At 71.1% G+C, this 115,343-nt stretch carries 95 protein-coding genes (2 of these 95 running past the window's edge); 36 read left to right on the forward strand and 59 right to left on the reverse strand.

Annotated elements, in window-relative coordinates; all coding sequences use genetic code 11:
* A protein-coding gene (locus ACTWQA_RS06820; RefSeq protein WP_443158407.1) for a class I SAM-dependent methyltransferase crosses the window boundary here: on the forward strand, positions 1-363 show its 3' portion. Its footprint begins 264 nt before the window's first position; 363 of the gene's 627 nt are visible here — the last part of the coding sequence; its start codon lies off the left edge, out of view; the stop codon is at positions 361-363.
* Between the two features lie 6 nt (positions 364-369).
* Here ACTWQA_RS06820 and ACTWQA_RS06825 read toward each other — a convergent pair whose 3' ends face one another.
* The 3 genes from ACTWQA_RS06825 to ACTWQA_RS06835 are packed head-to-tail and all read right to left on the reverse strand — an operon-like array spanning position 370 to position 2,746.
* On the reverse strand, positions 370-1,005 hold the full coding sequence (locus tag ACTWQA_RS06825) for a LysE family translocator (protein ID WP_443158408.1): 636 nt from the start codon (positions 1,003-1,005) through the stop codon (positions 370-372).
* Positions 1,006-1,050: 45 nt separating this feature from the next.
* Positions 1,051-2,301 carry a ferritin-like domain-containing protein gene (locus ACTWQA_RS06830; RefSeq protein ID WP_443158409.1) on the reverse strand — a complete coding sequence of 417 codons (1,251 nt, stop codon included), beginning with the start codon at positions 2,299-2,301 and terminating at the stop codon, positions 1,051-1,053.
* Complete coding sequence (locus tag ACTWQA_RS06835; protein WP_443158410.1) at positions 2,294-2,746, reverse strand: cupin domain-containing protein; 453 nt, start codon at positions 2,744-2,746, stop codon at positions 2,294-2,296. The genes ACTWQA_RS06830 and ACTWQA_RS06835 overlap by 8 nt, the downstream gene beginning before the upstream one ends.
* Positions 2,747-2,837: 91 nt before the next feature.
* On the opposite strand from ACTWQA_RS06835, the gene ACTWQA_RS06840 reads away from it, so the two are divergent.
* A complete protein-coding gene (locus ACTWQA_RS06840; protein ID WP_443158411.1) occupies positions 2,838-3,317 on the forward strand; it encodes a hypothetical protein in 480 nt (159 codons plus the stop codon).
* Between the two features lie 108 nt (positions 3,318-3,425).
* On the opposite strand, the gene kduD is transcribed toward ACTWQA_RS06840, so the two are convergent.
* The 8 genes from kduD to ACTWQA_RS06880 are packed head-to-tail and all read right to left on the reverse strand — an operon-like array spanning position 3,426 to position 12,459.
* The gene (gene kduD / locus ACTWQA_RS06845; protein WP_443158412.1) at positions 3,426-4,181 is read right to left on the reverse strand and encodes a 2-dehydro-3-deoxy-D-gluconate 5-dehydrogenase KduD; all 756 of its coding nucleotides are present in this window, start codon (positions 4,179-4,181) and stop codon (positions 3,426-3,428) included.
* Entirely contained in the window at positions 4,178-5,008 is an 831-nt protein-coding gene (gene kduI / locus ACTWQA_RS06850; protein ID WP_443158413.1) for a 5-dehydro-4-deoxy-D-glucuronate isomerase, read from the reverse strand. Before kduI ends, kduD begins: the two co-directional genes overlap by 4 nt.
* On the reverse strand, positions 5,005-6,066 hold the full coding sequence (locus tag ACTWQA_RS06855) for a glycoside hydrolase family 88 protein (protein WP_443158414.1): 1,062 nt from the start codon (positions 6,064-6,066) through the stop codon (positions 5,005-5,007). Before ACTWQA_RS06855 ends, kduI begins: the two co-directional genes overlap by 4 nt.
* A complete protein-coding gene (locus tag ACTWQA_RS06860; RefSeq protein ID WP_443158415.1) occupies positions 6,063-8,639 on the reverse strand; it encodes a hypothetical protein in 2,577 nt (858 codons plus the stop codon). The genes ACTWQA_RS06855 and ACTWQA_RS06860 overlap by 4 nt, the downstream gene beginning before the upstream one ends.
* A gap of 8 nt (positions 8,640-8,647) precedes the next feature.
* Positions 8,648-9,502: a carbohydrate ABC transporter permease gene (locus tag ACTWQA_RS06865; RefSeq protein ID WP_443158416.1), complete on the reverse strand. Its 855-nt coding sequence runs from the start codon at positions 9,500-9,502 to the stop codon at positions 8,648-8,650.
* The gene (locus tag ACTWQA_RS06870) at positions 9,499-10,395 is read right to left on the reverse strand and encodes a carbohydrate ABC transporter permease (RefSeq protein WP_305916002.1); all 897 of its coding nucleotides are present in this window, start codon (positions 10,393-10,395) and stop codon (positions 9,499-9,501) included. Before ACTWQA_RS06870 ends, ACTWQA_RS06865 begins: the two co-directional genes overlap by 4 nt.
* The gene (locus tag ACTWQA_RS06875; RefSeq protein ID WP_327583841.1) at positions 10,392-11,660 is read right to left on the reverse strand and encodes an ABC transporter substrate-binding protein; all 1,269 of its coding nucleotides are present in this window, start codon (positions 11,658-11,660) and stop codon (positions 10,392-10,394) included. Before ACTWQA_RS06875 ends, ACTWQA_RS06870 begins: the two co-directional genes overlap by 4 nt.
* 7 nt (positions 11,661-11,667) lie before the next feature.
* Complete coding sequence (locus tag ACTWQA_RS06880; RefSeq protein ID WP_327583842.1) at positions 11,668-12,459, reverse strand: IclR family transcriptional regulator; 792 nt, start codon at positions 12,457-12,459, stop codon at positions 11,668-11,670.
* 199 nt (positions 12,460-12,658) lie between these two features.
* Between ACTWQA_RS06880 and ACTWQA_RS06885 the strand changes: the two genes are divergently transcribed.
* Entirely contained in the window at positions 12,659-14,500 is a 1,842-nt protein-coding gene (locus tag ACTWQA_RS06885; RefSeq protein WP_443158417.1) for a glycoside hydrolase family 15 protein, read from the forward strand.
* Between the two features lie 132 nt (positions 14,501-14,632).
* Here ACTWQA_RS06885 and infA read toward each other — a convergent pair whose 3' ends face one another.
* The 3 genes from infA to ACTWQA_RS06900 all read right to left on the reverse strand — a co-directional run bounded on the left by infA (position 14,633) and on the right by ACTWQA_RS06900 (position 16,166).
* Positions 14,633-14,857, reverse strand: coding sequence for a translation initiation factor IF-1 (gene infA, locus ACTWQA_RS06890; RefSeq protein ID WP_443158418.1), 225 nt, complete (start codon positions 14,855-14,857; stop codon positions 14,633-14,635).
* Between the two features lie 61 nt (positions 14,858-14,918).
* Positions 14,919-15,689, reverse strand: coding sequence for a GNAT family N-acetyltransferase (locus ACTWQA_RS06895; RefSeq protein WP_443158419.1), 771 nt, complete (start codon positions 15,687-15,689; stop codon positions 14,919-14,921).
* An 81-nt stretch (positions 15,690-15,770) separates the two neighbouring features.
* Positions 15,771-16,166: a hypothetical protein gene (locus ACTWQA_RS06900; protein WP_443158420.1), complete on the reverse strand. Its 396-nt coding sequence runs from the start codon at positions 16,164-16,166 to the stop codon at positions 15,771-15,773.
* Between the two features lie 168 nt (positions 16,167-16,334).
* Here ACTWQA_RS06900 and ACTWQA_RS06905 point away from each other — a divergent pair, with 168 nt between their 5' ends.
* Complete coding sequence (locus ACTWQA_RS06905; protein ID WP_443158421.1) at positions 16,335-18,086, forward strand: ABC transporter ATP-binding protein; 1,752 nt, start codon at positions 16,335-16,337, stop codon at positions 18,084-18,086.
* Entirely contained in the window at positions 18,083-19,840 is a 1,758-nt protein-coding gene (locus ACTWQA_RS06910; RefSeq protein ID WP_443158422.1) for an ABC transporter ATP-binding protein, read from the forward strand. The genes ACTWQA_RS06905 and ACTWQA_RS06910 overlap by 4 nt, the downstream gene beginning before the upstream one ends.
* 19 nt (positions 19,841-19,859) lie before the next feature.
* On the opposite strand, the gene ACTWQA_RS06915 is transcribed toward ACTWQA_RS06910, so the two are convergent.
* From ACTWQA_RS06915 to glnT, 8 genes are all read right to left on the reverse strand, one after another.
* Positions 19,860-21,197, reverse strand: a complete 1,338-nt coding sequence (locus ACTWQA_RS06915) for a lanthionine synthetase LanC family protein (RefSeq protein WP_443158423.1) — start codon at positions 21,195-21,197, stop codon at positions 19,860-19,862.
* Positions 21,198-21,269: 72 nt separating this feature from the next.
* The gene (locus ACTWQA_RS06920; protein ID WP_305915990.1) at positions 21,270-21,914 is read right to left on the reverse strand and encodes a helix-turn-helix domain-containing protein; all 645 of its coding nucleotides are present in this window, start codon (positions 21,912-21,914) and stop codon (positions 21,270-21,272) included.
* A 35-nt stretch (positions 21,915-21,949) separates the two neighbouring features.
* Positions 21,950-23,260, reverse strand: a complete 1,311-nt coding sequence (locus tag ACTWQA_RS06925) for an ammonium transporter (protein ID WP_443158424.1) — start codon at positions 23,258-23,260, stop codon at positions 21,950-21,952.
* Between the two features lie 88 nt (positions 23,261-23,348).
* Entirely contained in the window at positions 23,349-24,452 is a 1,104-nt protein-coding gene (locus ACTWQA_RS06930) for an FAD-dependent oxidoreductase (protein ID WP_443158425.1), read from the reverse strand.
* The gene (locus tag ACTWQA_RS06935; protein WP_443158426.1) at positions 24,449-25,759 is read right to left on the reverse strand and encodes an FMN-binding glutamate synthase family protein; all 1,311 of its coding nucleotides are present in this window, start codon (positions 25,757-25,759) and stop codon (positions 24,449-24,451) included. Before ACTWQA_RS06935 ends, ACTWQA_RS06930 begins: the two co-directional genes overlap by 4 nt.
* A gap of 10 nt (positions 25,760-25,769) precedes the next feature.
* Entirely contained in the window at positions 25,770-26,444 is a 675-nt protein-coding gene (locus tag ACTWQA_RS06940) for a hypothetical protein (protein ID WP_443158427.1), read from the reverse strand.
* Entirely contained in the window at positions 26,432-27,307 is an 876-nt protein-coding gene (locus ACTWQA_RS06945) for a hypothetical protein (RefSeq protein WP_443158428.1), read from the reverse strand. The genes ACTWQA_RS06940 and ACTWQA_RS06945 overlap by 13 nt, the downstream gene beginning before the upstream one ends.
* A gap of 13 nt (positions 27,308-27,320) precedes the next feature.
* On the reverse strand, positions 27,321-28,658 hold the full coding sequence (gene glnT / locus ACTWQA_RS06950; protein WP_443158429.1) for a type III glutamate--ammonia ligase: 1,338 nt from the start codon (positions 28,656-28,658) through the stop codon (positions 27,321-27,323).
* Between the two features lie 38 nt (positions 28,659-28,696).
* Between glnT and ACTWQA_RS06955 the strand changes: the two genes are divergently transcribed.
* Entirely contained in the window at positions 28,697-28,948 is a 252-nt protein-coding gene (locus ACTWQA_RS06955; RefSeq protein WP_443158430.1) for a hypothetical protein, read from the forward strand.
* A 45-nt stretch (positions 28,949-28,993) separates the two neighbouring features.
* Complete coding sequence (locus tag ACTWQA_RS06960) at positions 28,994-29,899, forward strand: alpha/beta fold hydrolase (RefSeq protein WP_443158431.1); 906 nt, start codon at positions 28,994-28,996, stop codon at positions 29,897-29,899.
* 2 nt (positions 29,900-29,901) lie between these two features.
* Here the strand turns inward: ACTWQA_RS06960 and ACTWQA_RS06965 are convergent, their stop codons facing one another.
* The 10 genes from ACTWQA_RS06965 to ACTWQA_RS07010 all read right to left on the reverse strand — a co-directional run bounded on the left by ACTWQA_RS06965 (position 29,902) and on the right by ACTWQA_RS07010 (position 41,344).
* Entirely contained in the window at positions 29,902-30,522 is a 621-nt protein-coding gene (locus ACTWQA_RS06965; RefSeq protein WP_443158432.1) for a GntR family transcriptional regulator, read from the reverse strand.
* A gap of 74 nt (positions 30,523-30,596) precedes the next feature.
* Positions 30,597-31,307: an ABC transporter ATP-binding protein gene (locus tag ACTWQA_RS06970; RefSeq protein WP_443158433.1), complete on the reverse strand. Its 711-nt coding sequence runs from the start codon at positions 31,305-31,307 to the stop codon at positions 30,597-30,599.
* Positions 31,300-32,046, reverse strand: a complete 747-nt coding sequence (locus ACTWQA_RS06975; protein WP_443158434.1) for an ABC transporter ATP-binding protein — start codon at positions 32,044-32,046, stop codon at positions 31,300-31,302. The genes ACTWQA_RS06970 and ACTWQA_RS06975 overlap by 8 nt, the downstream gene beginning before the upstream one ends.
* Positions 32,043-33,020 carry a branched-chain amino acid ABC transporter permease gene (locus tag ACTWQA_RS06980; protein ID WP_443158435.1) on the reverse strand — a complete coding sequence of 326 codons (978 nt, stop codon included), beginning with the start codon at positions 33,018-33,020 and terminating at the stop codon, positions 32,043-32,045. Before ACTWQA_RS06980 ends, ACTWQA_RS06975 begins: the two co-directional genes overlap by 4 nt.
* Positions 33,017-33,877 (reverse strand): branched-chain amino acid ABC transporter permease, encoded by an 861-nt coding sequence (locus ACTWQA_RS06985; protein WP_443158436.1) that lies wholly within the window; start codon positions 33,875-33,877, stop codon positions 33,017-33,019. The genes ACTWQA_RS06980 and ACTWQA_RS06985 overlap by 4 nt, the downstream gene beginning before the upstream one ends.
* Entirely contained in the window at positions 33,877-35,151 is a 1,275-nt protein-coding gene (locus ACTWQA_RS06990) for an ABC transporter substrate-binding protein (protein ID WP_443158437.1), read from the reverse strand. The genes ACTWQA_RS06985 and ACTWQA_RS06990 overlap by 1 nt, the downstream gene beginning before the upstream one ends.
* A 101-nt stretch (positions 35,152-35,252) precedes the next feature.
* Entirely contained in the window at positions 35,253-37,589 is a 2,337-nt protein-coding gene (locus ACTWQA_RS06995; protein ID WP_443158438.1) for a xanthine dehydrogenase family protein molybdopterin-binding subunit, read from the reverse strand.
* Positions 37,586-38,068: a (2Fe-2S)-binding protein gene (locus ACTWQA_RS07000; RefSeq protein WP_305915974.1), complete on the reverse strand. Its 483-nt coding sequence runs from the start codon at positions 38,066-38,068 to the stop codon at positions 37,586-37,588. The genes ACTWQA_RS06995 and ACTWQA_RS07000 overlap by 4 nt, the downstream gene beginning before the upstream one ends.
* The gene (locus ACTWQA_RS07005; protein WP_443158439.1) at positions 38,065-40,326 is read right to left on the reverse strand and encodes a xanthine dehydrogenase family protein molybdopterin-binding subunit; all 2,262 of its coding nucleotides are present in this window, start codon (positions 40,324-40,326) and stop codon (positions 38,065-38,067) included. The genes ACTWQA_RS07000 and ACTWQA_RS07005 overlap by 4 nt, the downstream gene beginning before the upstream one ends.
* 145 nt (positions 40,327-40,471) lie before the next feature.
* Positions 40,472-41,344, reverse strand: coding sequence for an FAD binding domain-containing protein (locus ACTWQA_RS07010; RefSeq protein WP_443158440.1), 873 nt, complete (start codon positions 41,342-41,344; stop codon positions 40,472-40,474).
* A 79-nt stretch (positions 41,345-41,423) separates the two neighbouring features.
* Here ACTWQA_RS07010 and ACTWQA_RS07015 point away from each other — a divergent pair, with 79 nt between their 5' ends.
* Genes ACTWQA_RS07015 through ACTWQA_RS07035 form a run of 5 tightly spaced genes read left to right on the forward strand, consistent with a single transcriptional unit; the run spans position 41,424 to position 46,946 of the window.
* Positions 41,424-42,143, forward strand: a complete 720-nt coding sequence (locus tag ACTWQA_RS07015) for an enoyl-CoA hydratase/isomerase family protein (protein WP_443158441.1) — start codon at positions 41,424-41,426, stop codon at positions 42,141-42,143.
* Between the two features lie 29 nt (positions 42,144-42,172).
* Complete coding sequence (locus tag ACTWQA_RS07020) at positions 42,173-43,735, forward strand: class I adenylate-forming enzyme family protein (protein WP_443158442.1); 1,563 nt, start codon at positions 42,173-42,175, stop codon at positions 43,733-43,735.
* On the forward strand, positions 43,725-45,320 hold the full coding sequence (locus tag ACTWQA_RS07025; protein ID WP_443158443.1) for an amidase: 1,596 nt from the start codon (positions 43,725-43,727) through the stop codon (positions 45,318-45,320). Before ACTWQA_RS07020 ends, ACTWQA_RS07025 begins: the two co-directional genes overlap by 11 nt.
* A gap of 58 nt (positions 45,321-45,378) precedes the next feature.
* On the forward strand, positions 45,379-46,176 hold the full coding sequence (locus ACTWQA_RS07030; RefSeq protein WP_305915968.1) for an SDR family oxidoreductase: 798 nt from the start codon (positions 45,379-45,381) through the stop codon (positions 46,174-46,176).
* Positions 46,176-46,946: an SRPBCC domain-containing protein gene (locus ACTWQA_RS07035; RefSeq protein ID WP_443158444.1), complete on the forward strand. Its 771-nt coding sequence runs from the start codon at positions 46,176-46,178 to the stop codon at positions 46,944-46,946. The genes ACTWQA_RS07030 and ACTWQA_RS07035 overlap by 1 nt, the downstream gene beginning before the upstream one ends.
* On the opposite strand, the gene ACTWQA_RS07040 is transcribed toward ACTWQA_RS07035, so the two are convergent.
* Genes ACTWQA_RS07040 through ACTWQA_RS07065 form a run of 6 tightly spaced genes read right to left on the reverse strand, consistent with a single transcriptional unit; the run spans position 46,900 to position 54,380 of the window.
* Complete coding sequence (locus ACTWQA_RS07040; RefSeq protein ID WP_443158445.1) at positions 46,900-48,738, reverse strand: alpha/beta fold hydrolase; 1,839 nt, start codon at positions 48,736-48,738, stop codon at positions 46,900-46,902. The genes ACTWQA_RS07035 and ACTWQA_RS07040 overlap by 47 nt on opposite strands.
* Entirely contained in the window at positions 48,735-49,334 is a 600-nt protein-coding gene (locus ACTWQA_RS07045; RefSeq protein ID WP_443158446.1) for a TetR/AcrR family transcriptional regulator, read from the reverse strand. The genes ACTWQA_RS07040 and ACTWQA_RS07045 overlap by 4 nt, the downstream gene beginning before the upstream one ends.
* Before the next feature lie 43 nt (positions 49,335-49,377).
* Positions 49,378-50,163, reverse strand: coding sequence for an ATP-binding cassette domain-containing protein (locus ACTWQA_RS07050; protein WP_443158447.1), 786 nt, complete (start codon positions 50,161-50,163; stop codon positions 49,378-49,380).
* 31 nt (positions 50,164-50,194) lie between these two features.
* Positions 50,195-51,193 (reverse strand): ABC transporter ATP-binding protein, encoded by a 999-nt coding sequence (locus ACTWQA_RS07055; RefSeq protein ID WP_443158448.1) that lies wholly within the window; start codon positions 51,191-51,193, stop codon positions 50,195-50,197.
* The gene (locus ACTWQA_RS07060) at positions 51,190-52,905 is read right to left on the reverse strand and encodes an ABC transporter permease subunit (RefSeq protein WP_443158449.1); all 1,716 of its coding nucleotides are present in this window, start codon (positions 52,903-52,905) and stop codon (positions 51,190-51,192) included. Before ACTWQA_RS07060 ends, ACTWQA_RS07055 begins: the two co-directional genes overlap by 4 nt.
* A 29-nt stretch (positions 52,906-52,934) precedes the next feature.
* Entirely contained in the window at positions 52,935-54,380 is a 1,446-nt protein-coding gene (locus tag ACTWQA_RS07065) for an ABC transporter substrate-binding protein (protein WP_443158450.1), read from the reverse strand.
* A gap of 171 nt (positions 54,381-54,551) precedes the next feature.
* Between ACTWQA_RS07065 and ACTWQA_RS07070 the strand changes: the two genes are divergently transcribed.
* Both ACTWQA_RS07070 and ACTWQA_RS07075 read left to right on the forward strand, forming a co-directional pair.
* On the forward strand, positions 54,552-54,821 hold the full coding sequence (locus ACTWQA_RS07070; RefSeq protein ID WP_443158451.1) for a metal-sensitive transcriptional regulator: 270 nt from the start codon (positions 54,552-54,554) through the stop codon (positions 54,819-54,821).
* Positions 54,822-54,884: 63 nt separating this feature from the next.
* Complete coding sequence (locus ACTWQA_RS07075) at positions 54,885-56,189, forward strand: rhodanese-like domain-containing protein (protein WP_443158452.1); 1,305 nt, start codon at positions 54,885-54,887, stop codon at positions 56,187-56,189.
* Between the two features lie 230 nt (positions 56,190-56,419).
* Here the strand turns inward: ACTWQA_RS07075 and ACTWQA_RS07080 are convergent, their stop codons facing one another.
* Positions 56,420-58,591: a glycoside hydrolase family 6 protein gene (locus ACTWQA_RS07080; RefSeq protein WP_443158453.1), complete on the reverse strand. Its 2,172-nt coding sequence runs from the start codon at positions 58,589-58,591 to the stop codon at positions 56,420-56,422.
* A 201-nt stretch (positions 58,592-58,792) separates the two neighbouring features.
* On the opposite strand from ACTWQA_RS07080, the gene ACTWQA_RS07085 reads away from it, so the two are divergent.
* The 3 genes from ACTWQA_RS07085 (at position 58,793) to ACTWQA_RS07095 (ending at position 62,155) form a co-directional block, all read left to right on the forward strand.
* On the forward strand, positions 58,793-60,310 hold the full coding sequence (locus ACTWQA_RS07085; protein ID WP_443158454.1) for an alpha-N-arabinofuranosidase: 1,518 nt from the start codon (positions 58,793-58,795) through the stop codon (positions 60,308-60,310).
* 43 nt (positions 60,311-60,353) lie between these two features.
* Entirely contained in the window at positions 60,354-61,352 is a 999-nt protein-coding gene (locus ACTWQA_RS07090) for a LacI family DNA-binding transcriptional regulator (RefSeq protein WP_443158455.1), read from the forward strand.
* Between the two features lie 107 nt (positions 61,353-61,459).
* Entirely contained in the window at positions 61,460-62,155 is a 696-nt protein-coding gene (locus ACTWQA_RS07095; RefSeq protein WP_443158456.1) for an enoyl-CoA hydratase/isomerase family protein, read from the forward strand.
* Positions 62,156-62,158: 3 nt separating this feature from the next.
* Here the strand turns inward: ACTWQA_RS07095 and ACTWQA_RS07100 are convergent, their stop codons facing one another.
* From ACTWQA_RS07100 to boxC, 6 genes are read right to left on the reverse strand one after another with little or no spacing between them, the layout of a single operon-like run.
* The gene (locus tag ACTWQA_RS07100; RefSeq protein WP_443158457.1) at positions 62,159-62,686 is read right to left on the reverse strand and encodes a gamma carbonic anhydrase family protein; all 528 of its coding nucleotides are present in this window, start codon (positions 62,684-62,686) and stop codon (positions 62,159-62,161) included.
* A 3-nt stretch (positions 62,687-62,689) separates the two neighbouring features.
* The gene (locus tag ACTWQA_RS07105; protein ID WP_443158458.1) at positions 62,690-63,526 is read right to left on the reverse strand and encodes an amidohydrolase family protein; all 837 of its coding nucleotides are present in this window, start codon (positions 63,524-63,526) and stop codon (positions 62,690-62,692) included.
* An 8-nt stretch (positions 63,527-63,534) separates the two neighbouring features.
* On the reverse strand, positions 63,535-63,867 hold the full coding sequence (fdxA, locus tag ACTWQA_RS07110) for a ferredoxin (RefSeq protein ID WP_327583883.1): 333 nt from the start codon (positions 63,865-63,867) through the stop codon (positions 63,535-63,537).
* 15 nt (positions 63,868-63,882) lie between these two features.
* On the reverse strand, positions 63,883-64,860 hold the full coding sequence (locus ACTWQA_RS07115) for an NAD(P)/FAD-dependent oxidoreductase (protein ID WP_443158459.1): 978 nt from the start codon (positions 64,858-64,860) through the stop codon (positions 63,883-63,885).
* Positions 64,857-66,398 (reverse strand): benzoate-CoA ligase family protein, encoded by a 1,542-nt coding sequence (locus ACTWQA_RS07120; RefSeq protein ID WP_443158460.1) that lies wholly within the window; start codon positions 66,396-66,398, stop codon positions 64,857-64,859. The genes ACTWQA_RS07115 and ACTWQA_RS07120 overlap by 4 nt, the downstream gene beginning before the upstream one ends.
* Before the next feature lie 2 nt (positions 66,399-66,400).
* A complete protein-coding gene (boxC, locus tag ACTWQA_RS07125) occupies positions 66,401-68,047 on the reverse strand; it encodes a 2,3-epoxybenzoyl-CoA dihydrolase (RefSeq protein WP_443158461.1) in 1,647 nt (548 codons plus the stop codon).
* 160 nt (positions 68,048-68,207) lie between these two features.
* Here boxC and ACTWQA_RS07130 point away from each other — a divergent pair, with 160 nt between their 5' ends.
* Positions 68,208-69,113 carry a PaaX family transcriptional regulator gene (locus ACTWQA_RS07130; protein ID WP_443158462.1) on the forward strand — a complete coding sequence of 302 codons (906 nt, stop codon included), beginning with the start codon at positions 68,208-68,210 and terminating at the stop codon, positions 69,111-69,113.
* 6 nt (positions 69,114-69,119) lie between these two features.
* Here the strand turns inward: ACTWQA_RS07130 and boxB are convergent, their stop codons facing one another.
* The 3 genes from boxB to ACTWQA_RS07145 are packed head-to-tail and all read right to left on the reverse strand — an operon-like array spanning position 69,120 to position 73,014.
* Positions 69,120-70,598, reverse strand: coding sequence for a benzoyl-CoA 2,3-epoxidase subunit BoxB (gene boxB / locus ACTWQA_RS07135; protein ID WP_443158463.1), 1,479 nt, complete (start codon positions 70,596-70,598; stop codon positions 69,120-69,122).
* Positions 70,599-70,621: 23 nt separating this feature from the next.
* A complete protein-coding gene (gene paaZ / locus ACTWQA_RS07140; protein ID WP_443158464.1) occupies positions 70,622-72,160 on the reverse strand; it encodes a phenylacetic acid degradation bifunctional protein PaaZ in 1,539 nt (512 codons plus the stop codon).
* Complete coding sequence (locus ACTWQA_RS07145; protein WP_443158465.1) at positions 72,157-73,014, reverse strand: 3-hydroxyacyl-CoA dehydrogenase family protein; 858 nt, start codon at positions 73,012-73,014, stop codon at positions 72,157-72,159. Before ACTWQA_RS07145 ends, paaZ begins: the two co-directional genes overlap by 4 nt.
* 293 nt (positions 73,015-73,307) lie before the next feature.
* On the opposite strand from ACTWQA_RS07145, the gene ACTWQA_RS07150 reads away from it, so the two are divergent.
* From ACTWQA_RS07150 to ACTWQA_RS07205, 12 genes are all read left to right on the forward strand, one after another.
* Positions 73,308-74,501: an ABC transporter substrate-binding protein gene (locus ACTWQA_RS07150; RefSeq protein WP_443158466.1), complete on the forward strand. Its 1,194-nt coding sequence runs from the start codon at positions 73,308-73,310 to the stop codon at positions 74,499-74,501.
* Positions 74,498-75,370 (forward strand): branched-chain amino acid ABC transporter permease, encoded by an 873-nt coding sequence (locus ACTWQA_RS07155; protein WP_443158467.1) that lies wholly within the window; start codon positions 74,498-74,500, stop codon positions 75,368-75,370. The genes ACTWQA_RS07150 and ACTWQA_RS07155 overlap by 4 nt, the downstream gene beginning before the upstream one ends.
* Positions 75,367-76,365, forward strand: a complete 999-nt coding sequence (locus ACTWQA_RS07160; protein WP_443158468.1) for a branched-chain amino acid ABC transporter permease — start codon at positions 75,367-75,369, stop codon at positions 76,363-76,365. Before ACTWQA_RS07155 ends, ACTWQA_RS07160 begins: the two co-directional genes overlap by 4 nt.
* Positions 76,362-77,138: an ABC transporter ATP-binding protein gene (locus ACTWQA_RS07165; RefSeq protein WP_443158469.1), complete on the forward strand. Its 777-nt coding sequence runs from the start codon at positions 76,362-76,364 to the stop codon at positions 77,136-77,138. Before ACTWQA_RS07160 ends, ACTWQA_RS07165 begins: the two co-directional genes overlap by 4 nt.
* Positions 77,135-77,839 carry an ABC transporter ATP-binding protein gene (locus ACTWQA_RS07170; protein WP_443158470.1) on the forward strand — a complete coding sequence of 235 codons (705 nt, stop codon included), beginning with the start codon at positions 77,135-77,137 and terminating at the stop codon, positions 77,837-77,839. Before ACTWQA_RS07165 ends, ACTWQA_RS07170 begins: the two co-directional genes overlap by 4 nt.
* A 31-nt stretch (positions 77,840-77,870) precedes the next feature.
* On the forward strand, positions 77,871-79,565 hold the full coding sequence (locus tag ACTWQA_RS07175; protein ID WP_443158471.1) for a sigma-54-dependent Fis family transcriptional regulator: 1,695 nt from the start codon (positions 77,871-77,873) through the stop codon (positions 79,563-79,565).
* Between the two features lie 66 nt (positions 79,566-79,631).
* Positions 79,632-80,738: an NAD(P)-dependent alcohol dehydrogenase gene (locus ACTWQA_RS07180; protein WP_443158472.1), complete on the forward strand. Its 1,107-nt coding sequence runs from the start codon at positions 79,632-79,634 to the stop codon at positions 80,736-80,738.
* On the forward strand, positions 80,738-82,183 hold the full coding sequence (locus tag ACTWQA_RS07185; protein ID WP_443158473.1) for an aldehyde dehydrogenase: 1,446 nt from the start codon (positions 80,738-80,740) through the stop codon (positions 82,181-82,183). Before ACTWQA_RS07180 ends, ACTWQA_RS07185 begins: the two co-directional genes overlap by 1 nt.
* Before the next feature lie 205 nt (positions 82,184-82,388).
* A complete protein-coding gene (locus ACTWQA_RS07190) occupies positions 82,389-82,799 on the forward strand; it encodes a hypothetical protein (protein WP_443158474.1) in 411 nt (136 codons plus the stop codon).
* Positions 82,800-82,894: 95 nt separating this feature from the next.
* Positions 82,895-83,494 (forward strand): helix-turn-helix domain-containing protein, encoded by a 600-nt coding sequence (locus ACTWQA_RS07195; protein ID WP_443158475.1) that lies wholly within the window; start codon positions 82,895-82,897, stop codon positions 83,492-83,494.
* On the forward strand, positions 83,487-84,779 hold the full coding sequence (locus ACTWQA_RS07200; RefSeq protein ID WP_443158476.1) for an MFS transporter: 1,293 nt from the start codon (positions 83,487-83,489) through the stop codon (positions 84,777-84,779). Before ACTWQA_RS07195 ends, ACTWQA_RS07200 begins: the two co-directional genes overlap by 8 nt.
* 743 nt (positions 84,780-85,522) lie before the next feature.
* Positions 85,523-87,094, forward strand: a complete 1,572-nt coding sequence (locus ACTWQA_RS07205) for a hypothetical protein (RefSeq protein ID WP_443158477.1) — start codon at positions 85,523-85,525, stop codon at positions 87,092-87,094.
* On the opposite strand, the gene ACTWQA_RS07210 is transcribed toward ACTWQA_RS07205, so the two are convergent.
* Genes ACTWQA_RS07210 through ACTWQA_RS07235 form a run of 6 tightly spaced genes read right to left on the reverse strand, consistent with a single transcriptional unit; the run spans position 87,036 to position 91,617 of the window.
* Positions 87,036-87,344: a hypothetical protein gene (locus ACTWQA_RS07210; RefSeq protein ID WP_443158478.1), complete on the reverse strand. Its 309-nt coding sequence runs from the start codon at positions 87,342-87,344 to the stop codon at positions 87,036-87,038. The two genes, ACTWQA_RS07205 and ACTWQA_RS07210, sit on opposite strands and share 59 nt — an antisense overlap.
* A 28-nt stretch (positions 87,345-87,372) precedes the next feature.
* Positions 87,373-88,653 carry a Gfo/Idh/MocA family protein gene (locus tag ACTWQA_RS07215; RefSeq protein ID WP_443158479.1) on the reverse strand — a complete coding sequence of 427 codons (1,281 nt, stop codon included), beginning with the start codon at positions 88,651-88,653 and terminating at the stop codon, positions 87,373-87,375.
* Positions 88,650-89,465, reverse strand: coding sequence for a carbohydrate ABC transporter permease (locus tag ACTWQA_RS07220; protein WP_443158480.1), 816 nt, complete (start codon positions 89,463-89,465; stop codon positions 88,650-88,652). Before ACTWQA_RS07220 ends, ACTWQA_RS07215 begins: the two co-directional genes overlap by 4 nt.
* Positions 89,462-90,091, reverse strand: a complete 630-nt coding sequence (locus tag ACTWQA_RS07225) for a carbohydrate ABC transporter permease (protein ID WP_443158481.1) — start codon at positions 90,089-90,091, stop codon at positions 89,462-89,464. The genes ACTWQA_RS07220 and ACTWQA_RS07225 overlap by 4 nt, the downstream gene beginning before the upstream one ends.
* 11 nt (positions 90,092-90,102) lie before the next feature.
* Positions 90,103-90,348 carry a hypothetical protein gene (locus ACTWQA_RS07230; protein WP_443158482.1) on the reverse strand — a complete coding sequence of 82 codons (246 nt, stop codon included), beginning with the start codon at positions 90,346-90,348 and terminating at the stop codon, positions 90,103-90,105.
* Entirely contained in the window at positions 90,349-91,617 is a 1,269-nt protein-coding gene (locus ACTWQA_RS07235) for an ABC transporter substrate-binding protein (protein ID WP_443158483.1), read from the reverse strand.
* 78 nt (positions 91,618-91,695) lie between these two features.
* On the opposite strand from ACTWQA_RS07235, the gene ACTWQA_RS07240 reads away from it, so the two are divergent.
* From ACTWQA_RS07240 to ACTWQA_RS07250, 3 genes are all read left to right on the forward strand, one after another.
* Complete coding sequence (locus ACTWQA_RS07240) at positions 91,696-92,817, forward strand: ROK family protein (protein WP_443158484.1); 1,122 nt, start codon at positions 91,696-91,698, stop codon at positions 92,815-92,817.
* A gap of 266 nt (positions 92,818-93,083) precedes the next feature.
* Positions 93,084-95,438 (forward strand): S1 family peptidase, encoded by a 2,355-nt coding sequence (locus ACTWQA_RS07245; protein WP_443158485.1) that lies wholly within the window; start codon positions 93,084-93,086, stop codon positions 95,436-95,438.
* A 252-nt stretch (positions 95,439-95,690) separates the two neighbouring features.
* On the forward strand, positions 95,691-99,593 hold the full coding sequence (locus ACTWQA_RS07250; RefSeq protein WP_443158486.1) for a DddA-like double-stranded DNA deaminase toxin: 3,903 nt from the start codon (positions 95,691-95,693) through the stop codon (positions 99,591-99,593).
* A 169-nt stretch (positions 99,594-99,762) separates the two neighbouring features.
* On the opposite strand, the gene ACTWQA_RS07255 is transcribed toward ACTWQA_RS07250, so the two are convergent.
* The 3 genes from ACTWQA_RS07255 to ACTWQA_RS07265 are packed head-to-tail and all read right to left on the reverse strand — an operon-like array spanning position 99,763 to position 106,681.
* Entirely contained in the window at positions 99,763-102,342 is a 2,580-nt protein-coding gene (locus tag ACTWQA_RS07255; protein WP_443158487.1) for an NACHT domain-containing protein, read from the reverse strand.
* Positions 102,339-103,031 (reverse strand): hypothetical protein, encoded by a 693-nt coding sequence (locus tag ACTWQA_RS07260; RefSeq protein ID WP_443158488.1) that lies wholly within the window; start codon positions 103,029-103,031, stop codon positions 102,339-102,341. The genes ACTWQA_RS07255 and ACTWQA_RS07260 overlap by 4 nt, the downstream gene beginning before the upstream one ends.
* On the reverse strand, positions 103,022-106,681 hold the full coding sequence (locus ACTWQA_RS07265; RefSeq protein WP_443158489.1) for an nSTAND1 domain-containing NTPase: 3,660 nt from the start codon (positions 106,679-106,681) through the stop codon (positions 103,022-103,024). Before ACTWQA_RS07265 ends, ACTWQA_RS07260 begins: the two co-directional genes overlap by 10 nt.
* A 293-nt stretch (positions 106,682-106,974) precedes the next feature.
* Here ACTWQA_RS07265 and ACTWQA_RS07270 point away from each other — a divergent pair, with 293 nt between their 5' ends.
* Together ACTWQA_RS07270 and ACTWQA_RS07275 are read left to right on the forward strand one after the other, a co-directional pair.
* Positions 106,975-108,336 carry an ATP-binding protein gene (locus ACTWQA_RS07270; RefSeq protein WP_443158490.1) on the forward strand — a complete coding sequence of 454 codons (1,362 nt, stop codon included), beginning with the start codon at positions 106,975-106,977 and terminating at the stop codon, positions 108,334-108,336.
* An 18-nt stretch (positions 108,337-108,354) separates the two neighbouring features.
* Positions 108,355-108,678 carry a substrate-binding domain-containing protein gene (locus tag ACTWQA_RS07275; RefSeq protein WP_443158706.1) on the forward strand — a complete coding sequence of 108 codons (324 nt, stop codon included), beginning with the start codon at positions 108,355-108,357 and terminating at the stop codon, positions 108,676-108,678.
* Here the strand turns inward: ACTWQA_RS07275 and ACTWQA_RS07280 are convergent.
* Both ACTWQA_RS07280 and ACTWQA_RS07285 read right to left on the reverse strand, forming a co-directional pair.
* Entirely contained in the window at positions 108,662-110,311 is a 1,650-nt protein-coding gene (locus ACTWQA_RS07280; RefSeq protein WP_443158491.1) for an AbfB domain-containing protein, read from the reverse strand. The two genes, ACTWQA_RS07275 and ACTWQA_RS07280, sit on opposite strands and share 17 nt — an antisense overlap.
* 76 nt (positions 110,312-110,387) lie before the next feature.
* Positions 110,388-114,866 (reverse strand): hypothetical protein, encoded by a 4,479-nt coding sequence (locus tag ACTWQA_RS07285; protein WP_443158492.1) that lies wholly within the window; start codon positions 114,864-114,866, stop codon positions 110,388-110,390.
* Positions 114,867-115,223: 357 nt separating this feature from the next.
* On the opposite strand from ACTWQA_RS07285, the gene ACTWQA_RS07290 reads away from it, so the two are divergent.
* Positions 115,224-115,343, forward strand: partial view of a TetR/AcrR family transcriptional regulator gene (locus ACTWQA_RS07290; protein ID WP_443158493.1) — the 5' portion only. 654 nt of this gene lie beyond the right edge of the window; only the first 120 of its 774 coding nucleotides appear in the window; its start codon is at positions 115,224-115,226; the stop codon falls past the right edge of the window.

The following is a 115,343-nucleotide window of genomic DNA, read 5'->3' on the forward strand; positions in this document are numbered from 1 at the left end:
GGCCTGCATCCCGACCTGCGCGAAGGGGACGCCCAGGCGCTCGATTTGCCTGATGACACCTTCGACACCGTGGTGTGCACGTTCTCCCTCTGCGGGATCCCCGACGACCGGCAGGCGATCAGTGAGATGGCACGCGTGCTCCGGCCCGGCGGGCTGCTCCTGCTCGCCGATCACGTCGCCGCGTCACCCTGGCCCGTCCGTCTGGTGCAACGCCTGCTCGAAGTGGTGACCGTCCCCATGGGCGGCGAACACTTCCTGCGCCGCCCCATCGACCTGCTTCCCGGCCACGGACTCACCATCGAGCGTCACGACCGTTTCAAGCTGGGCATCGTCGAACGCCTGGCCGCCCGCAAACCGGCGTGACCGGGGTCAGCGCTCGACGGCCAGCCGTACCCCCAGCCCGATGAAGATGCCTCCGGTGGCGATGTCGACCTTGCGGCGGGCGGCCTGCCGGCGGCGGAGCCAGCCGCCGATCCGCCCCGCCAGCACGCCCACCGTGCCGTCGACCACGAACTCCAGCGCGATGAGGATGGTGCCGAGGATCGCGAACTGCAGCCAGACCTGGCCCAGCTCCGGGTTGATGAACTGCGGGAGGAAGGCGATCGTGAAGGTGACCATCTTCGGGTTGAGCAGGTTGGTCAGCACGCCGCTGGTGAACGCTCGGCGGCCCGACAGCGCCCCCTTGCCCTCCACGGTGATTTCGCTGTCGACCCCCTTGCGGTTCCGCAACATCTGCACGCCGAGGTAGATCAAGTACGCGGCTCCGACAATGCGTACCACGGTGAAGGCCACCGGGACCGCCTCGAAGAGCGCCGCGAGCCCGACCGCCGCCACGGCGACGTGAACCGCCTCGCTCGTGGCCACCCCGGCGGTGGCGAGCAGGCCGGCCCGCGCGCCGCCGCGCATCCCGCAGCCCAGCACGAACAGCATGTCCGGCCCCGGAGTGATCATGGCGACGATTGTGGTCATGGTGAACAGCACAAGCAGCTGCGCGTCGATAGGCATGAGGGCATCGTCGCAGATTCCCCCAGGCTGACGGGTAGGAGCCGATCAGGTTGCGCGGCGAGCGGCCTCGATCGAGTCGGCCACCGCCGCGGCCCGTTGCGCGCACGCGGCGATCACCGGTTCGCCGGCCGCGTGCGCGGCGCATCTGCCGGCGATCTCCTGCAGCCGCTCGGCCAGCACCGTCCAGGCGGCCTCGCGCCAGGGGACCACGTTGTCCATCAGGTAGTACATCTCGAAGGCCGGCCCCGCGGTGCGTCCCGGATGGGCGGGGCCGACGGGCCGCCGGGTGAGCTCGGTGCCGAGCGGCCGCAGCACACCCGCCATCATCGTGATCGCCGCGTTCACCAGCGCGTCGAGCTCTTCCTCGCTCTCGTCGGTGTGGGTGAAGAAGCGCGTGAGCAACCACAGGATGGCCTCGTACGCGAGGTTGCACAGCTCGGCCAGCGCCAGCGTGCCGGGATCGCCGATCAACGGCTGCGGCGCCTGCACGTCGAAGGGCTGGCGGGTGAACGCGCCGAGCGCGGGATGGGCAGGCTCGAAGTCCGGATCGGCGGCCCGCAGCGTGGTGTATTCCTCCCAGATCTTCAGGAAGCGGCCGTAGTGCGCCTCCTGCCAGTCCCCCTGGGCGCCCTCACCCTGCTCGATGATCTCGTCGAGGGCGGCGCACGCCGACTTCAGGTCGGTCACCGCCACCATCTCGGGCCAGTGGAACAGCTCCGGCGTGGCTTGCGCCTTGGGCGAGCCGCAGAACACCTGTGCCTCGCCGACCCGGGCGACCAGTGCGGTCAAGCCGTCTCTGATGCCGCGGTAGAGATGGCCGACCGTGGCGAACTCCTGCGCCCGAGGGAAGATCTCGCCGGACACGACGGGCTCGGCCGGCGGGTCGCAGGAGATGAAACCGGCGGCGTCCTCCCGCTGCATGCCCTCGGGCCTTTCGAGGAAGAGGAAGTGCGTCAGGGCCGCCTCGCCGAAGGACAGCAGCCGCATCTGGATCGACGGCGGAAAGGGGCCGCAGGACTGCGGGAAATTGGGCCGGCCGAACGTGGGCGCGGCGCCGATGGCCGACATCAGATTGGCGACCAGGGCGAGGTGGAGCATCTCCTGTACGGCGATGCCGTGCAGTTCCTGGCGCCAGCGGTCGACCGCGGCCTGCTGCTCGCCGGTGAGCCCCTCGGTCTTGAGGCTGAACTCGGCGAACAGGTACTGGCACATGATCATGTGTTCGAGCTGGGAGGCCTGGGCGAGCAGGTACCACACGTGCTCGCGGTGCTCGATGACGATCGGAGGCTCAGACATGAATGACAGGGTTACATACGAACCCGCACCCGTCACCGTTACGCCACAGCTGACGGAGTGAGGCGGCGATAGGCGCCGGGCTCGCGGACAACAGGCCCGCGCTGGTCACGCGCCACCAGGTCAGGTACGCCATCGGCGGCTCCCCGATCGGCGTGGTGAAGCGCTGCGCGAACACCGATCGGGACAGGCCGCTGCGTGCCGCCAGCTCCGCCACGGTCCAAGGATGCCCCAGGGACGACACGATCCCGTCGCCGCCGGGGCGGGGTTTGGCGAGCTCGGCGGCGAGCAGGTCGACGAGGCGGCCGAGCTCGTCGTGCGCAGGCAGGCGCACGAGCCGGGGCAGCTCGCGCATCAGGGGGTGCGGCCGTTCGGGGGCGAAGTCCGTCAGCGGGGTGTCCGGGGCATCGGCCAGGGCGTGCGCGCTGCCCTCGCAGAGGAAGACCACGTCGCCGGGGCCGAGCGGGTGCGGCCGGTCCGCATCGCGCCGAGCGCGTCGGAAAGACGAAGGGAGAAGGCACCCCACGTGGCAGGAGGCGTTGCGGGACGTCGACGCGTTGTACGTGGTCAGCCCGTACATGTATCCGGACCGGCCTGCTCTGGTCGGCGACCTGCTGGCGGCGGCACCGCACGCGCGGCGGGTGGTGCTGCTGTCGGTGCTGGGGGTGCTGACGCTGCCGGCGGCCGACGCGGCGGTGGGCTTCGTCGACACCCGCGACGTCGCGGAGGCGGCGGCCGCCGCGCTCACCGAAGACGGCCACGCGGACCGGATCCACGTCCTCACCGGCCCGGAGGCGCTCACGTACGCGCAGGTCACGCGGGGCCTGGGCGAGGCCGCCGGCCGGGACCTGCAGTACACCGCCCTCGACGCGGACGAGCACGTGGCCGGGATGCGGGCGGCGGGCCTCGACGAACGTTCGGTCATGTGGCGGCAGGGCTTGTTCCAGCTCATCCGGGACGGCCGTAACGCCGTGGTAACCGACACGGTCGAACGCGTCACCGGTCACCCGGCACGCTAGCCGGGGTCGTACGCACGCGAGCACGCGGCCACCTGGCGTCCGGCCGTTCGGGCGGAGCGCTGACCCGGCGGCGGCAGGTGTCAGCGGGCGAGCCGGCCGCCGCAGGTGTCAGCGGGAGAGCCAGCCGCCGTCGACAGCGAGCACGTGGCCGCACACGTAGTCGGACGCGGGTGCGGCCAGGAAGACGGCCGCGCCGGCCAGATCGGCGGGCGTGCCCCACCGGCCGGCCGGGATCCGGCCGCGGATCTGCGGCTCCCGCACCGGGTCGGCGCGCAGCGCGGTCGTGTTGCCGGTGGCGATGTAGCCGGGGGCGATGGCGTTGACCTGGACACCGTCGCCCGCCCATTCGTTGGCCAGGGCGCGGGTCATGCCCACGACCGCGTGCTTGCTGGCCGTGTACGCGGCGACGTTGACGCCGCCTTGGAACGACAGCAGCGACGCGATTGAGATGATCTTGCCGCTGCGGCGGGCCAGCATCTGCCTGCCCGCGGCCCGCGTGATCGTGAACACGGCGTCGAGGTTGACGGTCATCACCGCGTCCCAGTCCTCGTCGCCCATGCTCACGGCGGGAGAGCGGCGGATGATCCCCGCATTGTTGACCAGGATGTCCACGCGGGTCTCGGCGAGCAGGCCCTCGACGTCGTCGGCGAGCCCAGGACCGTGGGAGAGGTCGCGAATCCACCGCCGGGCCGAGCGGCCATGAGCCTCGACCGCCTGCTGGGTCTCGTCGAGGTCGTCGCGGTGACCGTGGAGCACCAGGTCGGCTCCCGCCTCGGCGAGGCCGATCGCGATCGCCTGTCCGATGCCGGTGCGCGCGCCGGTGACGAGCGCCGTCCGGCCGGTCAGGTCGAACAGCGGGTTCATCGCAGCTCCGCGATCGGGTACGGCTCGACGTCGGCGTAGTCGATGTTCTCCCCGCCCATGGCCCAGACGAACGCGTAGTTGCCGGTGCCGAAGCCGCAGTGGATGGACCACGGCGGCGAGATGACGGCCTGCCGGTCGGCGACGATGAGGTTGCGGGTCTGGTCGGGGCGGCCCATCAGGTGCACGACCCGATCGCTCGGCTCGAGACCGAAGTAGAGGTAGACCTCGGTGCGCCGGTCATGGACGTGCGCGGGCATGGTGTTCCACATGCTGCCGGCGGCGAGTTCGGTGATGCCGAGGACGAGCTGGCAGCTCTGGATGCCGTCGGCGTGGATGAACTTGTAGATGGTGCGCTCGTTGGAGCTGCGCTGCTCGCCCAGGCGGATCGGGGTAGCGTCGGCCAGAGTGCCCTTACGCGTGGGGTGCGTGGCGTGCGCCGGGGTGGAGACGAGATAGAAGGCGGCTCCGCCCTCGCCGGCGTAGGAGACGTCGCGGCTGCCTCTGCCGACGTAGAGGACCTCTTTGGCCCCCAGCTTGTGGTCAGTCCCGTCGACGGTGACGGTGCCCGGATCGGTGCCGACGTTGACGACGCCGAGCTCGCGACGGGCGAGGAAGTGGTCGGCACGCAGCGGGTCGGCGGTCTCCAGCGTCACGGGCGCACCCGACGGGCGTACGCCGCCGACGACGATGCGGTCCTCGTGGCTGTAGACCATGCTGATGGCGCTGCCGAAAAGCTCCTCGACGAGGAAGCGCGAGCGTAGCGCGTCGGTGTCGAAACCCGGAATCTGGTCCGGGTCGGTGGCATGCCTGACGTTCATGACGTTCATGTCGTCTCCCGAAGTGCTGCCGCGTACGCCTGCAGGGCCAGGCCTTGGCCCCAGGGCTGGATCAGGTCGTCGCGGATGACGGAGTAGCCGAACGGGATCAGCTGCAGGACCGTGCCGGCGCTGGTGCGGGTGAGCGTGCCGTCGTCGGCGACGTAGGCGTGCACGCCGGCGAGCGCGCGCCATGCGCACGCGCGAAGGCGTTCCGGCTCGATGCCGAGGGCGGCCGCGCGGAACATGGCTGCGGCGAGGCCGGCGGCGGCGGAGGTTTCGAGGATGCCGCGGTTCTCCGGCTGCCCGTCGACCAGCACGTCCCAGATCCCGTACGCGGGCTGGAGGTCGGCCAGCGCGAGCAGCTGGCGGCGCAGCACCTCGCGTACCGGCTGGGACAGGGCTCCCCCGGCCTCCAGGTATTCGACCGACGCCAGCGCGGTCCACGCGTTGGCGCGGCCCCAGAAGTTCCAGATCGTGCGGCCCTCGTGGGAGCCGTGCGCGTACAGCCCGGTTTCGGGGTGCTGGAGGATCTCGGCGTGGGCGAGGATCTGCTCGCCCGCTTCCTCGATCAGCTCGGGCCGGCCGGTGTGCATTCCATGGTGGATGAGGAACGTGCCGCCCATGTAGACCGTGTCGGCCCAGACGCCGCCGGGCCAGTGCTCGATGGCGCCGCCGGGCGCGCGGGTCACGGCGTCGTCGTGGCGCAGCCAGTCCAGCATGCGTTCGCAGGCGTCGGCGTAGCGGCGTTCGCCGGTGGCACCGTACAGGTCGGCACAGACCGCGCCGGGCGCGAGGTTGTTGACGTGGCCGAGCTCGATGCCGTCGCGGAGATGCCCGTCGACGAACTCGGTGACGAACGGGTGCACGGGTATCAAGCGCATCATGCCCTGCAGGACAACTCCCTCACCCCAGAACCAGTGGGTGAGGCCCATGGCCACGGCTCGGTCGGCGATGCGCCCGGCGGTCTTGGCGAGCACCTCTGGGGTGAGGTCCGCCAGGTCGGCGGGGCGCCGAGGCGGCTGCGACCGGCTCGCCTGGCTGGTGTCCAGTCCACGCCCCTTACTCATGTGCTCCGGCCTTTCCGCAGGTCGATCAGGTGCGATCCGATGGACAGGGTTTCGTCGCCGAACTCGAGGCGAGCGTAGGGGTTGTCGAGCTGGGGAACCGGGGCGATCGTGCCGTCGGCGGCCAGGTCGGCCGGGCGGCCGTTGACAGTGAAGGGGCCGCGCCACGTCAGGTTCAGCTCGTCGCCCTCCGGGGTGGTGAAGGCGACGCCGTCGCGGAGGAAGCGAGGCTCGGTCAGGGACGCGACGAAGTCGGCGTGCCGTCCGACGGTGCAGATCCAGGCCGTGCCCGGTCCGCGGGGCCGAAGCTCCTGCCAGGCGTCGGGTCCGGTGGTCACGGGCTCCGCCCCGCCTTCCGTGGCAAGGGCGACGTAGCCGCCGCCCTTGCGTCCGACGGTCCACACGCCGTGCTGGGTCCACTCGTCGAACTCGGCGATGGGGAACCACGCGTGCGTGTAGCCCATGACGTCATCGCCCGGAATCCGGTACAGCGCCAGCACCGTGCCTTCGTGCTGGCGGGCCCTGGGCAGGATCCGGTTGCCGGCCCAGGCGTTGGGCCGGGCCGACGGTGAGGTGGAGGAGTTCGGCGCGTGCGTCACGAACACCTGGGTCTCCGGCCCCAGGGTGGCGCCCCAGATGTGTTCCTGGAGACCGGGCAGGCCGGGCCGGTAGTCGTTCGCGCACGAGAGCATCACGTCCGGGGTCTTGAACACCGTCACATCCGACCCGTACGGCCTGCTGAGCAGGTCGTGGGCGAAGCGGTACTCACCGCGGTAGCTCTGCCTGCCCTGCCACCGGTCCGGCAGGTCGTTCGCGGCCTGGCGGATGACCTCCGGCATGCGGTAACGGCGCGCGGTGGCGATGGCCGCGGCCGGCAGGACGGCGTCGTTGAGCGCGCCGGTGCCGAAGCAGAGCCACATGATCGGCGCGGTCTCCTCCAGCCGCGACGACCGCAGCGTGGAGACATAGGAGCGGCCGTGGGCGCATCCGTGGATGCCGCGCCAGGAGTTCGCCGCCAGGCTGAACAGCACCCGGTCCGCCACCCCCGCCGCCAGCGAGCTGATCTCGTCGTCCTCGGCGAACTCCACCAGGGAGACCAGCGCGAGCAGGTCGATCGCGAGATAGGCGTTGGAGTCGAACTCGCTGAACCCGCCGGCGAGCTTGCGGCGCATCCACTCGGCCGCCATCTCACGCCCGTGCGTGGCGTGCTGGGCCCCGGTCCAGCCGGTGCCCGAGAACGTCTCGTCGCTCAGCGCCGTACCCCACAGCAGCTCCGCGGTGTGCCAGACGAGCTGGTGGTTCTCGGTGAAGTAGCACATGGCGTCCAGGCCGGGCTGGTCGATCCAGTACTTGAAGCCGAGCATCGCTTCCCGTACGCGCTCGCGCAGGCCGGGTTCCCACGCGTGGGCCCGGTGCCAGAGATGCGCCAGACCGACCGCCTCGAAGTCGGCGCAGTCGGCCCGATTGTCGATCATCCACAGGGCGCGTTCCAGGCCGGAGACGACATACGACGGGTCCTCGACGACGCGGACCAGCTCGGCGGCCGACGTCCCTTCCATGGTCGCGGCGTGACGCAGGAACTCGGCCCGCCAGGTGGCGGGATCACCTTCCGGCGCCGAGCGGTACTCCCGGGGCAGGACGGCGACCGGGAACTCCCTGAACACCGGCGAACCATCGACGGAAACCCGCAGCACCGTCTCGCCGGTCGACAACATGGAGGCGTTCCCGACCTCGCCGCCGCCTTCGGTCTTGTCAAGTCGCAGGGTCGCCCGCCCGCCGGTCAACCGGACGAGACGCTCCTGATCCGCCCAGCGGACACGCAGCGCGGCGCCGTCCGGGCCGACGATCGGGACCGTGCCGTCGGCCGTCCCCCACCGGGTCACCCCCACGGCGTCGAGGACCCGTTCGGCGACGGCGCCGGTGTCCTCCCGGCCGCCGCCGGGCAGCACGACGCGGACGGGCAGTCCTTCCACCCGCAGCCGCAGCACCTGCCTGCACTCGCGGAAGGCGACCTGCCAGGAGGCGACGACCACCGTCGAGGTGCCGGAGGGCAGCCAGACCCGTCGCGCACGCTCGGCGGGCTCCATGTAGGTGAAGCCGTCGGACTCCTCCAGCAGCTCGCCGTTGAGGAACAACAACGTCGGCCCGGTCGAGGCCAGCCGGAGCGTGCGCCACTCGGCCTGGTCGACCTCCAGGTGGGTGGCCGCGAGCGCGACCCGGTACTCCGGCGTGAAGCAGAACGCGCTCCAGTCCACGAGCCCGTCGGCGCCGGTGTGCGTCCGGCGCCACTCCCCCGTGTGCTCCCTGTCATTGTTCGACGGGTACCCGATCGGGCCGCCCTCGACGATCGGCCCGGTCACCGGGTCGCGCGGCAACGGCCGGTGCCGGTACAGCTCCTGCTTGAACGGGGTCACGTCCGGGCCGTTGGTCAGCACCCACCGGCCCCGCCCTCCCCACGGGTCCCCATCAGCCCTCAGGTGTTTCCCGAGGTCGTCGGCGGGTTCCCGCCAGGCCGGGCTGACCAGCCAGTCCAGTACGGTGCCGCGGTCGTCGAGCGCGTGCACGGTGCGATCCATGTGAACCTCTACTTGAATCCGGTGTTGGCGATGCCGCGAACGATGTGGCGCTGCAGGATCAGGAAGATCACGACGACCGGGAGCATACTGACCACCGACATCGCCAGGATGTAGTTGAACGGCACCGACAGCTGGCTGTTGAACTGGGCCAGGGCCACCGGCAGGGTGTACTTCGCCTGGTCCTGGCTGATGATCAGCGGCCACAGGAAGTCGTTCCACCGCCACATCACCGAGAAGATCGTGACCACCGCGAGCGCCGCGCCGCACAGAGGCACCACGATCCTGGCGAAGATCCGGAACTCGCCCGCGCCGTCGATGCGGGCCGCCTCGATGAGGTCGTCGGGGATGCCCAGCATGTACTGACGCAGCAGGAACACGCCTGTCGGGGTGGCCGCGGGCGGGATGATCAACCCCCACAGCGAGTTCACCAATCCCAGCTGGGCGGCCATCTGGTAGACGGGGATGAAGATGAGCTGGAGCGGGATCATGATGGTGCCGAGCACGATCAGGAACAACACGTCACGGCCGCGGAAGTTGTATTTCGCCAGCCCGTAGGCGCACATCGTGTTGACGACCACGGTCAGCAGCGTCGCGCCGACCGTCACGATCACGCTGTTCTGCAGATAGAGACCGAAGTCGAACGAGCCGAGCGCCTCGGTGTAGTTGGCCGTCGCCAGTGATGACGGCAGCGGCGCGGGCGGGCGCTGCGCCAGCTCGCTCTGCGTCTTGAACGACGAGAGCACCGCCCACACCACCGGGGCGAGCACGACAATGCTCAATCCGATGAGGATCGCATACGTGACGACCTGTCCCACGGACGGGACGGCGCTCGCGCCGATCGAGGTCCACCGACGCCGGCTCACGTCGCCTCCTTACGCCTGCCGTACAGGAAGTTGAGCAGAGTCAGCGCGAACACCGTGATGAACAGCACCACGGACGCGGCCGCGGCCAGGCCGTACCGGATCGGGGACTCGAAGGCGTTCTCGTAGATGTACTGGACCATCAGCGTGGTCGCGCCGATGGGCCCGCCGCCGGTGAGTGTCCAGATGTAGTCGAACGCCTGGAAACCGGCGATGAGGCTGAGAATGATCACCACCATCGTGGTCGGCCGCAGCAGCGGCAGCGTGATCTTCCGCAGCTGCTGCCAGTTCGTGGCGCCGTCCATCCTCGCTGCCTCGTAGTAGGTCGGATCGATGCCCTGCAGCCCGGCCAGGATGATGAGGATGTAGAAGCCGATGTGCATCCACAACCCCACGAAGATCACAACGATCATCGCCAGGCCGCCGTCGACCAGCCACCCCGGTTGCCCCAGCCCGATCCGTCCCAGCACGGTGTTGAGCAACCCGTTGCCGCGGTCGAAGATCCACCCCCAGATCAGGCCCACCACGACCGGCGACAACACGACCGGCAGGAAGAACACCGTGCGGAAGAACGCCCGGCCCTTGATGCGCCGGTTGAGCATCAAGGCCAGCGCCACCGACAGGACCGTCGTGAGCACCACGAAGCACGTGGCGAACACCGCGGTCGCGCGGGCGGCGCTCCAGAAGGCCTCCGAGCTGAGCAGCTCCTGGTAGTTCGCGCCGCCCACGAAGGTGAAGTCGCGGCCGTTGCGGCTGTCGTACAGGCTGATGTTGAAGTTGTTGATCGCCGGGTACACGACGAACAACCCGAAGATCAGCATGTTGGGCAGGACGAACAGGTACGGCGCGAGCCGCTGGTTCCACGGTTTGGCGCGGCGTGCGTGAGAAGGGCTCACTTGGTGTCCTTGATCGCCTTCTCCGCCGCGGCCTTGATCGTTTCGACGGCCTGCTCCGGCGTCTGGCTCTTGGCCAGCACCTTGCCCAGGGCGTCGACGGTGGCCTTCGCCGTGGCGGCGAACGCCGGGCTGTAGGAGGAGGCGAAGGCCTGCGGCGGGGTCCGGCTCACGTCGGCGAGGAACACCTTCATGTCGGCGTCACGCTGCGGGTAGTCGACGCCGGAGGAGATGAGGTCCTTCCTGGTCGGCAGGAAGTTCGCCTCCTTGGCCAGGCGTTCTTGCGACTCCTTGGAGTTCATGAAGGCGATGAAGTCGGCCGCGGCCTGCTGCCGCTTGCTCTGCTTGAACGACACCATGAACTTGCCGCCGGGGAAGCCGCCGCACGTCTCCTGGCAGGGGTTCGGCGCGGCGGCCCAGGTGAACGTCGCGTCCTTGGCGAAGGCGCTGACCTGCCAGTTCCCGCTGATGTAGACCGGGGTCTGCTGGGCCAGGAAGATCTCGTTGGCGGCCTTGTACTTGGAGCCGGCCTGCAGCCACAGGTCCGCGGGCATCACGCCGGAGGCGTTCAGGTCGGCGAAGAGCTTCACCGCCGCCGTCGTCTTCTGCGTGTCCAGCCCCACCGAGGTTCCGTCCGCGCTGAAGAACGCGGTGCCGAACTGGCTCAGCATGGTGGAGAAGCGGTGCCCTGAGACGTCCATCGCGATCGCGTACTGGGTCTTGTTGGCCTTCTGCACCTTCTGGGCGGCCGCCACCATCTCCTCCCACTTCCAGGGTTTGGTGACGTCCGGCAGCGACACCCCCGCCTTCTTGAACTGGTCCACGTTGACCATGGGGCCGTTCATCGTCAGGTCGCTCGGCACCGCGAGCAACTCCCCGTTGGCTCCCTTGACGTAGGCGTTCGCGCCGTCGATGAACTGGCCGTCCAGCGCTGCCTTCTGGAACTGGTTCAGGTCCAGCAGATCGCTGCGGAAGGGCGAGATGTTCGTCAGCCGCGCGACGTCCGGCGCGTTCCCGCCGGACAGCCGCGCCTGGAGCCGCTGCTCCAGGTTGTCGAAGGGGACGATCTGGAGATCGACCTTCACGCCGCTCTTCTTCTCGTAGTCGGCGATCAGACTGCGGGTGGCCTGCTCATCAGGCCCGTCGGTGAAGTAGAGGTACGTCAGCGTCTTGTCATCGACCTGTTCGCTCCCGCCTCCGCTTGTCGTGCCCGGCGCACATGCGGCGAGCGTCACCATTGCGATGCAGGAGGCCAGGATCCGTCGCATTTTTGGGCTACCTTCCCAGATTCACAAAATTGACAGGCCCGACGAATCCGAGCCGGCGGGAGATCGCGAGTGCCACTTCGGACACTCTGCGCGGGACCACGTCCTGTTTTCCGAGCATCCGCTCACGCGGGCCCGCCACGCTGATCGCGCAGATGGGCATGCCGCGTTCGTCGCGGATCGCGGCGCCGAAGCAGAGCACGTCCGGTTCGTTCTCGCTGTTGTCGATCGAGTAGCCGCGAGCGCGGGTCTCGTCGAGCTCGGCGCGCAGCCTCGCACGGTCCGTGATCGTGGTCGGGGTGTACGGGGTCAGGTCGAGCCGGTCGATGAGGGCGTCGACCTCGTCGATCGGCAGAGCCGCGAGGTACGCCTTGCCGAGTGACGTGCTGTGCATCTGGCGGCGCACACCGAGCAACCGGCGGACCGCGATGGAGTGGTCGGTGACGTCCTCGTGGGCGACGTACACCATCTGCTCGCCGTCGCGCACCGCCATCAGAGCCGCCTCGGACAACTCCCGGGACAGATCTCGCAGATGCGCCTGGGCGGCGAGGTAGGGGTCGAAGTTGCTCAGCGCCGCCATGCCGAGGGTGACGGCACGCGGACCGAGACTCACCTGTTCGGTGCCGTCCCAGTCGACGTAACCCCGCTGGCGGAGCGTGCCCAGGATCCGGTACGTGGCGCTTCGCGACAGACCCAGCCGGTCCGCGATCTGCACCGCTGTGATCGACCGCTCCGCGGCGAGCAACTCCAGAATCGCGAAACCGCGCTCCAGAGTCCCGGCCAGACGGTCAAGCTCCGCCATAGTTCCCTCTAACGGCCCGATGAATGGGATGTGAAACCGATAACTGGGAGGGAAGCTACTGATATCGCAGCCAAGAGTCAATAGTCGGTAATGTGGTGGTTGGCCTTACCCCATGGCGGCTGCCGATCGCCGGGAAGATCTGTGCCCCTTTGACAAACGGCAGCGCCGCGTGAGCCAGTGCGCTGCCTATGTTGAAACCATGCAGGCAGACAACGCCGACGCGACGGCCAGGGCCTGGGACAACCCCCGCTACCTTCCGATCGGGGAGCACGGGCTGATCGGCGACCTGCGGACCGTCGCGCTCGTGGGCACCAACGGCACGATCGACTGGTACTGCTGTCCGAGATTCGACTCGCCCAGCGTGTTCGGCTCGATCCTGGACGCCGGCAAGGGCGGCTCGTTCGAGCTGGCGGCCGACGTGCCGGCGACCACCAAACAGTTCTACTTCCCCGACACCAACGTCCTGATCACCCGTTTCTTCGCCGAGGACGGGGTCGGCGAGATCCAGGACTTCATGCCGATCGCCGGCGACCGCCTCGAGGCCGACCGGCACCGGCTGATCCGCCGGATCTTCTGCGTACGCGGCACGATGCCGTTCCGCGCCCGGGTGGCGCCCCGGTTCGACTACGCCAGGCACCCTCACACGCTCCACCTGGACGGGTCGCGGACCACTTTTGAGTCGGAGTCGTTGTCCCTCGCCCTGTCCGCCAGCGTGCCTGTGGAGGCCGACGGTCAGGACGTCTGGAGCCGGTTCAAGCTGGCCGAGGGCGAGCACGCGGTGTTCGCCCTCGACCGCGTCGGCGCGGGGATAGCGCCTCGGGGCTGCCCGATCGAGGAGGCCGAAGCGGAGTTCTCCTCCACGGTGCGGTTCTGGCGGAAGTGGCTGTCGGCCTCCCGCTACCGGGGCCGGTGGCGGGAGGTCGTCCACCGCTCCGCCCTGACGCTGAAGCTGCTCACCTACGCCCCGACCGGCGGGATCGTCGCCGCCCCCACCACCAGCCTGCCCGAGCGGATCGGCGGCGCACGCAACTGGGACTACCGCTACGTGTGGGTGCGCGACGCCGCGTTCTGCGTCTACGCCCTGCTCAGACTCGGCTTCACCGGGGAGGCGGAGGCGTTCATGGGGTTCCTGTCCAAGCACGTCGGGAGCGACCGCGACCTCGGCACCGGCCCCTTGCAGATCATGTACGGCATCGACGGCCGCAGCGACCTTCCCGAACAGGAGCTGACCCACCTCGAGGGCTACCGGGGATCATGCCCCGCCCGCGTGGGCAACGACGCGGTTCACCAGCTCCAGCTGGACATCTACGGAGCGCTCATCGACTCCATCTACCTGTACAACAAATGGGGCACCCCGATCTCCAGCGACCGCTGGGAGGAGGTGTGCACGCTGGTGAACTGGGTCTGCGACAACTGGGACCAGCCCGACGAGGGCATCTGGGAGACCCGCGGCGGACGCAAGAACTTCGTCTATTCGCGCCTGATGTGCTGGGTGGCCATCGAACGCGCCATGCGCATGGCGGCGCAGCGCGGCCTGCCCGCCGACATACCGCGCTGGCGGGAGACCCGTGACACGATTTACCGCGACATCATGCGACACGGCTGGTCGGACAGTCTCCAGTCGTTCGTCCAGCACTTCGACGACGATGTCCTCGACGCGTCGATCCTGATGATGCCGCTGGCCAAGTTCGTCTCGCCCACCGACCCCAAATGGTTGTCCACGCTGGAGGCGCTCGGCCGCGACCTGGTCTCCGACTCGCTGGTCTACCGCTACGATCCCGAGGCCAGTCCCGACGGGCTGGTGGGCCCGGAAGGCACCTTCTCCATCTGCTCGTTCTGGTACGTCGAGGCCCTGGCCCGCGCCGGCCGCCTGGACGAGGCCCGCCTCGCCTTCGAGAAGATGCTGACCTACGCCAACCACCTCGGCCTGTACGCCGAGCAGATCGGTCACACCGGAGAGCAGCTCGGCAACTTCCCGCAGGCGTTCACCCACCTGGCGCTCATCAGCGCCGCCTTCAACCTCGACCACGCCCTCGGCTAGGCGCTTGCGCGCGGCCACTTCTGTGCCCGGTGACAGCGGTATCGGTGACCGGCTCGAAGCCGGAGGGTCGATACCGCTGTCGCGTCAGCGGAGAACTTCTTTCCTCTTCTTCCGGGCGGGTCCCGCCCGGCGCTACGTCCTGTACCGGTAGAGGATCCGGCCGCGGGTGAGGTCGTACGGGCTGAGCTCCACGAGCACCCGGTCATACGGCAAGATCTTGATGTAGTTCTTCCGTATCTTCCCGCTGATGTGCGCTAACACCTTGTGCCCGTTCTCGAGCTCCACCCTGAAGGTGGCGTTGCGCAGGCACTCGGTGACGGTGCCTTCGACTTCGATGCCGTCTGCTTTTCTTGCCATATTCTCGTGCTTCTCCGGTCGGTGACTGTGAGGCCGGTGCGGAAACGAATGTGGTGGGGTGTCAGCGGAGCACCAACTCCAGGTTGCTGCTCGCACGCCGGGCGCCGACGCCCTCGAACAGTGCCATGGCCGCGCCGTTGGATTCGTTCGCCTCGGCCGATGCCGTTTCGATCCCGCTGTGGTGCAGCGAACCCAGCACGTGGGCGAGCAGTGCCCGAGCGATGCCGCGGCGGTGGTGGCCGGACCGGACTGCGATCAGCCCGATGCGTGGCTGCCGGGGCACCGGCGCCACCCGGAGCAGTCCCACGTATTCATCGGACTGTGCCGCCACCGCGTACTTCGACGGGTCTCGCAGGGTAGCCCCGTCCAGGCGGGGCAACACCTCGGCCGGCATCTCCTGCCACCCGACGGTGGCCTCGACTTCGTCGCGAATCGCGCGGTCCAGTCGGCGTAGAGGGCCCTCCTCCGCCTCGCCGACGGCCACTATCGTCACGCCCGACGGCGGGAGCACTGAGCCGAGTCCCGTGACCCGCGGGTCGGTGGGCACGACGTACTCCCACTCGCGGCGTCGGGTCGCGAAGCCGGCTCGCTCCCAGTTACACGTCACGTCGAGGTCGGCCTCGTCGACCACCGTGTACAGCGGCCTGGGCAGGTCCGCCAGCAGGGCTTCGGCCAGTTGGTCGAAGACCGCGTCGTGCCACGCGTCGATGCTGAGGAAGATCCGCCCGTCGGGCCTGCGCGAAGCGTCGCCGCGGCCGACCACGCGGTCGTCCTCCACAGCGTGCCATTGCCTCTCCGCGACCCGCTTGATCACTACGGCATGCTCGCCCATGCCCGGAGCGACATGTGCAGAATGATGATTCATAGGTTGTTGCCTTTCGGGATGGCCTTGTCGAGGCGCTCCCGGCGACACCTATGTCAATCGCCCAACCGTGATGACGAGGGGGAGCACCCACATCGATACAGCGTTCATGGGTCTCACCTCCTTGCGGCCTGTCACGGTCCCCCGCACGCTATCAGCCCGAACATCATCCTGCCCAACCGTTTTCCTGCCGACCGTCTCGGCGGGCCGCTGCCAGGCCGAGGGCCAGGCCGGGCAGGAGTACGTCCACGCGTCGCCGCGCCGCGACGACCAGGGCGGCGACGTATCCGGGTCCGTGGCACGTTCCCAGCGCAGCAGCCACCGCAGGTCATACCCGGCGGCAGTCAGGTAGGCGAAGGAGTCGGCCCAGAACCACAGCGCCGGCCGGTAGCCGAGCATCGCCAGCCCTCGCAAGGCCAGTGCGAGCATCAGCGCGACGATGAACACCCGGTGCCGCTTTACGGGCAGCAAGCCACAGGCGTTTGGCGCCGGCAACGTGAAGAAAAAGGCGAGATGATCTTTGCATTCAGCTCATCTCGAACTCAAGATCGAATCTGGTAATGCCCAATTCCCGATCTCGCAGGTCCGGGCAGGAGTACGTAGATCGTCGATAAGGTGCGGCTTGTGCCTTCCTCCCCCAAGCGCCGGCTCCTGAGTTTCCTCGTGCTGGCCGGCTGGCCGTGGCTGGCGGCCGTTTCCCTCCTCGAACTGTTCCTCTTGGTGGAGCCCACCGCGGTGGCCTTGGTGACCGGTGAGTTGGTGGGCCGCCTGGCGGAGGGCGCACGTCGGCAGGATGCCGCCGGGAGCGGCATGGGGACGATGCTGGCGCTGCTCGGCGCGCTGCTGGTCACCGGCAACGTGCTCCGCTCGATGAGCCTGCCGCTGGCCGACCGGGTGGGGCGGCGGATCGACGCCGCGGTCCGCGAGGAGCTGACCTCCAGAGTGCTGGCGCTGCCGACCCTGGATCGCGTCGAGGACGTCGCCGTCCAGAATGAGCTGACGACCATGCGTTCGCCGCTGCTGACCTGGACCGACGAGGGCATCGGTGCGGCGGCGGTGGGCCGCTTCCGGGCCGGGCTGACCATGGCCGGGCTGGTGACGGCGATGCTGGTGCTCTCCCAGGTCGTGTGGTGGTGGGGCCCGGCGACGGCCGCGGTGGCACTGCTTCTGGGCCGTTACCGGTCCGTCATGTGGCGGGAGTTCTTCCGAGTGGTGTCGGGCACCATGCCGGCCGCGCTGCGCGGACGCGCGTGGGAGGCGATGATGACCGACAACCGGGACGCCAAAGAGGTCCGGATCTTCGGGCTGACGGACTGGCTGGAGAAACGCGCGCAGGAGAACATCGCCGACGCCGCGCAGCGGGTCATCGATGCGCGGGTGGCCCTGCTCCGGCGCGAGATGTCGGTCTTCCTCGGGTGGGCGGCGACCGCGTCGGTGGTGTACGTGGCGGTGGCCACCTCCGGGGAGGTGTCGGTCGGCCGGATCGCCGCGACGATCGGCGCCGTGTCGGCGATGTTCGTCATCTCCATGTCGAGCCAGGGCGACGACATGGACGAGGTCGCGGCGCCCGCCGTGGACGCGGTCACCCGGATCCGCGCGCTGGCCCCCGACCTGGAGCCGCCGCCCAGACCGGACGGCGCCGGAGAGATCATTCTTCGGGACGTGGACTTCGGGTACGGGGAGGTCCGCGTACTGGAGGGCGTGACGCTGACCCTCCGCCCCGGCGAGGTGATCGCGGTCGTGGGCGTGAACGGGGCGGGGAAGACGACCCTCGCCAAGCTCCTCACCGGCCAGTACCGCCCGCAGAGCGCGAGCTCCGGCACCATGGTCACCGAGCCCGCGGCGTACGCGGTCTATCAGGACTTCAACCGATACGAGCTGAGCGCGTACGAGAACATCAGAATCGCCGCCCCGGATGCCACACCGGAGCAGGTCCAGGCGGCGGCCCGCGCAGTGGACGCGACCGAAATGATCGAGAAGCTGGCCAAGGGCTGGGAGACGGTGCTCTCGCCCAAATACGCCGACGGTGGCGACCTGTCCGGCGGCCAATGGCAGAAAATAGCGCTGGCCCGGGCGGCGCTGGCGGCCGCCTGCGGGGCGCGGCTGCTCGTGCTGGACGAGCCGACCGCCAACCTGGACATCGAAGCCGAGCTGGAGGCCTTCGATCGCATCCGCCAGGTGCGCGGCCAGGCGACCGTCGTGCTGATCTCACACCGGTTCTCCACCGTGCGGAAGGCGGACCGGATCGTCGTCCTGTCCGGCGGGCGCATCACCGAGGACGGGACCCACGAAGAGCTGCTCGCCGCCGGCGGGGAGTACGCGCGCATGTTCCACCTCCAGGCCCGGCAGTTCAAGGAGAGCGCATGAGGTTCGCCGAGATCCGCACCCTGCTGGGCGAATGCCTGCGTCATGCGCCGGGACGCACCTGGCTGCTGCTCGTCCTGACCCCGCTGGGCGCGGTCACCCCCGCGCTGACCGCCCTCGGCTTGCAAGGGATCGTGGACGGCGTGCTCGCCGGGTCCCGGCCGCTGCTCATCGGCGGGGCGATCTGCGCGGCGACGGCGGGGGCCTTCGCCCTGGCCGGCACTCGCGTCATGCAGGTGCAGGCCGGCCTGGTGGGCAGCGAGGTCGGCACCGTACTGGGCCGGCGGATCACCCGATGGTGCGCGACCCTGCCCACCACCGCGCACCTGGAGGACACCGAGTCGCTGCGCCGGATCGAGCAGATCCGCGGGCTCGGCCCACGAACCGTCACCACCGGGCTGGCCGGCCTGAGCGTGGTGCAGAGCGGGCTCTGGCTGGTCATCACCACGGTCCTGCTGGCCAGGGTCCATCCCGTGCTGCTCGTGCTGCCGCTGTTCGCGGTGCCATCGATCCTGCTCACCCGGACCACCTCGCGCAGGACCGAGGCGGCCAGGGCGAAGACCGCCGAGGGCAACAGGGCCGAACAGCACCTCTTCACGGTGATCACCGAGGCGAACTCGGCCAAGGAGCTCCGGCTCGGCACCTCCGGCGCCCACGCCGCCGCGATCGCGCGCCGCCTGCGCGAGGAGCGGACCGCGATCCTCTGGCGGGCCACGCTCACCGTCGGCGGCCTCACCCTGATCGGCTCGCTCCTGTTCGTGGCGGCCTTCCTCGGGGCGCTGTTCCTCACCGTCCGGCTGGCGCTGTCCGGCGCGGTCAGTCCGGGCGCGCTGCTGCTGGTGGCCACGCTCGGCGGCCAGATCAGGGGCCAGCTCGACCTGCTCACCCATGCGCTCACCCTCTCCGGCCGCGGCCTCACCATGGCCGGCCACTACCTGTGGTTCCGCGACCTGTACGGGGCGAGCACCACCGGCACGCTCTCCCCGCCCGACCGGCTCCGCGACGGCATCACACTTTCCGGCGTGGATTTCTCCTACGGCGGGCCGCCCGTGCTGCACGGCATCGACCTGCATCTCCCGGCCGGGGCCACGGTGGCGCTGGTCGGCGACCACGGCAGTGGGAAGACGACAATGGTCAAGCTGCTGTGCGGGTTCCACCAGCCGACCGGCGGGACCATCACCGTGGACGGGACACCCCTCACCGAGATGGATCCCGTGGCCTGGCGGGAACGCGTGACCTCGGCGTTCCAGGACTTCAGCCGTTTCCCGTTCCTGGCTGGCGAGGCCGTCGGCGTGGGCGACCTGCCCAGGATTGACGAGATCGCGGAGGCCGCCGAGAAGGGCGGCGCCGCCCAGGTCTTCGACCGGCTACCGGAGGGCGCGGAGACCCGGCTCGGCAAGGCCCTCGGCGACGGCGTCGAGCTCTCCGGCGGCCAATGGCAGAAGATCGCCCTGTCGCGGGCGTTCATGCGATCCATGCCGCTCCTCGCCGTGCTGGACGAGCCGACGGCCGCGCTGGACGCGGCCAGCGAGTACGAGGTCTATCAGCGGTACGCGGAGGCGGCCCAGGAGTGGCAGCACGCCACCGGCGGAATCACCCTGCTGGTCTCGCACCGATTCGCCACCATCCGGATGGCCGACCTGATCGTCGTGCTCGACGGCGGGCGCATCATCGAGTGCGGCACGCACGCCGAGCTCATCGACCTGGCCGGCCGGTACGCCCACTTGTACAACCTCCAGGCAGCCGCCTACGAGTGACTCTCCGCCGGCAGTCCGGTCAGACGTCGCGTAGCCGGGCGGACGGCACCGGGATGGCGGGGAACGGGTTGTCGGGCAGGAGGATGATCCGGCGTGCCTGCCGTGGCTGAAGGGCGGCGTCGAGGTGCAGCAGGGCCGCGCCGATGCCGGCCGCGCCGACCATGTAGCCGGTGTCCGCGCTCACCTCGCCGGGACGCAGCCGCCGGTAGGCCTGGTACCAGCGAAGTCCCCGGTCGTCGTGGTCGGTGGCGGCCGCGATGAGATGCTCGGCGAACCCCTGGGCGAAGGTCAGGTAGGCGTCGTTCCCCGTCTCCGCCCACAACCCGACGAACAACTCCAGCAGCCCCGCGGTGCCGCAGCACTGGCAGGCCACGTTCCAGAACCCGGCGGTGCGCCGCGCCGGGACGCCGCTCTGCATGATGCCGCCGGCCAGGCGCTCCACCCAGTCCAAGTGGCCGGGCTCGCCGGTCACCCGGTAGAGCTCCCAGAACATGCGCGCCACGCCTGCCGAGCCCGAGCAGAACCCCAGGTAGTGCAGGCCGCGGCCGTGCGGCACGTGGTGCGGGACGACCGCGCACTTGCCGGTCACGACGCTGACCTCGCGGACGAAGCCGGCGCCCCGGCCGGCCGCCTCCAAGAAACGCGGGTCGCCGGTGAGGCCGTAAAGGCGGGCCAGGAGGAAGGCGGTGCCGGCCGTGCCGGCGAGAAAGCCCGGGGTGACCGCGTCCATGGGCAAGCCGGGGCAGTCCCCGAAGCGGTGGCCGGGGACGGCCAGGGCGGCGATGCGCTCCCCCGCCGCCACCGCCGTCTCCTCCAGGCCGGGCACGCCCAGGGCGGTCGCGGCGCGCAGCAGCCCGAGCACGATCCCGCCGTCGCCGCGCTGGGCGGGGTCACCCGTCCAGCCGGGGCCGCCGTCCAGCGGGCGGGCCGCGCGGACGATCCGCTCGGCGGCGGCCCTGGCCTGCTGCTCCAGGCCGTCATCGCCGAGTGCCCAGCCGGCCTCGATGAGCGCCACGACGGTGCCGGTGAGGCCGTGGTAGAGGGAGAAGTCGCTCTGCTCACGCCACGTGGCCGCGAGGCGCCGCGCCCCTTGCCTGGCGTCGTCCAGGTAGGCCTCGTGCCCGGTCGCCGCGGCCAGCTCCAGGAAGAACAGCACGATCCCGGCCGCGCCGGCGTAGAGGGAGGCGGGCTCGGCGACGGTGAGCGCCGAGCGTCCGCGGGCGTCGGGGTTGGCGAGCCAGGTGCGCCCGTGCGCGTCGTCCACGGCGGCGGCGCGGATCCACCGTCCGGCCAGGATGGCGGCGGTCAGCGGTGTCTCGGCGCGCTCGCTGGGCGAGCGGGTGGTGTCCAAGCCCATACTCCATTCTCCCACACAGCCGGTAGGGAAATGGGCTAATTGTCAGGCGCCGGTACCAGTATCACCCAAGACCTACTCCTCCGGGTGGTCACCGAACGCGGTGACCGACAGGAAGCGGATGGGCAGCTCCACCAGTTCTTGCGGGCCGTGCGTGCCCTCCCCGTCGAGCTGGAGTGCGTCGCCTGGGCGCATGGTGTAGTGGGCCTCTCCGTGTCCGTAGACCATGACGCCCTCGAGCATGTAGATGAGCTCGGTGCCGGGGTGCTGGAAGAGCGGGAAGACCTCGCTGGACTCGGTGAGGGTGACGAGCACGGCTTCCATCCGCTTGTGCGGGCCGCGCAAGGCTCCCAGCAGCTCGTAGTGGTGCCCGACCCGGCTGCCCCTGCGGACGATCCGCGCCCCGTGCCCGGCCGGCACGTAGACGGCCTCACGCTCGGCGTCGACACCGCGGAACAAGGCGGTGACCGGGATGTCGAGGCCGAGGGCGAGCCGGCCGAGCGTGGTGAGGCTGCAGGAGGTCTGGGCGTTTTCGATCTTGGAGAGCATGGCCTTGGAGATCCCGACCCGCGCGGCCATGTCCCCCACGGACAGGCCCGCCGCGATCCGGTATTTGCGCACCTGCCGGGCGATGACGGCCTCCAGGTTCACGGGTTCGCGTGCCTGGCCGGGATCGATCTCGCGGTCCGGCAGGTCGTCGTTGTCGTGCGCGGTGGCCATGGTGCCCATTCTGCCGAATTCGACGGCGTTTCCTGTCAGGAGACGTCCACAGGTCGGGCGGCCAGGGCCGCGGGCACGGAGGAGCCGTCGCCTGCGTGCGTGCCGGCCAACTCGTACGCGCTCTCCGCGTGCAGGTGGATGTCGAGCCCTTCCTGCTCGGCCTCCTGCGCGGCCCGCAGGCCCATCACCTTGTCGAGGACCTTGGCGATGATCCAGGTGAGGACGAAGGAGTAGATCAGCACGGCGAAGGCCCCGACGGTCTGGGCGCCGAGGAGGCCCAGGCCGCCGCCGTACAGCAGGCCGTCCCGCCCGCTCGGTGCTTCGGCCGTGCCCAGGACCCCGACCAGGAGGGTGCCGACGATGCCGCCCACCAGGTGGATGCCGACCACGTCCAGGGCGTCGTCGAAGCCGAAGCGGAACTTCATGCCGACCGCCAAGGCGCAGATCGCGCCGGCCACCGCGCCCAGCGCCAGAGCGCCGAGCGGGCTGACGGCGCCACAGGAGGGGGTGATGGCGACGAGTCCGGCGACGGCGCCGGAGGCGGCGCCGAGGCTGGTGGCGTGGCCGTCGCGGAGCTTCTCCACCAGCAGCCAGGCCAGCAGCGCCGTGCACGTGGCGGCGAAGGTGTTGAGCACGACGACGGAGGCGGCGTTGCCGGCCGCGAGCGCCGAGCCGCCGTTGAAGCCGAACCACCCGAACCACAGGATGCCCGCACCGAGCATGACGAAGGGCAGGTTGTGCGGACGGGACTGCTTGGCCGGCCAGCCGGCGCGCCTGCCGAGCACCAGGACCAGGGCGAGCGCGGCGGCTCCGGCGTTGATGTGCACGGCGGTGCCGCCGGCGAAGTCGACGGCCTTGAGCTGGTTGACGATCCAGCCGCCGACCACGCCTTCGCCGTCGAAGGCGAACACCCAGTGCGCGACGGGCAGGTAGACGATCGTCACCCATACGCCGGTGAAGACCATCCAGCCGCCGAACTTCATCCGGTCGGAGACCGCCCCGCAGATCAGCGCGGTGGTGATGGCCGCGAACAACGCTTGGAAGGCGGCGAAGAGCGCCAGCGGAATGGTCGCGTCCGGAGCCTCCTTGATCAGGCTGCTCATGCCGAGGTGCTCGCCGAGGTCGCCCAGCAGCCCGGCCCCGCCGATCGAGTTGCCGAACGCGGCCGAATAGCCGTAGAGCACCCAGATGCCGCCGACGAGGGCCACCGCGCCGAACGTCATCATGATCATGTTGAGCACGCTCTTGGCGGCCACCATGCCGCCGTAGAAGAGGGCCAGTCCCGGCACCATCAGGCTGACGGCGGCGGTGCTTGCGAGGATCCAGGCAGTGCTTCCAGTGTCCATCTGCGCTCCGAAGTCCACGTATAACGAGGGGAATCGTTATTTCACGACAGTTAACAAACGGCGTGTTACACAGGGGCGTCGCGGAGCGTTAACTCGCGGTTTCCGCGCGGCGCAGGGCGAAGCGCGGGTACGGTCCGGCCTGCCCGAGTGCCAGGTCGGCGGCCATCCGGCCGATCAGCGGAGCGAACTTGGCGCCGTGCCCGGAACAGGGCGAGACCACCACGACGGGACCGGTCCTGTCCACGATGAAGTCCTCGTCAGGGGTGGTGGTGTAGAGGCAGCTGTCCTCGGCGACCGGCACGGGGTCGAGCCCGGGCAGCCGCTCCCGCACCCAGGCGGAGACGGCGGCCCGGGAGGCCGGGTTGACGACGCGGTCGCGGGTGCTCGCGGTGGTGGGCGTGCCATCGTCGTGCTGGGCGACCTTGACCGCGGGCGCCGCTCCCCCGTCACCGCCCGAGGGCAGGCCGAAGATCTGCAGGTCGTCCTTGGCGACGAGGATCGGCCAGGAGTCGCCGGGGTCGCGCTGGCGGAAGTGGAACACCTGCTGCTGGGTGACCCGCAGCGGCGGCAGGCCGAGCGGCATCCCGATGGTGTCCGCCAGCTCAGGCAGCCACGGCCCGGCCGCCACCACGACCGCGTCCGCCTCGAGCTCCGCGCCGTCGTCCGTGCGCACCCGTGCGCCGTTGCGTACGTCGATGGCGCTCACGCGGGTGTTCGTGCGGACGTCGGCGCCGAGTTCGGCGGCCCGCCGCACGCAGGCCGCCACCGCGGCGTCCGCGTCCACCACCCCGGCCTCGGGGTGGAACAGGACCGGGCCGTCGAAGCGCAGGTACGGCCAGCGCTCCGTGGCCGCCTCCGGAGCCAGGAGCTCGTGCGGCACGCCGGCGGCGGCGAGCAGCCGCGCCAGGCCTTCGGGGTCGCGGCCCGCGCCGAGGTCGAGGCCGCCGGTCGTGCGGAGCAACGCCGTGCCGGAGTCCGCCTCCAGCTCACGCCAGCACTCCCCGGCTCGCCCGGTCAACTCGACGTAGAGGGGGTCGGCGTAGGCGCGGCGGAAGATCCGCGACGTGCCGTGCGAGCTGCCGTTGCGGTGCCCGATCCCGTACGCCTCGATCAGGGTGACCTCGATGCCGCGGCGGGCCAGCTCCCAGGCGGTGGCCGCGCCCATCAGCCCCGCGCCCACGACGGCGATCATGGACGGGCCCCAGGGATCCAGTCGGTGCCGGCGAGCGGGACGCGGGCCATGGCCGCGGACTCGATGGTCAGCGCGACCAGGTCCTCGGGTTCGAGGTGGTGCAGGTGGGACTTGCCGCAGGCGCGGGCGATGGTCTGGGCCTCCATGGTGAGCACCCGCAGGTAGTTGGCCAGGCGGCGGCCCCCTTCGACCGGATCGAGGCGGGCGGCCAAGTCGTCGTCCTGGGTGGAGATGCCGGCCGGGTCGCGGCCGTCCTGGTAGTCGTCGTAGAACCCGGCGGCTGAGCCGAGCGCGCGGTACTCGGCGTCGTAACGCGGGTGGTTGTCGCCGAGCGCGATCAGCGCCGCGGTGCCGATCGCGACCGCGTCGGCGCCGAGCGCGATGGCCTTGGCCACGTCCGCCCCGGACCTGATGCCGCCGGAGACGATCAGCTGGACCTCGCGGTGGACGCCGAGCTCCTGCAGGGCCTGGACCGCCTGGGGGATGGCCGCGAGGGTGGGGATGCCGACGTGTTCGATGAAGACGTCCTGGGTGGCGGCGGTGCCGCCCTGCATGCCGTCCACCACGACGACGTCGGCCCCGGCGTGCACGGCGAGCTTGACGTCGTAGTACGTGCGGGTGGCGCCGACCTTGACGTAGATCGGCTTCTCCCAGTCGGTGATCTCGCGCAGCTCGCCGATCTTGATGGCCAGGTCGTCGGGGCCCGTCCAGTCCGGGTGCCGGCAGGCGCTGCGCTGGTCGACGCCGACCGGCAGGGTCCGCATGCCCGCCACCCGATCGGTGATCTTCTGGCCGAGCAGCATGCCGCCGCCGCCCGGCTTGGCGCCCTGGCCGAGCACCACCTCGATGGCGTCGGCCTTGCGCAGGTCATCCGGGTTCATCCCGTACCGGGATGGCAGGTACTGGTAAACGAGGTGCTTGGACTGGCCGCGCTCCTCCGGCGTCATGCCGCCGTCGCCCGTGGTGGTGGAGGTGCCCGCGGCGCCGGCGCCGCGGCCGAGCGCCTCCTTGGCGTTGGCCGACAGCGCGCCGAAGCTCATCCCGGCGATGGTGACGGGGATGTCGAGGTGCAGCGGGTATTTCGCGTGCCGGTCGCCGAGGATCACGTCGGTGTCGCAGCGCTCGCGGTAGCCCTCCAGGGGATAGCGGGACATGCTCGCGCCGAGGAACAGCAGGTCGTCGAAATGCGGCAGGCGGCGCTTGGCGCCACCGCCGCGGATGTCGTACACGCCGGTGGCGGCGGCCCGCTGGATGGCGTGGATGGTGGCGCGGTCGAACGTGGCCGACTCGCGCAGGCCCTCAGTCATGGAGTCTCCCTCAGTACGCGTTGTCGACCGTGAAGTGGTAGAGCCGCCGCGCCGAGCCGTAGCGGCGGAAGGCCGCCGGATCCTCGTCCATCTCGGCCAGCTTCAGCAGCTCGGCCAGCTCGGTCAGGTGCTCGTCGCGGACCGGCTTCTCCACGCAGTCGGCCCCGAGCGACTTGACCGTGCCCTTGACGTAGATGCGTGCCTCGTAGACCGAGTCGCCCAGCGCGTCGCCGGCGTCGCCGCACACGACCAGGCGGCCCGCCTGGGCCATGAAGGCGCTCATGTGGCCGATGCTCCCGCCGACCACGATGTCGGCGCCCTTCATGGAGATGCCGCAGCGTGCCGCGGCATCGCCCTCGATCACCAGCAGCCCGCCGTGCGCGGTGGCGCCGGCCGACTGGGAGGCGTTGCCGCGTACCCGGACCATGCCGGACATCATGTTCTCCGCCACCCCCACCCCGGCGTTGCCGTGCACCGTGACGGTCGCGAGCTGGTTCATCCCGGCGCAGTAGTAACCGACATGCCCGTCGATGTCCACGGTGAGGTCCCGGGTCAGGCCGCAGGCGACGCTGTGCGCGCCACGCGGGTTGAGCACCCGCCACCTCGGCGCCGGGTCCGGCGCGTGCAGGGCCTGGTTGAGCTGCCTGACCGGCGATGCGGCCAGGTCCACGGTCAGCGCTTCCACACGTACACCTCTTCCGGCTCGGGTTCGAAGATGCGGGCGGACTCCACGCCCGGCAGCACCGCCAGTGCCCGGTACTCCGAGGCCATCGCCACCCAGCCGGGGGTCTCCGCGACCAGGGCGGGTTTGCATGCGATGGCGTCCCGTACCACGGCGAACGAATCGGCGGTCGTGACCAGCAGCGTGTAGAAGCCGTCGAAGCGCTCGCACAGCAGTCGCAGCGCCTTGTCCAGGTCCGCGCCACGGGCCAGGTGATAGGCGACGAAACGGGCGCCCACCTCCGAGTCGTTGTCGCTGTCGAAGGACACGCCCTCGGCCCGCAGCTCCCGGCGGATGGTGGCGTGGTTGGCGAACGACCCGTTGTGCACCAGGCACTGGCCGGGGCCGACGGAGAACGGGTGCGCCCCCTGGGGCGTGACCGCGGACTCGGTCGCCATCCGGGTGTGCCCGACGCCCTGCCAGCCCTGAACCCCCGCCAGGCCGAAGGCTCGGGCGAGATCGTGGGGGTGGCCGGTGCCCTTCAGCACGGCGACCTCTTCTCCCGTCCCGATGACGGTGGCCCGCGGCAGCGCCTGGATCAGCGCGTCCACACCGACCGGCGCGTGCACGACGGTGGTGGGGCCGACGTCGACGGCCACCGCATCGGGGATCCGGCCTCGGAGCGCGGACTCGACGGTGGCGGCGTCGGTGTCCAGCAACGAGACCGCCGCCCGGCCGGGCGGGGTCAGCCGCGGGTCACCGTAGACGGCGACGCCTGCCGAGTCCGGTCCACGCTCCACCAGCTGGCCGAGCATCGCGGCCAGCAGCTCCCCCAACCGCGGATGGAGCTCGGGCTCCCGTAGGTGCAGCCCGACAATTCCACACATGCAAAGACTCCTTCTAGAAGGCGGTGAGATAGCGGTCGACTTCCCACGGGCCGACCGTGCCGTGCCAGTCGAAGAACTCCTCGCGTTTGGCCGCGCCGAAGTACCCGCTGACGCCTGGTCCGACCGCGTCCAGGGCGCCGCTGATCACCGGGTCGGCGGCCAGGGCCTCGACGGCGTGCAGCAACGTCGGCGGCAGCTCCGGGCGGGCGGCGACGGCCGACGCCTCCCCCGGCTCTCCCGGGTCGAGGGCCCGCTCGACGCCGTCCAGGCCGGCCGCCAGCGCGGCGGCCGCGGCCAGGTAGGGGTTGGCCGAGCCGTCGCCGCCGCGCAGCTCGATGCGGTTGCCGTCGGGCACGCGGACGAAGTGGGTACGGTCGTTGCCGCCGTACCCGGCACGGCGCGGTGACCAGGTGGCGCCGGAGCGGGTGGAGGTGGCGCCGGTGCGCTTGTAGGAGTTGACGGTCGGCGCGATCACCGCCTGCAGCGCCCCGGCATGCTCGAGGATGCCGGCGATGAACCCGTACGCCAGCGGCGACAGGCCCAGCCCGCGCTGGTCGGAGGTGTCGGGGAAGGCGGGATCCGCGCCGCGCCACAGCGACAGGTGCAGGTGCATGCCGCTGCCGGTGCGGTCGGTGAACGGCTTGGGCATGAAGGTCGCGGTCATGCCGCGCTGCTCGGCCAGCACCGAGACCAGATACCGCATGGTGATCACCCGGTCGGCGGTGGTGAGGGCGTCGGCGTAGGCGAAGTTCTGCTCGAACTGGCCGTTGCCGTCCTCGTGGTCGTTGGCGTAGTTGCCCCAGCCGAGGGCGTTCATGGCCTTGGACACGGCCGTGAGGTGGTCGTACATGCGGGTCAGGCCACGTGCGTCGTAGCAGGGCTGGGCGGCGGTGTCGCGGGAGTCGGCGAGCACCAGCGCGCCGCGCTCGTCCCGGTTGACCAGGAAGTATTCGATCTCCGCGCCCACCGCCAGGGACAGGCCCAGCGTGCGGGCTCGCTCCAGGACGCTGCGCAGGATGAGGCGCGGCGCGTACGGCCACGGCTTTCCATTGACGTGCGGGTCGCAGTGCACCAGGGCCAGACCGGGCCGGACGAACGGCAGCGGGGTGTAGGAGGCGCCGTCCGGGACGGCGATGATGTCCGGATCGCTCGGCCGCTGGCCGATCAGCCCGGCAGCGTATCCGGCGAACCCCACGCCCTCGTCGCGGAGCTCCTCCACGGCCTCGATCGGGACGAGCTTGGCACAGGGTTTGCCGGCCAGGTCGACGAAGACGGCGAGGATGAACTCGATGTCGTCGGCGTTGGCCAGGGCGGCTAGGTCGAGGGGTGCTGCGGCGGCTTCTGTCGACATGAGGGACTCCAGGCGTTGTCTACTGATAAGAATCAGTGTTGCCTGACAGTGGACAATGCTGGTGTTACCGCGATGTTTCCCGCACGCAAGCACGTGGTTGCGCCTCGCCCTTACGCACCGGCAGCATCGACTACGCCATCGACGGAGCCTTCGTACCGGAGTCGCAGACGCACGTCTTCACGCAGAACGAGCCGCTGCGCGGCGGCGCGATCCACCGGCGGGCCGGCCAGACCGCCGGCGGCGACGGTCTGACTCCGGACCAGTCCTGGGTGGTCCTCGCGCTGGAGTGAGCATGCCCCTTCCGGGAAGAAGAGAGGGATGATATACAATATTTCATGCACCAGAATTCGGCCTCTCGCGTGAGCTACGCCGTCGCCGATGACGGCACTAGCCTTCACTGTGAGGAGACCGGGACCGGCTTCCCCCTCCTCTTCATCCACGAGTTCGCCGGTGACCACCGCAGTTGGGAACCTCAGATCCGGCACTTCTCCCGTTCGTACCGTTGCGTCACCTACGCCGCCCGCGGATACCCGCCGTCCGACGTGCCGCACCGGCCCGAGCAGTACTCGCAGGCCCGTGCCGTGGCGGACGCGATCGCGATACTCGACCATTTGGGCATTGACCGGGCACACGTTGTAGGTCTGTCGATGGGTGGGTTCTGCGCCCTGCACCTGGGCTTGCGCCACCCGGAGCGGGCGGCGTCCCTCGTGGTCGCCGGGTGCGGGTACGGCGCCCAGCCGGAGCGGCAGGCAGGCTTCCGCGAGGAGTGCGAGGCGATCGCCGCGGCCCTGGAGGCCGAGGGTGCCGAGGCCTTCGCCGCGCGCTACGCGCTGGGCCCCGCGCGGGTGCAGTTCCAGAACAAGGATCCCCGTGGCTGGGCCGAGTTCGCGCGCATGCTGGGCGAGCACTCCACCCCGGGCTCCGCGCTCACCATGCGCGGGGTGCAGAAGTCCCGCCCTTCGCTGTACGACCTGCGCGAGGAGCTCGCCCGGCTGACGGTGCCCACGCTGATCATGACCGGTGACGAGGACGAGGGCTGTCTGGAGCCGGACCTGATGCTCAAGCGCACGATCCCCACGGCGGGCCTCGCCGTCCTGCCCAGGTCCGGTCACACCCTCAACCTGGAGGAGCCTGAGCTGTTCAACCGGACGGTGGGCGATTTCCTCGCGGCGGTCGAACGCGGCGCCTGGGGGCGGCGTGATCCGCACTCGTTGTCGGCGAGCACGACCGGCGTCAAGTGAGCTCAGGGAGCGTGATTGTCCAGGTGCGCCGCGCCCAGGATGTGCTCGCGGGTGACCTGCGCCGCCCGCGCGCCGTCCCGGGCGCGGAGCGCGTCGATGATCTGGGCGTGCTGCCGCGTGGACTCCAGGTGCGTGCGCAGCACCCGGGGGCCTTGCGGCATGGACTGCCAGAGCAGTCTCATGATCGCGAGTAGCAGCGGGCTGCTGGCGGCCTCGTAGATCATGTGGTGGAAACGGCGATTGAGGTCGGCGTAGCGGGGATCCCCGTCGGGGATGCCGGCCAGCTCGGCGTTGAGCTCTTCCAGCCGTTCGAGATCGCCCTCGCCGATGCGGGGGGCTGCCAACTCGGCGCCGAGGGACTCCAGCGCCGCGCGGATCTGGAAGTTCTCCTCGGTCGCGCCCTTGTCGGCCTCGCTGACCGTCGCCCCCTTGTGCAGGTCGCCGCGCACCAGCCCTTCGGACTCCAGCCGCTGCAGCGCCTCCCGCACGGGCGTCTGGCTGACTCCGAACCGCTCGGCCAGATCGCGCTGCCGCAGCGGGGAGCCGGGCCGCAACTCGCCCGCGATGATCAGCTCGCGGAGAGTGGCGGCCACCATGTCGGTCTTGCTCGTGTACGTCGCCACGCTGGTGTTTCCTTCGTTGATGCGCCCGGTGGGCGAGGCGGCCGCGATAGATTGTATATGAAATGTAAAGTCCTTCACATCCGTCCCACGGCGAGCAGCCGCCGTAGAGCCGCCGCATCCGTACGGAGCGCCTGCGGGTCGGCGGTCTCGTGGACGACCCGCCCGCGCTCGAGCACGAGGGCTCGGTCGACGCGGCGCAGCGCGAAGTCGACCTTCTGCTCCACCAGGATCGCGGACGTGCCCCGGCGGCGCAGCTCGTCCACGACCTCGCCGATCCGGGCCACGGTCTGCGGGTCGAGGCCCTCGGTGGGCTCGTCCATCAGCACGAGCCGACCGTTGCCCACCAAGGCCCGTCCCATGGTGAGCATCTGCTGCTGCCCGCCCGAGAGCTTCCCGGCCGGCAGGTTCCACCGTTCCCGCAGCACCGGGAACCGGTCGGCGACGTCGTCGATCGTCCACGGGCCACGGCGCGCGGCGACCTTGAGGTTCTCTCGCACGGTGAGGGACGGGAAGACCCGGTGGCCCTGCGGGACGAGGCTGAGCCCGGCGCGGGCGATGCGCTCGGCCGGCATGCCGGCGATGGACCGGCCGCCCAGCGTGATCTCGCCTTCCCTGGGCCGCAGCAGGCCGCTGACGGTGTGGATGAGCGTGGTCTTGCCCATGCCGTTGCGCCCGAGTATGCCCAGCACCTCGCCCTCGCGGACGGTCAGCGACACGCCCTGGAGCACGTGGCTGGATCCGTAGTAGGTGTGGACGCCGCGTACGCCGAGCAGCACCTCAGTCATGCGCCACCTCCCCGAGGTAGGCCTCGATCACTCGCTGGTCGGCCGAGATCTCGTCGGGCGTGCCCTCGGCCAGGAGCCGGCCCTGCTGGAGCACGCTGACCCGGTCGGCGAGCCCGAACGCCACCGCCATGTCGTGCTCGATCATCACGATCGTGATGGACCGGGGAAGTGCGGCGACGAGCGAGGTCAGCCGCTCGGCGTCGGCCGGCGCCAGGCCCGCGGTGGGCTCGTCGAGCAGCAGCACGCGCGGCTCGCGGCACATGGCGAGCACGATCTCGAGCACCCGCTGCTGCCCGTACGCGAGCTGCCGGACCGGCCAGTCCGCCGTGTGCTCCAGTTCCCACCCGGTCAGCACGTCCACCGCGCGCTCACGCAGCATGTCCAGCCCGCGCCAGAACACCCGGTGCGCCCGCGCCTCGGCGGCGAGCGTGAGCTGGACGTTCTGTGCCACGGTGAGCTCGCCGAACAGATTGGTGATCTGGAACGTGCGGGCCAGCCCCATGCGGGCCCGCCGGTGTCCCGGCCGCCGGGTCACCTCGCGGCCCAGCAGCTCCACGCGTCCGCCGACCGGCCGGATCTGGCCCGCGAGCACCCCGAACAACGTCGTCTTGCCCGCGCCGTTCGGGCCGATGAGGGCGCGCCGCTCCCCCGCGGGGACGGCCAGGGTCACCTCATCGTTGGCGCGGAAGGCGCCGTAGCGCACGGTGACGCCGTGCCCGGCGATCGCGATCTCGTTCATTTGCCCGCCTCCACGATCACCGATTCGTCCGCCGCCTCTTCGGCGGGAGGCACCGCTCCGCGCCTGAGCCGGCGCAGCAACGATCGGGACCGGCCCAGCACGCCGTCGGCGAGGAACAACGCCGTCAGGATGTAGACCACGCCGAGCACCGTCGTCCAGCGGTCGGTGTACGTGCTCACCCAGACCTCCAGACCGGTCACGATCGCCGCGCCGAGGAAGGGACCGAGGAACCTGCGTGCCCCGCCGAGGATGGCGAACACCAGCACCTCGGCGCTGATCTGCCAGCTCAGGCTGGCGGTGGAGACGGACCCCTGCAGGTAGACCTCGAGCGCGCCGGCCACCGCGGAGAAGGCGCCGGACACGGCGAAGGCCATGACCCGGATCGTGGCCACCTGGTAGCCGGTCGCGCTCATCCGCGACTCGCTCTCCCGCATGCCCAGGATGGTCATGCCCGCGGGAGAGCGCTGGAAGGCCCACAAGGCCGCCACGCAGCCGGCGGTGACGGCCAGGGCGAGCAGGTAGAACCCGCCGCCCGTGGGCACCCCGTCGCGCGGGATGCCGGGGATGCCGTTGTCGCCGCCGGTGAGCTCGGTCTGATAGAAGGCCAGACCGAACACCGCCTGCGCGAGCGCCAGCGTGATCAGCAGCAGGTAGACGCCGCGGACCCGCAGGCAGAACAGCCCGAAGACGGCGCCTGCCGCCGCGCCGAGCACCAGCGCGACGGGCATGGTGAGCGCCATCGGCCAGGCCCAGCGGGTGACGGCGATGCCGACCGTGTAACCGCCGATCCCGAAGAAGGCCGCGTGGCCGAGCGACGGCATGCCGCCGTACCCGAAGACCACGTTGTACGCCGTCGCGAACAGCCCGAGGATGAGGATCCGGCTCGCGACGAAGACGGAGAACGAATCGAGGGCGACGGGCACGGCCAGCAGCAGCACGGCCGCGGCCGCTACCGCGAGAATGCGCCGGCTCACCGGGCCGCGCCCTTGCCGAGCAGGCCCTGCGGCCGCAGCGCGAGCACGAGGGCCACCGCCGCGTACAGGGTGAACATCGCCCACCCGGGGAACAGCACCCTCCCGAACTCCTCGACGAGGCCGACGGCGAGCGCGGCGACCAAGGCCCCCGGGATGGAGCCGAGACCGCCTGCGATCACGACCACGAGCGCGAGCAGCAGCACGTCGAACCCGCTGTCCGGCGACAGGCTGGTGAAGGCGCCGCCCCAGACTCCGGCGAACGCCGCCAGCCCGGTGCCGAGCCCGAAGACGAGCAGGAAGATGAGCGGCACCCGGATGCCGACGGTACGCGCCATCTCCTGGTCGTCGACCGCCGCACGCACCTTCGCGCCGATCGGCGTGTACCGCAGCAGGGCGCTGACGAGCAGGGCCAGGCCGAGGGCGATGCCGATGAGGACCAGCCGGAACTTGGGGAACACCAGGGCGCCGAGCTCGACCGGTCCGGTCAGTCCCGGAGGCGTCGGCGGGGAGATCGGATCGCCGCCGTAGTGGGCGAGGATCTGGTCGCCGATCACCAGCGCGAGGCCGAGCGTGAGCACGATCTGCGGCAGCTCCTGACCGGCGATCCGGTGCAGGAGCAGCCGCTGCGCGATCATCCCGGAGACGGCGGCGCCCACGACGCCGATCGCCATCGCCAGCCAGTAGTCGGTGCCGCGCGTGGCCAGGTCGTACGCCAGGTAGCCGCCGAGCAGGTAGAAGGCGCCGTGCGCGAGGTTCACCGTACGCATCAGCCCGAAGGTGATCGTCAGCCCGCTGGCCACCAGGAAGAGCAGCGACCCGTAGGCGAGCCCGTTGAGCGTGTGGGTGAGCCAGCTCATCACTTGGCCCAGGTGCCCTTGAGCTTGTCGTAGCCGGGGAAGGCGAGGTACTTCTCCTCACCGTAGGTGAAGAACTGGCCCACCTCTGGGATCGTCGAGACGATGGCGTTGGCCCAGCCGCCGTCGCGCTGCTCCACTTTGCGGATGTAGACGTTGTAGACGGCCTGGCCGTAGGCGTCGAAGGACACCGGGCCGCGCGGGGACTCCACCTTGACCTTCGTCAGGGCGGCCCGGAGGCTCTCGGGCGTCGGCGCGCCGTCGATCTGGGCCAGCGCCTGTTCCAGGACCATCCCGGCGGTCCAGCCGTCGTCGGCGTACTGGTTGGCGCTCTTCTTGCGCTCCTGGGTGAACGCCGCGACGAGGGCGTCATTCGCGGGGGACTTGATCTGCGGCGTGTAGTGCAGGCTGCTGATGACGCCCTCGGCCGTGCCGGCCTCCGTGGGGAGGGTCGTCTCGTCGACGGTCGATCCGTGGGCGACCATGGGGAGCTGCACGCCGAAGTCGCGGTAGGCCTTGAGCAGCCGGATGCCGTCCGAGCCCGGCGCCACCACGTAGACGACGTCCGCCTCGTCCTTCTTGATCTGGTTGACGTACGGCCCCCAGTCCTGGGTCGCGAGCGGGGCGTAGATCTCCTGGACCACCGCGCACCCGGCGTCCTCGTACGCGCGGGCGAAGCCGCCGGCGGCCTCCCAGCCGAAGGAGTAGTCGAGCCCGAGGATCGCGGCCTTCTTGTGGCCGAGGGTCTTGCAGGTGTGCTCGCCGAGCGGCATGACGTCCTGGGAGCTGGTGTACGACACCCGGAAGGTGTTGCCGCCCTTCTTCCTGGTGAGCCCGTCGGCGCCGGCCACCGTGATCAGCAGCGGGACATCGGCCTGCTCCAGGTACGGCGCCACCGCGTAGGCGATCGCCGAGTTGACCAGACCCACGACCATCTGCGCCTTGCTCTGCTCGACGAGCTGCCGTGCCTTGGTCGTGCCCTGGGCCGGGTCGGTGCCCTCGTCCTCCTTGACGACCTTGATGCCGTACCCGGAGAGCACTCCGCCCTTGGACTTGAGGTAGAGCTCGAACCCCGCGTTGACATCCGTGCCCAGGGCCGCGAACGGCCCGGTGAGCGGGTTGAGCAGGCCGACGGTCAGCGTGCCTTTGCCACCCGTCGCGGCGGTCGCGCTGGTCGGGGCGCCTTCGATCGAGGGAGACCTGCTGCCGCAGGCCGCGACGGCAAGGAGCGCCGCCACAACGGCAAGGACACGAAGCCGGTAAGGAGGTGATCCCATGTCGTTCTCCTCTGGGCGGGGGGCGAAGGCTCCCGGAGTAACGCCTGATGTTTGGTATATCAAGTTTGATCGGTCGCGTCTATCCGTGGGTTAGCGTGATGTTACGAATCGTCGGCCGACAGCAGCTCGATCACCCGGGAGGCAGACAGCGGCAGCGCCCCCACGCCGCCCCGCAACCCGAGGGCGTCGCGTACCGCGTTGGCGATCGCCCCTCCGGCGGCGGACAGTCCCCCCTCGCCGGCGCCTTTGACGCCCAGGGGATTGCCGGGCGACGGAGCGTCCTCGGTGACGATCGTCTCGACCCGGGGCGTCTCCGCCGCGGTGGGCACGAGGTAGTCCATGAACGTCGCGGCGAGCGGCTGCCCGTTGTCGTCGTAGCGGAACTCCTCCATCAGCGACCCGCCGATGCCCTGCGCCACACCGCCGACGAGCTGGCCTTCCACCAGGGTGGGGTTGATGGCCCGGCCCACCTCGTAGGCGACCAGGTACCGCCGTACCCGGACGCCGCCGGTCCCTTGGTCCACCTCGGCCAGGGCCACGTGCACGCCGTACGGGTAGGTCATGTGCTCGACCTCGAACGTGCGCCGCGCCGACAGGCCCGCCGGCTCATCCGCGGCCAGATGCGGGCTGCCCGGAGCGCAGGCCGCGGCCACCTCGCCGAGCGTCAGCCGCACGTCCGGGCCGGTCACCGCCCCGCCGGTCAGGCGCAACCCGGACTCCGGCACGCCGAGGACACGGGCGGCGACGCGCAGGGCCCGGACGGCCACGGCCTCGGCCGCCAGCCGCACCGCCGAGCCGGACACCACGGTCGACCGGCTCGCCCACGAGCCCCCGCCGAACGGCTGCAGCTCGGTGTCGCCGTTGACCACCTCGACCTCGCGGGGATCGACTCCCAGGGGCTCGGCGGCGATCTGGGCCAGCACGGTCTCGATGCCCTGCCCCAGCGAGGTGCCCCCGGAGTGCACCCGCACGGTCCCGTCGGGGCCGACCAGGACGTCGGCGGTGTCGTGCGGGCCCAGACCGCTCTTCTCCAGGAACACCGCGAGCCCCACCCCCGCGAGGCGGCCCTCGGCCCGCAGCGTGGCGACCTCCTCCGGCCAGCCTGCGGTGTGCGCGAGCGCCCGGTCCAGCAGCTTCGGGTAGTCGCCTGCGTCCAGCACGACGTCGGTGCCGATCGTGTTCAGCGGGCGGGTGTGGGGAATCTCCTCGGGCCGCAGCAGATTGCGGCGGCGCAACTCCACCCGGTCGATGCCGAGCCGGTCGGCGGCCACGTCGAACAGGTGCTCCCTGGCGAACGTCCCCTCGAAGCGGCCCGGCGCGCGGTAGGTGCCGCAGGGGGTCTTGTTCGTGAGCACGACCCGGGCGCGCCCCGCGTACGCGGGCAACCGGTACGGGCCCGGCAACATCGCGAGCGTCAGCTCGGGCACGAGCACGCCGTGCGTGCGCATGTAGGCCCCGTTGTCGTGGATGACGTCGTCGCGCAGGCCGAGCAGCGTTCCGTCCGCCGCGAACGCCGCCTCGATGCGGTGGCGCTGCTGGCGCGAGTGGTTCACCGCGACGAGATGCTCGGCCCGGTCCTCGGTCCACTTCACCGGGCGGCCCAGCCGCCGGGCCAGCCACGGGACGAGGAAGTCCTCGGGGTAGAACTCGCCGCGGGGGCCGAACCCGCCGCCCGCGTCCATCGCGCGCAGGCGGATCCGGTGCTCGGGCAGGCCGAGCATGGAGGCGAGGACCCGCCGGTTGAAGACGGGCACCTTCGTGGCACCCCAGATCTCCAGCCGGCCGGTCCCGGCGTCGTAGTCGGCGAGCAGGCCGCGTGGCTCCATCGGGACCGCACTGTGCCGGCCGACGTCCAGTGTGAGCGCCACCACCGTGTCGGCGGCGGCGAAGGCGGCCGCGCAGTCGCCGTACCCGAGGTCGAGCACGGCCGCGACGTGACCCGCCTCGTGCAGCGGCACCGCCGCCTCCCGCGCCGCCGTCTCCCCCAGCGCCGTCTCCCCCAGCGTCTCCCTTAGGGCCGTCTCCCCGTCGAGCACCGCGCAGAGGTCGTCGTAGGAGACCTCGACGAGCTCGGCGGCGTCCTCCGCGACGTAAGGGTCCTCGGCGACGACCGCGGCCACCGGCTCGCCGACGTACCGGACCTTCTCCCTGGCGAGCATCGGCTGCAGGAACGCGCTGAGGTCGTGCCCGCCGACGTTGAGCCGGACCGGGATCGGCGCGACGTCCTTCACGTCCTCGCCCGTGATCACCGCTGTGACGCCCGGCAGCGCCCGCGCCTGGCCCGTGTCGATCGACAGGATGCGCGCGTGCGCGACCTGGGCCCGGACGACCCGCAGGTGCAGCGCGCCGACCCGGTTCACGTCGTCGGCGAACCGGCCGAGCCCGCGCAGCAGCCGCTCGTCCTCCAGCCGCCGCACCCGCCGCCCGTCGCTGGTCACGATCCCGCCTTGCGTCGCTCAGCGGTGGCCAGCAGGGCCTCCACGATGCCCTGGTAGCCGGTGCACCGGCACAGGTTCGCCGCCACGACGTCGCGGACCTCCGCCTCGGTCGGCGAGGGGTTCTCCGCCAGGAACGCCTCCCCCAGCATGAGGAAGCCGGGGGTGCAGAAGCCGCACTGCAGGGCATGACAGCGGGAGAACTCCTCCTGCAGGTCGGACAGCCGCTCCCCGTCCGCCAGCCCTTCGACGGTGCGGACCTCGCAGCCGTCGGCCTGCACGCCGAAGACCAGGCAGGACCGCACCGGCTCGCCGTCGACCAGGACCGTGCACGCGCCGCAGATGCCGTGCTCGCAGCCCAGGTGGGTGCCGGTGTAGCCGAGGTCGTGGCGCAGCACGTCGGCGAGGGTGCGGCGGGACTCGACGACGGCCTCGTGGTCGGCGCCGTTGACGGTCAGGCTGATCAGATGCAGGTCTTTCACGTGAGGACTCCCAGGATCTGCTCGGGACGGACCGGGATGGTGTCGAGCACCTGGGTGCCGGCGGCGTCGTTGACGGCATTGACGACCGCGGCAGGGGCGCCGATCGTGCCGCCCTCCCCCATGCCCTTGGAGCCGGTCTCGCTGTGGGACGAGGGCGTCTCGAGATGGAGCACCTCGATCGGCGGGATCTCGGTCGCGGTGGGGACGAGGTAGTCCATGAGCGTCGCGGTGACCGGCTGGCCGGACTCGTCGTAGCGCACCTGCTCGTACAGGGCCGCGGCGATGCCCTGCGCGACCCCGCCACGCACCTGCCCGTCGACGACGAGCGGGTTGATGATCACGCCGCAGTCCTCGACGACGATGTACCGCAGGATCCGTGCCTGGCCGGTGCCCGGATCGAGCTCCACGACGACGGCGTGCGTGGCGTTGGAGAAGGTGCCCGGCGGGTCGTACGCCGCCGAGGCCTCCAGCAGATGATCGCCGTCGAGCCGGTACGACTGGAAGTGGGCGATGCGGGCGACCTCGGCGATCGGCATCGACGCCGACGGCACGCCCCGGACGGCGACGGCGCCGCCGGCGAGCACGAGGTCGGCGGGATCGGCCTCCAGCAGCTGCCCGGCCGCCCGGCGGATGCGCTCGGCCAGCTGCACGGCGGCCCGCCGGGCGGCGCCGCCGCCGACGACGATGGACCGGCTCGCGAACGTGCCCCAGCCGTACCCGCCGACGTCGGTGTCGCCCTGCCTGATGCGCACGTCGTCCGGGTGCAGCCCGAGCTGATCGGCGACGATCTGCGCGAACGTCGTCTCGTGGCCCTGGCCGTGGGAGGCGGTCCCGGTCGTCACGAACACGGTGCCGGAGGGGTCCATCCGGATGTGCGACACGTCGTACCCGGGAGTCATGGCCATGCGCCGCTGCATGAACGCCGGCGTTCCGTACGCCGTGCGCTCGGAGAAGCAGGACAGGCCGATGCCGACGAGCCGGCCTTCGTCCCTGGCCGCGGCGCGGAGGTCGTACCAGCCCTCGGCGCGCAGGCGCTCGGTGGCCAGGTCGAGCGATTCGCGGTAACTGCCGGGGTCGTAGGTGATCCCGGTGACGCCCGTGTAGGGGAACTCGTCCTTGGAGATGAGGTTGCGCCGCCGCACCTCCGCCGGGTCGAGGCCCAGCCGGGCCGCGGCCTTGTCCATGAGCCGTTCCATGACGAAGGTGATCTGCGGGCGGCTCACCCCGCGGTACGGCGCGGTGGGCGCCTTGTTCGTGGCCACGGCCCGGCTGCGCGCGCGATAGTGCCGGAGCTTGTACGGGCCGGGCAGCTCGGTGGCGGCCATCAGCGGCTCGACCCCCGACGTGAACGGGAACGCAGAGTACGCCCCGACATCGCAGCGGATGTCGGCGTCCACGGCCAGGATGCGCCCGTCGGCGTCGAACGCCGCGCGGATGTCGTACTCCTGCTCCCGGGCGTGGAAGGCGGCGGTCAGGTTCTCCTGCCGGTCCTCCACCCACTTCACCGGGCGGCGCAGCCGGTGCGCCAGCGCGGCGACGGCGATCTCCTCGCGTCCGGCGACGCACTTGAGCCCGAAACCGCCGCCGACGTCCGGCGCCACGACCCGCACCCGGCTCTCCGGCAGGCCGAGTGACGTGGCGATGGCGGTGCGCACCTGGTGGGGGACCTGGGTCGAGACGTGCACGACGAGCTGCTCGTCGCGGTCCGACCATTCGGCCAGGCAGGCCCGGCCCTCCATCGGCAACGCCGCCAGCCGCCCGCTGGTGAAGGTCTCCTCGAGGACGAGCGGCGCCGCGCCGACGATCGTGTCGAGCTCGGGGTCGTCGAACATCGTCAGGTCGACGAAGACGTTGCCGGCGACGCCGTCGTGCAGCGGCGCGGCGTCGAGCGCCCGCCGCAGGGATGACACGGCTGCACCGGGCTCGATGTCGGCGATCACGGCCTCGGCGCCGTCCTCCGCGGCGTAGGCGTCCTCGGCCACGACCACGGCGACGGGCTCGGCGACGTGGCGGACGGCGTCCTCGGCCAGGATCGGCATGGTGGACGGGTGGAACTCGGGCCGTTCGAGCACGGCACGCAGCCCGGTGAGCCCGAGATCGGCCGCCGCGAAAGCGGCAACGACGCCGGGCACCGCAAGGGCCGAGGTCAGATCGACGGAGTGAAGGGTGCCGGCCGCGACCGGGCTGCGGGCGAACGCGGCATGCAGCGTGCCGGACGGCGCGATGTCATCAACGAACCGGCCGCGCCCCTTGAGCATCCGGGGATCCTCCTTGCGCGGGAGGGCCGCCCCGATCCAGCGCCCATCCGCGCTCAGCGCAGCCTCACGCGCCTCCGAACCAGCCGCGGCCTCAGGCGCTTCCGAACCGGTCGCAGCCTCAGGCGCTTCCGAACCGGTTGCGGCCTCACGCGCCATGGGCCGCAGCCTCCTCAAGCGCTCGCGTCAGCAGGGTGCGGACCAGCCGCCGGCGGTAGTCGGCGCTGCCGTGCACGTCGCCGGGGGGCGACACCTCGCGGGCGGCGACGTCGGCGGCCGCCGCGAAGGCGTCCCCGGTGAGCGCCGCCCCGCCCAGCACTTGCTCCGCCGCGGGAACCCGGACCGGCCGCGCGTCGACGCCGCCGAGCACGATCCGCGCGCCGGTGCAGGTCGTGCCGTCGGCGTCGTCGAGGTCAAGGGCGACCGCCGCCGCGACGATCGCGAAGTCCCCGCGGCGCTGGGCGAACTCGGTGAGCGCGGCACGGGGGGCGGGGCGCGGGAACACCACCTCGACCAGCATTTCGTCCGGGCTCAGCGCGGTGGTCAGGAAACCTTGGAAGAAGCCGGCGGCGGGGATCGTCCTGCGGCCATGCGGGCCCTCGGCGACGAACTCCGCGTCGAGGAGCAGGGCGAGCATGCACCATTCCGAGGTCGGGTCGGCGTGCGCGATGCTACCGCCGAACGTGCCCCGCGTGCGGATCGGATAGTGGCCGACCCAGTGCGCGGCGCGCGGGAGCACCGCGTAACCGCCGAGAACGGCGGGGTCCCGCGTGGTCTCCACCGCGCGGTGGCGGGTGAGCGCTCCGATGCGCAGCCGGTCGCCGTCCCGCCGCAGGTACGACAGCCCGGAGATGCGGTTGACGTCCACCAGCGCGCTCGGGCGGGCCAGCCGGAAGTTCATCATCGCGACGAGGCTCTGCCCGCCGGCCAGGATCTTGGCGTCCTCGCCGAGCTCGCCGAGCAGCTCCACGGCCTCGCGGACGTCGTACGCGCGGTGGTAGGCGTACGCGGCCGGTTTCACGAGGGATTCCCCATATGCCGATCCCTTGACTGGAAGGGGCGATTGAAGTTTGGTATATCATGCATCAATTGGAGGGTGGATGGTCAAGGGTGAGGGCCTGATCCTCGATTCGTCCCGGCCGGGTGTCCTGCGCTTGCGGCTCGACCAGGGGCGGCGGCGCAACGCGCTGGTCCCCGGCCTCGTGGCCAGGCTACGTGACGCCTTCCGTACTGCCGGTGAGCGCGTGGTGATCCTGGACAGCGCCGATCCGGCGGTGTTCTGCGCGGGCGCCGACCTCGACCTGCCGGACCAGGTGCGGGCCGAGCTCAGCGACGAGCTGTACGCGCTCTATGAGCAGATGGCCGCACACCCCCGCCCGGTGATCGCCGTGGTCGAGGGGCCTGCGGTCGGGGGCGGCGCCCAACTCGCCCTGGTCGCCGACCTGCGCGTCGGCGGACCCGGCGCTCGTTTCCGCTTCCCCGGCGTGGGGCACGGCCTGGCCGTGGGCGCGTGGGGTCTGCCCGCGCTCGTCGGCGCGGGCCGCGCCATGGACCTATGCCTGACCATGCGCTGGGTGGCGGCGGACGAGGCCGCGCGCATCGGGCTGCTGACCAGGCTGAGCGACACCCCGGGCGACGAGGCCCTGGCTCTGGCGGACGAGCTGCTGCGATGCGACCGCGACGCGATCCGCCGCGTCAAAGCGGCGATCCGGGACCCGGCGCTCTTCGACCGACTGGCGGCCGAACGCGCGGGCAACCGCCGCGCCTGGGACGGCTCGGTGGCGTTCCTCCGGCAAGAGAGGGGCGCGCCCCGTGGCTGACCTCGGACGCCGGGCCCTGGGAGCGGCACATGGATGACCTGGGACGGGCGGCTTGGGAGCGGCACGTGGAGGACGACGTCGCCGGCGTGCTCGCAGGGCTCGCGGAGGGCACGCTGGGCGAGGCGTTCCAGCGGACCGCACGGCAACGTCCTGACGCCGTGGCCGTACAGGTCGATGAGGACGCGCTGACCCACGCCGAGCTGGACGAACGCGCGGCGGCGGTGGCCGGCTGGCTGCGCGGGCGCCTCCCGGCAGGCGCCCGCGTCGTCATCGCGGCGCCCAACGGGATCGCCCTCGTCACCGCCTACGCCGGCGTGGTGCGGGCCGGATGTGTGGCGGTCCTCGCGAGCCCCGCGCTCACCGAGCGGGAGCTGCGCCACCTCGTCTCGGACGCGGGGGCAGAGGCGGCCTTCGCCGCCGGGGCGTCCCGCGAGGCGCTCGCCCGCATCGGCCATCCGCTGCGCACGCTGGCGGCACTCGACGGTACGGACTTCGGCGACGTCCTGGCCTGCGGGCTCGCCCGGGATCCCGAGCCGGTCCCGTCGGACTCGCCCGCACTCCTCGCCTACACCTCGGGAACCACCGGGACGCCCAAGGGCGTGCCGCTGAGCCATGCCAACCTGTTGTCGTCGATCCGCGCGGCCCTCGCCGCCTGGCGGTGGACCGCTGACGACGTCCTCGTCCACGCGCTGCCGCTGACCCATCAGCACGGGCTCGGCGGCGTCCATGCCGCCCTGCTCACCGGATCCCGCACCCGGGTCCTCTCGCGCTTCGACGCGCGGCGGCTCGTCGAGACCGTTGCCGAGGAGCGGGCCAGCGTTTTGTTCGCCGTACCCGCGATGTACGAGCGGGTGGCCGAGCTCGCGGAGCTCACACAGCCTGCTTCCCTGCGGCGGCTGCGCCTGGCGGTCTGCGGGTCGGCGCCGCTCTCGCCGGAGCTGGCCCGGCGGGTGGCCACCGCGATCGGGCAGGTCCCGCTCGAGCGATACGGAACGACCGAGAGCGGCCTCAACGTGTCGAACCCACTCGGCGGGCCGCGGCTGCCGGGCACCGTCGGGCTGCCGCTGCCGGGCGTGGAGCTGCGGATCTGTGACGCCGCGGGCCGGGACGCGGCGGAGGGGGAGATCGTGTTGCGCGGCCCTCAGGTGTTCACGGGCTACTGGAACCGTCCTGAGGCGACCGCCGAGGCGTTCCATCCAGGGGGATGGTTCCGCACCGGCGACCTCGGCCACGTCGACCCCGCCACCGGCCATCTGACGATCAGCGGCAGGTCCAAGGAGCTCGTCATCACCGGAGGGCTGAATGTCTACCCCCGCGAAGTGGAGCAGGTGCTGGAGGAGCATCCGGGCGTCGCGGAGGCCGCGGTCGCCGGCCTGCCGTCGGCGCGATGGGGTGAGGAGGTGACCGCCTGGGTGGTGCCGGCCGGCCACTCCCCCGCCGTCTCGGAGGACGCCCTCATCGCCTTCGCCCGCGCCCGGCTGGCCCCCTACAAGTGTCCCAAGCGGGTGCTCTTCATCGATGCGCTGCCGCGCAACGCCATGGGCAAGATCGTCCGCCACGAGCTGCCGGCGCCCTCGGCCCATGACACCTGACCTGCCGCCGGGCCAGGAATCGGCGTCGCCGTGGACCTCGGCGCTGGAGCGCGCGGTCAACCGGCTGCGGGCGGTGCCGCTGCCCGAGAACGGGCCGGACGGCGTGACCGGCCCGCCCTCCAAACCGGATCCGAGCGCCATGGCCGGCGGCGATCTGCCGATGGCCGGCGCGGGCCGATGGCCGGCCGTCGGTCACCTGCCGGACGACAGTGCGGGCCGGTGGGGGCCCGGTGGGCTCGACGCGCTCGGCGCGCGGTTGCGCCACGGTGCGGCGACGGCGGTGGAGCTCGCGGAGGCGGCCCTGGCCGCCGCGGAAGCGGACGCTTCCGGCGCGTTCGTCGCCCTGCTGCCGGACCAGGCCATCGCCGCCGCGCGCCGGGCGGATGCCGAGCGGCGGGACGGTCTGGTCCGCGGGCCGCTGCACGGCGTGCCGGTCGCGGTCAAGGACAACATCGACGTGGCCGGGGTCGCCACGAGGAACGGCACCCCCGGCCTGGGACATCGGGTGCCCGTACGGGACGCCACCGTCGTACGTCTCCTGGAGGAGGCCGGAGCCGTCCTCATCGGCAAGACCCGGATGCACGAACTCGCATGGGGCATGACGACGCCCGGCTGCCGCAATCCCCGGGACCTCTCGCGGTCGGCCGGCGGATCGAGCGGCGGGTCGGCGGCGGCGGTCGCCGCGGGCATCGTCGAGATCGCGCTGGGCACGGACACCGGCGGCTCGATCCGCAACCCCGCCGCGCTGTGCGGGGTCGCCGGGTTGCGGCCGACCTGGGGAACCATCCCGATGGCAGGCATCACCCCGCTCGCCCCCACCCAGGACACAGTGGGACCGATCGCCCGGTCCGCGGCCGACTGCGCCGCCGTGTTCGCGACACTCACCGGATCGCCCTGGCCGGCAGCGTTCCCCGCCGGATCGCCCTGGCCGCCAGGGGAGCGCACCGGAGCACCCACCCGCGGACGCTCCGCCCTGCACGGTCGCCGGGTCGCGATGCCCGACGGGCTGTGGCGCGGCAGGGTCGGGGAGGGGATCGCAGACCGCATGGCCGCCGCCCGCGACGCGCTCCTCGCCGCCGACGCCGACGTCGTCGAGCTGGATCTGCCCGGCGTCATCGCGGCAGCGCCGGCGGTCACGCTGGTGGTGATGCTCGCCGAATCCGCCGACCTGTGGGCCGACGCGCCGGGCGCGGCGTCGGCGGAGCTCCGCGCGACTCTCCGGACCGGAGCCGAGGTCAGGGCGCCGGACTATGTACGGGCCCGCCGCGTGGCCGCCCACCTGCGCGACCTGATCATCGCGGGCCTGCGGGCCACCGGCGCGGACCTGCTGCTCCTGCCCACCGTGCCGGTCACCGCGGCCCCTACCGGAGCGGACACGATCGAGGTCGCCGGCCGCCCGGAGGCCACGGGCGCCGCCTACGCGCGGCTCACCGCGCTCGCCTCGGTGACCGGCCTGCCGGCGCTGTCCGTGCCGGCAGGGACAGACGCGACCGGACGACCCGTCGGCGCGCAGCTCATCGGCCCCCCACGGACCGAGGCGCTCCTGTGCGTCGTAGGCACTGTCATCGCGTCATCACGGGTCTAGCGTCTCAGGTTGATGGATGGTATATCAAATATCAACAGTCGACCTAAAGGAGACGTTCGTGGACCTCAAGCTCGAGGGGCAGGTCGCCTTCATCACCGGGGCGAGCAAGGGGATCGGCCGGGCGGTGGCCGAACAGCTCGCCGGCGAAGGATGTGACGTGGTCATCACGGCCCGCACGGCCGACGAACTGGAGAGGACGGCCAAGAAGATCTCCGAGGCCAGCGGGCGCACCGTCCTGCCGCTGGCCGGCGACATGAGCGTGACCGAGGACGTGCGACGCTGCGTCGAGGAGACCCTGGAGCGGTTCGGCCGGATCGACGTCCTGGTCACCTGCGCCGGCAGCTCGCCCGGCGGCCTCCTCGAGGACCTCACCGAGGAACAGTGGATGAGCAGCCTCAACCTCAAATTCATGGGGTATGTGCGGACGGTCCGAGCGGTCATCCCCCACATGCGCGAGCGGGGCAGCGGATCCATCGTGCTCGTGGTCGGCAACGACGGGCTCAAGCCCAGCTACTGGGAGATGACGGCAGGCGTCGCCAACGCCGCCGACATCAACTTCGCCTCGTCGGTGGCCGAGCAGTACGGCCGGTACGGCGTGCGCATCAACACCGTCAACCCCGGCCCGGTCAACACCGACCGCTGGGACACGCTGGAGAAGGCGTTCGCCCGGGACAAGGGAGTGAGCCAGGACCGCGCGCACGAGCTGGCGGTCGCCTCGATCCCGCTCGGCCGCATCTGCGAGCCGGAGGAGGTCGCCTCGGTCGTGGCCTTCCTCGCCTCGCCGCGGGCGAGTTTCGTCAACGGCGCCCATCTGCCGCTCGACGGCGCCCAGCGCAAGAGCATCATGGACACCTGATGCGACTGCGCCACACATTCACCCTCGCCGAGGAGCCCGCCCGCGTCTTCGACCTCTTCCTCGACGTCGAACGGATCGCCGGATGCATGCCGGGCAGCCGGCTGCTCGGTCGCGCCGATGACGCTTACGAGGGAGAGGTCAAGGTCAAGGTGGGCCCGCTCGGCGTGGCGTACCGGGGGAAGGTGCGCTTCCTGGAGGCGGACGAGACGAGCCGCCGCGTGGTCCTCAGGGCCTCAGGCGCGGAGCAGAACGGCAACGGCAACGCCGACGCCCACGTCGTGGCGGAGCTGGCGCCGGACCCGGCCGGGACGAAGGTCTCCCTCGACACCGACCTGATGATCCGCGGCAGGGTCGCCCAGTTCGGCCGCGGCGTCATCGCGGACGTGTCCCGACGGCTGATCGACGAATTCGCCACGAACCTCGAGACCCTGCTCACCCACCCCGAGCCCGCTCCACCGGCAGACACCAGAGGATCCGCCCAGCCGGCACCGGCGCCATCGTCCGGGTCTGGAGGATCCGCCGACCGCGCGGCGTCAGTCCCGTCCGGCGTCCGGGGATCCGCCGACCGCGCGGCGTCCGTCCCGTCCGGCGTCCGGGGATCGGCCGATCCCGCGACGGCGTCGACCTCCGAGCCGGAGACCCCCGCGCTCGACGGTCTGCGGCTCGTCGCACTCCCACTGCTGCGGCGCGCCGCGCCGGTGCTCGCGGCCTTCGCAGCCGGGGTCATCGCGGGAGCCCTCGCCACCCGCTCCCGCCGCTGTCGGCGCTGATGTGAGGTCCGCGGGCGTGCTCCCGGATCGTCCGGGCCAGTTCCTCGCCGTCGGTGAGCTGCGGGTGGTGGCCCGCCCCGGCGATCGTGGACACGCTCGCCCGCGGGCCGAGCGTGTCCACCAGCGCCCGGCCTTCGCCGGTCAGCGGGTCTTCGGACCCGACGATCACGTGGACGCGGCCCGGGTAACGGCCGAGCTTGGCTCGAAGGTCCCGCCGCCATCGTTCGCGGCCGGCGGCGGACAGGAGCTGCGCCACGTGGGCGGCTACGCGGCCCCGGCGCAGGTCCTCGGCGCTGGACACGAGCTGGTCCGCATGGGACGCGTCCCCGGTGAGCAGCCGTGACAGGGCGCCGGGACGTGCCCGGCGGAGGTAAAGACGGGTGAGCGGGGCCAGGCGCGTGGCGAACGGGGCGCCGGCCTGCAGGAAGAAGGGCGACACCAGAGTGAGCTGCTCGACGCGATCCGGGCGCGCCAGTCCGGCCTCGAGCGCCGCGGCGGCCCCGAGGGAGTGGCCGACCAGGTGCGCAGGGCTGGTCTCCTCGACCAGCGCGGCCAGCCACGCGGGCAGGTCCTGGGGACGGCCCGCGCTGAGGCCGAGGCCGGGAAGGTCCACCACGCGCGCGTGGCCGAGCGCGGCGGCGACCGGCGCCCAGGTGTCGGCGTTGACGGGAAGACCGGGCAGCACCAGGACCGGCGCGCCCGGGTCGCCGATTCCGAACGTCCGCACGCCCGCGTGCCGGGTGAACCGCCGCGCCGGCCCCTCGGCGGAGGCGGCCCCGAACCGGTGGGCGCCCAGGTGGTCGGCCCACCGCAGGATCGACTCGACGGTGTCGGGGAGCTCGAGTCCGTGACGTCCGGCGAACTCGCGGGCGGGCCCCGTGGGATAGCGGTCGGACGACATGAAGGTCAGCGTCTCCGGGTCCGCTTTGGTCAGCGCGGCGGGCAGCCGCCGGATCACCGGCACGGGGACCCTCAGCCGCGGGACCTTGACCTGATAGTGCCGGCCCACGAGCGAGAGAAGATCCGGCAGCGGCGGAGTGTCGTCGTCCAGGATCCAGAACGCGGCTCGCGCGGCGGCCGGGTCCTCAGGGAGCAGCGTCATGAATCGAGCCAGATAGTCCACGGGGATCACGGGGACGAACGTCCGCGTGTCGCCCGGCAGGGCCGCGACCGAGCCTCGCCAGATCTCCTTCAGGGTCGCGGCAAGACCGAGCTGCTGATCGGACTCTCCGCTCGTGCTGACCCCGATCACGCTGGACGGGTTGACGATGGACCAGGGCACGCCCAGCTGATCGGCGAGGGCCCGCAGGACGGCGTCCGCCTCCATCTTGGACCCCTCGTAGGCGCCGACGCGCTGGTAGACCTGCCGGACGAGCTCGTCGCTCCACGGCACCGTCGCGGCGTCCTGGCCTCCCACGCGGTAGCCCGAGACGTGCACGAGCCGCCGCAGGCGCGGCAAGCGCGCGGCGAAGGACACGATCGCCCTGACGCTGTCGACGTTGGCGCGACGCGCCTCCGCTACCGTCATCCCGAACCGGTAGGCCCCCGCGCAGTTGTAGATCTCGGTGACGTCGTCCCCGTCACCGTCGATCAACGCCGGCGCGTCGAAGTCGACGCGGACGCCGTCCACGGCGGCTCGGCATCCGTGCGCGGCGAGCCAGCCGCTCAGCCTGGCGAAGGACCCGCTGTCCCGAGTGGGCGCGGTGACCCGGACACCGGCCTGGTCCAGCGCGAGGATCACATGGCGGCCGATGAACCCGGAGGCCCCGAACACGAGCGCATGCCGGTTCACGAGGTCTCCTCTTCGGCGGGCGGCTGGTCGAGGAGTGCGCCGAGAACCAGAGCGGCGTTGCGCAGCGCCTCCACGTCGCGCCGGGCCCTGGACATGATCATCGCGCCCTCCAGCGTGCTGACGACGGTGGTGGCCATGGCACGTGCCGTCGCACGCGCGTGGCCGCGGCCGGCGAGGTGGTCGGTCATCGGGGCGATCCACGATTCGAAGGCGGCCGCGCAGGCGGTGCGCAGGCGCTCGCTGTGCGCGCCCATCTCCAACGTGACCACCGAGACCGGGCAGCCGAGCCGGTAGTCGTTGCCGGTGAGGATGCCCGCCAGCACGTCGACGACGCGCCGGAGCACGTCCCCTGGGCTCGCGGCCTCCGCCGCCATCTCGGTCACGAGCCCGCGGAACTGCTCGGCGGCCAGCTCGACGGCCTTCTCGCCCAACGCCTCCTTGCCCTCGGGGAAGTGGAAGTAGAGCGACCCCTTGGGGGCCTGAGCGTGCTCCACCACCGTGTTGAGGCCCGTGCCGCTGTAGCCGCGGGCCTGGATCAGTTCGAGCATCGACTCCGTCAGGCGCGCGGTCGTCCGCGCTCCCTTGTCAGTGACCATGCAAGCAAAATAGACCGGTCTATATATTTATGCAACCGTGCGTTCATGGCGTGAGGCGGGCGGCAGCGAGGAGCTCGCGGGTGTAGGGGTGGGCGGGCGCGTCCCAGACGCGATCGGCCGGGCCGGTTTCGACGATCCGGCCGTGGTGCAGCACCGCGACCTGGTGGCGGGCCACGTGCCGGACGAGGGCCAGGTCATGGGCGATGAACAGCTGGCCGAGACCCAGCTCGTCGCGCAGGTCGGCGAGGAGGTTGACGATTCCGGCCCGTACGGAGGGATCGAGCGCGGACACGGGTTCGTCGAGCACCAGGAGCTTGGGGTCGCAGGCGAGGGCTCGGGCGATGCCGACGCGCTGGCACTGGCCGCCGGACAGCTCGTGCGGTCTGCGGCGGGCGAGTGAGCCGTCGAGGCGTACGAGGTCGAGCAGCTCCGCGACGCGGGCCGGTCCGGTCAGCGGATCCCAGCGTCCCTGGACGCGCAGCGGCTCGGCGATCGTGTCGTGCACGCGCAGGCGAGGGCTGAGCGAGCCGTAGGGGTCCTGGAAGACGGGTTGCAGCGCGGGCCGCAGCGGGCGTAGGGCGTGCTCGTCGAGCCCGGTCAGCTCGTGGCCGTCGAACCGCACCGACCCGCTCTCGGGTCTGCGCAGCATGAGGACGGCGGCGGCGATGCTCGACTTGCCCGATCCCGACCCGCCGACGAGGGCCAGGGTCTCGCCGTGCGGCACGGTGAAGGAGACGTGGTCCACCGCGAGGACCGGCGGCGTACGGCGGCCGCGCGCCGGATAGCGGACGGTGAGGTCGCGGACGTCCAACAGGGGCGGCGGCGTCATGCGGGGCCCTCCGATCGCGTGGCCTGCGGCGTCATGCCGGCTCCTCGAACAGCTCGGTCACCGGATCCGGCAGGTCGCCGACCCGGTGGCAGGCGACCAGCCGCTCGTCGCCGGCTTCGTGCGGCTGCGGCTCCCGCTGCCGGCACTCGTCGGCGGCGGCCGGGCAGCGGGGCGCGAAGGCGCACCCGAGCGTCAACGCGCCGGGCCGCGATGGGGAGCCGCCGATCGACGGCAGCCGCCGGCCCGTCGCGGCCCGCCCTGGCAGGGAGGCGAGGAGCCCGCCGGTGTAGGGGGCGCGGGGGCGGCGCAGCACCGGGCCGACCGGGCCGGACTCGACCAGCCGCCCCGCGTACATGACCAGCACCCGGTCCGCGTGCGCGGCGGCCACCGCCAGATCGTGCGTGACCAGCAGCAGGCCCGGCCGCGTGCCCTCGCGCGGCTCTCCCAGCATGCGCAGGATGCGATCCTGAACCACCGGATCCAGCGCCGTGGTCGGCTCGTCGGCGACGATGAGGGCGGGCTCGTTGACGGTGGCCATGGCGATCACCACCCGCTGCCGCATCCCGCCGGAGAACTCGTGCGGGTAGGCACGCGCCCGCCGGGCCGCGTCGGGGATGCCGGCCCGCTCCAGCGCGGCCACCGCCCGTTCCGCCGCGGCCCTGCGGCTCAGCCGGCGCACCGATCTCGCGGCGAGGGCGAGCTGGTCGCCGACGGTGTGCACGGGGCTGAGCACCGACAGCGCGTCCTGCGGCACGAAGGCCACGCGTCGCCCTCGAACCTGCCGGTAGCGGCGCTCCGGTGCTCCACGCAGTTCCCGCCCGTCCAGGCGTACGCTGCCGGAGACGCGCAGGCCGGGGGGCAGCAGCCCGAGCACGGCGCGCGCGGTGAGCGACTTGCCCGCGCCGGACTCGCCGACGACGGCTACCGTCTCGCCGTGGTCCACCTCGAAGGACAGGCCGCGGACGAGTTCGGCGTCCGGACCGGCGATGCGCAGGTCGCGCACGCGCAGCAGCGGTTGGGCGCCCGTCATGCCGGCCGTCCCCGCGTACCGGCGAGGGTGGACAACGAGACCGCGAGAGCGGCCAGGAGCAGGAGCATCCCCGCCGGGACCAGCGACGCCCACGGCCCGCGTTCGATGTACGGGAGCGACTCGGCCAGCGTCAGCCCCCACTCGGGAGCGGGCGGCTGAGCCCCCAGGCCCAGGAAGCCGAGGGAGGCCATGGCCAGGGCGATGCTGGGCAGGCGCAGCACCGCGTGCCGGGCGAGCGGACCGGCAACTGCGGGAAGGACGTGACGGGTCAGGATCCAGGAGGGTGGCGAGCCGATGGCGCGCTGGGCCACCAGGTGGGCGGCGGCGCGGGTCTCGGAGACCAGCGCGGCCGCGTGGGCGGCGAGCATGGGCCAGGACGCCAGGGCGACCGCGACGGACGCGCCGAGCGTGCTGGGACCCAGCAACGCCGCGGCCAGGATTCCGGCGATCGCCGGCGGCACGGCGTTGCCGATGTCGGCGGCCCCGGAGGCGACGCCCGGGAGGAAGCCGAGGGCAAGGGAGACGACGTAGGAGGCGGCGCAGACCAGTGCCGCCACCCCGACCGTGGCCGCCGCCCCGTGACCGGCCCTGGCCAGCACGTCCCGGCCGAGCGCGTCGGTGCCCAGCGGATGGTCCCAGCTCGGCCCGGCGAGCCTGGCGGCCAGGTCCACGGCCAGCGGATCGAGGAGCAGACCCCAGCCGATGGCGGCCGCCAGCACCGCGGCGCAGGCGGCCGGGATCAGGCGGCGCGCCCGGCCGTCACCGGTCACCGGCGGGGGCAGTGACAGGGCGGCGTCACGCAGCCCGGGGCCGAGCATCCAGCGCCGTGCGGCGCCCGACAGGATTCCGGCGAGTACACCGAGCAGGACGAGGGCGAGCACCGCGGCCTGCAGCAGCGGCAGGTCCTGCGCTTCCGCCGCGCCCAGCGCGGTACGCCCGATGCCGGGCACCGCGAACACCGTCTCGACGGCCACCGCGCCACCCGTCAGCCCGACCGTGGCCAGCCCGAACTGCGGCACGAGAGCAGGCAGCGCACGCCGCAGCACCGCCCGCGCGAGCACGCCGGGACCGCAGCCTGCCGAGCGCCACAATCCGACCCACGGCTCGGCGAACACGGCCGGCAGCGCGTCGTCCACCAGCCGCCCCAGCACCCCGCCGGCCGGGATGCCCAGCGCGAGCGCGGGCAGCACCATGTCCTGCGGGTTGTGCCAGCCGTACGGCGGCAGCCAGCCCAGCCACACCGACAGCGTGATCAGCAGCAGCGTCGCGACGAGGAACTCTGGCAGCGCGGCGAGCACGGCCGCCGCGGACCCCGTGCCACGGGCGCCGCGCAGGGTGCCGCGCGCGCCGCGCACCAGTGTCGGCGCGCACAACACGCAGGCCAGGACCAGCGTCACGACGAGCGCCGCGCCCATCAGCGTCAGCGAGACGCCGAGCCCCGACATCACCGACGGCAGCACCGGAGCACCGTTCACCCAGGAGCGGCCGAAATCGCCGCGCAGCACGCCTGCCAGCCAGTCGCCGAGCACCGGTACGGGACCGCCGTCCAGGCCCAGGTCGCGCCGGATGGCCTCCAGGGTCTCCGGCGTCGGCTCCTGCTCGCCCGACCGGGCGCGCAACAGCGACAGCGCCGCGTCGCGGCCGGACAACCAGGGCAGCAGCCCGACCGCGACGATGATCGCGACGAGGGCGACGGCGCGCGAGGCCGGCACGCCGGCGCGCTCCCCCCTTCCCGGGACCGTCATTTCAGCCGCGTGTCGGTGGTGATCAGGGCGCGCTCGCGCGGGTCCTTCGCCGAGTCCGCCACCGTGGTGGCGTCGCCCTGGATGACGCGCTCGTGCAACATCGGGATCGCGGCGTCGGTTCGCAGGATCGCCGCCTCGGCCTCCAGGATCGCCGCGCGCCGCGGGGGGCCGGCCTCCGTCGCCGCGGCCTTCTTCACGGCCTGGTCGACGTCCTCGTCGCACAACTTGGCCAGGTTGAAGGAGCCTTCGCAGGTGAAGTCGGCCTGCAGGTACGCCACCGGGTCGCCCGAGTCCAGCACGGTCGCGCGGGAGAGGATGAATGCGTCGAACGCGCCGGCCAGCGCGTCCTCCTCGATGTGCGCGTACTCGCGGACCACGAGCTTGACGGTGAACCCGGCGGCCTGGAGGTGCTGTTGCAGCACCGAGGCGACCTCCGGCAGCTCCGGCCGGTCGGAGTAGGTGGCCAGGGTGATCGACACGCCCTTGGCGTCCGTGGGCGCCGTGCGCCCGGTCAGGGGGCGGCGGCCCTCGGCGGCCCACGGCAGCGCGGGTCCCAGGAGGCCGCGGGCGAGGTCGGCGCGGCCCTCGTACACGCCCGCGACCAGTTGCGCGGGGTTGATGGCCGTGCGTGCGGCGGCGCGTACCCCCGGGTCCTTGAAGGGACCCGTCTTGGTGTTCAGGTAGAGGGTGTTGGTGCGCGGCATCGGCACCTCGCTGACCGTCTCCTTCTGCAGCAGCGCGGCCTGTGAGACCGGCACCGCCTCGGCGATGTGCGCCTGGCCGCTGCGGATGGCGGCGGCGCGGGCGGTGCCGTCCGGCACGAAGGCGACGTCGATGCCGGTGGCCTTGGCCTTCTCACCCCAGTAGCCGTCGTAACGATCGAGGGTCGCGGTCGTGGTGCCGTTGACCCTGGTCAGCTTGAAGGGGCCGCTGCCGGTGCCGACCGGGTTCACCGTGCCGTCCGGGCCGTAGGCGCTCTCCGCGAGGATCGACAGCTGCGGCGAGGACAGACGCTGCGGTACGAGCGGGTCCGGCTCGCCTGTGGTCACCACCACCTTGTCGCCCTCCGCCTTGGCGGTCAGCTCGACGCCGTCGAGGATGCGCGGTTTGGGAGTGGCCTTGGTGGCGCGGGTCAGCACGTTGGCGGCCACCTGGGCGGTCAGCCGGGTGCCGTCGTGGAACGTCACGCCGGGGCGGACGGTGAACTCCCAGGTCCGTGCGGAGGTCCGCGCCCACGCGGTGGCGAGCCCCGCTCGCGCGTCACCGATCTCGTCCAGGTTGATCAGGGTCTCGGCGGTGGACCAGCGCGACAGCTTGAAGGCGTCGTCGCTGAACGGCGACAGGCCCGTACGCGGGGGCTGGAGCATCGCCAGCTTGATCCGGCCGCCGGTCGAGGCGGAGTCCGTGCTCTGCCCGCCTGCCGGCACAGAACATGCGGCCACGGAAAGGGCACAAGCTGCCGCCAGGGCACGCGAAAAGCTGGGGTAACGCACTGAATGTCCCTAGTTCAGGGGGATTGGGGCGATCGCGAGATTAGCACATGAAAACCGTTTCCATAGTCGGATCTCGCCCCACCTGTGAGCGTTAATACCCCTCGGGGTATAGTTGAGGACATGGAACTGACCGAGGGCATGGTGGGCGACGCGCTGACCCGGTTGAAGCGGGCGCAGGGCCAGCTGGCCGGGGTGATCGCGATGATCGAGGCCGGCGAGGACTGCACGAAGGTGCTGACGCAGCTGGCGGCGGTCTCCAAGGCGCTGGACCGCGCCGGATTCAAGATCGTGGCCACGGGGCTGCGGCACTGCCAGGACGCGCAGGACCGCGGCGAGCAGCCGCCGATGAGCGTGGCCGAGCTGGAAAAGCTCTTCCTGGCCCTCGCCTAGTCCAGCGGCCGCGGGCTCCGCGGCCGCATTTTTGTACGATCTACATACCCCTGGGGGTATTTTATGGACGTCATACCTTTTCGCACCCCTGGCTTGGGCGACCAGACCTATCTGCTGACCCACGAAGGCCAGGGTGTCCTCGTCGATCCGCAGCGGGACATCGACCGATTTCTTGCAGCCGCGGCCGACGTCGAGCTGCGGTTCGTGCTGGAGACGCACCTGCACAACGACTACGTCTCCGGCGCCGCGCAGGCCGCGCTGCGGACCGGCGCGGAGCTGGTGCTGCCGGCCGCCGCGGCGGCCGCGTACCGGCACACGCCCGCTTTCCATATGGAGGACATCGAGGGCGGCGGGCTCACCATCCGGCCGATCCACACGCCCGGCCACACCCCTGAGCACACCAGCTACCTGGTGCTCATCGACGGCGAGCCGGTCGCGGTGTTCTCCGGCGGCAGCCTGCTGGTGGCCTCGGCCGGCCGCCCCGACCTCCTCGGCCCCGAACGCGCCCCGACGCTGGCCCGGCTCCAGCACCTCTCGCTGCGCCGGCTGGCCGCGCTGCCGCCCGGCGTCGGCCTGTACCCCACGCATGGCGAGGGCTCGTTCTGCACGGCCACGGGCGCGGGCCGGCTCACCTCCAGCATCGGCGCGGAGCTGACGGACAACCCGTTGCTGGCCATCGACGACGCCGACGCGTTCGCCGACCGGGTGCTCGCCGATCCCATGCCCATCCCCGCCTACTACCGGCGCATGGGCCCGGCCAACACCCTCGGCGGGGCGCCCATGCCTCCGGTCGGGGTCCCCGAGCTCGACGCCGTGCCCGCCGGCTCGCACGTGGTGGACATCCGGCCCCGTCAGGTCCAGGCGCGCGGGATGCTGCCCGGCTCGCTCGGCATCGAGCTGGACGACGATTTCGGGGCGTGGGCGGGCTGGCTGCTGCCGTACCAGGAGCCCATCACCCTCGTCGCCGAGCCCGGCCAGGACGTCGCCGAGGCCGTGACCCAGCTGGCCAGGATCGGCATCGACACCGTCCAGGGCGTCGTCCGGGAGCTGGGTGAGGCCGCCACGCAGACGTACGAGCTGCTGGAGCTGAAGGCGTTCGCCGAGCGGCTCGCCCGGCCCGGGGCGCAGCTGCTGGACGTGCGGATGCCGAACGAGTGGGCGGCGGCCCGGGTGGAGGGGGCGGTCGAACGCTTCCTGCCCGAATTGTTCACCCTCGGCGTTCCCGCGGAGCTCGACCCGGCGCGGCCGGTCCTGGTCGCCTGCGGCAGCGGCCGCCGCTCGGCCATCGCCGCCGGGCACCTGGCCCGCCTGGGATATCGCACGGCGGCCCTCACCGGCGCCGGCGCGCCCGACCTCGCCGCTCGCTGATCGCGGCCGACCCCGGTGTGCTGCTCGTCGATGTGCGCACCCCGGCGGCCCCATGGTGCTCATCTGCCAGTCCGGCAACCGCGCGGAACGCGCCCAGCAGGCGCTCACCGGAGCCGGGTCCACCGATGTCGCGGTCGTGGCGAGCCCGTGGCTGCCCGCGGCGACGATCGCCGCCGGTGTCATCGGCGGCGGCCTGACGCTCGCCGCGATCGCCGCCCTGCGCCGGGCGGCTACCGCGCCGCGGGCGGCAGCGGCGGGACCGCGTTCTTCGCCCGTTCGAGGGCCTGGTCAGGCCACCACTGACCGGCGGCCGGGGTGACGATGCCGTACACCGGGTCGGCCGGCCCCGAGGTGCCCCTGGTGCACTGGCCGTTGGAGAACCCCGGGCTGTTGAGCCACAACAACGCGTCGGCCAGCGGGCTCCCCGTGTCGGCGGTCGGCCGCGCGCCCGCACCCCGGCCCGGAGGATTGCACCATTCGTCCGGCACGGGGAACCGCCCGGCCGGCGGCTCCCACTCCCCCGCCCCGTTGCGGCTGGTGTCGACGACGAAGTGGGGCAGGCCGGGCGCGGAGTCGGGCACGGCGGCCAGAGCCGCGTCGGCGCACGACGCCGTCCTCGACGCGACTCTCAAGTAGACACATCTGGACAGCTTGGCGGCGTACGCGAGCGACAGCTCGGTCGTGCGGTAGCCGACCATGTTGACGTAGAAGCCGTCGGCGTCGACCACCCCCGCGTTGACCAGCCGGTCGGCGATCTGGGTGAAGGCGGGCCACCCCGCCAGCCCGCCGTCGAGGTACACGGCGGTGCGGGCCAGGCCGGTGAGGGTCTCCACGGCGTACGTGAGATCGGCGTACCGCTGGGCGGCGGCGGCCTGCCCACCCTGTGGGCACTCCGGGCTGCCGGGCATCCGTGCCAGGCCATGGGGCTCCAGGGCGACGACCGCGGGCCGGCTCCCGATGCCCTCGGCCACCGCGTCGATCCACGCCCGGTAGCTCTCGGCGTTCGGAGCGCCGCCGTTCCAGCAATCACGTCCGGGGATGTGGTCGGTGACGAACGCGGGGACGGTCCGCTGCCGGTCCGCCTCGGCGACCGCGTCACGGACCGTACGGGAGATGTCGGCGGGCGAGCCTCCGGCGAGCCACATGGCCGCGGGGACCTCCGACAGGGCCCGCATGAGGGCGGCGTCGGCCGTCCTGCCCTGCGTCGACCAGGCCCGTGCCTGCCGCGCCGCGTCGTTGTCCGGCTGCACGTGGAACCGCACGCCGTCAGCGTGGAGCGGGTTCTCACCGGGGAGTTTCCGCCAGCGCGTTCCGGCGTCCTGCGCGGACGGTTCATGAAGGGCCAGTTCGGCAGGCAGGAGGTTGCGGTTGGCGGCCACCTGAGAGACGAGGACCGCGCCTGCCGTCACCAGGGCGAGCGCGGCCAACGCCGCACCGCCCCACGCCCAACGCCGGTACGGGGCCCGCCGGCGTCTGCGCCCCTTGCCCGGCCTGGTGATCGCACGCGGCTCCGGATCGGCCGACGGGGCCTCGGGCTCCTGGCGGACCCCCGGGATGGCCGGCGGGAGCCGGAGACCGGTGCCTCCGGCGAGCAGGTCCACGAGCTCCGCTGCCGACGGCCGCGCCGCCGGGTTCTTGCTCAGCGCCCGCGACACCAGCTCCCCCAGCACGCCGTCCAACGCGGGAAGCACGGGGTCGTCGTGAACCACGCGGTAGAGCACCTCGTGGCCCGCTCCCCTGCCGAACGGCGGCTGCCCACCGGCCGCGAAGACCACGACGCCGGCCCAGGCGAAGACGTCGGAGGCCGGCGAGAGCGGCAGCCCGCGCACCTGCTCCGGAGACATGTACGCCGGCGTGCCCATCCTGGTGAACGACAGAGTGGTGGAGTCGGCCGCGAAGGCGAGACCGAAGTCGATGACTTTAGGACCCACGGGGGACAGCAGCACGTTCGACGGTTTGAGATCCCGGTGGACGACGCCGGCCGCGTGGATGGCCCACAGGGCGACCGCCGTGCTCATGGCGAGCCCTTCGAGCTCCGAGCCCGACATCGGGCCCCGCTCCTTGACCGCGCGAAACAGCGTCGGCCCGGGCACGTATTCGGTGACGACGTACGCGAGGTCGCCGTCCAGATCGGCCTCGAGCACGGGCGCCGTGGAGAAGCGGGCGACCCGCTGCGTGGTCGCGACCTCGCGGCGGAAGCGCCGGCGGAACTCCGGGTCCCCGGCGAGATGCCGGTGGATGATCTTGATCGCCACCAGTCGCCGCGAAGGGCTCTCCGCCAGGTAGACGACGCCCATCCCGCCCGCGCCGAGCCGGCGGATCACGCGATGGCCGCCGACCTGCAGGGGGTCACCGCCGGTTCGCCCACCCACTGCCTCGCCGTGCTTGGTGCCGTGTGCCATCGCCCGCCCATCCAGGACCCGAGGGTCCTCCTGAGACCAGAACGCAACAGGACTCTCTCCTCCAGACAGTCGACAGGAGGTACGGATCCGGCGGCCTCCGGGTTCAGCCCTTGACAGTGGTGGCTGTATCGATAAAGTTGCCTCGCTTTATCGATCCATGTATCGGTAAAGCAACCTCCACCACCCCTGAGGGATTCATCCATGAGCAATGTCGTCGTGCCTGCCATCATCAATGTCGACGTCGAGGGTCCGGTGATCAACCGGCATCTCTACGGTCATTTCGCCGAGCATCTGGGCCGCTGCATCTACGGCGGGTTCTATGTGGGCGAGGACAGCGACCTCCCGAACGCCGGCGGCATCCGCCTGGACGTCGTCGACGCGCTGCGTGCCCTGAACATCCCCAACCTGCGCTGGCCCGGCGGCTGCTTCGCCGACGAGTACCACTGGATGGACGGCATCGGGCCGAAGGACCAGCGCCCCTCGATGGTCAACACCCACTGGGGCAACGTCGAGGAGAACAACCACTTCGGCACCCACGAGTTCATGGCCCTGTGCGAGTTGCTCGGCGCCGAGCCGTACATCAGCGGCAACGTCGGCTCGGGCACGGTCAAGGAGATGAGCGACTGGGTCGAGTACCTCACCCGCGAGGGCGACTCGCCGATGGTGCGCCTGCGCAAGGCCAACGGCCGCGAGGAGCCCTGGCGGGTGCGCTTCTGGGGGCTCGGCAACGAGACCTGGGGCTGCGGCGGCCATATGACCGCCCAGCACTACGCCGACGAGGCCCGCCGCTACGGCACCTACTGCCGCGACCACGGCGACAACAAGCTCTACCGCATCGCCGCCGGCGCGAACACCGACGACTACGCCTGGACCGAGACGCTCATGAAGCAGCTCGGCGACCTGGGCTGCGCCTACCGGCCCCAGCCGTTCTACCAGGCGCTCTCCCTGCACTACTACACGATTCCGGGCACGTGGCAGGACAAGGGCGACGCCACCGTGTTCGACACCGACGACTACTACCGCACAATGGTCCAGGCCGCGCGCATCGACGAGCTCCTCACCGGCCACTCGAACGTCATGGACTGCTACGACCCGGGCAAGAAGGTGGGCCTGGTGCTGGACGAGTGGGGCACGTGGTGGAACGTCGAGCCGGGCACCAACCCGGGCTTCCTCTACCAGCAGAACACGCTCAGGGACGCGCTGGTGGCCGGCCTGCACTTCGACATCTTCCACCGCCACGCCGACCGGCTGGTGATGGCCAACATCGCCCAGACGGTGAACGTGCTCCAGGCCATGATCCTGACCGACCCCGACTCCGGCGCACTCGTGCTCACGCCCACGTACCACGTGTTCGAGATGAACAAGGGCCACCAGGACGCGGCCTCGCTGCGGGTCGACCTCCCGGCTGGCCTGCCCGGCGGGGAAACGCTGAAGACGGTCTCGATCTCGGCGAGCCGCAAGGACGGACGGATGCTCGTGTCGATGTCGAACCTGGACGCGGCCGAGGCCGTCGACGTCGAGCTGGACCTGCGTGGCGGCGCCGTGGCCGGCGCGCGCTCCCGGATCCTCACCGCGGAGAAGCTGCAGGCCCACAACACGCCCGAGACGCCGGCCGCCGTCGCCCCGAGGGCTCACGAGCAGGTCACGGCGACCGCTTCCGGGCTGCGGGTGCACCTGCCCGCCCACTCCTTCGTCACCGTGGAGGCCCGCCTCGGATGACGGTCACCAGGGCCGCCGAGCCCACCGCGATAGGCTCACAGGCATGGTGACCATGAACGACGTCGCCCGGCTGGCGGGTGTGTCGAAGATGACGGTCTCCAACGTGGTCAACAACCGCGCCGGGGTCAGCGACCCGGTCCGCCGCCGGGTGCTGGAGGCCATCCGGCAGTCGGGCTACCGCGTCAACCTCTCCGCCCGGACGCTCAAGTCCGGGCGGACCGGCATCATCGGCCTGGCCGTGCCGGAGATCCACAGCCCCTACTTCGGCCACCTCGCCGCGCACGTGATCGACGAGGCCGCGCAGCGGGGTTTCCACGTCGCGATCGAGCAGACCGGGGCGGCCGCCGCCGGGGAGATCGACGCGATCGCCCATTCGCACACGCTGCACTTCGACGGCCTGATCCTCAGCGCGGTCGAGCTCGGGCGGGAGGATCCACGGCTGGCCGGCGCCGGCTACCCCATCGTCATGCTCGGCGAGCGGGACTTCGGCGGCCGTTTCGACCACGTCGCCATGCCCAACGAGGAAGGCGCGAAAGCGGCGACCAGGCACCTGATCGACCGGGGATGCCGCAGGATCGCGATCGTCACCGGCGACGCCCTGGAGGGGGTCAACGTGGTGACCCGCCGCTACCAGGGCTACCTCGCCGCCCTCGCCGAGCGCGGGCTCGAGCCCGATCCCGGGCTGCTCTTCACCGTCGGCAGGATGACGATGGAGGCGGGCCGCGAGGCGGCGCACCGCCTGGCCGGCTCCGGCCGCGAGGTCGACGGCGTGGTCGCGGTCACCGACACCGTCGCGCAGGGAGTGCTCCGCGGCCTGGCTGACCGCGGGCTCCGGGTCCCCGGCGACGTCCGCATCGTCGGCTTCGACGACATCCCCGAGGCGGAGTTCATGGTTCCCTCGCTGTCCACGGTGGCGCCGGATCACCGGTGGATGGCCGCGAAGGCCGTCGAGTTGCTGACCGGCCGCATGGGGGCGCCCGCACGCGAGGCCCGTGAGCACACCGCTCCCTTCGAGCTCATGGTCCGCGAATCCACCACCTGACCATCGCTCTACGTTAGAGTGTCGTATCATCATGGATCTGTAGCACGTTCTGGATAGAGGAGCGTCCGCTGAGCGACACACTGAGGATCGAGGACGGTCAGGATCGGGTGCTGGTCCGGCTGGACCGCCCGCACGTGCGCAACGCGATCGACGCGGCGATGGTGGCCGATCTGCACGAGGTGTGCGCCGAGCTGGAGCGCCACCCCCGGATCCTGGTGATCACCGGGTCGGACGGGGTGTTCGCCGCCGGCGCCGACATCCGGGAGCTGCGCGAGCGCCGGCGCGAGGACGCCCTGGCCGGCATCAACAGCGGCCTGTTCGACCGCATCGCCCGGCTGCCGCTGCCCACGGTCGCCGCCATCGACGGGCCCGCGCTGGGCGGCGGCGCGGAGCTGGCCTACGCCTGCGACTTCCGCATCGCGACCCCGCGGGCCCGGTTCGGCAATCCCGAGGCGGGGCTCGGCATCATGGCCGCCGCGGGCGCGTGCTGGCGGCTGCGCGAGCTGGTCGGCGAGCCGCTCGCCAAGGAGATCCTGCTCGCGGGCAGAGTGGTGTCCGCCGAGGAGGCGCTGGCCGTCAGGCTGGTCAACGAGCTCGTCCCCGAGGACGAGCTGGCGGCCGCGGCGGACCGGCTGGCCGCCCGCATCGCCAAGAACGCGCCGCTCGCGCTGCGCCTGACCAAGCTCGCCCTGGCCGCGCCTCCTGGCGCGCATCCGCGCTTCGACGACGTGGCGCAGGCCGTGTTGTTCGAGACCGAGGACAAGCACGCGCGCATGACGGCGTTCCTGGACAAGCGCCGCTGACGGTCAGGGGTCCAGCCTGCGGAGTTCGTGCCGGTAGCGCTTGGCGTTGCCGCGGTATTCGTCCACGCCGAAGTCGATCCACTCGCTCTGCGCGGTGCCGTCCATGGGCCTGGGGCGGGCCGGCACGCCGAGCGCCAGGTGGCCGGCCGGGACCTCCAGCCCTTCTGGCACGAGCGCCTGCGCGCCGACCACCGATCCGGTGCGGACCAGGGCGCGGTTCAGCACGACCGCGCCCGAGCCGATGAGGCAGCGGTCATCGACCGTGCATCCCTCGAGATGGGCGTTGTGCCCGACCACGCAGTCGCTGCCGATCACGGTGGGCCACTGCTCGGTGGTGTGCACGACGGTGCCGTCCTGGACGGAGGTACGCTCGCCGATCTCGATGCGGCCGAAGTCGCCCCGCAGCACGGCAGCCGGCCACACCGACGACTCCGCGCCGATGGTGACGCTGCCGATGACGACGGCGTCGGGGTGGACGTACGCGTCCGGATGGATGCGGGGCACCTGGTCGCCGAGAGCGTAAACGGGCACCGGTCACACCCCCGCGTACACGCGCATCGCGTTGCCCGCGAGCACGGCCGCGGCCACGTCGGCCGGCAGCAGCCCGGCGACGGCACGCGCGTTGGCGGCGATGCCGGGCACGCCGGGCCAGTCGGTGCCGAAGATGCACTTGCGTGCCAGGCGGGTGAGGTCGTAACGCGCGTAGTACTCCGGCAGCCGCTTGGGCGGCAGGCCGGACAGCTCCAGCCACACGGTGTCGTTCGACAGCGCCAGGAAGGCCGCGGCGTCGTACCACCAGCCGCGCCCGCCGTGCGCGAGCACGACGTTGAGGCCGGGGAAGTCGCGCACGACGGGGATGAGGAAGCGTGGGTCGGCGTTCTCGTTCATCGAGCCGGGAAAGGAGCTGGTGCCGCAGTGCACGACGAGCGGGACGCCCCGCTCCTCGAGAACCTGGTAGGCCGGGTAGAGGGCCGCGTCGTCGCAGCGGAACCCGCCGTGCACCGGATGCAGCTTCAGCGCGGCGGCCCCGAGGTCGAGCTGCCGCCGCACCTCCTCGGCGATCGGGAAGTGCAGGTGCGGGTTGACGTTGGCGACCGGACGGAACCTGGCCGGGTTGTGCTCGACGATCGGCAGCAGGTCCTCGAAGGTCTGCAGGCCGGTCGCCTTGGGGCTGTATTCGCAGAACAACAACGCCACGTCCACGCCCTGAGCGGCGAAGATCTCATCCAGGCGGGCCGGGCGCGGCCTGCCGCCGGAGTCCCAGGCGTCCTCCATGAGGCCGTGCTCGCCGAAGTCGCGGGCCCACTCCAGCCAGGCCGGCTTGAGGGTGTCCAGCACGGGGATGTGCACGTGCGCGTCGATGAGTCGCATGCCGTCGATCATGACCGGTCCGCCACCATGGGAGTGTCCACGCCGATGCGGCCCGTCTTGTTCGACCCTCCGGGCGTGCCGATCGGCGCCTCGCGTCCCGGCAGCACCTCGATGAAGAAGCGGCGGTTGTCCTCGACGAAGCCGGCGTGCTCGGGGTCGACCCGGCGGTCCTGGCTGATCGCCTCGACGGGGCACACGGGCTCGCACGCGCCGCAGTCGATGCACTCCTTGGGGTTGATGTACAGCTTGCGGTCCCCCTCGTAGATGCAGTCGACCGGGCACTCCTCGACGCACGACTTGTCCATGACGTCGATGCAGGGTGCGGCGATGACGTACGGCATGTGAGAACTCCTGAACTAGACCGGGGCGGGGTTGTCGGTCGAGTGCCCCGGGAAGAGCTGGGCGGCGGGGTCGATGTGCACCGCGGCGTTGTTGACGGCCGTCGCCACCTCGCCGAACCCGACCGCGATCAGCCGCACCTTGCCGTCGTAGTCGGCGATGTCGCCGGCGGCGAAGATGCCGGGCACGTTGGTGCGCATCGCCGAGTCGACGACCAGGTGGCGGTTGTCGTGCAGGTCGAGCCCCCACTCGCGCAGCGGCCCCAGGTTGGCGGTGAAGCCGAGGGCCGCGACGAGCCGCTCGCACGGGAGGGTCTCCCCCGTGCTCAGCTCGACGCGTTCCAGCCGGTCGCCGCCGTGGGCGGCGGTGACCTGGGCGTTGGTGACGATCTCCACGGGCGCGGCCTTGAGCCGCTCGACCGAGCCGTGGTGGGCGCGGAAGGCGGCACGGCGGTGCACGAGCGTGACGCTGCTCGCGATGGGGTGGAGCATGAGCGCCCAGTCCACCGCGCTGTCGCCGCCACCGACGACGACCACGTCCTTGCCCGCGTAGCCCGCGGCGTCGGGCACGAAATACTCAAGGCCCCTGCCGAGGAACTCTTCGCCGGCCGGGAGCGGGCGGGGTGTGAAGGTGCCGATGCCGCCGGTCACGACGACCGCCCGGGCGGTGATCTCGGTCCCGCCGCTGGTCTTCACCACCAGCACGCCGCCGGGCGCGTGTTCGAGCCGCTGCGCCTCCTCGCCGAGCACGTACGCGGGCCGGTACGGCGCCGCCTGCTCCACCAGATTGGCGATGAGGCGGCGGCCGGAGACGGTGGGGAACCCGGCGATGTCGTAGATCTCCTTCTCCGGGTACATGGCGCTGACCTGGCCGCCGACCTGGCTGAGCGAGTCGACGACCGCGGTGCGCAACCCGCGCACCCCGGCGTAGTAGGCGCCGAACAGGCCGACCGGACCCGCCCCGACGATCAGCACGTCGACGTCGAGCACGCTCATCCGCGTACCTCCCGCTGGACGAGGAGCTCGCGGACCTTGAACCGCTGGATCTTGCCGGTCGCCGTCTTCGGCAGCTGATCGAGGAAGACCACGTGCCGGGGTCGCTTGAACGAGGCCAGCCCGTCACGGCACCACTGGACGAGCTCCTCGGCGGTGACCTCTCCCCTGGTGACGACACACGCCACCGGCTTGTCGAGCCCGTTCTCGTCCGCCACGCCCACCACGGCCGCCTCCGCGACCTGCGGGTGCTCGAGCAGGCGGCTCTCGACCTCGGTCGGCGAGACCCAGATGCCGCCCGCCTTGAGCAGGTCGTTGCTGCGGCCCAGGCAGGTGTAGTAGCCGTCCGGGGACCGCACGTACGTGTCGCCGGTGTTGAGCCACTCGCCCGCGAACACGGTGCGGCTGGCGTCGGTGCGCCGCCAGTAGCCCAGGGCGATGGACTCCCCGCGTACGTACAGCGCCCCCGGCACGCCGTCGGGCACCTGCGCGCCTTCGGCGTCGCGCAGCTCGATGTCGTAGCCGGGCACCGGCACGCCGGTCGTGCCGGGGCGCACCTCACCGGGCCGGTTCGACAGGAAGATGTGCAGCGCCTCGGTGGAGCCGATGCCGTCGATGACCTCGACGCCGAAGCGCCCGGTGAACCTTTCCTGCAGCGGCGCGGGCAGCGCCTCCCCCGCCGAGGCGGCCAGGCGTACCGACGTGAAGGTGTCCTCGGGCAGGTCGGCGGCCAGCAGCGCGGCGTAGAAGGTGGGGACGGCGAAGAACAACGTCGGCCGGTCCGCGGCCATGCGCGAGGCCGTCACGGCGGGGTTGGGGCGGCGCGGCTCCAGCACTGTCGAGGCCCCGGCCGAGAGCGGGAAGAACATCGAGTTGCCGATGCCGTAGGCGAAGAAGAGTTTGGCGATGGAGAAGCAGACGTCGCCGGGGCCGATGCCGAGCACCTGGTCGCCGTAGGTCTGGCAGACGTGCCGGATGTTGGCGTGGCGGTGCATGGCGCCCTTGGGCACGCCGGTGGTGCCGGAGGTGTAGAGCCACAGGGCCCAGGAGTCCTCCTGGGTGACGGCGGGCTCGCGCGACTGGCCGTCGCCCCCCTTGAGCAGCTCGGCCCACGTCATGGACGTGTCGCCCGGCGGGGCGTCGCCGTCCCACACCAGGTGGCGCACTTCGGGCGCCAGGGTGAGGGCCTCCTGGACCTGGGGAGCGTAGTCGGCGCTCGCCACGACCACGGCGGCGCCGGAGTCGGCAATGATCGTGCCGAGCTCCTTGGCCCCCAGCATGGTGGAGACGGGCACGGCCACGAACCCGCCGCAGAAGGCGGCGAGGATCCCGGCGAACATCGGCACGTCGTCGTTGGTGACGAACACGACGCGGTCGTCGCGCCGCAGGCCGAGAGAGCGCAGCCCGGCGGTGACGGTCCCGACGAGCTCCGACAGCTCGGCGTAGGTGAGGGTGGCGGCGCCGCGCACGGCCATCCGGCCGCCGTGGCCCTCCTGGACGTGGCGGTGGACGAGCCAGGTTCCCGCGTTGAACTCGGTCATGGTCAGACCCGCCCGAGGTCGTAGTCGCCCTTGCGGCCGCTGCCGTAGCGGCGCAGGGCGCCGTCGGGGCCGGAGGCGTTCGGCCGGATGAAGATCCAGTTCTGCCAGGCGGTGAGCCGTCCGAAGATCTTCGTCTCCAGCGTCTCGGGGCCGACGAAGCGGTGGTTGGCCTCCATGCCGGTCAGCGCGTCGGGTGAGAGCGAGGCGCGCTCCTCCAGGACGATCCGCAGCTCCTCTTCGAAGTCGATGTCGTCCAGGGCCAGCGTGACCAGGCCGAGCTCCACCGCGGCGGCCGCGTCCAGCGGCTCGCCGATCCTGGCGCGCACGGCCTGCAGGTCCTCCTCGTGGCCCCAGAAGCGCGACTGCAGGCGGGACAGGCCGTTGCCCATCGGGTAGTCGCCGTCGTTGGCCGGGGTGAGCACGATGGTGGCGGGGACGGCGTCGTCGTCGCGGTCCTCGTAGACGCCCTCCAGCATGTACTGCCGGTCGGCGGCCAGGGCCAGCTCGGCCAGCAGCCCGGCGAAGGCCGTGCCCGGCTCGATGACGGCGATGAGGCTGCGGCTGGTGACGTCGAGGCGCTTGAGTGTGCGCTTGTAGTAGTGGCGCACCTCGTTGACGAACCAGTCGCCGGCCAGCTCGCGCAGCTGGGCGTCGTAGGCCAGCACCCGCTCGTGGTCGCCTGCCGCCCGCAGGACCCAGATGCCCAGGTCCAGCTCATTGGTCCGCAGGTGCAGGATGAGGTCGTCCAGCGCCCGCGTCACGGCGAGCGGCCAGTAGTCGGCGCCCTGGGCCGCGGGGTCGGCCGGCGGGGCGTCGTGGGGGCCGGTCACGGTGATCTCGACGAGGCGGGCGGCCCGGTCGATCCGCGCCGACAGGTACGGGTAGGTGATCACGTCGCCTTCGTCCTTGCGGTCGAGCGGCGTCAGCGCCACGCCCTTCGCTCCCGAAGGCCGCTGGGACGTCGCCGCGGCGGCCGCGGCGCGCCTGGCGACCTCCTCGTCCAGGGCGTTACGCGGGACGGAGGCGTCCACCAGGCCCCACTCCACGGCCGTGCCGCCGCGGAAACCCTCGGACTTGGTGGCGAAGAGGTCGGCGCGGTCCTTGCGCACGTGGCGCTTGTCCACGACGCGGGTCAGGCCGCCGGTGCCGGGCAGCACGCCGAGCAGCGGCACCTCGGGCAGGGAGACGGCCGAGGAACCGTCGTCGACGAGGACGATCTGGTCGCAGGCGAGCGCGAGCTCGTAGCCGCCGCCGGCGGCGGTGCCGTTGAGCGCGGCGATCCACGTCTGGCCGGAGTGCTCGGTCGCGTCCTCGATGCCGTTGCGGGTCTCATTGGTGAACTTACAGAAGTTGACCTTCCAGGCGTGCGTGGACTGTGCCAGCATCCTGATGTTGGCCCCGGCGCAGAACATGCGCTCCAGGCCGCCGGTCACCACGACCGCCTTGACCTCCGGGTGCTCGAAGCGCAGCCGCTGGGCGAGGTCGTACAGTTCGATGTCGACGCCGAGATCGTAGGAGTTCATCTTGAGCTCGTAGCCGGGGACCAGGCCGCCGTGCTCGTCCACGCGCAGCGTGACGGTGGCCACCGCCCCGTCCACCTCGAGCTTCCAGTGACGGTAACGGTCCGGGGAGGTCGCGAAGCGAACCACCGGCGGAGCCGAATGCGTTGTTTCACTCAATGCGTGCTCCAGGAGGTGCAGGGGGGCTTGCGCCTACAATGTTCGACGTTTCGCAGATGTATCGTCAAGTGTTTGTAGCATTTTGGGGGAACGGTACGTCACGACGCGCAGGCTTGCCTAACCTGGCAGAATGCGCCTCACCAGCGAGACTGACGGCAGGAGGGCGGACGTGGCCCCGCGCGACGCGCACACGGAGACCGGCCAGGCGGCCGAGCGCCGCCCGACCGGCGCCAGTGCGCGCTCGCTGCTGCTGACCGTCCTCGGCGAGTTCGTGCTGCCGCGCAGCGGCGAGGTCTGGACGGGCACCCTGGTCACCGCGCTCGGCGCCCTCGGCGTCGAGGAGAAGTCCGCGCGCCAGGCTCTGTCCCGCACCGCGGCCGAAGGCCTGCTCACGTCGGTGCGGCACGGCCGCAAGGTGCGCTGGAACCTGACCGAGGCCGGCGACCGGCTGCTGCGCGAGGGCACCGAACGCATCTACGGCTTCATGCGCGGGCCGCACGGCTGGGACGGCCGCTGGCTGGTCCTCACGGCCGGGGTGCCGGAGGCCCAGCGCCAGCTGCGCCACCGCCTGCGCACCAAGCTCACCTGGCTCGGGCTCGGCTCGCCCTCCCCCACGCTCTGGATCGTCCCCGACGCGTCCAAGGAGGCCGCGGTCCGGGAGGTCATCCGCGAACTCGACCTCGCCGACCGCGCCTACGCCTGGACCGGTCCGTCGGCGGGCATCGGCGACAGCGCCACACTCATCAACGCCGCGTGGGACCTCGACGACGTGGAGAAGCGCTACCTCGCCTTCATCGAACGCTTCGAGGGCCTCCCCGTCGAGTCCGACCGCGACGCGTTCGTCAACCAGGTGCTGCTCATCCAGGAGTGGCGGCGCTTCCCGTTCCTCGATCCCGACCTGCCCGCCGAGCTGCTCGAGCACGACTGGCCCGGCCCGCGGGCGGCGGCCGTCTTCCACGACCTGCACAACCGGTGGCACCGGCGGGCCCAGGCCGAGTGGGACCGCATGGACGAAGGCGCCGCCGCCCGCTCCTAGATCTTTCTAGAGGAGCCCCTCGTCGGCGAGGTGCACGTAGTCGAACTCGACCGGCTGGTCGTTGATGCCGGTCTTCGGCGGGGCGATCCAGCCGGCGAACTTGCCGTACTCGTACTCGGGGACCATCAGGCCCGCCACCGCCTCGCGGTCGGCCGGCGTGGGCAGCCACTCGTCGATCCTGGCCTGCCAGGCGGCCTCCTCGATGACCTCGCCCTGCGGGGTCACGTGGTGTCCTGCGTACACGCCGACCTTGCGGTTGAAGCCCTCGTGCGGCAGGTACAGTCGCTCGCTGAGCCCGGCGTCCTCCAGCGCCTGGTTCCAGCGGCGCACGCCGTTGGCGCAGTCGGCGACGTACTCGTCGCGCAGGTCGAGGTTGAGCGCGCTGAGCATCGGCACGGTCTTCGTCCTGATCTGGCCGTCCTCGACGTAACGCAGCTCGCGGGTGGCCTCCAGCAGCACGTGGTCGTCCTTGCGCCGGGTCTCCATCCACCGGCCCTTCAGGCCGGAGCTGTAGTAGTTGCCGGCGTTGGTGGACTGCTCGGAGCCGAACAGGTCCATCGACACCGAGAACTGGAAGTTGAGGTATTTCTGGATGATGTCCAGCGGGATGCCGCCGTGCGGGAGGACGTCGGCCGTGCCGTGCTCCTTCATGAGCTCGGCGGTGCGCTCCAAAATCCGCTGCACGCCGGTGGTGCCCACGAACATGTGGTGGGCCTCCTCCTTCAGCATGAACTCGCAGGTACGCGCCAGCGGGTCGAACGCCGACTCCTTCAACGTCCCGAGCTGATACTTGCCGTCCCGGTCGGTGAAGTACGTGAACATGAAGAACTGCAGCCAGTCCGTGGTCGCCTCGTTGAAGGCGCCGAGGATCCGCGGCGAGTCGAGGTCGCCCGAGTTGCGCTTGAGCAGCTGCTCGGCCTCCTCGCGCCCCTCCCTGCCGAAGTAGGCGTGCAGGAGGTAGACCATGGCCCACAGGTGCCGGCCCTCCTCCACGTTGACCTGGAAGAGGTTGCGCAGGTCGTAGATGCTGGGCGCGGTGTTGCCGAGGATGCGCTGCTGCTCGACCGAGGCGGGCTCGGTGTCGCCCTGCACGACGATCAGGCGCATCAGGTCGGCCCGGTGCTCGCCGGGCACCTCCTGCCAGGCCGGCTCGCCCTTGTGCTTGCCGAAGTTGACCTTGCGGTCGGGGTCCCGCTCGGCCAGGAAGATGCCCCAGCGGTACTCATCCATCGGGACGTGCTCGAAGTGCGCCCACCCGTCGCGGCCCACCGCCACGGCGGTGCGCAGGTAGACGTCCTTGGTCGGCAGGGCCGGGCCGAGCTGCTTCCACCAGTCGAGGAACTTCGGCTGCCAGCCTTCGAGCGCGCGCTGCAGGCGGCGGTCACCGGCCAGGTTGACGTTGTTGGGGATGCGCTCGCTGTAGTCGACCCGGCTGAGGGGGCCGCTGGGCGCGGGGGCGGCGCCGGTGCGGGAGTCGGTGCTCATCGCTGCTCTCCTGTCTGCATGTCTCAGTTGACGATCGCGTCGAGAATCTCTGGGCCGCCCTGGAGGGCGGTGCGCTGCAGGTAGGCGTGCACGGCACGCAGGCCGCCCTCCTCCTCGCCGCCGCCGGCGCGGCCGGGTCCGCCGTGAACCAGCTGCGGCATGGGCGTGCCGTGCCCGGTGGACTCCCCCGCACTGTCGCGGTCGAGCACGAGGAGGCGGCCGTGGCAGGCGGCCGCGCCGAGCACGACCTGCCGGACGAAATCACGGTCGTGGGAGACGACCGACCCGGCCAGCGAGCCGTCGCCCCGGGCGATCAGCTCCGCCAGCTGCGCGGTGTCGCGGTAGGGCATGAGCGTGCTCACGGGGCCGAACGCCTCCACCTCATGGGGCTCGGGGCGGTCCACGTCGTCGGCGCGCAGCAGCAGCGGCGACAGGAACGCGCCCCGTTCGGCGTCGGCGCCGACGACCTCGACCTTGTGCGGGTCACCGCACACAAGGGAGCCGGCCTCGGAGAGGCGGGCGACGGCGGCGCGGACGTCGTCGCGCTGCGCGAGGCCGACAAGCGCGCCCATCGTCACGCCCGCCGCGCCCGGCGCGCCCACGACGACGCGCGCGAGCCGTGCCTCGACCGCCTCGGACACCGGGTCGATGAGGTGCGCGGGCACGAACGCGCGCCGGATGGCGGTGCACTTCTGCCCGGCTTTGACCGTCATCTCGGTGACGAGCGCATCGGCGAACAGGTCGAACTCCGGCTGCCCGGGCACGGCGTCCGGGCCGAGGACCGAGCAGTTGAGCGAGTCGGCCTCGGCGTTGAAGCGGGCCGAGCGGCGCGTGACGGCGGGGTCGGCCCGCAGCCGGGCGGCCGTGGCCGCGGACCCGGTGAACCCGATGTGGTCCTGCCCGCCGAGCAGCTCGAGCAGGCCGGGGATGCCTCCCGCGACGAGCTGGATCGCCCCCGGCGGCAGCGTGTCGGCGATGATGCGCACGGCGTGCGCGGCGATGTACGCGGTCGGGGTGGCGGGCTTGACGATCGTCGGCAGCCCGGCGAGCAACGCGGGGGCGAGCTTCTCCAGCATGCCCCACACCGGGAAGTTGAACGCGTTGATCTGCAGGGAGATCCCGCGGGGCGTGGTGAGGACGTGCCGGCCCGCGAACGTGCCGCCCTTGCCGAGCGGGATCAGGTCGTCCTCGACGATGATGGTGTGGTCGGGCAGGCCCTTGCGGGCGAGGCTCGCGTAGACGAGGGCCGTGCCGATGCCGCCGTCCACGTCGACCGCGGCGTCCCTTCGCGTGGCGCCGGCCCGCGCCGACAGGTCGTACAGCTCTTGCTTGCGCTCCTGCAGTGCCAGGGCGGCGGCCTTGAGCGCGGCGGCCCGCTGCGGGAAGGTCAGCTCGCCGAGCGCGGCCAGGCCGGTGCGGCGCGCGTACGTCACCGCGGCGGCCAGGTCGAGCCCGACGCTGGTGACCCGGGTGACGAGCTCGCCGGTGACCGCGTCGGCCACGGGCGTCCCTTCGCCGGCGCCGGTGCGCCAGGCGCCTTCGAGATAGCTCGGCAACGTCATGCGTCACTCCAGTCGTAGAAGCCCTTGCCGGTCTTGCGTCCGAGATGGCCCTGCTCGACGAGCCGGACGAGCAGGTCCGGCGGGGCGAAGCGGGGGCCCAGCTCGCGTTCGAGATAGCGGGCGATGCCCAGCCGCACGTCCAGGCCGACGAGGTCGGTGAGGCGCAGGGGTCCTGTCGGGTGGCCATAGCCGAGCGTCATCGCGGCGTCGATGTCCTCGGCCGTGGCGACGCCGGACTCGACCATGCGGATCGCCTCCAGGCCGAGGATGACCCCGAGCCTGCTGCTGGCGAAGCCGGGCGAGTCGCGGACGACCACGGCGGTCTTGCCGATCTCCTCCACCCAGGCCGCGGCACGCTCCCGCAGGGCGGGTTCGGTGGCGGAGGCGATCACCACTTCGACGAGCTTGCTCGCCGGGACGGGGTTGAAGAAGTGCAGCCCGAGGAAACGTCCTGGCCGGGCGAGCGCCTCGGCGAGGGTGTCGAGCGAGATGCTGCTGGTGTTGGAGGCGATGACCGCCTCCGGCTCGACGGCGTCCTCGACGGCGCGGAGGGTGACGAGCTTCAAGTCGAGGTCCTCGGGCACCGCCTCGATCACCAGCCCGCATCCGGCCAGGCCGGCGGCGCCGGTGACCGGGTGCAGGCGGGTCATCGGCTCGTCGGCGTCCTTGATCAGGCCACGCTCGGCGCTGCCCCGGACGGCGCGGGCCACCCGGGCGCGGGCGGCGGCCGCGGCCTCCCCGTCGCGCTCCACCAGCGTGATCTCACAACCGGCCAGCAGAAGGGCGTGGGCGATGCCGGCGCCCATGCGCCCGCCGCCCACCACGCCGCACCGATCCGGCAACGTACGGGTCATCGCAATCCTCCGCTCACATCCCAAACTTGCCACACTTTCATCGCGTTGCGAAAGGCTTATGTAGCAGATTGTGTCATCGCAACGCCGCGTCACACCAGCGTGACCTGCATCGACACACTAGATCCGACATGGCTGGGAGCCGAGCTGACCCGCCGACACGATCCACACCTGACGCCCCGCAGCTCAACGAGGTATCGATTTGTTACAGACTCTTGACGCCACAACACTCATCTGTGGATTCTGTGCGCACTGTGTCAGCGCAATGACGCCGACGTCACCCCCGGGAGTCGCACATGGGTGTTCTCTCTACTGTTCTCCACACGCTACGACCCGGCACCGCCGTCGTCCTGCTCGCGCTGTCGGGTTGTGCGGGTTCGAGCCTGACCCAGTCCGGCGGCGAGTCGACCGCGGGCTCCGTGAAGATAGGTCTGCTGGTGCCGCTGTCGGGGGTCTACGCCCCACTCGGCGAGGACATGCGCAATGGATTCCAGTTCTACCTGGACCAGCACAGCGGCAAGCTGGGCGGGCGCACGGTCGAGGTCGTGTCCGCCGATGAGGGCGAAGGGCCGCAGACCGGAGTGCCCGCCGCCCAGAAGCTGGTGACCCAGGATCAGGCGACCGCGGTCGTCGGAGTCGTCAACTCCGCCACCGCGCTCGGCCTGCGGGACTTCTTCCATGAGTCCAAGAAGCTGCTGCTGATCGCCAACGCCGGCGCCGACGCCATCACCGGTGCCCAGAAATCCGACTATGTCTGGCGTACCAGCTTCTCCAACGGCAAGGTCGCGGCCGCGCTCGGCCCCGAGGTGGCCAAGGAGACCGACGGCGGCGTCTACCTCATCGCCGCCGACTACGCCGCGGGCAAGGAGATGGTCGCGGGCTTCCGCAAGACGTTCGAGGCGGCCGGCGGCAAGGTCGCCGGCGAGAAGTACACGCCGTTCGGCAAGACCCAGGACTTCCAGCCGTTCCTGTCGGCGATCCGCGGCTCCGGCGCCAAGGCCGTCTACAGCTTCTACGCGGGCGCCGAGGCGGTCAACTTCGTCAAGCAGTACCGGCAGTTCGGGCTGGCCGACAAGACACCGCTGTACGCCACGGGCTTCCTCACCGAGGGCGGCGTGCTGGACGCGCAGGGCGAGGCGGCGGTCGGCGTGAAGACCTCCTTGCACTACTCCACGGAGCTGGACAGCCCGCGCAACAAGGAGTTCGTGGCCGCCTACCGCAAGGCCTACAACGAGGCGCCCACGGTGTACGCGGTGCAGGCCTACGACTCCGCGGCCGTGCTCGACAAGGCCCTCGCGAACGCGCCGAGCGGGAGCGGTGACGAGCTGGTCAAGGCGCTGGGCGGCGTCGGTCCCGTCGACAGCCCGCGCGGCCAGTGGAGCTTCGACGCCAACCACGACCCCCAGCAGGCGTACTACCTGCGCGAGGTCAAGTCCAGCGGCGGCGCCGTCGTCAACGCGGTCGTCGGCCCGCTCAGCGGGACACAATGACCGGCCATCTAGTCAGCGTGCTCAACGGGCTGGCGATGGGCTCGCTGCTGTTCGCCATCGCGCTGGGATTGTCCCTGGTGTTCGGCATGATGGACGTGCTCAATCTCGCGCACGGCGCGGTCTACCTGGTCGGCGCCTACGTCGCGGTGGCGCTGGTCGCCGATGGCGCCGGCCTGGCGGCCTTCGTCCTGGCGGTGCTGCTCGCCGCCGTGCTGGGGGCGGTGCTGGGCGGCGTGCTCGCGGGCCTGACCCGGGCCACGCCGCACCATCTCGACCAGGCGCTGCTCACGCTCGGCGTCTCCCTCGTGGTCGCCGAGCTGCTGTCGATCTTCTTCGGCAACGACGTGCACTCCATCGCCGCGCCTGCCCCGGTCGCGGGGAGCGTCGTCGTGTTCGGCGAGACCTACCCGGTCTACCGGCTGCTGGTGATCGGGTTCGGGGTGGTGCTGGCGGTCGCGGTCTACGTCCTGGTCGAGCGGAGCGTGCTCGGCTCGGTGATCCGCGCGACCGTCGCCGACCGCGGCATGGTGTCGGCGCTGGGCATCAACACCGGACGCGTGCTGGTGGGGGTGTTCGCGGCGGGCGCCGGGCTGGCGGCGGTCGGCGGGGTGCTGGCCGGGCCGATCCTGGGCGCCCAGCCTGGCCTGGACGAGAAGGTGTTGCTGCTGGCGCTGGTCGTGGTGGTCATCGGCGGTCTCGGCTCGGTCCGGGGTGCGCTGCTCGGCGCCGTCCTGATCGGGCAGGTGCAGGCGCTCGGCACCTCGCTGCTGCCGGAGTACGCGTCCTTCCTGATCTTCGCCGCGATGGGTCTGGTGCTCCTGCTGCGCCCGGCCGGTCTGCTGCCCGCCGGCGGGGCGGTGCGCGCGTGAAGGTCACCACCACCATGGAACGGACGGAGACCGTGACTCCCGAGGTGACCCGCTCCTCGCCGCGCAAGGTCGTGCTCGTCGCCGCCGTCCTCGCGGTGCTGGTGGCGGCGCCGGTGGTGCTGGGGGCGTACCCGGTGACCACGATGACGCGCATGCTGGCCTTCGCGGTGCTGGTGCTCAGCGTCGACCTGCTCACCGGGGTCGCCGGCCTGCCCACGCTCGGGCAGGCCGCCTACTTCGGCGTGGGCGCCTACACGGCCGTGCTCATCGGCCTCCACCTCACCTCGGACGCGATGGTGCAGGTGGTCGCCGGGCTCGCAGCCGGGCTGATCGCCGCGGCCGCCACCGGGTGGGTCGCCGTGCGGGCCCGGGGCATCGTCTTCCTCATGCTGACGCTGGCCATCGGCGAGTCGGTGCATCAAGTGGCCGACACCTGGTCGGCCGTGGGCGGCAGCAACGGCCTGGCGGGGATGCCGCCGATCAACCTGTTCGGCGCTCCGCTGCTGGCCAGCGGGTTCGTCTACTGGTGGGTGCTGGCGGTGGCGGTCGTCCTCTTCGCGGCGGTCGCGCTGGTCGTCCGGTCCCCGTACGGCAGGACGCTGCGCGGCGTACGCGACAACGAGGCCCGGATGCGGGCGCTCGGCTACCGTCCCGCGCTCGCCAGGTATGGCGTGTTCTGCCTGGCGGGGGCCGTCGCGGGAGCCGGTGGCGCGTTGTGGGTGGCGCAGGCGCGGTTCGTCTCGCCCGGGGACCTGGGTTTCGAGGTCGCGGCGCTCGCCCTGCTCAGCGTCGTCATCGGCGGGTCGGGCAGCCTGTGGGGACCGTGCCTGGGCGCGGCCCTTGTGCTGCTGGTGCGCGACAACCTGTCGGCCTCCATCGACGGGCACGGCCCGCTGCTGCTGGGTCTGCTGTTCGTCGCGGTCGTCTTCGTCATGCCGCGCGGGCTGGCCGGCGTTCGTCGCAGAAAAAGCCGCGGAAAGGAGCGCTCGTCGTGACGCCTCTCCTGGAGCTGCGGGGGCTCACCCGCGCCTACGGCTCGCTCACCGCCGTGGACCACGTCGACCTGGCGGTGTCGCCGGGCGAGCGGCACGCCCTCATCGGGCCGAACGGCGCCGGCAAGTCGACGTTGTTCGCGACCGTGGCGGGCACGTTGCCGGCCACCGGCGGAAGCGTGATGTTCGCCGGCCAGGACGTCACCGCCCTGCCCGAGTCCGAGCGGGCCCGGCGCGGGCTGCTGCGCACCTACCAGCATTCCAGCCTCTTCCTGAACTGCTCGGTGCTGGACAACGTCGCGCTCGCCGTCCAGCGCGTCCACCGGGTGGCGTACCGGTTCGACCGGGCCGCGCGGCGTTTCCTGCGCACCGAAGCCGAAGCCCGCCGCCACTTGGAATCGGTGGGGCTGGCCGGGCGGGCCGGCGACCGGGCCGCCGACCTGTCCCACGGCGAACGCCGGCAGCTCGAAGTGGCGATGGTGCTCGCGGCGCAGCCGGCTCTCGTCATGTTCGACGAGCCCACCGCGGGGATGTCCGCCGCCGAGACCGAGCGCTTCGCGGCACTGGTGGAGCGACTGCCGGACGAGCTGACCCTGCTCATCGTCGAACACGACCTCGACGTGGTGTTCCGCCTGGCCGATCGCATCACCGTCCTGCACCTGGGACGCGTCCTGGCCACCGGTACCCCGCAGGAGATCCAGGCCGACGACGAGGTGCGACGCGCCTATCTCGGCTCCGCCAGAACCGACGAGCTCTTCCCGGGAGGTCTCCGATGACGGACCTGCTGACCGTGCGCGACCTGCGCGCCGGCTACGCGGGCAGCACGGTGCTCGACGGCGTCGACCTCACCGTGCCCGCCAGCGGCGTCGTGGCCCTGCTGGGCCGCAACGGTGCGGGCAAGAGCACCTTCGTCCACACCGTCATGGGCATGCTCAAGCCGTACTCCGGCAGCATCCGCCTCGGTGACCGGGAGCTCGCGGGGGCGGCCGCGCACGTGGTCGCCCGCAGCGGCGTGGCGATCGTCCCCCAGGGCCGCCGCGTGTTCGCGCCGCTCACCGTGGCGGAGAACCTGCGCATCGCGTCCGGGCGCGGGCAGGACGGCTGGACGCCGGAGCGGATCTACGAGCTGATGCCGCGGCTCGCCGAGCGCCGCGGCAACCGCGGCGACCAGCTGTCCGGCGGCGAGCAGCAGATGCTGGCCATCGGCCGCGCGCTGCTGCGCAACCCGCGCCTGCTACTGCTCGACGAGCCGTCCGACGGCCTCGCGCCCGCGGTCGTCGACCAGGTCGCCGAGTTGCTGGAGGGGCTACGCGGCGAGGGCATCGCGGCCGTGCTCGTCGAGCAGGACCTGCACCTGGCCTTCCGCCTGGCGGACGAGGTGGCGGTCATGCAGAAGGGGCGCATCGTGCATCGGAGTTCCACCGCGGACTTCCGGGCGGATCGCGCCCGCGCCCACGCCCTCCTCGGCGTGGGCTGACCACGTCCACCCGGCCCTATCGGAGGTCGCCGTGCGTACCAGCGACATCGCACCGAGCCTGCGTCCCGAGATCGCGCTGTCATGGCGACGGTGCCGGATGAGCGGCCTCGAGCCCGAGGCGCCCGATCTGCGCATCGAGCCCGGCGAGGTCGACCCGCGCAGCCGCCTCGTCGCCGCCGCCCAGCCGGTCCTGGAGCAGCTCGCCGAGCAGCTCGGCGACACCGACTACTGCGTGATCCTCGCCGACCGGGAGTCGCGGCTGGTGGACGTGCCCCTCGGGGCGCGTACGCTGCGCAGCCGGCTGGAGGCGCTGGGCGTAGTGGCCGGCGGGGTCTTCATGGAGGAGACCACCGGGACCAACTCGATCGCCACGGTGTACGAGCTGCGCCACGGCCTCGCGGTGCACGGCGAGGAGCACTACCTGGAGCCGTTCAAACGGTTCAGCTGCTACGGCCATCCGATCAGGCACCCGGCGACGCGCCGGCTGGAGGGCGTGCTCGACATCACCTGCCTGGCCGAGAACGACTCCCCGCTGCTGGGCCCGTTCCTCGCGCGGGCCGTGAGCGACATCGAGGAGCGGCTGCTGCTCAGCGCGCGCCGGGCCGAGCAGCACATGCTCGCCGCCTTCCAGGCGGCCGCGGCCGGCCGCAACCGGCCGGTGCTGGTGCTCGGCGAGGGCGTGGTGCTCGCGAACCCCGCGGCGGTCGAACTTCTCGACCCGATCGACCACCTGCGGCTGCGCGAGCTGGCGGCCGACCTCGGGCGCCACCACTGGCACGAGGAGCGCGCGATCGAGCTGTCGTCGGGGCGTCACCTGCACGTCCGTCTCAAGGCCATCGCCGCCACCGCGGACGGGACCTTGTTCGAGTTCACCGACCCCGGCGAGGCCCGGCCGCTCATCGGCGGCGGCACGCGGCCTTCCGCCGCACCGGCGCGCGCCTGGGTCTCCACGGGCGCCGTGGCCTCCACAAGCGCCTCGGGCGCCTCGGTCTACATCGGCGGAGAGCCGGGGACCGGACGGACGACCACGGCGAGGTCGCTGGCCGGGGAGACCGGGTTCGTCACGCTCGACGCCTCGGAGGCGGCCGTCCAGGGCGAGGCCGCGTGGCTGGCGGCCCTGGAGCAGGCCTGTGCCTCCGGCCTGCTGCTCGTGGAAGACGCGCACGTGCTGCCCGGTGCGTGCGCGGTCCGGCTGCGGCGGCTCATCGAGCGAGCCCCCAGTGGGCAAGCAGCGGGGCGGATCCTCCTGACCGGGGCCCCGTTCGCCGAGCTCGCCGGGGACGCGGCGGCGCTCGCGGCCGGGTGCTCCTCCCGGGTCGAGCTGCCGGTCCTGCGCGACCGTCCCCATGACCTGCCGGGGCTGGTGCGGGCCATGCTCGACGACCTCGGCGTGGGCGACCGGGTGCGGTTCACGCCCGCGGCGCTCGCGGCCCTGGCCGCGCACCCGTGGCCGGGCAACCTGCGTGAGCTGCGCGCGGTGATCGGCGTGGTCGTGGCACATCGCTCGGCCGGTGACGTGACACCGCGCGACCTGCCCGAGAGTTACCAGGTCAGCCCGCGGCGGGGGCGGATGACACCGTTGGAGCGGGCCGAGCACGACGCCATCGCCGCCGCCCTGCGCGAGTACGACGGCAACAAGCTGCGTGCCGCGCAGCGGCTCGGCATCAGCCGGACGACGCTCTACAGCCGGATGCGCGCCCTGCAGATCACCGTGTCCAATAGTTGAACAGTGCACCGGGCGGATGCCGCCATATGTTGCCGGTGAGAAACCCACCGGCAAAGGAGTCGTAACGTGCGCATCACCGCGGCACTGACCGAGACCAAAGGCGCTCCCTTCGCCCTCACCCCCCTCGAACTGGACGACCCGCGGCCGGGCGAGGTCGTCGTGCGGATGGTGAGCTCCGGCGTCTGCCACACCGACCTGATCGTCCGCGACCAGTGGTACCCGGTGCCCCTGCCCGCCGTGCTCGGCCACGAGGGCGCGGGCGTCGTGGAGGCCGTCGGCGACGGCGTCACCTACGTCGCCCCCGGCGACCACGTCGTGCTCACGTTCAACTCCTGCGGCTCCTGCCGCATGTGCGACCAGGGCCGTCCGGCGTACTGCGACCAGTTCTTCGCCTTCAACTTCGCGGGCTCGCGCGGCGACGGCAGCATGACGCTGCACCGGGACTCCGGCGACGTGCACGGCGTCTTCTTCGGCCAATCGGCGTTCGCCACCTACGCCCTGGCCACCGAGCGTAACGTCGTGAAGGTGGACCGGGACGCGCCGTTGGAGCTGCTCGGCCCGCTCGGCTGCGGCATCCAGACCGGCGCCGGCGGTGTGCTCAACTCGCTCAAGCCGCCCGCGGGCAGCAGCATCGCGGTCTTCGGTGCGGGCTCGGTCGGCATCAGCGCCGTCATGGCCGCCGCCGTCGCGGGCTGCACCACCATCGTCGCCATCGACCTGAACGACCAGCGACTGGAGCTGGCCGAGCAGGTGGGCGCCACGCACATCATCAACGCGGCCGCGGGCGACACGGTGGAGCGGCTCCGCGGCCTCACCGGCGGCCTCGGCGTGGACTACACGGTGGAGACCACCGCGGTGCCCGCCGTGCTCCGGCAGGCGGCCGACGCGCTCAACCAGGGCGGCACCTGCGGCCTCATCGGCGCCGCCGCGCTCGGCACCGAGGTCTCGCTCGACATGTCCTCGCTGCTGTTCGGCCGCAGTGTACGCGGCATCGTCGAGGGCGACAGCGTGCCGCGCCAGTTCATCCCCAAGCTCGTCGACCTATACCAGCAGGGCCGGTTCCCGTTCGACAAGCTGATCAAGACGTACGCCTTCGAGGACATCAACCAGGCGGTCGAGGACTCCGAGAAGGGCACCACCCTCAAGCCCGTCCTGACCTTTGGAGCGCGCTGATGAACCTCCGCTACGACACCTTCTTCATCGGCGGCAGCTGGGTCAACCCCGCCACGGACCGAGTGATCACCCCGGTCAACGCCAGCACCGAGGAGCCGCTCGGCCAGGTCCCCGAGGGCGCCGAGGCCGACATCGACGCGGCCGTCGCCGCCGCCCGGCGGGCCTTCGACGACCCGTCCGGCTGGGCGAGCTGGGAGCCCGCCCGGCGCGCCGACGTCATGGACCGCCTGGCCGACGCCATCGACCGGCGGGCCGACGGCTTCGTGGAGCGGGTCAGCGCCCAGAACGGCATGCCGGTCGCCGTGGCCCGCCAGCTGGAGACCGGCTACCCCAGCGCCGTACTGCGGTACTACGCCGGGCTGGCCCGCGCGGCCGAGTTCACCGAGACCAGGGACGGACTGTTCGGCGGCTCGATCCAGGTGCGGCGGGTGCCGGTCGGCGTGGTGGCGGCCATCGTGCCGTGGAACTTCCCGCAGGCGCTGACCATGTTCAAGATCGCGCCGGCGATGGCGACCGGGTGCACGCTCGTCATCAAGCCGTCGCCGGAGACCGTCCTGGACGCCTACCTGCTGGCCGAGGCCATGGAGGAGGCCGGCGTCCCCGCCGGAGTCGTCAACATCGTCCCCGGCGGACGCGAGGTCGGAGCGTATCTGGTCGCCCACCCGAACGTGGACAAGGTGGCCTTCACCGGCTCCACCGCGGCCGGCCGGATGATCGCCGAGACCTGCGGGCGGCTGCTGCGCCCGGTCACGCTGGAGCTCGGCGGCAAGTCCGCGGCGATCGTGCTCGACGACGCGGACCTGGACCTGGCCAAGATCGGCGAAGGGCTGTTCGGGTCCACGCTGCTCAACAACGGCCAGACATGCTTCCTCGGCACGCGGGTCCTGGCCCCGCGCAGCCGGTACACCGAGGTCGTCGACGCCTTCACGGCCCTGGCCGGCTCCTTGACCGTGGGCGACGCCGGTGACCCCGCGACCCAGATCGGGCCGATGGCCACCGCCCGGCAGCGCGACCGGGTCGAGTCGTACATCGCCAAGGGGCGTGGCGAAGGGGCCCGGATCACGGTCGGCGGCGGACGCCCCTCCGGGCTGGACCGTGGCTGGTTCGTGCAGCCGACCGTCTTCGCCGACGTGGACAACGGCTCCGTCATCGCCCAGGAGGAGATCTTCGGGCCCGTCCTGTCCCTCATCCCGTACGACGACGTCGACCACGCCGTCCGCATCGCCAACGACTCCGACTTCGGGCTCGGCGGCACGGTGTGGACCAGCGACCCCGAACGCGGCGCCGCCGTCGCCCACCGGGTCCGTACCGGCACCATCGGGGTCAACCGCTACATCCCCGACCCCGCCGCCCCCTTCGGCGGCGTCAAGGCCAGCGGCCTCGGCCGGGAACTCGGCCCCGAGGGACTGGCCGGCTACCAGCAGATCCAGACCGTGTACGTGTGACGCCCCACGCCAGCCGCCCGCCTGTTCGCCGGCGGGCGGCCACGGTCGGGCGGACTTAGACCGGTACCCAACCTATTGGCGAGTCACGTCTGAGGCGGGCAGCGGCGACTAGCTTGGGAATGTGCGAACCGTCGCTTGAGACCACCTTCGCAGGTCCGCTGCCCCTTGCCGCGGAGGCCACTACCAAGGCATCTACTACGCACTCGTGCCCGTCCAAGCCGGCGTCATCCAGCAACAAGCCGGCCAGGTCCGCAACTCCTTCCGTCACGGGCAGCACGGTCAGGTGCGCGCGCTGCCAGATGAGAAGCTTTCCGACCGCTCCGGTACGACGCACCTCAGCCAGCGTCACGGCACTGATCGCCGGAATGAAACCGTCATCCCTGGCAATGGCTATCCGGGCAACGATTCGGGGATCGTCCTCACCGAGCAGGGAGAACGACTGGGCGTCGAGCACGAGCATGGGCGTGGGGAACTGAACGTCCGCGCGCCTTACTCTGCGGACCACGCCCGCCTGGCTTCCGTCATGACCTCGTCGGACAGTGGGCCGACCCTCCGTTCGTGGTCGGCCACGATCTCCTCGGCCTTCAACAACGCCAAGCCGTACTCGGCGGCCTGATCAACAAAACGCGAGAACCCCCGAGGACCGGTAATCTGCCCCTTATTCCAAAGATTTCCTTGACATAGTTCGGTTGTCGGCCAAGGATTCCAAGCATGTCTTTGGAATCCTGGAGGAAGCGGCCACGGCAGGTGCTCGACGACCCGGCCGCCATGCGGGCATTTGCCCATCCCGTCCGCTTGGCACTGCACGAGCTGCTGATGCGGGCCGGAGCCACGACCGCCGCGGACGCCGCCCGCGAGGTCGGCATCAGCCAGGCACTGGCCTCCTACCACCTGCGGCAACTCGCCAGGTACGGCTTCGTGGAGCAGGCCGAGGCGCGCGATGAGCGGGAACGGCCGTGGAAGGCGACGTCGCTGACCCAGGAGTGGTCCGATGCCGAGTCGAGGCCCGAGGCCTCGGCCGCCCGTGGCCTGCTGGAACAGGTCATCGCCGAACGGGCGCTGTCACGGCTGGCCGAATGGCAGGAGCGCCGCATGGACGAGCCGGACGCGTGGCGGAAGGTCGGCGGGATCGGCAGCTCCTACCTCTACGTCACACCCGACGAGCTCGCCTCGCTCGACGCGGCGGTCGATCGCCTGCTGGAGCCGCTGATGGCGCGGATCGCCGACCCGTCCGAGCGGCCGGAGGGGGCCCGGCCTGTTCTGCTGACCACCCTCCTGGTTCCGCTTCCGGCGACCGGCACCGGTGACTGACGCCAGGGACGCCACCCTGCCGGGAGAGGAACCGGCGGGGGAGGCCACGAGCGCTCCGGAGAATTCGACAGAGGAGGCGCCGGGCGGGATCCGGGGGCTGGTCGGGGGGAACCGAGACTACCGGCGACTGCTCTCGGCCGGGCTGATCTCACAGACCGGTGACTGGGTCATCAGCACCGGCCTGGCGTACCACGTCTACGTGCTCACCGGGTCCACGCTGTCCAGCGCCACCATGCTGCTGGCCGGCCGCCTACCGGACGTCCTGCTCGGCTCGCTGGCGGGAGTGCTCGCCGACCGATGGGACCGCCGCAGGCTGCTGGTGATCGCGGACGTGCTGCTCGCGATGGGGTTGCTGCCCCTGCTGGCGGTACGCGAGCCGGGTCAGGTGTGGATCGTCTACGCCGTCGCCCTGTGGACGGGCGTGCTCAGCACGGTCCTGTTCCCCGCCCAGAAAGCCCTCGTGCCACAGATCGTGGCCGCCTCGCAGCTAGTCAGGGCCAACGCGTTGCACGGACAGAGCGGCCAGGCCGCCAGGCTGCTGGGCGCGCTGGCGGGCGGGGTCGCGGTCGGTGCAGGTGGGCTGGCCGCCGTCGTGTGGATCGGCGTGGCCGGCTTCCTGATCTCCGCGCTCCTGCTGGCCCGGCTGCGGACGCCCGCCCGCGCCGCGACCGCGACGACAATGGGCAGGCAGTGGGTCTCCGGGCTGCGACTGGCCAGAACGAACCGAGGCGTGCGCCTGCTGGTGGCATACATGGTGATCACAGGGCTGGGCGAGGGTATCTTCGGGACGCTCGCGGCACCATTCGTGGCGGACGTGCTCGGCGGAAATGGGGACGCCTACGGGCTGTTCCTGTCGGCGCAGGCAGTCGGCGGGATCGCCGGCGGTCTGGCGGTCGCCACCCGCCCGGGGAACGCCACGCCGCGGGCGCTGTTTGGATGGGGGACGGTCGTCTTTGGCCTGGCCGACCTGGCGCTGTTCACCTATCCACTCGTGACGCGTGAGCTGTGGCCGGCCATCGTGCTGATCGCCCTGGCCGGGATACCGGCCGCGGCAGCCATGGCGGGGCTGACCACGTTCGCCCAGACGGTCACCGACGACGACCGGCGGGGCGCGGTCTTCGGGCTCCTCATCAGCGCCCAGGCCGCCACGTCGCTGCTCGGGATGGCGCTGGCGGGCGTGCTCGGCGAACGGCTCGGCATTGTCCCAACGCTCTGCTTGCACGCCAGCGGCTTGACCATGGCGGGGCTGCTTGTTCTGGTCAAATCGGAGCGTAATGCCCATTAACCTGCAATCACGCGTGATTCGATACGGGCCTCTTCGCGATATCGCTATCGCGATGCGGTAGACGGATGCCGCCGCCCGCACGCCGTCGCTCGAACAGGCCGCCCGCTGGTCATCCTGGCGCCCTCGGCGCCAAGCACAAGCACGACGGTCCACACCGCCGCGCCCGTTTGGACACCGCATACTCCCAGCTCAGCTGACGAATGGCGGCTGCCGCATCTAGACGGGTAGATCCCACGAAGGCCCGTCAGGCTGCCCGAGCCATACCCATTGGCCCTCGGGTGTCACGGTGAGACCGAAACCGGATTGGTGAGGCTGACCTGCTTTCTGCCACGTTTCGATGGCCTTCTCGATCCGGTCCCACAAGCGGACAGGTCCTCGCTGGCAAACCACCCACCCGCCCCCGTCAGACGGCCGAACGTCGGCGTGTGAGCCCGTCTCAACGTCATGGAGGGCGTTCTGGCCCTGGACGACGACGCCGAGCTTCGGATCGTAGAGGTAGCTGAGCCCGAAGCGCTGGTTGTCCCAGAACCCGTACTGGGTGTTGACGTGCTTGCCGAAGCCCAGGCCGACGACATACGAGGGGCGCTTGGCGAAGACGAACTGCTGGCCGGTGACCGTGTCCGCGCGGTGCTCGGTGTACGGGGCGCCCGCGTACGGGCGGAGCGTGCCGATGGCGGCCCCGGCGCTCGGCCGCGGTCGGATAGTGCTCTGCCCCGCAGATCGGCGCTCCGCGGACCCGTCCGGTGGACGCGGAGCTGTCGTGGGGCACCGGCTGGACCGCGGCGGACGGTGTGCACTTCGACGCCTATGACCAGCCCGTCCCCACGTTCTTCCGTGACGGCTCCCCCGTCGATCCCGCGACGGCCGGCGACCTCGACCGGCTGGAGATCCGCTACGCCGCGGCGGGCAGCCCCGTGTCCAGGTCCGTGACCCTCGGCGACCGGCTCCAGGTGCGGGTCGAGGCCGGTCCCGGCCAGTTCTTCGAACGCATCCCGCTGGTGCTGGAGAAGGGCGACACGCTGCAGTGGATCGGCGACGGCACGGTCGCCGCCCCCGGCTCCCCGGCCACGACCGAGAACGCCACCGGGCTCGTCGTCAACCGCGACGGCCGGAGCGTGGAGATCCGCTGGACCGGCGCCGACGCGGCGACGCTGTGGCCGTCGGCCTTCCCCGTCGCGGACGGGAACCGTACCCTGCAGGTTCTCGACCTCAAGGCCACGGGGCGGCTCGCCTACGACATCCGGATCGTCGACGACGACTGCCCCGGCTCGGACGAGCGGGCGAAGGTCTTCATCGGCAACCGGGACACCGGCGTCGCCAACACCGACGACGGCACCGGCTGCACGGTCGCCGACCTCCTACGGGCGGACGAGCAATGGGAGAGCCACGCCGCCTTCGTATCCCACGCCACGAAGACCGCCACGACGCTCACCCGCGAGGGCGTGCTGACCCGACACGACGCCGCGCGCCTGGTGGTCGCCGCGGCCCGCTCCGACGTGGGCCGCGACCTCGTCACCGCCGCGCCGAGCCAGACGAGCGTCGTGGCCGGACAAGAGCTCTCGGTACGGATCTCCGGACGGAACATCGACGAGGTGACGCTCTCGGGGTCGTGCCTCGCCGGCGATGCCGGCGCCTCGGGCCCCGGCGAGGTGAAGCTCGCCATCCGGGAGACGATGCTTCCCGGATCGTGCCGGATCACCGCCGAGACGCTGCGTGACACGGGGACGACCGAGATCGACACCTTCGAGGTGCAGATCGTGCCGGACGCCCAGGGCGTGGTGTTCCGCGACAGCTTCTCCTCGGCGGCGGCGACGTCCGAGGCGTGGAGCGCCGTCGACGGCGTTTGGGCCGTGACCGGCGGTGTCTACCGCCCGCAGGACACGACCCGCACGGGATGGAAGTCCGTCGTCGACGACCTGAAGATCGCCGATGGCTCCGTCGAGGTCGGCGTCGACTTCCGCACGCTCGCGACGTCGTCCGCCTTCGGCGGCATCCAGGTGCGGACGGCGAAGCCCGGGGACGCCTACACGCAGTCCGGATACATGGTCTATCTCCGCCCCAACGGCTCGGTCGACGTCTTCCGGGCCGGCACGGGCGTCATCGCGACCGGGTCGGGGACGGCGGTCACCGGACCGACGACGCTCCGGGTGGAGCTCCGCGACGCCGAGATCCGCGCCTTCGTCGGCGCGGACCCGGCACCCCGCGTCACCGTCACCGACCCGAACCCGATCACCGGGCTCGGTTACGTGCAGCTCGTCACGGGCCGCGCGGCCGTCGACTTCGACAACGTCCGCGTGACCGCCCCCCTGCGGTGACCCCGACCTGCCGCTGGTCGCGGGCGTCGGCGGCGACGTGCAGGTCGCCGTTGCCGAGGAGCAGGCCCGAGGTGTAGCCCGTGGTCTGCACGGTATTGATCGCGGGCGGAGCGGTGTAGGCGTCGTCGATGGCCGACAGGAGCCTGCGGATGTCCTGCCACTGCGACGCGTCGGCCTGGGTGGGAGCCGGGCTGACGGCGACCATGGTGGAAGCTAGGAGTGCGAGGGCGAGCAGGGAACGTTGCCTCATTGGGGGGCGCCTCTCCGTTCAGAAGGGATCAGAGGGTCTGTACGGTGGCCGTGCGCCGGGCCCGTTCGGCGGCGAAGACGACCCGGTGGCTGTCGACGCTCTCCTGGATGCCGGACAAGATCAGCTCGGGCCGGCCCTCGTGGAGGGCGGTGACGAACGACTCGATCAGCGCGGCGTCACCGCCGGCGTGCCCCTCGGCCGCGCTGGAGCCGTCCGACGAGGTGTCGATGGTGGTCGTTTCTTCTGACAAGAAGTCATAAATGTGGATCAAGCGGCCGTCGCCGGTCAGCTGCCCTTGGGTGCCGAACAGCTTGGTGTGCCGGTTCTCCAGCGGCGTGAAGGCGGTCATCGTGAACGCTGCGGTGATCCCGCCCTCGTACTCGATGGTCACCACTTGGTGGTCCACCACGTCGTTGTCGCTGGCGTACACGCAGCGCCCGTAGGGGCCCTCGGCGAGCGCCCTGGTGACCGCCTCCTCGGTGAGCACGCCGCCGGTCGCGACGCGGGTGAAGTACTGCTTGGTGCCGCCGTGACACAGCCCGTCGCGGTAGAGCCGCACGGCCGAGTACGCGCATGCGCGCTCGACCGGGCACTCCAGGCACCGGTCCGCGGCACCGGCCGGCCGGCGGTCGGCGCGGAAGTGGCGCAGTCCGCCGAAGGAGGAGACCCGCTCGGCCCTGCGGCCCACGACGTGGCCGAGCCAGTCGATGTCGTGGCAGGACTTGGCCAGCAACGCGAAGGTGGTCTCGTCCTCGCGCCGCCAGTTGCCGCGGACGAAGGAGTGGGCGAAGTGGTACCAGCCGATCGGCTCCAGGTGCTCGACGCTGACGATGTCGCCGATCCTGGGCAGCACCTCGCGGAGCTTGCGCGTGTAGGGGGTGTAGCGCATGACGTGGCAGACCGCGATCATCGCGCCGGTGCGGGCGGACGCCTCGCCGATCGCCACGGTCTCCGACTCGGTGGGGGCGATGGGCTTCTCCAGCAGGATGTCGTAGCCCTGCCCGGCGAAGACCTCCGTGGGCGCCAGATGGTCGGCGTCCAGCGTCGCCACGATCACCGCGTCGGCGATCCTGCCGAGGTCGGCCAGCTCCTTCCAGCACCGGAAGACCCGCTCGGGCGGCAGCTCATGCCGGGCCGCGAACTCCTGGCGGACGCCGGCCCGCGGCTCGGCCACGGCCACCACCCGTACCCGGTCGGGCCACCGCGCGGCCAGCTCGGCGTAGGCCGCGCCGCGTGCGCCCGCCCCCACCACGGCCAGGGTGATCGGCCGGTCGAGGGCCTCCCCGACATGGTCCCTCAGGTTGATCATCCTTTGACCGCTCCCCCGGTGAGTCCTTTGACGAAGTGCTTCTGCAGCAGGAAGTAGAAGATGAGGATGGGCAGGGCCGACAGCACCATCAGGCCGAACATGCCGCCGTAGTCCCGCTGGAACTGGCCGAGCGCGCGGTAGACGCCCACGGTGACCGTGGTGCCGCCGGCCGGGCCGAGAATGATGAGCGGGTTGAGGAAGTCGTTCCAGATCCACACGCCCAGGAAGATCAGCACGCTGGCCGTGGCAGGCCGCAGCAGGGGGAAGACCACCCGCCAGAACGTGCCGAACTGGCTCGCCCCGTCGATCGAGGCGGCCTGCTCCAGCTCGACCGGGATGGCCCTGATGAAGCCCGAGAAGACGAACACCCCGAACGGCACGTAATAGCCGACGTTGAACAGCACCAGCCCGCTGATCGTGCCCATCAGCCCGGTCACGTTGAGCACCTGCGTGACCGGCACCAGGATCACCTGGGGCGGGATCATGAGCCCGGCCAGCAACACCAGCAGAGTGATCCGGGCGAAACGCGATGGCGTGCGGCAGATGTAGTGGCCGAGCATGGCCGAGACGACCGTGAGGAGCACGATCGACAACAACGTCACGGTGACGCTGTTGATCAGGCCGTTCCAGAACAGGTTGTCCGGGCGGGTGAGCGCCTGCGTGATGTTGTCCAGCGTCGGCGGGATCGGCAGCGCGGCCGGCGACGCGGTGATGTCCGGGCCGTGCTTGAAGACGTTCGCCGCGACCAGGTAGAGCGGCAGGAAGAACGCGCTGGCCACGGCGATCGCGACCAGCGGGCGCAGCTGCCTCATAGGTCCACCTCCCGGCGGTTGAGCACGCGCAGCACGATGCCGGACACCGTCGCGATGATCACGAGCATGAGGATGGCCATGGCCGACGACTCGCCCGTGCGGTTGGCGGTGAAGCCGATCTGGATGACGTTGAAGGCCACGGTCGCCGTGGTCCCCAGCCCGGGCCCGCCCGCGGTCAGGACCTGGATGTGGTCGTACGCCTTGAAACCGGTGATCAGCAGCATCACCGTGTTGGTGGTCAGCGCGGGCGCCAGCAGCGGCCAGGTGATCTTGCGGAAGCGGGTCCACGTGCCGGCGCCGTCGATCGACGCGGCCTCCAGCAACGACTGGGGCACGCCCTGCAGCGCGGCCAGGTAGACCACCGAGCAGAAGCCGAGCATCTGCCAGCTGATGATGAAGCCGATCGAGTACAGCGCCAGATCGGGATCGGACAGCCAGCCGACGCGGACGCCGAGCAGCTGGTTGATCAGGCCTTCGTCCTGCAGCATGGCCATCCAGACCACGCTGACGACCACCGAGCTGAGCACGACGGGGATGAAGAAGACGCTGCGCAGCACGCGGTAGAGCCAGCCGGTGCGGTCGAGCAGCACGGCCACGCCCACGCCGGCCACGTTCGGCACGATCACGATGATCAGCGTCAGGATCGTGGTGACCTTGAGCGGGTCAGGAAGGCGGGGTCGCCGAGCAGGCGCAGGTAGTTGTCCAGCCCGACGAAGCGGGTCCGCGTCGCGAAGAGGCTGGCGTTGGTGAGGCTGTAGCCGAAGCTGAGCAGGATCGGCGCGAGCACGAAGCAGGCGTAGACCAGCACGCCGGGCGCGACGAAGCTCAGCAGGTACGGCAGCCGCCCCGACGAGGCGGCCGCCCGCAGGTGGCGCAGGGGCATTTACTGGCCGCCCGCCTTGACCCACTCCTCGTCGAGCGCCTTGGCCGCGGCGGCGCCGTCGGTCTTGCCCGCGATGATCTCCTGTGCCAGCGCGAACACCTTGTCGCCCACCCCGGGCAGCAGGGAGTCGTCGCCCGTCTCGACCGTGAAGGCGTTGACGACCTGGCCCGACTTGAACACCTCGAGCGTGGCGTTGTAGACCGGGCCCATCTGCGGCGGCTGGTAGCCGTTGATCGCGATGATGGCCGCGTCGGTCTTGACGAGAACGTCGTTGTTGGCCGCGTTCTGGTTGAACTCCAGGGCGAATGTCCTGGCCGCCTCCAAGTTCTTGGACTTGGCGTTCACGATGGGCCCGCCGCCGGTGTACGACGGCACGACGACCTTGCCGTCGTCGGTGGGCCAGGCGAAGACCCCGATGTCGAACGGCGGCTTGTTGGCGTCGGCCGAGGCGGCGAACCACGACCCCATCGGGTACATCGCGCCCTTGCCGTCCAGGAACGCCTTCTCCGTCGACGGGTAGTCGCGCGACAGCCCGGCCTTGTCGATGTAGCCCTTGCCGACCAGGTCGGCGAACTTCTGCGTGGCCTTGGCGAAGACCGGATCGCTGAACTTCGCCTGTCCGCCACGCCGCTTGACCAGGAAGTCCGGCTGCTGGGCGTAGACGTCGGCGCCGACGAGCGCGATCCAGATGTAGCCGGCCGCGAACGCGTCCTTGCCACCGCCGCCCACCACGAACGGGTTGATGCCCTTGGCCTTGAGCTTGGCTGACACCTCCAGCAGCTCGGCGTACGTCGTCGGCGGCGCGGTGATGCCGGCCTCGGCGAACAGCGTCTTGTTGTAGTAGACCAGCGGGGTCGGCTGGGAGTTGTAGGGCAGCTGGTAGATCTTGCCGCCCAGCGGGTTGGAGCGCGGGTAGGTGTAGTTCTTCAGCTCCTCCTCGCTCCAGGCGTACAGGTTGCCGCTCTCGGCGAGCCCGCTGGGCGCGATGGCCTGCAGGACGTCGGGGAGCTGGCCGGAGGCCAGCAGCTGCTTGGCGTAGGCGTTGCGCTCGCCCGCGCTCGGCGCCACCAGCTTCTTGACCGCGATGTCCGGGTGCTTGTCGGTGACGCGCTTGATGGCCGCGTCCCAGTACTCCGGCGTCAGGTTGGGTGTCTCGAACACCAGGAAGGAGATCTCCTTCTTGCCGCTCGCCGCTGGTTGTTGCGACCCTGCCGGCGCACACGCGACAAGCGCCAAGGCAGCGGTGGTCAGCACTATGGCCTTCTTCACCTGGGGGTCCTCTCTCAAGGGGTGCAGATATATTTTTAGGGGTTCCTCTAATAATTGGCAATGCCCTACCATCGATTCGTGACCTTGACCGGACAGGACCCGGCGCTCCTTCGCCGCCTCAACTCCGCTGCCGTGCTGCGCGCGCTGCACGCCGCGGACGAGCTGACGCTCACGCAGCTCGTGAAGACCACCTCCATCTCCCGCGCGACCGTCGAGGACGTGATCGCCGGGCTCGACGACCTCGTCGAGGAGGTAGGGCGCAAGGAGGGGGATCCCCGTCCGGTCGGCCGACCGGCCAGGCGCTACCGATTCCGCGCCGACGCGGGACACGTCGTCGGCCTCGACATCGGCCCCCACAAGGTGCTGGCGCTCACCGCCGACCTCAAAGGGCGCATCGTCGACCGCAGGCGCACCGTCGTCACACCCGAGACCAGCACCGGCGACCGCATCGCCGCGGCGAAGTCGGTGGTGCGCAGGACCCTGCGTGCCGCGGGTGTCGAGCCAGGTAGGGTACGGGCGCTGGGCGTGGCCACGACCGGCGTGGTCGACCCCGCCGCCGGCACGATACTGATCAGTGACCGGCTGCCCGGCTGGGCAGGTGTCGATCTGCCTGCCTCGCTCTCCGGCCTGGCCGACGGGCCCGTCCTGGTGGGCAACGACACCAACCTGGCCGCGCTGGCCGAGCACTGGTGCGGCGCCGCGGTCGGAGCCAAGGACGTGATCTGCATCCTGGCCGGGCGCAGCATCGCGGCCGGGCTGCTCATCGGCGGCAAGCTCCACCTGGGCCGCAACGGCGCCGCCGGCGAGATCGGCGTCATGCGGGCCTTCGGGTGGTACACCGCGTTCGACCGTTTCCTCGCCTACGGCGGCGACGTCCCGGCTGCGGAGGCGGCCGAGCGCGTGTTCGAGGCCGTGCGGCAGGGCGACGCGGAGGCGGCGGCCATCGTCCGCGCCTTCGCCCGCGACCTGGCCAAGGGCGTGGGCGCGGCCGTGCTCACGATGGACCCCGAGCTGGTCGTCCTGGGCGGCGGGTTGTCAGGCGCGGGCGAGTTGCTCGCCGCGCCGCTCCGCGAGGAGCTCGCCGAGCTCTGCCTCTTCCCGGTGCGGGTGGAGACCTCCGCCCTGGGCGGCGAATCCGTGGCGCTCGGCGCCGTACGGCTGGCGCTGGATCACGTCGAGCACACGCTCTTCGAAGTGTGACCCATCCACACAGTGGATGAGGAGCGTCTGAGTTGTCATGATCTGACCGACGAGGAGTGGGACGGCCCTGCGCACCGACAAACGCGAGCGGATCTACCAGGGCACCATCGACGTCGCCTCGATCAGGATCTGGCTCCGTGACCCAACTCCATGATCCACAGGACACGCTCTAAGGGCCTGCTGAGCAAATGGCCGCGTTATGTCCGGTAGATGCCCTGGTTCACCCATGTCTCCACTCGCACACTCGTGCCGTGAACCTCCAGCGAATGATCCGGTCATTACACATCACGACCCTCTCCCTCCTGATGGTCGCCTCCTCAGCGGTGCTCTGGGCAGGGGCGACGCCGGCCCAGGCCGTCAAGGGAGCCAGCCCGGTGGCCGACGGCACGTACGGTTTCGTGGCGAAGGTGAACGTCGGCGAGATGCACAGCTGCACCGGAGCCCTCGTCAGCCCGCAATGGGTGATCGCCGCCACCAGTTGTTTCGCCTCCCAAGGGCAGTCCGTCACGAGCGGAGCGCCGAAGACGGCGACGACGGTGACGGTCGGCAGGACGGATCTGTCCGGTACGAGCGGGCGGGTGCTGCCCGTGGAATGGATCCACCCGCACCGCGACCGGGACGTCGTGCTGGTCAAGCTGGCGCTGCGGGCAGTCGGCATCACGCCTGCCGTGGTCGGCTCCGCCGTTCCTGCCGCGGGGGACGCGCTGCAGGTCGTGGGCTATGGACGAACGGCTGAGCAGTGGGCGCCCAACCGGGTGCATGCCGCGCCGGTCGTGGCGGGGGCCGTGGACGCCGGCTCGTTCGGCTGGACCGGGGCGAACGGCAGTGACGTGAGCGCCTGTCAGGGGGACGCGGGCGCGCCGGTGCTGCGCACGAGCGGGGGCCGCGCGGAGCTCGTCGGGCTCAGCTCCGGCGCGGGGCAGGGAGGCTGCCTGGGCGCGGCCGGCGACGGGGCGCGCGGGGGCGATGCGGCGCGGGTGGACGACCTGGCGAGCTGGATCCGCACGGTGGCGATCGAGCCCACCACGTCCTTCGCACAGTACGGCGGCAGCGTGACCGGTATCGGCGGCTATGACATGGATGACAACCGTGATCAGGCGGTGGCCTTCGATTACGACCACTCGGGAAAGCTGGATCACCTGCTGCTCTACCGTCCGGGCTCGCAGATCATCTTCATCGTCAAGCGGAGGACGGACGGCACCTACGCCCCGGTCTTCTCCTCGACCACTGGTATCGGCGGCTATGACCTGAAGGACAACCGGGACCGCATCATCGCCTTTGACTACACGGGTTCGGGAAAGCTGGACCATCTGCTGCTCTACCGTCCGGGCGGGCAGACGGCCTGGATTCTCGAGCACGGTGCGGGCAACACGTTCAAAGCCGTTTTCCACAGCTCGGCAGGCATCGGCGAATATGACCTGAAGGGCGCCGAGGACCAGATCATCGCCTTCGACTACGAGCATTCGGGGAAGCTGGATCATCTGCTGCTGTACCGGCCGGGGACCGGTATGGCCCGCATTCTCCGGCACAACGGTAATGCCACGTTCACGACGATCTTCGCCACGGCCGATGGTGGGATCGGCGGGTACAACCTGAAAGATGCCCGGGACCGCATCATCGCCTTCGATTACACGAGTTCAGGTAAGCCAGATCACCTGGTGCTCTATCGTCCGGGCGGGCAGACGGCCTGGGTTCTCGAGCACGGTGCGGGCAACACGTTCAGAGCCGTCTTCAACAGCGCGGCGGGCATCGGTGGCTATGACCTGAAGAGCACGGCGGATCAGATCATCGCCTACGACTACGAGCACACGGGCAGGCTGGATCATCTGCTGCTCTACCGTCCGGGCGGAAAGACGGCCTGGATCCTGCGGCACGGCGCGGGCAATTCGTTCACGGCGGTGTTCCACAGCTCGACCGGCATCGGTGGCTATGACCTGGAGCTGGCGAAGGACCGCATCATCACCTTCGACTTCACGAGCACGGGCGGGCAGAGCCATCTGTTCGCCTACCGTCCGGGTGACCAGATCACCTATTTCACGGGACGGGCTCTTCCGCCTGTACGGGTGGTTCCGGTCACCGTGACGCCCGTCATCGGCCCGGACTCCATCGTGGAGAGGTTCGCCTACCCCGCGCACTTCCCGCACGAATACGCGGGCACCTCCGGTCAGACCGATTGGGGTACGGAAGAGGCCGAGGAGAAGAACTTCGAGCTGATCTCCGGGAACGGCGGGATCATCTGGGTCTCGTGCAGTTCGTCCCCGGAGAACGGGGTCGGCGTGCTCAAGGTGTTCCCGGGCCTGCTGAACGGCCAGCCCGTGGTCGGCGAGCCGCACCTCGGGGTGATGGCGGTGTGCTTCAAGGTCCTCGCGCCCTCGGGATGGGTGAAGCTCCGGATCCCGAACGTCTTCGAGGTTCAAGGAGACAGCCGCTCGCCGGGCGCCGGCCACGATGTGGACGCGACCGTTGTCAACGTGGAGACCGGAACGGAGCGGACCAAGCGCGTCGAACGGGACGAGAGCGAGCAGTTCGGACGCTCGGATACCACCACCTGTGACGCGAGCCACCCCGATTATCCCGAGAACTGCAGCGAGACCCTCCTGGAGCTGCGGGTCGTCAGCTGAGTACTGAACGGCCGGTCGGGCGCATGAGCTCCGGCCGGCCGTTCAGCCCGTTCATTGACCACATCGACGGAAATGGTGGAAGTGAATACGATTCGAGCGTTACGTGGTGGCAGGACGGCAGGGGCCATCGGCACCGTGCTCTCGCTGCTTCTCGCAGGCAGCCCCATCACCGAGGCAAAGGCGGCGGCGGACCCGCCCCCAGCACCGGTATGCGAACGTCAGGTGGTTCTGGAAGCGTGGGTGACGGGCGGCGTGAACGTGCGTCCGGCCGCCGAGGGGGCGCTGCTCGGGGACAGAGCGGCGGTCTGTGCCCTGCTCGCCGAGCTTCCCCGGCTCGTGGCGCAGGACGATCGTGAGCAGGTCGGCCGCATCAAGTCCCAGGGCGAGCCTGAGGTGGCCGCCGCTGCCAATGCCGCCCTGGTCTCGGACGACCCCAGCGCCGTGGCGAAGTTCCTCGACGGTGGCTGGGAGACCGCCCGGGAGATCGACCTGCGCGCCAGCGTGAACAAGATGAAGGCGACCGGCGGGCCGGAGGTCAAGGCTGCCGCGAACGCGGTGCTGCGCAACGGGTCGCGTGCGGACCTGGGGAAGTTCATCGACTCTGGCTGGCGGGTGCCGTACCGGATGGACCTGCGCGTGGTCGTCAACCGGGCGATGTCCGAAGGGGGCCCGCAGGTGCAGGCCGCGGCGAACCGGGCGCTCCAGGACGGCAGCCAGGAGATGCTGGAGCGCTTCGCCCAGATCGACTGGGGGGTGGCCCAGGCCCGCGACAACGAGGCCCAGACCTTGAACGATCTCCGGGCGAGCGCCGCGGAGGCGACCCGCCGCGCGGCGTTCGAGACGGTCTCCGCGGTCGCGCAGGCCGACCGTGCGAAAGCCGAGGCCACGGCGGCCAAGAGCGACGCGGAAGAGGCGCAACGCCTCGCCTCGCTGGCCGGGCAGGAGTCGGCGGAGGCCAAGCGTCAGGCCCAACGCGCTGCTGAGGCCGCCGACCGCGCCGCGGCCGCGTCCCGGGTCGCCGTACAGGCCGCGCGGACAGCGGCGACGGCCGCGCGCGCAGCCTCAGGGGCCGCCGCACGCGCGGCGACCGCGGCGGCGCGGGCGCACACGAAGTCGGACGAGGCGTGGGCGGCCGCGACGGCGGCAGAGCTGGACGCGGCAGCCGCTGCCAAAGCGGAGAAGCACAACCGGGACATGCAGCGGATCGGTCCGGAGATCACCGCGTTGATCTCGCCCATCAATCAGATCATCGCCGTGACCGAGCAGGCGCACGCCGCGGTCGCCGCCGCCAATTCGGCCAGGGCGAACACCGAGGCCGCCGGACGCGCGGCCGAGGCCGCCGGGCGTTATGCGGGGCAGGCCAGCGCCGAGGCCCGAAACGCGTTCGCAGCGGCCGCGCGGGCGAAAGCGAGCGCGGACCAGGCGAGGCGCGCCACCGAGGAGACGGTGCGTCAGGCCGACATCGCCAAGGACGCGGCCGGAAAGGCGCGCGACGCGGCGACGCGCGCCGTGACCTACGCGGAGCAGTCGGCGAGCGCCGCGGCGAGCGCGGCCCAGCATGCGGGCAGCGCCGTCAACGCGGCCGAGCTGGCGACGCAGCACGCGAACAACGCCTACCGCGCGGCGGAGGACGCGTTGCGGGCGGCTGAGACGGCCCAGATCGTTTACAAAGCGGCGCGTGAGGTGGACGCCGAACGACTTCAGAAGGAGCTGGAACTTGAGCTGTCCTTCGCCCGGCACATCAGCCAGAAAGCCGCCGAGGCTCGATTGGGGGAGGCTCGCGGCTTCGATGTGCCAATGGGCCAGTACCACACCCCGCAGATCGACGCGCTGATCGCCGAGGTCGCCAACGCGCCGGAGACCGAGGCCGCATCGGCGGCCCTCAAGGCGCGGGAGGTGGCCCGCTACTTCGCGACCGTGCCCGGCACGTGGACCAGTTCGGCGGCCATGACGGCTCTCGGCGAGGACGATGACCTCATGGTCATCGAGTTCGTCAAGAGCGGACTCGCGTCCGCCGAAGAGCAGGACGACCGCACGAGGCTGACCGGCCTCATGATCACCGGCAGCGCGGCCATGAGAGCAGCCGCTCAGGACGCTCTCGACAGCGGATGGTCCGACGTCATCGAGTTCCTCAAGGACCCGGACTACCCCGAGCGAGCCGCCGAGGACCGGGAGGAGGTCAACGGCATCCTTTCTGACGCCCGCAGCACCGGCCACACCCACATCGAGGAGGCGGCGAACATCGCCCTGCGTTCGGACGACCCGGACGCCCTCAAGAAGTTCCTGGATAAGGAGCACAACACCGCTTACGCGATCGACGTCCGGGCGAAGGTCGGCGCGATCGCCGGGGACGACTCTCACGGGACCGAGGTGCGCAACGGCGCCCAAATCGCGCTGGCCGGCACGACGGCGATGCAGGTCGAGTTCCTGGAGGTGGAGCGGCACCGTGCGGCCCAGCGCGACTACGCGACCGCGACGCACAACTACATCGCCAGTTCCTTGATGATCGAGACCTCGCAGATCGCACAGCAGGCCGTCGACTTCGCGCGCACCGCGCAGGCTGCGGCGGCGGAGGCCCGCGGTGCGGCGGAGGAGGCCATCGGTTACGCGAACGACGCCGGCAAGGCGGCCGAGGAGGCGAGGAAGTTCGCGACCGATGCCGTCGCCCACGCCCGCGACGCCGCCGCGTCCGCGGAACGGGCCGCCGAGGCCGTCCGCACCGCCGCCGCAGCGACCAAGCAGGCCCAGCAGTCGGCCAGGTCGGCGTCCCTCTCGGCCCGCTGGGCCCGCGCCTCGGCCGTCTCGGCGGCAAAGGACGCGGCCAGCGCCTACGCCGCCTATGACACCGCGTACGCCGCGCAAATCGCGGCCGGCAAGAGCGCGTCCGAGGCAGCTCGCATCGCCGCGGAAGTGTTCGAGACCTATCGGCTAGAGGCCGAGGGACATTTGCGCGAGCTCAAGAGGGAGTTGAAAGAGCACTGCGAGAATGCCCCCAAACTCGGCAACCCTGGATACCACGACTGCGACGCCCGCGCTGAAGAGATCCTGAACGACCCCAAGGGGCCGCTCCACGATCCGGACGGCTTCGCCAAGGACAACATCGAGCACTGCAAGAGGCAGTTCGTCGGCAAAGCCCAGGACGCCTGTATGTCCATCGTCCTGAGCCCGATATTCTCCTTCGCGGCAAGGGAAATCGGTAACCGGGAGACCGACGCTCAACGCCTCGCCGAAGAGTACATAGCCCTGACCGGCATGGACCTGATCAACGCCGCCTCCCAGTACGGCTTGGTCGGCGATTGCAAGAACGCCCTCAAGGGCGGTGTCGCGGATGCGGCGCAGTCGGTCACGGACTGCCTCACTGGAGCCCTGGAACTGTCCGAAGATCCCGACTGGGACGAATATGCGTCCCAGTGGAGGGGGACCTTCGTGGAGTCGCACGTCCCGGAGGAACTTCGGTTCGGCGAGTACAACTCGATCTGGGGAACGATGTACCTGCTCGCGCGCCAATCTGATCTATCCATCCTCTGGGCGACCCGCGAGACCGAGCTGGCAACGTCGATACTGCGCACTATTCCGATCGGATGCATCCAGGAAGGCGGACACTGCCCGTTCGAGGACGCGGCGCGCCAGCTCAAGGACGTGAGCGAGACCATCAAACGGCTCAACAACCAGGGCTACATCGTGGACGAGTCCGGACGGGTGCTCGATGCGAACGGCCTGCCGATCGCGACTCTGCCACCGGTCACCGATCTGGAGAAGTGGGCGAACTACACCGTCGAGAGCGGTCTGCACGACGACCTCGCGGCCCTCGAACAACGTCTCAGCCTGCTGTACACGCAGCAGTTCGGCCTGCCCATGGCGCCCCCGGCCTGGCACCTTGAGACGCAGCTCGCCTATCGCGTCGCCACGCGGGAAGTGGCGCTACGCGAGAACACGCTACGGCTTGTCATGAACAATCCGGGCGGTGTCTGTGACGCGGTGCCGATCGATGGCACCGGACCTGATCAGCGGCGACAGGCCGTGGCAGGATGCATCCAAGCCGTCAAACTGCTGCTTCCGGCCGGCACGACCATGATCATCCACTACCCGGACCCGGACAATCCGGCAGAGCTGCTTGAAGTCACCGTGCGTGGCGTCGGCCGCTGGCTGGACTGAGCCTGCCAGACACATGCGGATGGTTCCGTAGCGAACTGGCCGACTTGAGATATGCGCCGTCCCGGCGTCAACCGATGTTCTCTCCGTTCACCAGGTAGCGTCCATCCTGCCTGGTGAGCGCTTGCCCATGGAGCGCCGGGCAGTGCCGAAGGCGATCAGCGCGTCCAGCTCACCCGTACGGTGACAACCCCAGATAACAACTGTCGCCCTCGGACGGGGTCAGGAAGTCCTGGAGTTCGCGGTGCCGGAATTGGTAGGTGGCGCCGCTGACGCGCAGCAGCCGTGCCTCGCAGGCCCAGTCGAGAAAGGTCCACAGCCGCAGCGGAAGCACCCCACGCGCGGCCGCGATGATCAAGCCGATCATGGTGCGGGACCAGGCGATCGCGCCAAAGGCGAGTCCGAACGTCACCCCGCCGACGACCGCGCACGCCAGCGACGCGAGGACGCCCTGATGCATGACGAACACGAGAAAGGCGGCGACGCCGCCGATGAGGCCGAAGGCCACGCCGATCAATGGGTTGCGGTGGAGGGCCTCTCGCGGATGGGCCAGCTCCGCGTCCTTGCTCCAGCCCCCCGTGGCGATCTTGAACACGATCCCGAGTGCGAAGGCCAGGGTGAAGGCCCCCATGACCTCCGCGGCCAGTGCGACCGGGCCGGCGCCGGCGAGGCGCAGCGGCGGCAGCCCGGTGAGGGCGCCGCACAGCCCGAACCCCAGCAGGGTGACCGGCTCGGCGCGGACCGCCTCGGATACGGTCATGCGCTCGGCTCCCCTCCGCGCGGCAGCGGTCAATCCGATGACCGCTCCGAACACCGAGCCCCCGGCCGCCCCCGCGGCGATGGCAAAACCGGGACCGAAGACCCCGCCTCCGGTCAGCACGAGTCCGGCCAGGCCGCAGAGCACGCCGATCGGGCTGCCCGCCAGAGCGCCGAGCAGACCCCCGATCACGCGCCGCCTGCGAGGGACGTTGGTCCGCCCGCCGGCGGCGGCCGGCCACGGCGACAGCGACAGGCCGGTGGCGATGGCCACCCAGCTCCCCATGAGCGCCAGGGTGAGCCCCTCGCCCAGGTCGAGCGAGTCGCGCACGTCACCGGGGCGATCGGCCGGCGACCCCGCCCAGAACGCCAGCATGGCGATGACAGCGAAGATCGCAGAGCACAGACCATGCAACGCCCGGACCCGGCGCCGGCCACCGATCGGCCACAGCAGGTGCGGGACGATGTCGATCGGTGTCAGACCGGGCGGCGGCCGATCCGTCTCGGCGGTGTGGGCAGCCTGCCACCGCAGGTGGGAGGCTAGGTTCTCCAGCCAGGATCGCACCTGTTCGGGACGGTACGGAGCGCCGTGGGCGGTGCGTGGAGTGAGTTCGGTCGCCGCCGGGACGTACGCGTCGAGCAGCCTGCGGGCGATCCGCGCCGCCGCCACTCGAGGGTCGGGGTCCGGGTCGGCGTGGAGCAGCTCGGCCGGGTCGGCGCCGGACTCCACGGCGGTCACGGTCAGCAGCAACCGCCAGGGGGTGGCCAGGGCGGTGTGGACGGCCGCCCCCGACGTTCCGGACAGTGCCGCGTGGATGCCGTCGCGGTGGGTGTCGCAGGAATGGCCGTCCGGCCAGCGGGTGCGCAGGTACGCATTGATCTGTTCGATGGTCAGGTCATGCAGATGGATCCGGGTGGCGTTGTCGAGCCCGGTGCGTGCTTCGGCCAGCTCGGTGTAGCGGTCGGCTCGGCAGGTCACGACGACCGCCCCCGGCCGCCGTCCGGAAAGGTCGCTGTACCGGTTGAGCTCGGTCAACAGACCGATCGCTCGGCGGGGCGTCCCCATGGACGGCTCGGGGTCCAGTTCGTCCAGCCCGTCCAGCACCGGCAGCACCTGGCGGTCCCGCACCAGCCGATCGGCGTCCTTCGCCGCGAGCCCGAAGTCCTGCACCAGCTGTTCGGCCAGCCATGGTTCGAACGGGCTTCCCAGGGTCCATCGTGCGGCGTTCAGGCGTACCGGCACCATCTGTCGGCGACCGGGTCGTCCGCCGGTGGTCAGCAAGGGCTCCAGCAGCTGCAACACCAGTTCGATGGCGAGCACCGTCTTGCCCGCTCCTGACTCGCCCACGACCAGCAGGCGCTGCGGGCGCAGACCGCCGAAGAACTCGCCGATCGCGTGCAGGCCGGCACCGGTGCCGTCGTCGTGGCGGATCGCGTCCGCGTGCGGCCCGAAGGAGACCGGCGCGATGCTGTAGCCTCCGAGCAGCCCTTTGCGCGCCCTGTCCTCCTCCCGGGCCACTCGACGCGCCAGGAGATCAACGGCCGGGTCCGGCCCGAGGGGACCGGTGGTTTCCGCGATCCCGGCCGCGACCGCCGGAGGCTCCGGCCCGACCGCCGAGGACGTTCGCCGCTCGCCGCCGGATGGTGTACGGGTGTCCGGCTCGGCCAAGGCGGTCCTGGCCGCGCGCCAGCGTTCGAGTTCACCGGGAATCAGCTCGGCCGGATAGTCGCGGTAACGGAGGCAGGCGGTGACGAAGGCCTTCACGAAATCCCACCGCGGCAGCTTGTCGGTCTGCCGGAGAACGTGTGAGGTCGTGCTCTTGGGCAACGCGTCGATCGTGACCCCGTCCGAGGTCACCGTCTGGCCGCCGAGAGACCGCAGCCTGCTCAGAGACGGCTCGCCCGCCCACTGTTTGAGACGGACCAGCGACCGGACGAAGTCCGCGGCGCTTCCGGCCTCGGTGGGATCGGGCGGGCAGGGGTGGTCTGCGGTCATCCGCGCCCCGTCCTCACCAGCGACCACTCGAACCTCGCCGTGCCGCGTCGCGGCCACCGGCCGTCCACGTAGGTCCCTGCCAGGGTCTGAACATGACGACACTCCATCAGGAAGTTGCGCGCCTCGTCGGACTCCACCAGGTCCCGCCCGACCGCGATGGGAACGAATCCGTGCCGCGGAATGTAGACCCATCGGCCGCGGTCCCAGTCGTAGGGGTCGAACCAGTGGTGGCGTACCGTGCCGGACACCCGTACCTCCGCTCCGGTCCTGGTCAGGACGAACGAGCCCTGTGAGCGCAGCAGGCTCATCCTGCTGACGTAGAAGAGCTCCGTACCGATGAACGCGTTGATCCGCGCGTCCCAGTGATCGTGCAACCAGGTGGAGGCGCCGTCGCCCAACCGCCCGGCCTCCCGCGCGAGCTGCCGTTCGAACCGGCGCTGGTTCTTGCGCTCGGCCTTCTTGATCACTCTGAACGAGCGCAGCCAGCGCAGTGACATCGTCCTGGAGGCGCCGGCGCCGTCCATGAAGTGTTCCAGGAAATCGGAGGCCATCGGGTGGAGCCGGCGGCCGCCCTCCACGATCGAGCGGAACAACTCGACCAGTTCCGGGACGGGCCTGCCCGTCCGCCGCCGCAGACCTCGCAGGAACATGCTCGCCTTCTCCATGATGGGGTCCAGGGTCACGGACACGTCTGGCGGTACTTCTCCTGCGGCACGAGATTCTCCCATTCCTCGCGAGTGAGAGACCGGCCCGCGTTGGCGCACGCCGCGGCGACCAGGTCGGGGGGCCTGCGGACGTTCCACAGCCGCGCGGTGTTGTCGCCCGCGACCGTGGCGACGATGGTCCCGTCCCGAGCGTAGGCGAGCGCGGTCACACCGCTCTTGTGCCCGACCATCGGGGCGCCGAGCCGCCGGTAGGTCCGCAGATCCCACAGCTGCACATCCCCGTTGGTCAAGCCGGTGGCGAGAACCTGACCGTCCGCGCTGAACGCGAGGCTGTACGTGACGTGGTCCTCGACGATCAGACCGACGCCGACCGAGTGGCGGCCGGGCACGTCCCAGAACCGGACGCTGTTGTCGGAGGCCGTGAGGGCCAGCCTGCCGCCATCGGGACTGAACGCCAGGGCGTTGACGAACCCGCCGCCGCCCTTGAACGGCGGGCCCGGAATCTCGCGGCCGGTTGTCACCTCGAAGAGCCGTGTCCGGTTGTCCCAGCCCGTGGTCGCCACGATCGCCCCGCCGGGGCTGATCGCCATCCCCGTGATGATGTCGGTGTGGCCGGGTACGCGGATGCGCGTCCCGGTCTCCCGGCGACGCACGATGTCCCAGAACACGATGGCGTCGTCCTCGTTCACGGCGGCGAGCCTGCCGTCGGGACTGATCCTGGCCACACCCTTGAGCGCCGGGTCATGGGCTATCTCGCGGCGCCCCGCGACGTCCCAGAGGCGCAGGCCGTCCGCGTGGGACGTCAGGAGCATCCGCCCGTCGGGGGTGAATTCGACGTGGTACACCGCGCGGCGCGTGCCCTTGGGACTGAGTGGCGGGCCAAGGGGACGCTGGGTGGCCACGTCCCACAGCTGGATCGCGGGGTTTTTGTCGTCGGGCACACCGGCGGCCAGGATTCGTCCGTCAGGGCTCAGCGCGACGGACGACATGGCGGGCATGGAGGTCCCGAGCTGCTGGAAGACCTGCGGGTCGGCCAGCCGTACGTCGCCGTCGTCGCTGGCGGCGGCCAGCAGCTTTCCGTCCGGACTGAACGCCACGCCGTTGACACTGCTGAAATTGTCGGCGAGCACGAACATCTGTTGCCGGCTGACCGTGTCCCACACGACGGTGCGACCGCTGTCTCCGCCCGTGACGATCCGGGTGCCGTCGGGGCTGAAGGCGATCGACTCGTAACCGGCGGTGCGGTCCTTGAGCCTGCCTATCTGCTTGTGCGTGGCCATGTCCCAGAGGCGCCCCGTCCGGTCCCAGCTCACGGTCGCGAGGGTGGTGCCGTCCGGGCTGATCGCGACATCGGTGACGGGCTGGGTGTGTCCGGCGAAGGGAACGCCGAGCCGGCGGGACGTGGCGGTGTCCCATAGTCGTATGGTCGCGTCCCCGCCGGCGGTGGCCAGGATCTTCCCATCTCGGCTGAACGTCACCCCCTTGACGGAGGTCGCGTCGCGCGACTCGTCACCGGGGTGGCGTATGGGAGTGCCGTGCGGGCGGTGCGTGGTCGCGTCCCACTGCCGGACGACGCCCTTGCTGTCTCCGGTCACGATGGTCTTCCCATCCGGGTTGTACGCGAACGCCGTCACGACCGACTCCTGATCCAGCGGGGCGCCCACCTCGCGGTGGGTGGCCACGTCGTAGAACCGGACGGTGCTGAGACACGCCGTGGCCAGCGTACGGCCATCGGGGCTGAAGGCCAGCTTGGTGCCGCTCAAGCAGCTGTACTTCGGACGGGTGATCGGGGCGCCGAGCTGCCGTCGCGATGCCGTGTCCCAGAGCCGTACGGTCTCGTCGTCGCTTCCTGTCGCGATGATCGAACCGTCAGGGCTGAACACCAGGCCCGTGACGCCTCGCGTGTGCCCGGTGAGGATCCCACGGCCGGTGCGGGTGGCCGCAGACAGCACGCGGTTGCGGGCCTCGTCGGTGTCAGCGATTCGCCACGCCGCCACAGCCAGCATCGACGACAGGGCGGAGTCGCCGGTGACCTCGCTCTGCGCCGCCAACTGCCGGGAGCTCGCCACGCGGCGTTGCCGATCGGCCTCGTTCGCCGCGTCGACGGCGTTGCCCGCCGCGTTGACGGCGGCGCCGGCCGCGACGAGGGCGAGAGCCGACAGCACCGCGAGCCCTGCGATGACGAGACGCCGACGGCGGCCCGCCCGCCGTGCCGCCTCGGTCGACGCCGCAAGGAATCTCTCCACGGTCGGACCGGGCGGCGGGAAGCTGTCGGGGTCGCGGTCCCAGCGGGGCCGGCTGTCATCGACCGCCAGCAGACGGGCGCCCCGGTAGAGGAAGGCGGGGTCGCGGTGGTTCTCGGCCCACTGCGCGGCGTCCGCGGCGAGCTGGTCGTACACCGCCTGTGCGGTCATGTCCGGTTCGAGCCACTGCCGCAAGGTGGGCCAGGCGGTCAGCAGGGCGTCGTGGGCGATCTCGACGCTGTCCTCGTGCAGCGTGAGAAGGCGCCGGTCGGCGAACGCCGAAAGCAGCTCCTCGACCTGGGCACGCCGCCCCGCCGACTGCGCGGCCGCGGCCACGTGGATCTCGGCCGGCGTCACCCGGCGCCGCCCCAGCCGCCCGCCCGCGGTGATCAGCGTCATCCGCCGGAAGATCCGGAGCGCGGCCTTGCTGTCCTCCGGCGACAGCCGTCCGAGGACCTCGTCGGCTGTGCGCCGCACGGAGTCGCGGACCCGGCCGGATTCCTCATAGCCCCGGAAGGTCAGCCGGCCGTCCTCACGTCTCTCCCAGGTGTTGCGCAGCGCCTGCGAAAGCAGCGGCAGGGCCCCGGCCTCGTAGCGATCATCGGCGGCCTGGTCGACGCGTAGTTCGCCCAGGATGGTCTCCACCAGACCGGGCTCGATCTCCAGGCCCACCGCGGCCGCGGGGCCGGTGATGGCCAGTCGGAGGTCCGACTCCGTCATCGGCTCGACGATGACCTGGCCGTCCTGGATGGCCTCGGCGAACTGCGGGTAGGCCGCGCAGCGGTCCCAGTAGTCCGCACGTACACCGATGATCACTCCGGCGCCGGACGGGCCTTCGGTCAGCGCGTGCAGAGCCCTCACGAACGATTGGCGCTCCCGCTCGTCGGTCACCAGAGTGAACAGTTCCTCGAACTGATCGACGACCAGGACGAGACGGCGGTCCGGTGAGAGAGCCTCTGACACCATCTGCTTCGGATCGTCCCGCAGCTGCTCGTGCACCGTTTCGACGTGCCCGCCGAACGCCGCCATCCAGCCTTCGGCAAGTGCCTGTAACGGCCTCGAGGTCGGCGTGATGAGCAGGCGCGGCCAACGCTGCGATCCGGCGACCGGCAGCAAGCCCTTGGTCAGCGCCGGCATCAGCCCCGCCCGTAACAGCGACGACTTGCCCACACCCGAGGCGCCCGAGACCAGCAGGATGGACCCGTGCTCGTCCAGGCGCGGGCCCAGGCGCTCGAGCAGACCGTGCGTCGCCCGCGCGCGCCCGAAGTAGAACTCGCTCTTCTCGGTCTCGAACGGTGCGAGGCCTTGGTAGGGGCACACGTCGTCCGAATGGTCGGACGGCAGCGGGACACCGCGACTCCGGGACGGCCGGAGACCGGTCGGCGCCTGTGCCCGCGGCGGTCGGTGGCCGCCCCCGTCACCCTCACCCATGGCCTCATTCTGGCCAATCGCGGCGAGGCCGATCAATCGAGATACCCGCGAATCGCGATCATGCGCCCCCACCTTCAGTGCGTCCAATTCCGTTCGCTTTCGTCCGACCGTGGTCTGAACAGCCGGGACGCGCCTTTGATGGACCTGCGGATCTCAGCGGCCAGGGGGCGACGAGACGGGGGTGTCGACCGACCGTGATCACTGGTAACAGACGTTCGACGGGCTCCTTTGATACGCGCCCGCAGGCGGCTGCCCTTCGCGCCGCTGCCGGGCACCCGGAGGAGCACATGTCTATGAACATCTACCACCTTCACGCCACTTCCTCTCTGGCGGACGCCACGGAGTGGCCCGACGCCGGGCCGCCCTTGGGAACGCTGCTGCGCAGGTGGCGGGAGCGGGCGTTGCTGACTCAGGAGCAACTGGCCCAAGGGGCCGGCCTCAACGTCCGGACCGTTCGCCGGTTGGAGAGCAGCGGGCTTCAGCAACCTCGCATGGAGTCGATCCGGCTGCTGGCGGAGGCGTTGGGGCTGGACGGGGAAGAGCGCGCGACGCTGGCCGCCGTCGCCCGGAGCCTGCCGGCTTACCCTGAACGCGATGATCCGGCAGGCACACCGCCGGCAGCGGTGACCGTTCCCCGGCAGCTACCGGCCGGTGTGACGGCGTTCGTCGGCCGAGAGCGCGAACTGACGGCCTTGGAGGATCACGAGAACGCGAACACGGCGACCGTCGTCGCCATCGACGGCATGGCCGGAGCCGGCAAGACGGCGCTGGCGGTTCATACCGCCCATCGGCTCGCACCCCGGTTTCCCGACGGGCAGTTGTTCGTGAACCTCCACGGCCATACCCGGGGAATGACACCGGTTGATCCGGGCGACGCGCTGGCCCGCGTGCTCAGAGCACTCGGCGTCCCCGGCGAGCGTGTCCCCGGGCATGTCGACGACCGCGCCGCGCTGTACCGCAGTGTGGTGGCCGATCGCAAAGTCCTGATCGTGCTGGACAACGCCGCCGATGAAGATCAGGTCCGCCCGCTGCTGCCCGCCGGTCCGGGCTGCCGGCTGATCGTCACCAGCCGGCGCCGCCTGATCGGCCTCGACGACACCCGGACCTTGTCGTTGGACGTCCTGCCGCGGGAGGAGGCGGTCGCCCTGTTCACCCGTACGGTCGGGCGGGAGCACGTCATGGAGGCGCCGAGGGGTGTCCTGACGGAGACCGTGGAGCGGTGCGGGCTGCTCCCGCTCGCCATCCGCATCGCCGCCGTCCGGCTTCAGGCGCGTCCCACCTGGAGCGTGAGACATCTGCTTGACCGGTTGAACGATGATCGGCTGGCCGAGCTGACGGTCGGGCGGCACAGCGTCACCGCCGCTCTGGATCTGTCCTATCAGCGGCTTTCCGAGGACCAGCGGCGTGTGTATCGGCTGCTGGGCTCGCTCGCCGGCGCCGAGTTCGGCGTTGACGAGGCCGCCGCCGTGCAGGACACGACCGTGGTGCGGGCCAGGCGGGAGCTGGACCACCTGCTGGACGTCCATCTCCTGCAAGAGCCCGCCCCCTCCCGGTACCGGTTCCACGATCTGGTCCGCGACCATGTCTCGGCGTTGTCTCCTGGCGGGACTCCTCGACCAGACACAGATCCACCTGGTCCCGGTCCTGCTCAGTGAGGGCCGCTGTTCACTGCGATCTTCGCCGAGACGGACGTCGTCGCGGGCGGCGCCATGGCCGCGATCTTCGAGTCGGGTCTGAGCGTGCCCGAGGACATCTCGCTCGTGGGCTACGACGACATACCGCTGGCGACGGACCTGCGGCCGCAGCTGACGACCGTGCGCGTGCCGTACGAGGAGCTGGGCCGCAGCGCCGTGCGGCTGGCGTTGGAGCTGAAGGAGGGGCGGGCGCGCAGCGGCTCGGAGCAGCACGCCGTGTTCGGCACCCACGTCGTGGTGCGCCAGTCCGTGGCCCAGTATGTGCCGCGGCCCGCCCGTGAAGGGGTCAGGCCCAGGCGGTGACGGCCGTGAAGGAGCTGTCGTCGCGGAAGCCGCTCGTGCCGTCGTAGGCGTCCACCCAGAGCTCGTAGTTGCGGTGCCGCAGGTAGCGGCCGGGGTAGTTGCTCGATTCGAGGCGCACCGAGCCGCTCGCGACGCCGGGAACGGCGTAGAAGGTGGCGTCGCTCTTGAAGGTGGCCGTCCCGTCGTCGGCGGCCAGGCGCACCCGGAAGTCGTAGTGGCGCAGGTATTGCCCGTTGGCGGCACGCAGCGAGTAGCCGTTCGGCGCGGCCAGGCCGGGCACGATGGTGAAGGTGGCGTCCTGCCGGGTCTGCGCGTCGCTGGAGGCGCTCACCTCGTGCAGGTAGCCGAGGTAGTTCTGGTGCCTGATGAAGCGGGCCGGATAGTTGACCGACCGTAACGATCGGGTCGTCCCCGCCGGGAGGGTGGCGGTGCCGGCGACCCTGGCGTGCGTGAGCGTACCGAACCCGAGCTGGTCGAAGCCGCCGCTGGTGGTCCCGTAGTCACCGCCGCCGCCTTCCGGCCGCACCTGGGCGACGAACGCGGCCGCGTACGGCATGGGCAGGCCGCGCCTGACCGCGTAGTGGTGATAGACCATCTCCCAAACCGGGCGAACCTGGCCGCGGCTTGCCGAGGAGATGACTGTGTGCGTCTGCTGGGCGCAGTTCTGGCCGGTGCCCCAGGTGTAGGCGGTGAACGGGACGTCCTCCCCCAGGTTGTACTTGGCAATGTACTCGCACGCCTTCATGAACCGGTTGTCGGCGTAGCCGTACAGGTCGATGCCCTGGTTCCAGGCCATCTCGCAGAAGGCGCCCATCTGGCCGACGCCCATCACGGTGTGGCCCTGGTCGCGCCCGCTCTCCTGCCACTGCGCGAGCCCGCCGCTGTGCAGGAACGGGACGGCGTGCATGATCGAGCCGTTGCCCGCGCCGGTCCTGAAGTAGGTGACGGCCCGGTCGATGAGGTCCTGGCGGTCGCAGAGCACGCCGATGGCCAGGACCGAGTTCATGGTGCACAGGTCCCAGTTGGCCCAGTAGTTGGTGATGCAGGCGTCGTTGTGGTTGGTCAGGAACTGGTCGTTGAGTGGATAGAAGACGTTGAGCATCATGCGCTGGAAGCGGGCCAGGTCGAAGCCGCTGTAACCACGCATGATCTCGCCGACGTTGGCGAACTGGTAGCCGTAGATACCCGCCGCCAGGAACCTGTCGGCGTTGCCGGTGACCGTGGTGAGCGTTCCCGACCAGGCGTTGAGGATGTCGCGGGCCTTGTTGCCGTGCGCCGTGCTGCCGCTGACCTTCCAGCGCAGCGCGTTCTGATAGGCGGCGTGGATGTCGTTGTAGAGCTGCGGGTAGTTCTGGCCGTCGCCGCCCCGGATGATCGTCGCGGTGGGGCGGGGCGTCCAGGTGCTTTGGGAGTGGGCGTTGGCCACGAGCCGGTCCCAGCCCGCCTTCCACGGCTGGGCGCCGGCGTTGACCTGGGCCCGCATACGGTCGAAGTCGGCTTGGGTGTGCAGCAGGCCGGGGTGGGTCGCGGCGGCGGCGGGTTCGGCGCGGATGAGCAGGGCCGCGCCGACGCCGGCGGCGAGTCCCGTCTTGAGCGCTGTCCGGCGGCTGACGTGGGGCGTGCGAGCGGACATGTTCTCTCCTTCGGGCGTGCTCCTTCAGGGGTGTGGAGTGGTGGTACGGCCCGTGGCGGGCCGTACCACCGGTGGATCACAGGTTCGCGAGCGCGACGCGCAGCCGCTCGGCCGCCGCGTCGATCTGGTCCTGGCCGGCCAGGCCGGAGCGGGCGTGCTCCAGTGCCGCGGTCAGCTCGGCGGTGCGCCGGCTCGGGTCGATGGCCTCGGCCTCCTCGATGAGCAGGTCGAGCAGGGTACGGTCGTCGGTCATGGACAGGAACTCGATCTCGGCCACGTTCGTGTTGCCGGTCGGGAAGGCGAGGCGCAGCCACGGGTAGGCGGCGGTCCGCGGGATGGGGACCGTGTACCACTGCGCGGCGGCGACCCCGCTCACCGTGTGCAGGTCGGTCCAGGTGGCGCCGCCGTCGGCGGATGCCCTGAACACGGCCCCGTTCAGCCTGGTGACGTGCGTGACCCGGGGGTGGTAGCGGAGGGCGTCCAGTGCCACGGCCTTCGGCAGGCGCACGTCGATCCAGCCCGACGACGTGGTCGTGTCGGTGGCGGTCGCGAGGTCGCCGTCGAAGGCGCGCCAGCCGTTCTGGGCCTTGGTGCCGCCGCCTCCCCACGCCTCGGTTGACGCCTCCACCATGGACGGCTCGACAGTCACCTTCTGCAGCAACGCACCGATGGGCACGAGTTGCTCGACGGCGGCGTAGATGCGGTCGATCAGCTCGTCCTCCTCGCCGCCCGCCTTGGCCTCGGCGATCGCCTTGGTCAGCAGGTAGTGGCTGCCCTTGGTGTAGTCGGCCGCGGGCAGCTTCTCCGCCTCGGCGATCATCGCGGCGAGCGGCTCGGCCGTGGCCATGAGCAGGCCCGTGCCCGGCCGCTCGACGCCGTCCGCGCCGATCGTCGTGATCCGGTAAAAGCGGGTGCCGTGCCGCAGCGGCTCGTCGGTGAAGGAGAAGGTCAGCGCGTTGGACAGGATCGGGCGCCAGGCGGCGGCCGCGCCGTCCTTGCGGTAGACCATGAACCGGGTGGCGGTGTCCGGCTTGCTCCAGTGCAGCGTCACCTGGTCCCTGACCCGCTCCACCCGGGCGTACAGGGTGCCGTCGCGGTCGGGCGAAACCGTGACGTCGGTGAACGTGGCCGCGGTGGCCGCCACGACTCCGGCGTACACGCCTTCGGGGAAGGGGGTGAACAGCTCGGCCACGAACGACCACGACCGGCCGTCCTTGCTCGCCCACGCCCGCACGATGTGGGCGTCAGCGTCCCGCACCAGCTTGACGAACGGGTACTCGGCCGCGGTGTAGCCCTGGACGTTCGCGTTGATGGGGCTGCGCCGGTCGTCCTGCCAGTCGTGGCGGGAGTCGCGGGTGCGGTTCTGCAGGACGAGCCGGCCTTCGGCGTCGGCGCCGAAGTAGATGTAGCGGGCGTCGGCCCGGAGCATGACGCCGGCGGCCGTGCCCTGCGCCTGCGAGATCCTGGCGCTGACCGAGCCGCCGCCGGTGAGCACCTCGTTGGAGAACAGCAGGGTGTCCTGGATATCGCGCTTGTCCAGGTAGTAGTCGTCGCCTTCGCCGAGCCCCTTGCCGTTGCCGCCGGTGAGCTCGACGCGCTGCTTGCCCGCCTTGACGTGGCCCGTGATCTCGCCGATGCGATCGACCGGCTCGGCGGGTGGCTCGACGGCCTGCGACGCCCACCCTTCGCCTCGCTCGTTGACCCCGGTCACGGTGTAGGCGCCCTGTTTGTCAGCCGGGAACGCCGTGCCGCGGACGCCGGTGGCGATCACCTTGCCGTCGCGCCTGATCGTGTACGACTCGGCGCCGGCGGCGGGCTTCCAGATGAGGGTGACGCCGTCGCGGTCGCGCAGCGCCTGCACGAAGTCCACGTGGTGCGGCCTGGGCCGCTCGGCCGCGTCCAGCTTCAGCACCATCGCGGTCTCGGGTGACACGCTCACCACGCCCTTGGCCACCTGCTTGCCGGACACCAGGTCCACCGCGTCGCCGGGCACGTCCAGGGTGAACGACCGCTCGTTCCCGTAGACGTCCCTGGTGGTGTTGAACGCGAACAGATAGCTCCCGTAGCGGGCGGTCAGGAAGTCGGCGTAGCCGGAGTAGGGGGTGTCGAACTCGTAGTTCTCCCGCCGCACGGTGCCGACGCCCGGCTGGTGGGCGGCGGGCAGGATCTCGCCGGCCAGGGCCTGGGGCAGACCGCCGTCGCCCTTCTGCTGGTCCTCCATGAAGTCGACGTCGATGTTGTCCATCCGCACGTTGTAGTCGCGGAAGGTGAACTGCGTGTCCGTGGCGACCTGCACGATGGCGTGGTGGTCCTGGTGCAGGACGTGCAGCCGGCCGTTGCCGGCGACGCCGCGCTGCCGTTCGAACAGCGAGCCGAAGATCCTGGTGTCGCCGTCGCGGAGGGAGACGAACATGTTGTCCACGTCCGCGAAGGCGAACCGCTCGTAGCGGGCCGGATCGACGCCCAGCGCGGCGAGCTGCTCGAACGTGTACGCGGCGAAGTCCGTCTGCGGGAGCACGGCCCCGGCCGCGGGCCTGCCGCGCAGGTAGGCGTAGGTCTCTGGCAGCCACAGGTCGTACTTCCGCTTGGCCTCCACGGAGGAGAACGTGTTGAAGTACTGGTTGTCGGCGAGCTGCTGCTGGACGAATCCGACCGCCTCGTTCGCGTAGCGCCGGTACGGCTCCCACTCCGCGCCCGCGTAACGCTCGGCGTGCCCGGCCATGTGCTGCTCGAGCGCGACGTACTCCATCGTGCGGCCCTCGGTGTTGCGCAGGGCGTAGGCCGGCCAGCCGGGGTAGCTCGCGTTGCGCTCGTCGACGACCATCTCGGCCAGGGCCACGCGCTTGCCGACCGAGTCGACGCCGGTGTAGCGGGTGTAGCCGCGGGCGTGCAGGTTCTTCAGCGCCAGCTTGAGTATCTCGTCGTTGAGCTTCTCGTCGCCCTTGTGCCCCCAGGTGCGGAAGAACCACTCCGGCAGGTAGTTGGTGGCCTCGCCGTAGTTGGCGACGAAGGTATTCTCCCTGGTCAAGCCCGCTTTCGTCAGGCCGGTGTAGTGCTCGCCGTACGGCAGGCGGCGCACCACCTTCCCGTCCGCGTCGAGCTTCGACTTCGCCAGGCCCTTCGCGACGATCTGCGCGAAGTCGTCGGTGAAGCGGGCCGTCTGGTCGTGGTAGAAGAGCGAGTGGTAGAGGTCCAGGTCCTTGCCGTCGGGCCTCACCAGCACCTCTTCACCGAGGAACGGCTCGGCGCCGAGCGACTCCAGCAGGATCCGGTGGCTCCTGGCCTTGCCCTCGTAGAACCGCGACCCGATGACCCGCAGGCCCTCGTGCGCCTCCCACGCGCCCTCGTAGGTGTACATGACCTGGTTGAAGATGTAGGACAGGCGGGCCCGGGCGAAGTCGAAGTTGGCCTTGAGCACCCGCTCGTACGCCTCCCGCCGGGACAGCTCCCCGCCGTCCCAGTCCACGCCCTTGAGCGAGGACGGGCCGTCCTGCGTGCCGGTGACGAAGGGCTCGTCCAGGAACGCCGCGAACTCCTGCGTGCCGTAGACCTCGGGGATCAGGTTCTCCACGATGTAGAGGGCCTCGCCGAGTGCCCCGTAGTAGCCGCCCCAGTCACCCTGGTGGCCGCCCCGCAGCAGCAGCCGGGTGTTGGCGTAGTAGTCCTTGACGTGGTTGTCGATGGCCTTGAACAGCCGGCGCAGCGCCGCCTTCTTGAGCTCGGGCGTGTTCGCCGGCACCCACGGCTCCAGCAGCGCCGAGGCGTAGAAGCGCAGGTCCTCCTGGTAGCGGACGATCGACAACTTGGCGCCCGGCGAGGCGTCGAGCTGCGTGCTGTACTGGTTGAACAGATCGATCTGGCTCTTGCGGTAACGATCGACCAGCGCCTGCTTCTCGGCGTCGGACGGACCGTCCGCGGGCGTGGTGTCCGGAGCGTCGGTCCCCTGCTTCTCCCCGGAGACGTCCAGGTGAGCGGTGGTGTGCGTGTAGGCCTTGTAGTAGCCGCGCGAGTCGGCGGTCACCGGCTGGCTGAACCCGCCGTCATAGGTCCTGACGGTCATCTCCGCCACCCGCCGGCCCCGCGTGTGCTCCAGCGGCAACATGATCGTGTTGTAGGAGAACCGGCCGGGCAGCGGCCTGCTGGAGCCGAGATTGATCGCTTCGTAGTCGCCGGAGCGACGGTAGCCGATCTGCTCGCCGTTGATGTAGGCGATCGTCTTGTACGGCGAGACGTCGCCGCCCCAGAACTTCAGCGTGAAGTAGTTCTGCGCGACCGGGTCGACCGCCACCCTGAACCGCAGCTCACCGCCCTTCACGCTCGGCGGGTCGGTCGGCTTGGCGACCCTGGCCGGCTCTCCCAGGGCCCCGTCCACCACCGCGGTGGACGCCGCCTGCAGCGCGTGCGCGCTCTCGGACGCGGTGTCGCCGAACGTGACCACGTCCACGTATCCGGCGGGCAACGGGGCGGTGGCGGTGGCCGCGGCGGGAGCCGGGACATGAAAGGGCAGCAGCAGGATCGCGGCCAGGAGGCCGCGTAAGGGGTGCCGTAGGCGCATTGGGGGTGCTTTCGGGCTAGATAGAAACCGTTCTCCTGGAGGGTAGGCCCGGAGTTAGCCGACCGACAAGAATCTGTTACCTAGGCGTTACATCGGTGCATGGCGAACACAGACGCGTTTCCGCAGCTAGTCGGCCAAATAGCGGGCTGTAGGGTCGCAGTTGAATATGTCCGCCCTCTTGCCACCCCACCCGCTCCCCGTGCTTGTGGGCACTGCCGATAGAGACCGATAACTACGATGCGGCCGACTACGGGGCATGTGGACATCGAAGGGGTGTCGACCTGCGGTATCGGATCTTATGGACATGTGTCCGACAAGTACTGGACATGTGTCCGATACCTTTCTACAGTGTCCGGCATGGCTCTCACCGGAGTTCCCCCCGCGGCGTTCATGCGCACCGGCGACCTGGCGGATCCGCGGGCACAACGCACCCGCGCTTTACTCCTGGCCGAGTTCGAGCGCCAGCTCGCCCTCACG

Origin of the sequence: Nonomuraea sp. 10N515B, from assembly GCF_052245915.1 — a bacterium.
Lineage (GTDB): Bacteria > Actinomycetota > Actinomycetes > Streptosporangiales > Streptosporangiaceae > Nonomuraea.

What these genes read in the sequence shown, in the direction of transcription:
- ACTWQA_RS06825 (WP_443158408.1), bottom strand. Translation starts at nt 1,005, where the DNA reads ATGCCTATCGACGCGCAGCTGCTTGTGCTGTTCACCATGACCACAATC.
- ACTWQA_RS06830 (WP_443158409.1), bottom strand. Translation starts at nt 2,301, where the DNA reads ATGTCTGAGCCTCCGATCGTCATCGAGCACCGCGAGCACGTGTGGTAC.
- kduD (WP_443158412.1), bottom strand. Translation starts at nt 4,181, where the DNA reads ATGAACCCGCTGTTCGACCTGACCGGCCGGACGGCGCTCGTCACCGGC.
- kduI (WP_443158413.1), bottom strand. Translation starts at nt 5,008, where the DNA reads ATGAACGTCATGAACGTCAGGCATGCCACCGACCCGGACCAGATTCCG.
- ACTWQA_RS06855 (WP_443158414.1), bottom strand. Translation starts at nt 6,066, where the DNA reads ATGAGTAAGGGGCGTGGACTGGACACCAGCCAGGCGAGCCGGTCGCAG.
- ACTWQA_RS06860 (WP_443158415.1), bottom strand. Translation starts at nt 8,639, where the DNA reads ATGGATCGCACCGTGCACGCGCTCGACGACCGCGGCACCGTACTGGAC.
- ACTWQA_RS06875 (WP_327583841.1), bottom strand. Translation starts at nt 11,660, where the DNA reads ATGCGACGGATCCTGGCCTCCTGCATCGCAATGGTGACGCTCGCCGCA.
- ACTWQA_RS06880 (WP_327583842.1), bottom strand. Translation starts at nt 12,459, where the DNA reads ATGGCGGAGCTTGACCGTCTGGCCGGGACTCTGGAGCGCGGTTTCGCG.
- ACTWQA_RS06885 (WP_443158417.1), top strand. Translation starts at nt 12,659, where the DNA reads ATGCAGGCAGACAACGCCGACGCGACGGCCAGGGCCTGGGACAACCCC.
- infA (WP_443158418.1), bottom strand. Translation starts at nt 14,857, where the DNA reads ATGGCAAGAAAAGCAGACGGCATCGAAGTCGAAGGCACCGTCACCGAG.
- ACTWQA_RS06895 (WP_443158419.1), bottom strand. Translation starts at nt 15,689, where the DNA reads ATGGGCGAGCATGCCGTAGTGATCAAGCGGGTCGCGGAGAGGCAATGG.
- ACTWQA_RS06910 (WP_443158422.1), top strand. Translation starts at nt 18,083, where the DNA reads ATGAGGTTCGCCGAGATCCGCACCCTGCTGGGCGAATGCCTGCGTCAT.
- ACTWQA_RS06915 (WP_443158423.1), bottom strand. Translation starts at nt 21,197, where the DNA reads ATGGGCTTGGACACCACCCGCTCGCCCAGCGAGCGCGCCGAGACACCG.
- ACTWQA_RS06920 (WP_305915990.1), bottom strand. Translation starts at nt 21,914, where the DNA reads ATGGCCACCGCGCACGACAACGACGACCTGCCGGACCGCGAGATCGAT.
- ACTWQA_RS06925 (WP_443158424.1), bottom strand. Translation starts at nt 23,260, where the DNA reads ATGGACACTGGAAGCACTGCCTGGATCCTCGCAAGCACCGCCGCCGTC.
- ACTWQA_RS06930 (WP_443158425.1), bottom strand. Translation starts at nt 24,452, where the DNA reads ATGATCGCCGTCGTGGGCGCGGGGCTGATGGGCGCGGCCACCGCCTGG.
- ACTWQA_RS06935 (WP_443158426.1), bottom strand. Translation starts at nt 25,759, where the DNA reads ATGACTGAGGGCCTGCGCGAGTCGGCCACGTTCGACCGCGCCACCATC.
- ACTWQA_RS06945 (WP_443158428.1), bottom strand. Translation starts at nt 27,307, where the DNA reads ATGTGTGGAATTGTCGGGCTGCACCTACGGGAGCCCGAGCTCCATCCG.
- glnT (WP_443158429.1), bottom strand. Translation starts at nt 28,658, where the DNA reads ATGTCGACAGAAGCCGCCGCAGCACCCCTCGACCTAGCCGCCCTGGCC.
- ACTWQA_RS06960 (WP_443158431.1), top strand. Translation starts at nt 28,994, where the DNA reads ATGCACCAGAATTCGGCCTCTCGCGTGAGCTACGCCGTCGCCGATGAC.
- ACTWQA_RS06970 (WP_443158433.1), bottom strand. Translation starts at nt 31,307, where the DNA reads ATGACTGAGGTGCTGCTCGGCGTACGCGGCGTCCACACCTACTACGGA.
- ACTWQA_RS06975 (WP_443158434.1), bottom strand. Translation starts at nt 32,046, where the DNA reads ATGAACGAGATCGCGATCGCCGGGCACGGCGTCACCGTGCGCTACGGC.
- ACTWQA_RS06985 (WP_443158436.1), bottom strand. Translation starts at nt 33,877, where the DNA reads ATGAGCTGGCTCACCCACACGCTCAACGGGCTCGCCTACGGGTCGCTG.
- ACTWQA_RS06990 (WP_443158437.1), bottom strand. Translation starts at nt 35,151, where the DNA reads ATGGGATCACCTCCTTACCGGCTTCGTGTCCTTGCCGTTGTGGCGGCG.
- ACTWQA_RS07005 (WP_443158439.1), bottom strand. Translation starts at nt 40,326, where the DNA reads ATGCTCAAGGGGCGCGGCCGGTTCGTTGATGACATCGCGCCGTCCGGC.
- ACTWQA_RS07015 (WP_443158441.1), top strand. Translation starts at nt 41,424, where the DNA reads ATGGTCAAGGGTGAGGGCCTGATCCTCGATTCGTCCCGGCCGGGTGTC.
- ACTWQA_RS07020 (WP_443158442.1), top strand. Translation starts at nt 42,173, where the DNA reads ATGGATGACCTGGGACGGGCGGCTTGGGAGCGGCACGTGGAGGACGAC.
- ACTWQA_RS07025 (WP_443158443.1), top strand. Translation starts at nt 43,725, where the DNA reads ATGACACCTGACCTGCCGCCGGGCCAGGAATCGGCGTCGCCGTGGACC.
- ACTWQA_RS07035 (WP_443158444.1), top strand. Translation starts at nt 46,176, where the DNA reads ATGCGACTGCGCCACACATTCACCCTCGCCGAGGAGCCCGCCCGCGTC.
- ACTWQA_RS07045 (WP_443158446.1), bottom strand. Translation starts at nt 49,334, where the DNA reads ATGGTCACTGACAAGGGAGCGCGGACGACCGCGCGCCTGACGGAGTCG.
- ACTWQA_RS07050 (WP_443158447.1), bottom strand. Translation starts at nt 50,163, where the DNA reads ATGACGCCGCCGCCCCTGTTGGACGTCCGCGACCTCACCGTCCGCTAT.
- ACTWQA_RS07055 (WP_443158448.1), bottom strand. Translation starts at nt 51,193, where the DNA reads ATGACGGGCGCCCAACCGCTGCTGCGCGTGCGCGACCTGCGCATCGCC.
- ACTWQA_RS07070 (WP_443158451.1), top strand. Translation starts at nt 54,552, where the DNA reads ATGGAACTGACCGAGGGCATGGTGGGCGACGCGCTGACCCGGTTGAAG.
- ACTWQA_RS07075 (WP_443158452.1), top strand. Translation starts at nt 54,885, where the DNA reads ATGGACGTCATACCTTTTCGCACCCCTGGCTTGGGCGACCAGACCTAT.
- ACTWQA_RS07080 (WP_443158453.1), bottom strand. Translation starts at nt 58,591, where the DNA reads ATGGCACACGGCACCAAGCACGGCGAGGCAGTGGGTGGGCGAACCGGC.
- ACTWQA_RS07085 (WP_443158454.1), top strand. Translation starts at nt 58,793, where the DNA reads ATGAGCAATGTCGTCGTGCCTGCCATCATCAATGTCGACGTCGAGGGT.
- ACTWQA_RS07090 (WP_443158455.1), top strand. Translation starts at nt 60,354, where the DNA reads ATGGTGACCATGAACGACGTCGCCCGGCTGGCGGGTGTGTCGAAGATG.
- ACTWQA_RS07105 (WP_443158458.1), bottom strand. Translation starts at nt 63,526, where the DNA reads ATGCGACTCATCGACGCGCACGTGCACATCCCCGTGCTGGACACCCTC.
- fdxA (WP_327583883.1), bottom strand. Translation starts at nt 63,867, where the DNA reads ATGCCGTACGTCATCGCCGCACCCTGCATCGACGTCATGGACAAGTCG.
- ACTWQA_RS07115 (WP_443158459.1), bottom strand. Translation starts at nt 64,860, where the DNA reads ATGAGCGTGCTCGACGTCGACGTGCTGATCGTCGGGGCGGGTCCGGTC.
- ACTWQA_RS07120 (WP_443158460.1), bottom strand. Translation starts at nt 66,398, where the DNA reads ATGACCGAGTTCAACGCGGGAACCTGGCTCGTCCACCGCCACGTCCAG.
- ACTWQA_RS07130 (WP_443158462.1), top strand. Translation starts at nt 68,208, where the DNA reads ATGCGCCTCACCAGCGAGACTGACGGCAGGAGGGCGGACGTGGCCCCG.
- boxB (WP_443158463.1), bottom strand. Translation starts at nt 70,598, where the DNA reads ATGAGCACCGACTCCCGCACCGGCGCCGCCCCCGCGCCCAGCGGCCCC.
- paaZ (WP_443158464.1), bottom strand. Translation starts at nt 72,160, where the DNA reads ATGACGTTGCCGAGCTATCTCGAAGGCGCCTGGCGCACCGGCGCCGGC.
- ACTWQA_RS07145 (WP_443158465.1), bottom strand. Translation starts at nt 73,014, where the DNA reads ATGACCCGTACGTTGCCGGATCGGTGCGGCGTGGTGGGCGGCGGGCGC.
- ACTWQA_RS07150 (WP_443158466.1), top strand. Translation starts at nt 73,308, where the DNA reads ATGGGTGTTCTCTCTACTGTTCTCCACACGCTACGACCCGGCACCGCC.
- ACTWQA_RS07155 (WP_443158467.1), top strand. Translation starts at nt 74,498, where the DNA reads ATGACCGGCCATCTAGTCAGCGTGCTCAACGGGCTGGCGATGGGCTCG.
- ACTWQA_RS07170 (WP_443158470.1), top strand. Translation starts at nt 77,135, where the DNA reads ATGACGGACCTGCTGACCGTGCGCGACCTGCGCGCCGGCTACGCGGGC.
- ACTWQA_RS07185 (WP_443158473.1), top strand. Translation starts at nt 80,738, where the DNA reads ATGAACCTCCGCTACGACACCTTCTTCATCGGCGGCAGCTGGGTCAAC.
- ACTWQA_RS07195 (WP_443158475.1), top strand. Translation starts at nt 82,895, where the DNA reads ATGTCTTTGGAATCCTGGAGGAAGCGGCCACGGCAGGTGCTCGACGAC.
- ACTWQA_RS07210 (WP_443158478.1), bottom strand. Translation starts at nt 87,344, where the DNA reads ATGAGGCAACGTTCCCTGCTCGCCCTCGCACTCCTAGCTTCCACCATG.
- ACTWQA_RS07215 (WP_443158479.1), bottom strand. Translation starts at nt 88,653, where the DNA reads ATGATCAACCTGAGGGACCATGTCGGGGAGGCCCTCGACCGGCCGATC.
- ACTWQA_RS07220 (WP_443158480.1), bottom strand. Translation starts at nt 89,465, where the DNA reads ATGAGGCAGCTGCGCCCGCTGGTCGCGATCGCCGTGGCCAGCGCGTTC.
- ACTWQA_RS07230 (WP_443158482.1), bottom strand. Translation starts at nt 90,348, where the DNA reads ATGCCCCTGCGCCACCTGCGGGCGGCCGCCTCGTCGGGGCGGCTGCCG.
- ACTWQA_RS07245 (WP_443158485.1), top strand. Translation starts at nt 93,084, where the DNA reads ATGATCCGGTCATTACACATCACGACCCTCTCCCTCCTGATGGTCGCC.
- ACTWQA_RS07255 (WP_443158487.1), bottom strand. Translation starts at nt 102,342, where the DNA reads ATGACCGCAGACCACCCCTGCCCGCCCGATCCCACCGAGGCCGGAAGC.
- ACTWQA_RS07265 (WP_443158489.1), bottom strand. Translation starts at nt 106,681, where the DNA reads ATGGGTGAGGGTGACGGGGGCGGCCACCGACCGCCGCGGGCACAGGCG.
- ACTWQA_RS07270 (WP_443158490.1), top strand. Translation starts at nt 106,975, where the DNA reads ATGAACATCTACCACCTTCACGCCACTTCCTCTCTGGCGGACGCCACG.
- ACTWQA_RS07280 (WP_443158491.1), bottom strand. Translation starts at nt 110,311, where the DNA reads ATGTCCGCTCGCACGCCCCACGTCAGCCGCCGGACAGCGCTCAAGACG.
- ACTWQA_RS07285 (WP_443158492.1), bottom strand. Translation starts at nt 114,866, where the DNA reads ATGCGCCTACGGCACCCCTTACGCGGCCTCCTGGCCGCGATCCTGCTG.